The sequence below is a fragment of the Nocardioides faecalis genome (assembly GCF_018388425.1).
GTDB lineage: Bacteria > Actinomycetota > Actinomycetes > Propionibacteriales > Nocardioidaceae > Nocardioides > Nocardioides faecalis.
The window spans coordinates 400,594-512,381 of sequence record NZ_CP074406.1 but is presented as its reverse complement, the minus strand read 5'-3'; the positions used below and the strand labels follow the sequence as shown (position 1 = coordinate 512,381).

Here is a 111,788-nt window from a genome sequence, read left to right as displayed (position 1 = left end):
TCAGGCGGTCGCCGTCGCGGGTCGGCAGGGTCGAGCCCAGGAGGCCGATGATCTCGTCCTCGCGAGCACCGTCGAAGACCGGCGTCGCGACCTTCGTGTTCGGCTCGGCCGTCTCGACGCCGATCGAGATGAGCCGCTGCTTCCAGTCGGAGTTCTCGGGGTCGCCGGACAGGTTGATGTCCCAGCCCTGCTTGCCGAGCCAGCCGAGGTGCAGCTCGAGGATCTGCCCGATGTTCATGCGTCGCGGCACACCGAGCGGGTTGAGGACCACGTCCACCGGGGTGCCGTCCTCCATGAACGGCATGTCCTCGACGGGCAGGATCTTCGCGATGACGCCCTTGTTGCCGTGACGGCCGGCGAGCTTGTCACCCACGGAGATCTTCCGCTTCTGCGCGACGTAGACGCGCACCAGCTGGTTGACCCCCGGCGGGAGCTCGTCGCCCTCGTCGCGGTCGAAGACCCGGACGCCGATGACCGTGCCGGTCTCGCCGTGCGGGACCTTCATCGAGGTGTCGCGGACCTCGCGCGCCTTCTCACCGAAGATCGCGCGGAGCAGCCGCTCCTCAGGCGTCAGCTCGGTCTCGCCCTTGGGCGTGACCTTGCCGACGAGCAGGTCGCCGTCGCGGACCTCGGCGCCGATGCGGATGATGCCGCGCTCGTCGAGGTCGGCCAGCATCTCCTCGGAGATGTTCGGGATGTCCCGGGTGATCTCCTCGGGGCCCAGCTTGGTGTCGCGCGCGTCGACCTCGTGCTCCTCGATGTGGATCGAGGTGAGGACGTCCTCCTGCACCAGGCGCTGCGAGAGGATGATGGCGTCCTCGTAGTTGTGGCCCTCCCACGGCATGAACGCCACGAGCAGGTTGGTGCCGAGCGCCATCTCCGCGTTGTCGGTGCAGGGACCGTCGGCGATCGGCGAGCCGACCTCGAGCCGGTCGCCCACCTCGACCAGCGGCCGCTGGTTGATGCAGGTGCCCTGGTTGGAGCGCTTGAACTTCGCGAGCCGGTACGACGAGTAGCTGCCGTCGTCGTTCATGGTCTCGATCAGGTCGGCCGAGACCGACTTGACCACACCGGCGGCGGTCGCGACGACCACGTCCCCGGCGTCGACCGCGGCGCGGTACTCGATGCCGGTGCCGACGATCGGCGAGTCGCTGCGGATCAGCGGCACGGCCTGACGCTGCATGTTGGCGCCCATGAGCGCACGGTTGGCATCGTCGTGCTCGAGGAACGGGATCAGGGCCGTGGCCACCGACACCATCTGACGCGGCGACACGTCCATGTAGTCGACATCGTCGGCCAGGACCTCGGAGACCTCGCCCCGGCGCTGGCGCACCAGCACCCGCTCCTCGACGAAGCGGCCGGCGGCGTCGAGCCCGGCGTTGGCCTGCGCGATGACGTAACGGTCCTCGTCGTCGGCGGTGAGGTAGTCGATCTTGTCGGTGACGACACCGTTCTCGACCTTGCGGTACGGCGTCTCGACGAAGCCGAACGGGTTGATCCGGCCGTAGGAGGCCAGCGAGCCGATCAGACCGATGTTCGGGCCCTCAGGGGTCTCGATCGGGCACATGCGGCCGTAGTGCGACGGGTGGACGTCACGGACCTCCATGCCGGCGCGGTCACGGGACAGACCGCCCGGGCCGAGCGCGGAGAGGCGACGCTTGTGCGTCAGCCCCGCGATCGGGTTGGTCTGGTCCATGAACTGCGAGAGCTGGGAGGTTCCGAAGAACTCCTTCAGCGCAGCGACCACGGGGCGGATGTTGATCAGCGACTGCGGCGTGATCGCCTCGACGTCCTGAGTCGTCATCCGCTCGCGGACCACCCGCTCCATCCGGGCCAGGCCGGTGCGGAGCTGGTTCTGGATGAGCTCGCCGACCGTACGCATCCGGCGGTTGCCGAAGTGGTCGATGTCGTCGGAGGAGATCTCCAGCGGAGTCTCGGCGCCGACCTCGAGGTGGGTGCGGCCGTCGTGCAGCGCGACGATGTAGCGGATGGTCGCGACCATGTCCGCGATCGTCATCGTCTGCTTGTCGAACGGCTGGTCCTGGCCGAGCTTCTTGTTGATCTTGTACCGGCCGACCTTGGCGAGGTCGTAGCGCTTCGGGTTGAAGTAGTAGTTCTTCAACAGCGTCAGCGCGGCCTCGCGCGTCGGCGGCTCGCCCGGGCGCAGCTTGCGGTAGATGTCGAGCAGCGCGTCGTCGGGCCCCGAGGTGTTGTCCTTCTCCTCGGTCAGCTGGATCGACTCGAAGGTGCGCAGGTCGGCCATGACGGCCTCGTAGTCGTACTCCTCGCCGGTGTCCTCGGCGACGGCCTGGAGGGCCTTGAGCAGCACGGTGACGTTCTGCTTGCGCTTGCGGTCGAGGCGGACGCCGACCAGGTCGCGCTTGTCGATCTCGAACTCGAGCCACGCGCCGCGGCTCGGGATCAGCTTGGCCGTGTAGATGTCCTTGTCGGACGTCTTGTCGGCGGAGCGCTCGAAGTAGACACCGGGCGAGCGGACCAGCTGCGAGACGACGACACGCTCGGTGCCGTTGATCACGAACGTGCCCTTGGGGGTCATGAGCGGGAAGTCGCCCATGAAGACCGTCTGGCCCTTGATCTCACCGGTCTCGTTGTTGGTGAACTCAGCCGAGACGTAGAGCGGCGCGGAGTAGGTGAGGTCCTTCTCCTTGCACTCGTCGACCGTGTACTTGGGGTCGTAGAACACAGGGTTCTCGAACGACAGCGACATGGTCTCCGAGAAGTCCTCGATCGGAGAGATCTCCTCGAAGATCTCCTCCAGTCCGGACTTGAAGGTTGCGTCCTCACCCGCGTCGATGCGGGCCTGGATGCGGGCCTGGTGGGCCTCGTTGCCGATCAGCCAGTCGAAGCTGTCGGTCTGGAGCGAGAGGAGCTGCGGCAGTGCCAGCGGCTCAGAGATCTTCGCGAAAGAAATGCGGGACTTACCGGGGGTGGTGCGCGCGGCCAAGAGTTGTCCTTCGACGGTTCGACTCTTCGAGTGCGTCGCCCCCCACGTCATCGGCCACCGGGCAGGCCGAAGCGCATCTGAGGGCAGGCGCAAAGAGCCACGATACACCACGGAAGCGGGCACGGCAAAGAAAGCCGGTCATCCGCTTCGATGGACCCGATCCTCCCACGACGCCGTGCTCAGATCGATGGTCGATCATGCAAGCGACGCCCCGTCGAGGTCAAGCAGCCTCGCCGGGCGCGGTGGAGAACCTACGCGGCCGAAGGCGCTTCGCGCGCGTCGTACCCGGGCCTGTCGGCCAGGTGGACGGCTCAGCCGCAGGAGTCGTCGGTGCAGAGGTCGTCGAGCAGCCAGCGGCCGTCGTCGCTCTCGCGCACCAGCGACATGGTCGCCCACATCCGCAGCACGAAGGGCTGGCTGTCGGCCTTCTCGACGTACTGGTCGATGAAGGCCACCACGGTCGCCCGGCGCCCGGCGGGGTCGACCCGGGTGAGCGCGGTGCCGGCGGCCTTCGCCTCGACGACCACCTTCTGGGCCTGCGCCTCCTTGGTCAGCTCCGACCAGGCGGCCTTCTGCTTGTCGGCCATCCGGTCCGTGAGGTGGCCCGTGAGCCGCTCCAGGTCGGCCGGCATCGTCTGGTGGTTGTACGACAGCACCGGGGCGACCATCTTCTCCGCGGCGCCCTCGGCCGAGATCGCCGCGCGCTCCTGGCGGGTGCTGCGCTCGGCGACGTCCTTCGGGGGCTCGTCGGCGCGCGCCCCGGGCAGGGTCAGCACCCACACCGCGAGCACGGCCGAGAGCAGCGCCGCGATCCCGACGGCCACCAGGACGGGGGTCGTGGGACCGGTCGGGTCGGGAACGGCGGCGTCGTCGGTGCCGTCGGTGTCGGTCTCGGTGTCGGTCTCGGTGTCGGTGTCGTCCGGGGACGCGTCGGCGGTCGTGGCGTCCTCGGCCGCGGTGTCCTCGGCGACCGGCTCCTCGGGCTCGGCGGACGGCTCCGCCTCCTCGGCGGCCGCAGCCGCGGCGCTCTCCTCCGCCTCCCGGGCGGCGGCCAGCTCGGCGTCGTACGCCGCGCGCTTGTCGGCGTCGAGCAGCACCCCGGCGGCGTCGCTGTAGGCCCGGAAGCGGCGCTCGGTCGGGTCGAGGTCGGCGATCGCGGACTTCCACGCCGCCCGGATCTCCTCGGTCGACGCGGTCTCCTCGACGTCGAGGAGGTCGTAGAGGTTCGCGCTCACGGGGTCTCCTCCTGAGCCGGTCCGGCCGGGGTCGAGGTCTCGCTCGACGGCTGGCCCGACGGCTGCTCGGACGGCTGCTCGGAGGCCTGGTCCGAGGGGGCCTGGTCCGGCTCGCCCTGGGAGTCGGCGAAGGAGCCGAGCTCGTCGTCGAGGTCGTCGAGGTCGTCGACCTTCCAGGTGCCGTCGATCTTCACGAGCGAGACCTGGTAGCGGAAGCGCACAGGCTCGAAGCCGACCCTGTCGCCGTCGGCCCCGGCTGCGTCGTCCTCGGGTGCCTTGCCGTCCTCGGCGATGGATGCGGGGTAGGAGAAGGTGACGATGCCGGCGACCAGGAGCTCGGCGGAGTCCTCGTCGATCGCGGCCACCCCGACGGCGTGCACCTGGCCGGCGCGCTCGATCCCGGTCTCCGCGACGGTCTGCTCGGCGTAGCCGACGTTCGTGCCGAACACCTTCGCGAACTTCGCCGACATCAGCTCACCGACCGCGGCGTAGTCCGGCATCGTGCCGTCGTCCGCGAGCAGGCCGGGGCCGTAGGTGTTGAACCGCTCGACGAAGGTGCGCGCGGCGGCGAGCGCCTTCTCGCGCTCCTGTGAAGGGTCCGGGGCGGGGTCGATCAGCGAGTCGAGGCGGCTCACCGGGTTGCCGCCGGCCCCCCGGTCGAGCACCAGGTACGCCGAGGCGCCCAGCGCGGCCACGAGGACCCCGACCAGCAGGCCGAGCACGGCCCAGCGCCTGCGCGCTCCCCCTAGCGGTCGAGCATCGGTTGGACGTACAGCCACTTCCACGAGTCCTTCCCCAGCGACGGAGGCGTCACGCTACCGCGGGCAGTGGGGGCCGCCCCCGAGGCACCCCAGGTCAGCTCGCCGGTGGTCGCGTCGTAGCTCGCCACGACGTCGTCGGTGCCGATGGCGGCCGGCGCGATGCGGGGCAGGTTCTGCGGCCCACGCGGGTTCGACTTGGTGATCGGCTCGGTGCATCGCGCGTCGCTGGGCATCGGGGCGTTGCCCCGGTCGGACTCGGGGTGGCGGCGCTCCTTGACGTAGCCCTCCCGGCACAGCGCGGGCCCGGGCAGGCCCGGGATCTCCTGGCTCAGCACCAGACCGAAGTGGGCGTCGTAGAAGCCCGAGCCGCCCTCCGAGGGAGACTTCTTGCCGACCACCGTCAGCCCACCGAGCACCGCCCACGGGTAGACGACGAGCATCTGCTTGAGGCCGGGAAGGTGCTGGACGACGACCTCGTTGGTGGCGACCAGGTTGGCGAGCAGCTCACTGAGCTCGACGCCGTTCTGCTCCAGCAGGGTGCGCAGCTGGGTGGCGGTCACCGAGCCGTTGTCGATCACCGTGCGCAGGTCGTCGTCGGCGCCGGCGAGCGCACCGGAGAACTTCGAGAGCTGGTCGGCGAAGGTGCGCAGCGACGACTCGGTCGCGATCTGGCCGTTGAGGACCGTGTTGGCGTCGCGGATCAGCGCCGTGGTCAGGTCGAAGTTCTCGTCGGCGGTCTCGATGAACGAGTTGCCGGTGTCGATGATCTTCTGCAGGTCCTCGCCGGCGCCGCCGAACGCCCGGCCGAGCTCGGCCACGGTCGTCTGCAGGGCCTCGCGGTCCACGCTGGCCACGGTGGCGGAGATGTCGGCGAGCAGCTTCTCGGTGGCGATCGGGGTGGCGACGTCGTCGATCTCCGAGCCGTCCGCGAGGAACGGACCGCCGTCGACCTGCGGCTGCAGCTCGACGTACTGCTCGCCGACGGCCGAGCGGTTGCCGACGAGCGCGATCGTGTCGGCGGGGATCCGGTCCCACTCCTTGTCGATCTCGAGCACCACGTCGACGCCGTCCTCGGTCAGCACGAGCTCGCCGACCTTGCCGATCTGCACCCCGCGGTAGGTCACCTCGGCACCGGAGAAGATGCCGCCGGAGGTCGGGTAGTGCGCCACCACGGTGTAGGAGCGGTCGACCACCAGCCGGTCGAGCTGGGCGTAGCGGGCGCCGACGAACGACACCCCGACGAGCGTGATCAGGGCGAAGACGACGAGCTGCACCTTGGTGCGGCGGGTGATCACCGTGCTGCCTCCTTCGGGCTCGCCGACGCCAGCAGCGGTCCGGCATAGAGCGAGACCATGTCCACGTCGTACGCCGTGTCGAACTCACGCCACATCTCGTCGACCTGGGTCTCACCACCGGGCGCGGGCCGGTTCAGGCCGCCGCCACCGAACACGCTGCCCAGCAGGTTGCCGAGCGGGTTCCCGGTCGCCGGCCCCTGCTTCGAGCCGCCGGAGCCGCCCGACTTGGCGTTGCCGCTCGCACCGCCCTTCGCACCGCCCTTGCCGCCGGCGTTGTTCTTGGCGTTGCCGCCGAGCGCGCCGGAGAGCCCCTCGAGCACCGAGCACAGCGCCGGGATGCCGTCGCAGAGGTTGTCGAACAGGTACTCCGGCAGCTTCGCGCAGTCCGCCGGCACGAACGGCGCCTTCACGCAGGACTGCAGCGTCTCGCGGACCCCGTTGCACAGGTTCTTGATGTTCAGCAGCTCGTTGATCGGCAGGTCCGGCAGGTCGTTGAGCAGGAAGCAGAAGTCCGGGATGTCGAGGTTGCCCAGGTCCAGGGCGAGGTCGACCGAGAGGTTGACGTAGTCGCCCATGTGCAGGTTGCGGGCCACCGCCGGGTCCCGGCCCACCGCCTCGTCGATGAACGGGTAGGTGAGGAAGGTGCTGAACCCGTCGACGAAGTCGTCGCCGGCCTTCACGACCTGGGTGAGGATCGGGTCCAGCTGCTTGAGCGCCTCGACCGTGTTGGCCCGGGTGGTCTTGATGACCCGGACGCCGACGTCGCTGAGCTCGGTCAACCCCTCCAGCATCGCCACCAGGTCCTCACGCTGACGCTCCAGGGAGTCCAGCGCGCTGGGCAGCTCGTCCAGGGCCAGGTCGATGCTGTCCTGGTGGGTGCGGGCGGTGACCGCCAGCCGGTTGACCGACTCGATGGCGGCGACGATGTCGCCCTTGCGCTCGTCGAGCTGTCCCATGAGCGAGGAGACCTGGGTGAGCACCGAGCGTGCGGAGTCCTCACGGCCCGCGAGCGCCAGGTTGAGCTCCTGGGAGATCGTCTTCAGCTGGGCCACCCCACCGCCGTTGAGGATCAGGCTGAGCGCGCCCAGCACCTCCTCGACCTCGGGGTTGCGGCCGCCGTCCTCGATGACGTCGCCGTGGGAGAGCTCCCCCTTCGCACCCGACGCGGGGACCGCCAGGGACACGAACTTCTCCCCCAGCAGGCTGGTCTGGCGGATGGAGGCGACCGCGTTGTCGGGCAGGTCGACGTCGTTGCGCAGCTCCAGCTCGACGACGGCGCGGTAGCCGTCGAGGCGGACGTCGGTGACCTGGCCGACGGAGACGTCATTGACCTTGACCGAGGACTTGGGCACCAGGTCCAGCACGTCGTCGAACTTCACGGTGACCGCGATCGGGTCCTTGCCCGTGTCGGTGCCGCCGGGCATCGGCAGCTGGTAGACGTCGAAGTCGCAGCCGGTCAGCAGCACCAGGCCGAGACCGAGGGCGAGCGCCGCACGGGCGCGGGCACGCAGCGTGGCGAGCGGGCGCTTCACGGCGTCACCTCCACGAGACCGTTGAGGGTCGGGTCGTAGGGCTGGTTGGCCCAGGAACCGGTGCCGAACGGCGCGCTGCGCGGCAGCAGGGTGTTGACGAGCTTGCACACCTCGCCCTTCGTGTCCACCGACGCGGTCAGCGCGCACAGCACGCTGGCCGGGTCGGAGGTGAGCTCGTTGACCAGGTTGCCGATGTTGGCGTTGACGTCGAGCGTGCCGTTGCCGGGGTTGTAGGTGTGGTACAGGTTCGTCAGGGCCAGCGGCCCGGCCTGGAGGATCTCGTCGAGCGCGGCCCGCTGGCGCACCAGCAGCTTGGCGACCCGGTTGACGTCCTTGATGTTGCGACCCAGGACCTCGCGGTTGGTCTTCACGAACGTGCCGACCTCCTTGAGCGCCACACCCAGGTTGGACAGCGCGCTGGTCAGCTCCCGGCGCTCCTCGGCGAGCAGCTTGGACACGCTGCCCAACGACCGGTTGAAGTCGCGCACCGTGTCGTCGCCCTCGGCCAGCGTCTTGATGAAGCCCTCGAGCTTCTCGGCCGACTCGAACAGGTCGTCCTTGTTGTTGTCGAGGGTCTCGCTGAACTTGCCGAAGTCCTTGATCGTCTGGTTGAACGCCTCGCCCTGGCCGCCGAAGTTGGCGGCGGTCTGCTCCAGCAGGTCGGACAGCGCGCCGTCGCGGTTCGCCCCGTCGGGGCCCAACGCGACGGTCAGGTCGTCGATGCTGGAGTAGATCTCGTCGAGCTCCAGCGGCACCGCGCCCTCGGCCTTGATGACGGTGTTGTCCGCGAGGACCGCACCCTCGGTGTAGGCGGGCGTCAGCTGCACGTAGCGGTCCCCGACCACCGACGGGGAGACGATCGCGGCCTTCGCACCGGCCGGGACCTCGACCTCCTCGTCGTAGGTCATGACGACCTTGACCTGCGTGCCCTCGGGGACGATCTCGTTCACCCTGCCCACCGGGATGCCGAGCACCCGCACGTCGGAGCCCTCGTAGAGGGAGACGGTGCGCGGGAAGTAGGCGGTGACGGTCTTGGTCCCCGACGAGCCGCCGAACATCCACACCACCCCGGTGACGACCAGGAGCAGGATGATGCCCAGCGGGAGCCAGCGGCGTGCGGCGCTCATCCGACACCCACCCCCACTCCGGGGCCGGGGACCGGCGGGAGGTTGAAGATGTAGGTGTCGAACCACGGTCCGTTGCCCAGGGTGCTGGCGAAGACCCGGTAGAACGGCGCCATCACCCGCAGCGACTCCTCCACGTTGTCCTCGTTCTTCTTGATCACCTGGAGCACCGAGTCGAGGTGGTCCAGCGCGGGCTTGAGGTCGTCATCGGTCTCGCGCACCAGCGAGGTCAGCTTGGTGCTCAAGGTGCTCGTGGACTCCAGCAGCCGGTGGATCTGCGCCTTGCGCAGCACCAGCGCCTTGAACAGGCTGTCGGCGTCCGCCATGAGCGCGACGATCTCCTCGTCGCGGGAGTCGAGCACGGTGGAGACCCGGTTGAGGTTCTTGAGCAGGGAGTTGATCTCCTCGTCGCGCGAGGCGACGACCTTGGACAGCGCGGAGACGCCGTCGAGGGCGGCCCGGAACTCCTCCGGGGTGTTGCGGGTGAGGTCCGCGAGTGTCGTCAACGACGCGGCGAGCTGGTCGGTGTTGATGTCCTCCGACGTCTGGGCCAGGCCCTCGAACGCGTCGACGACGTCGAACGGGGAGCTGGTCCGTTCCAGCGAGATCGTGGCGCCGGCGGCGAGCTCGCCGTCGCCGGCCGGGGTCAGCGCGAGGTACATCGACCCCAGGATCGTCTTCACCTTGATGTCGGCCCGGGTGCCCTCGCCGAGCTTGGCGGCGGTGCGGATCTTGAAGGCCACCTTCACCGAGTCTCCGTCGAGCCCCATCTCGGTCACCTTGCCGACGCGGACCCCGGCGATACGGACCTCGTCGTTGACCTTCAGGCCGCCGGCCTCGCTGAACGTGGCGTAGTAGGTGTCCCCTCCCCCGATCAGGGGCAGGTCCTGGGCACGCAGCGCAGCCACGAAGACCAGGACCAGCGTGGCCAGGCTGATCGCCCCGATCGTCACCGGGTTGCGTTCACGGAACGGCTTCATCGCTCGCTCACTCCCCTCATTTGAGCGTGCACCGATCGGCGCCGATGTTGTAGCGCGCGCGCAGCGGCGACGGCAGACCGGGGACCTTGATGGTCGCCTTGAAGTGACAGAGGTAGAAGTTGAACCAGGAGCCGTACGTCGCCGTGCGCCCGAGCTTGGTCATCTTGATCGGCAGCACCTGCAGGCCACGGTCGATCTCCTTGCGGTTGACGTCGAGGGTGCGCAGGACCTTGCGCAGCTGCTTGATGTCGCGGACCAGGGGGTCCTCGGCCTCGGAGACCAGGGCGGCGGTCTGCACGGAGAGCTCGGAGATCGAGTCGAGCGAGGACAAGATGGCCTCGCGGTCGTCGTTCAGGCCACCGACCAGGGTGCGGAAGCTGTCGATCAGCCGGGTCAGCTGCGCGTCGCGGTCCGCGACGTGGTCGAGCACGTAGTCCAGGTTCTCCAGCAGGTCGCCGATCACCTTGTCCCGGTCGGCCAGGGTCCGGGTCACCGAGGCGGTGCTGGACAGCAGGCCCTCCAGCGTGCCGCCCTCTCCCTGGAAGACCTGGACGATCTCGTAGGACAGCTTGTTGATGTCGTCCGGCGAGAGCGCCTGGAACAGCGGCTTGAACCCGTTGAACAGCACCGTCAGGTCGAGGGCGGGCTTCGTCCGCTCCACCGGCAGTACGTCGTCCTCCGCCAGGCGCTTGCCGCCCTCACCCTCCTGCTTCAGCGAGATGTAGCGCTGCCCGATCAGGTTGCGGTAGCGGATGGCGGCGTGGGTGGAGGAGTCGATGACCGTGTCGGCGTCCACGTCGAAGGAGACCTTCGCGCGGTTGCCGTCGACCACCTCGATGCCCTTCACCGTGCCGACCTTGACGCCCGCGATGCGGATGTCGTCACCGGCGTTCACGCCGGTGACGTCGACGAACTCGGCGGCGTACGACCGCGTGCTGCCGAAGGAGATGTTGCCGATCGTGACGATCAGGACGCTGGTGGCCAGCGCGGTCGTCACCATGAAGACGACCAGGCGGACGAGGTCGCCGCTGGTGCGCTTGTCGAGTCCGCGGATCATCGGTCCTCACCTGCTCGTGCCTCGGTACCGGCGGCGACCGACTCCGCGACCACCGGGCCGGCGAGCAGCACGTTGAGGTCGGTGCCGCTTCCCAGCCGCTCGGCCAGCACGGTCCGCAGCGCCGCGACGTCGTCGGGCGTGCCGAAGTAGCCGGCGCCGGAGCCACCGGGCGCCACCCGGCCGTTGCCCTTCTCGGTGTTGCGGGACAGGCCGTCGTTGATGCGCGGGACGCCCGGGGCGGGGTTCCACTGGCTGTACGGCGTGTTGGGCAGCCCTTGGCAGTCGGGACCCGTGTCGGTGCCGAAGAACGGGGCGTCGTCGGGGGTGTAGGCCCGCGGCTGGTCCTTCAGCGTCTCCAGCACGATGTGCAGCTCGTGGCCGCGGAACGCCTCAGCGAGCATGCCCTGGTTCTTGACGATGCCGGCCGCCAGGCAGGGGATCACCGGCGAGTAGCGGGCCAGTGCCTTGAGCACCGGCACGCTGGTCCGGCCGAGCCGGTCCAGCCGCTCCGCGTTGGCGTCGAGGAAGGAGCGTGCCGTGGCGGAGAAGCTGCGGATGTCGCGCAGCGTGGCGGTCAGCGCCGCCTCGCGCTCCTCCAGGGTGCCCGTCGTCTTCACCGTGTCTTCCAGGATCTGTGCCACCTCGGGCAGGATGTCGGCGTAGATGTCGGAGACCTCCGAGGTCAGCTCGAGGTCCTCGAGCAGCGCGGGGATCTGCGGGTTGAGCCGCTTCAGGTAGGAGTCGAGCCGCTCGATGTTCTGGCCCAGCTGCTCGCCGCGGCCGTCGAGCGCCGTGGCCAGCGCGGTGAGGGTCATGTTGAGCTCCGCCGGCTGCACCGCCCGCAGCAGCGGGTAGAGGTCGGAGAGCACCTCCTCCACCTCCGTGCCGACCTCCGTGCGGTCGACCACGGCGCCGGCGCGGATGGTGCCGCTGCCGCCGGTCTCGGGGATCTCCAGCGAGACGTACTTCTCGCCGAACAGCGTCTTGGGGACGATCGAGCCGGTCACGTTGGCCGGGATCAGGTCGACCTTGTCGGGATAGAGCCCGAGCGTCAGCTCCGCGCCCTCCGCGTTGCCGGCGCGGGCCTCGAGGACCTCGCCGACGAGCACGCCACGGACCTTGACGTCGGCCCGGATCGGCAGCTGGAGGCCGATCTTCGAGGTCTGCAGCGTGATCCGCTCGTAGTCGGCGAACTTCTTGGTGAACGTCGCGTACGTCAGCCACGCCGAGAGCACCAGCAGCGCGAGGAAGACGACGCCGAGCGTCCTGTAGGCACCGAGGACCTTGTTCATCGCGCGCTCACCCCGCCAGCCTCACCGTCGTCGAGGCACCCCAGATGGCCATCGACAGGAACAGGTCGATCACGTTGATCGCCACGATGCTGGTCCGCACCGCCTTGCCCACCGCGGTGCCCACACCGGCGGGACCGCCGGAGGCCGTGTACCCGTGGTAGCAGTGGATCAGGATGACCACGACAGCGAACACGAGCACCTTGCCGAAGGACCACAGCACGTCGCCGGGTGGCAGGAACTGGTTGAAGTAGTGGTCGTAGGTCCCGGTGGACTGCCCGTAGATCTGCGTGACCACCAACCGGCTCGCGACGTACGACGACAACAGCCCGACGACGTAGAGCGGGACGATCGCGATCAGTCCACCGACCACGCGGGTGGTGACCAGGAACGGCATCGACGGGATCGCCATCACCTCGACGGCGTCGATCTCCTCGGAGATCCGCATCGCGCCGAGCTGGGCGGTGAACCCGCAGCCCACCGTCGCGGCGAGCGCGATGCCTGCGACCAGCGGTGCGATCTCGCGGGTGTTGAAGTAGGCGGACACGAACCCGGCGAAGGCTGCGGTGCCGAGCTGGTTCAGCGCGGCGTAGCCGGAGAGCCCGACCTGGGCGCCGGTGAAGAACGTCATCCCGACGATGACGCCCACGGTGCCGCCGATGACGGCGAGGGCACCCGAGCCGAGGGTGACCTCGGCCAGGATCCGCATGATCTCGCGCGGGTAGCGCCGCACGGAGCGCGGCAGGGCGATGAGCACCTTCAGGTAGAAGGACAGCTCGTGGCCGAGGTTGTCGAGGCTCTTGAGGGGACGGTCGTAGACCGCCTTGAGGTTTGCCATGTCCGCCTCAGCCCGTCTTCGGAGGAACGATCTCGAGGTAGATCGTGCTCAGGGTGAAGTTGACGACGAACAGCAGCAGGAACGTGATCACGACGGACTCGTTGACAGCGTCTCCGACGCCCTTGGGGCCACCGGCGGCGTTCATGCCCTTGTAGGCGGCGACGACGGCGGCGATGAGGCCGAACACGAGGGCCTTGAGCATGCCGATCCACACGTCGGGCAGGTGGGCCAGGGCGGTGAAGCTGGCGAGGTAGGCACCGGGCGTGCCGTCCTGCAGGATCACGTTGAACACGTAGCCGCCGGCGACGCCGACGACGCTGACCATGCCGTTGAGGAAGACCGCGACGAGCATGCAGGCCAGGACCCGGGGCACCACGAGGCGCTGGATCGGGTCGATGCCCAGCACCATCATCGCGTCGAGCTCTTCACGGATCTTGCGGGCGCCGAGGTCGGCGGCGATGGCCGATCCGCCGGCCCCGGCGATCAGCAGTGCCGTGGCGATGGGCCCGGCCTGCTGGATGACGGCGAGCACCGACGCGGCGCCGGTGAACGACTGCGCGCCGAACTGCTTGATGAGGCCGCCGACCTGCAGCGCGATGACCGCGCCGAAGGGGATGGCGACGAGGGCGGTGGGGATGATCGTGACCGACGCGATGAACCAGGCCTGCTGGATGAACTCCCGCATCTGGAAGGGGCGGCGGAAGAGCGCGCGCCCCACGTCCAGGGCGAATGCGAAGAGGTTGCCAGCAGTGCCGATCGGCCTGAGCACCCGAGCAGCGGTGGAGGACAAGGAGTGACCTCAGACGCTCGTCTGGTGCTCGGCCTCGCGGGTGAAAGACCCGGGAGGCGGTGTCACCCCGTTCTCGCGGCACCACGCGCCCGGCTCCCGCTGGCTGCGGCGCGGGATCCCGTTCGAGGGCTCCAGCTGCAGCGGGATGGGCGGCAGCGGCGGCAGGTCGATGTCCTTCTCCGCAGCCAGCTGGTCGGCGTCCTTCTCCTCGGACATGCCGATCGGGCCGACCGTCTGGGCGTTGAGGAACTGCCGCACCACGGGCTCGTCCGAGGACAGCAGCATCTCGCGCGGGCCGTACATGGCGAGGTGCTTGTGGTAGAGCAGGCCGATGTTGTCCGGCACGACCCGGACGCTGTGCACGTCGTGGGTCACGATCAGGAAGGTGGCCTCGATCTGCGCGTTGAGGTCGATGAAGAGCTGGTTGATGAACGAGGTGCGCACCGGGTCCAGGCCCGAGTCGGGCTCGTCGATCAGCAGGATCTCCGGGTCCAGCACGAGCGCCCGGGCGAGACCGGCGCGCTTGCGCATGCCGCCGGAGATCTCGCCGGGGAGCTTCATCTCGGCGCCGAGCAGACCGACGAGGTCCATCTTCTCCATGACGATGTCGCGGATCTGCGACTCGGTCTTCTTGGTGTGCTCGCGCAGCGGGAAGGCGACGTTGTCGTAGAGGTTCATCGAGCCGAACATGGCGCCGTCCTGGAACAGCACGCCGAAGAGCTTGCGGATCTCGTAGAGCTCCTTCTCGGAGCAGGAGGCGATGTCGGTGCCCTCGATGATGATCGAGCCCTCGTCGGGCTTCACCAGGCCGATGAGCGCCTTGAGGAAGACGGACTTGCCGGTACCGGACGGACCCAGCATCACGGAGACCTCGCCGGCCGGCAGCGTCAGCGACACGTCACGCCAGATGAGCTGCTTGCCGAAGCTCTTCGTCAGGTTCTGCACCGCGACGTCGACGCCCATGTTGTCTCTCCCTCACGACTCATTGCCCACCGCGCCAGCTCCCCCGGACGGCTGCGTGGGATCAACGTGCGAGTGTGCCGCACGTTACGCAGGCCTGGTGGCCCGGATCACTCCGGGGCCGGATCCCGGGCAGACCGTACCCGGTGGTAGCAACTTTGAGAAGGGCGGTCGAAAAAGGCACGAGGCCGGTGGAGCCATTGGCTCCACCGGCCTCGCCGGGGATCGCTTGGTTCAGCGAACCGTCACTTGAGGGTGACGGTGGCGCCGGCGCCCTCGAGGGACTCCTTGGCCTTGTCCGCGGCCTCCTTGGTGACCTTCTCGAGGATCGCCTTCGGGGCGGACTCCACGAGGTCCTTGGCCTCCTTGAGGCCGAGGGAGGTCAGCGCGCGGACCTCCTTGATGACGTTGATCTTCTTGTCGCCGGCCGACTCGAGGATCACGTCGAACTCGTCCTGGACGGCAGCGGCGTCGTCGCCCGCGGCACCGCCGGCGGCGGGAGCAGCGGCAACGGCAACGGGAGCGGCGGCGGTGACGCCGAAGGTCTCCTCGAACTGCTTCACGAACTCGGAGAGCTCGATGAGGGTCATCTCCTTGAACGCGTCGAGGAGCTCGTCGGTGGTGAGCTTCGCCATGGTGGCGTGTCCTTTCTCAGTTGGTCTGACCGCGTACGCGAGCAGACCGGGTTTCAGGTGGTGTACGTCGGCCTGGATCAGGCGTCGGTGGACTCGGCGGCCTCGTCGGCAGCAGCCTCGGCGGCCGCGGGGGCCTCCTCGGCGGCAGCGTCCTCAGCGGCCGGGGTCTCCTCGGCAGCGGCCGGCGTACCGGCACCACCTGCGAGGATCGAGGGGTCCTCCTGCGCCTTCGCCTCCAGGGCGCCGGCGAGCCGGGCAGCCTGGGCGAGCGGGGCGTTGAGGAGGTAGACGGCCTGGCTGAGCGAAGCGAGCATCGCGCCCGCCAGCTTGCCCAGGAGCACCTCACGCGACTCGAGATCGGCCAGCTTGGCGATCTCGGAGGCGTCGAGGAGGTTGCCGTCCAGAACGCCGCCCTTGATGACAAGGGCGGGGTTCGCCTTGGCAAAGTCACGCAGACCCTTGGCCGCCTCGACCACGTCGCCCTGGATGAAGGCGATAGCGGTCGGACCAGTCAGCAGGTCGTCGAAGCCATCGATGCCCGCCTCCTTGGCGGCGATCTTGGCCAGCGTGTTCTTGACCACGGCGTAGCTTGCGTTCGCACCGAGGGAGCGGCGAAGGTCCTGCAGCTCCTTGACGGTGAGACCGCGGTACTCGGTCAGCACAGCGCCAGCGGCACCACTGAAAGACTCAGTGATCTCCGCGACGGCGGCCTGCTTGTCTGCCCGCGCCATGGGTCTCCTTCCGGATGGGGACCGTCGCGACGACTCCGAGACGACAAGAGCCCTGAGCGCAGGCGCTCAGGGCTCGGACCTCGCGCGTCGCAAGACGCGCTGGCTTTGCTCTGATCCCCTACGCAGGACGCCCGCTTCGCGGAACCTTCGGTCCGGACTGGCAGTCCGGACGACCGGCGGTCTTAAGGTTTCAGTGACTCACCCTACGGCGGTGCCGGACCTGCGGCCAAATCGTCGATGCGGCACGATGGGCCTGTGACCAGCACTCCCGCCCCGTTGTCCACCCTGTCCGCCGAGGACCTGGCCGCGCGCCTGAGCGCGGCGCGTGCCGACTACGAGTCGCTGAAGGAGGCCGGGCTCAAGCTCGACCTGACGCGGGGCAAGCCCGGCGCCGACCAGCTCGACCTGTCCAACGGGCTGCTGGGCCTGCCCACGACGTACCGCTCGGCCGACGGCACCGACCTGCGCAACTACGGCGGGCTGGACGGGCTGCCGGAGCTGCGCGCGATCTTCGCCGACCTCCTCGCCGTGGACGTCGCCAGCATCGTGGCCGGCGGCAACTCCAGCCTGACGCTGATGCACCAGGCGCTCACCGCGATGCTGCTCAAGGGCGGGCCGGACTCGCCGCGGCCGTGGAAGGACGAGCCGGTCGTGCGGTTCGTGTGCCCGGTGCCCGGCTACGACCGTCACTTCACCATGCTCGCCGAGCTGGGCATCGAGATGGTCAGCGTGCCGATGAACGCCGACGGCCCGGACGTCGAGGCGGTCCGTGCCCTCGTCACCGACGACCCGTCCGTCAAGGGGATGTGGATCGTGCCGACGTACGCCAACCCGACGGGGGCGACCTGCTCCCCCGAAGTGGCCGAGGCGCTGATGTCGATGCCCACCGCCGCCCCGGACTTCCGGGTGCTGTGGGACAACGCCTACGCGGTGCACCACCTCACCGACGAGGAGACCGTCAGCGCCGACGCGCTCGGTCTGGCCGCGGCCGCGGGCAACCCCAACCGGCCGATCCTGTTCGCCTCGACCTCCAAGATCACCTTCGCCGGCGCCGGCGTGGCCGTGCTCGCGACGTCGCCGGAGAACCGGGCCTGGTACCTGCAGCGCCTCGGCTTCGCCTCGATCGGCCCGGACAAGCTCAACCAGCTGCGGCACGTGGAGTTCTTCACCGACGCCGACGGCGTGCGCGCGCACATGCGCAAGCACCGCGACCTGATCGCCCCGAAGTTCGGCGCCGTCGAGGACGCCCTCGCCTCCCGCCTCGACGGGCTGGGGATCGCCCGGTGGAGCGCGCCGACCGGCGGCTACTTCGTGAACCTCGACGTGCTCGACGGCACCGCCACCCGGGTCGTCGCCCTGGCCAAGGAGGCGGGCATCGCGCTCACCCCCGCCGGCTCGGCCTTCCCGTACGGCAACGACCCCGACGACCGCAACATCCGGCTGGCGCCCACCTTCCCGGTGCTGTCCGAGGTGCAGGCCGCCATGGCCGGCGTCGCGGTCTGCGTCGAGCTGGCGGCGCTGGAGAAGCTGAGCGCCTGAGCGTCGCTGCTCGCCGCCGGCTGTCTCAGCCGGCGGCGGTGAACGGGCGCAGCCGCAGCGTGCTCAACATGCCGACGTCTCCTCGGGCGGCACCGGACCGAGGAGACGTCGCACCCGCGTCAGCCTAGGCGCGCGGTCCGCGGGTCCGCGCCGGGATGCACGAACGCCCGCCGCTCCACAGGGGAGCGACGGGCGTCGTGGCGAGGATGGGGAGAGGCTCAGGCCTCGTCCTGCTCCGTGACGTTCTTGATGCGGTTGGGGTCGACCTGGACCCCGGGGCCCATCGTGGTGGAGACGGTGACCTTCTTCAGGTACCGGCCCTTGGAGCTGGCGGGCTTGAGCCGCAGCACCTCGTCGAGCGCCGCCTCGTAGTTCTCCGCGAGCTGGGTCTCGGAGAAGGACGCCTTGCCGATGATGAAGTGCAGGTTGGCGTGGCGGTCGACGCGGAACTCGATCTTGCCGCCCTTGATGTCGGTCACGGCCTTGGCCGGGTCCGGGGTGACGGTGCCGACCTTGGGGTTCGGCATGAGGCCACGGGGACCGAGCACGCGGCCGAGGCGGCCGACCTTGCCCATCAGGTCCGGGGTGGCGACCACGGCATCGAAGTCGGTCCAGCCGCCGGCGACCTTCTCGATCAGGTCGTCGCTGCCGACGAAGTCCGCGCCGGCCTCACGGGCGGCCTCGGCCTTGTCCCCGTTCGCGAAGACGAGGACGCGGGCGGTCTTGCCGGTGCCGTGGGGCAGGTTGACGGTGCCGCGCACCATCTGGTCGGCCTTGCGGGGGTCGACACCGAGACGGAACACGACGTCCACGGTCTCGTCGAACTTCTTCTTGCTGGTCGACTTGGCGATCTTGATCGCGGCCAGCGGCGTGTAGAGCTCGTTCTTGTCGAACGTCTCCGCAGCCGCGCGGTAGGTCTTGCTGCGCTGCATGGTGGTTCCTTTGGATAGAAGAGGAGGTGTGGTCAGCGGGCCAGCGCGGCCCTTCCACGATGTGTCAGTCGACGGTGACGCCCATGGAGCGGGCGGTGCCCTCCACGATCTTCATGGCGGCGTCGATGTCGTTGGCGTTGAGGTCGGGGAGCTTGGTCGTGGCGATCTCGCGCACCTGGTCCTTGGTCAGCTTGCCGACCTTCTCCTTGTGCGGGACGCCCGAGCCCTTCTTGAGGCCGGCGGCCTTCTTGATCAGCTCCGCGGCCGGCGGGGTCTTCGTGATGAAGGTGAAGGACCGGTCCTCGTAGATGGTGATCTCGACCGGGATCACGTTGCCGCGCATGGACTCCGTCTGGGCGTTGTACGCCTTGCAGAACTCCATGATGTTGACGCCGTGCGGACCGAGCGCGGTACCGACCGGCGGGGCCGGCGTGGCCGCCCCGGCCTGCAGCTGCACCTTGACCAGTGCGGCGATCTTCTTCTTCGGAGGCATTCCTATCTCTTTCTCTCGTGGTCATGACGAGGGCGCGGACGCCCTCTGCCACCTGCATCACCCGGCCTCGACCGGGCAACCTGGACATTGTTCCCCCAACTCCCGCCCCAGCGCGAATCGACGCCGGCGGGCATGGGGCCGGCGCGCGGCGGCGCCGGAAACGCGAGAGCCGGCCGCGAGCAGTGCTCGCGCCCGGCTCGGCGCTGTCATCGGCCGGGGCCGACGAGGGAGCTCAGACCCGCTGGACCTGGCTGAAGCTCAGCTCGACCGGGGTCTCGCGGCCGAAGATCTCGACCAGCGCCTTGACCCGCTGGGCCTCCGCGTTGATCTCGGTGATCGTGGCGTGCAGCGTGGCGAACGCACCGTCCACGATGAGCACGGAGTCGTTGACGTCGAAGTCGGCGACCTCGATCGGCTTCTTGGCGGTCGGCTTGGCGGTGGCACCACCCGAGGCCGCGGCGGCCTCGGCCTCGGCGGCAGCGGCGGTGACGACGGCCGGGGCGAGCATCTTCTCGACCTCGTCCATGCTCAGCGGCACCGGCTGGTGGCTGTGGCCGACGAACCCGGTCACCGACGGCGTGTGCCGCACGGCGGCCCAGGACTCGTCCGTGAGGTCCATCCGGACCAGGACGTAGCCGGGCAGCACGGTGCGCTTGACCATCTTGCGCTGACCGTTCTTGATCTCCGCGACCTCTTCGGTGGGGACCACGATCTCGTGGATGTAGTCCTCCATGTTGAGGGAGTGGATCCGGTTCTCCAGGTTCTGCTTCACCCGGTTCTCCATGCCGGAGTAGGTGTGCACCACGAACCAGTCACCAGGCTTGGCCCACAGCTCGCGGCGGAACGCCTCGAGCGGGTCCTCGTCGGCGGCCTCGGCCGCGACCTCGTCCTCGACGTCGTCGGCGGAGTCGTCAGCCTCGGCGTCGGTGTCGGGGTCGGCAGCGTGCGACGTCTCGTCGCCGGCCTCGGGGGCCTCGTCGGTGACGTCGGCGGTCTCGACGTCCTCGCCGCCGGTCGCGAACGTCTCGTCGCTCTCCGGGGCCGGGTCGTACTGCTCAGTCACGTGCTGCTCCATCAGTTGTTCGAGTGGTGTGAACGGGTCGGGCCCGCTCAGATGTCGTCGGCGCCCGTGAAGACCTCGAAGGCCAGCTTGCCGAAGCCAAGGTCGAGCACCGAGACGATGGCGATCATGACGAGCACGAACGCCAGGACGACGAAGAAGTAGGTGACCAGCTGCTCGCGGGTGGGGTAGACCACCTTGCGAAGCTCGGCGACCACCTGGCGGTAGAAGGTGACCGGACCGGTGCGCTTCTCGGGCTGCTTGCCGCCCGGAGCGTCCTTGCGGCCGCCGACCGCGGGAGCGTCCGACACGTTGCTCACCCTCTCCGTCCACCTCGTGGCGCGGCCGCCGGGGACGACGTCCGCTTCTTCATCTGTCCATCTTGCAGGGCACGAGGGACTTGAACCCCCAACCTTCGGTTTTGGAGACCGATGCTCTGCCAGTTGAGCTAGTGCCCTCCGTGGCTTCCTCCCCGGCTCTGGGACCCTCTTCAGGGCACGCTTCGAGCTCGGGGACGAACCACCAGGGGTGGAGTCTACGCACGGGCTCGCGGCAGCTCCAATCGCAGGGGCCGTCGGCGCGCCCGACCCCGGCGCCGGCCAGGCCCGGCGGTGACGCAGTGAGCGGCCGCTGACCGCCCCTTTACGATGACGGCGTGCGGGACCTCCATGCGTTGCCCAAGGCTCATCTCCACCTGCACTTCACGGGATCGATGCGCCACTCGACGCTGCTGGAGCTCGCCGAGCGCGACGGCATCCGGTTGCCCGACGCCCTGGTCTCCCAGTGGCCGCCGCAGCTGCGCGCGGACGACGAGAAGGGCTGGTTCCGCTTCCAGCGGCTCTACGACATCGCCCGGTCGGTGCTGCGCACCGAGGACGACGTACGACGCCTCGTGCTGGAGGCCGCCGAGGACGACGTCGCGGACGGTGGCCGCTGGCTGGAGATCCAGGTGGACCCCAGCGGCTACGGGGCACGGTTCGGCGGCATCACGCCGTTCGTGGACCTGGTGCTGGACGCGGTGCGCGAGGCCTCCGCGCGCACCGGCCTGGGCATCGCGCTGGTGATCGCGGCGAACCGGACCCGGCACCCGCTCGACGCACGCACCCTGGCCCGGCTCGCGGCGCAGTACGCCGGGCGGGGCGTGGTCGGCTTCGGGCTCTCCAACGACGAGCGGCGCGGGGAGACCGGGGACTTCGCTCCGGCCTTCGCGATCGCCGAGCGCGCCGGCCTGCTGCTGGTGCCGCACGGTGGCGAGCTGCGCGGACCCGAGCACGTGCGCACCTGCCTGGACGCGCTGCACGCCGGCCGGCTGGGCCACGGCGTGCGTGCCGCGGAGGACCCGGCGCTGCTCGAGCGGATCGTCGAGGCCGGTGTGGCGCTCGAGGTGTGCCCGGTCTCCAACGTCGCGCTCGGGGTCTACACCGACCTGACCTCGGTGCCGCTGCCGGTGCTGCTGGAGGCCGGCGCGACCGTGGCCCTGGGCGCCGACGACCCGCTGCTCTTCGGCTCCCGGCTGGCGGCGCAGTACGCCACGATGCGCGCCGCGCACGACCTCGACGACGAGCGGCTCGCCGAGCTGGCCCGGATGTCGCTGCGGGCCAGCCGGGCACCCTCCGACGTCCTGGCCGCCGGGCTGGCCGACATCGACGCCTGGCTCGCCGCGCCGCCGGCCTGAGCGAGGGCGGGCACTGGTTTCGCCCACCGGGTCCTTGGGAGACTGGTCCCCATGAGCGACCAGGAGCCGGCGAGCCAGCAGCGCCCTGAGGGGCAGACGCCCCCGCCGGTGCCGCCCGGCCCGGTGTTCTCGCCGTACGAGGCACCGGCGTACGGCGACGTCGCGCCCGAGCCGCCGGCGGCACCGCTCACGTCCCACCCGGCGTCCCACCCGGCGTCGTACCCGGCGCCGCAGTACCTGGCACACCCCGGAGCCCCGGCGCACCCGCTGGCCGTGACCGCGCTGGTGCTGGGGATCCTCGGCCTCGCCGGCCTGGTGCTGGCACCGCTGTTGGGCCTGACCTTCGTGCTCGTGGTGTGCTCTCCGGTCGCGATCGTGCTGGGCGCGCGGGCCAAGCGTCAGATCCGGCAGCAGCCCGGCTACGGCGGCGAGACGATGGCCGCCACCGGCTTCTGGCTCGGCATCGCCGGCACGGTGCTGGGCGCCATCGGCGTGCTGCTGCTGCTGGCGTTCATCGCGTTCATCGCGTCCCTGTTCGCCGCGGCCTGAGGCCCGGAGAACCGCCGCTCAGAGCGCGCAGCCCACCGTGACGGGCTCGTTGACCAGCTCGATGCCGAACGCCGCCCTGACGCCCTCACGCACCTCTCTGGCCAGGTCCAGCAGGTCGGCGGTGCTCGCGCCGCCGCGGTTGGTCAGCGCCAGGGTGTGCTTGGTGGACAGCGAGACCCGCGCGCCCGGGCGGTCCAGGCCGTGGCCCTTGGCGAAGCCGGCGTGCTCGATGAGCCAGGCCGCGCTGGTCTTCACCCGCCCGTCGGGCTGGGGGTACGACGGAGCGCCGGCCGGCACCCGGTCGGGCTCCACGAAGGGGTTGGTGAAGAACGACCCGGCGCTCCACGTGTCGTGGTCGGCGGCGTCCAGGACCATGCCCTTGCCGCGGCGCAGGCCGAGAACCGCGGCGCGGACCTCGCCCAGCGGGGCCCGCTGACCGACCTCGACGCCGAGCGTGCGGGCCAGCTCGGCGTAGGCCACGGGCGCCGAGGCGGCGTGCTCGCCGGGACCGCCGACGGGCGGGGCGAAGCGGAAGGTGACCTCCAGGACGACGTGGCGCGAGCCCCAGGCGTCGTACCGGTCGGCCTTGAAGCGGGAGTGCCGGTAGCCGAAGCGGCACTCGGCGCCGGTGAAGGTGCGCTCGCCGCGCAGGGTGCGGTCCCACACCCGGACGCGGGCGATCGTCTGGGCGACCTCCTGGCCGTAGGCGCCGACGTTCTGCACGGGGGTGGCGCCGACCGTGCCGGGGATGCCGGACAGCGCCTCGACGCCGGCCCAGCCCTCGGCGACGGCGCGGGCGACGAAGCCGTCCCAGTCCTCGCCGGCGGCGACCGTCACCTCGACAGAGCCGTCGACAGAGCCCCCGACGGAGCCTTCCGCGGCGAGCTCGACCCGCACGCCGCCGCCGGTGGCGTGCACGACGGTGCCCGGGAAGCCCTCGTCGGCGACGACGAGGTTGCTGCCGCCACCGACCACCAGGACCGCCTCGCCGGCGGCGTCGGCGGCCGCGACCGCCTGCGCGAGCTCCTCGGGCGTGGTGGCGGCGACGTAGCGGCCGGCGGGGCCGCCCAGGCGCAGCGTGGTGAGGTCGGCCAGACGGGGGCCGGGCGTCGAGGGCTGCTCAGGCACGGACGGTGGCCCTCGGCGCACCCAGCACCTTGGCGTCGGCGGAGGTGACCTGCAGGGTGAGCGGGACGAGGCCCTCGTCGGTTCGCTCCCCCACCGTGCCGGAGACCTCGATCCGGGCGGCGCCCTTCGCAGGCACCACCACGGGGGCGACGAACTTGGCGCCGAGGTCGACGACCTCCGCACCGCCGGTCCACTCGGCGATGGCGCGGCCCAGCAGGCCCAGGGTGTACATGCCGTGGGCGATCACGCCGGGCAGGCCGACGGCCAGGGCGACCTCCTCGTCGACGTGGATCGGGTTGTGGTCCCCGCTGGCCTCCGCGTAGGCGACCAGGTCGGCGCGGGTGATGTCGAACACGAGGGGCTCCAGCACGGTGCCGGCCTCCAGCGCGACGGCGCTCATGCGGCCACCTCCCCGCGGTGCACGAGGGTCGCGGCGGCGGTCACCACGAGCTCGCCGGCGGCGTCGGTGACGTCGCTGGTGGTGGTGATGATGTCGTTGCCGCCGATCGAGCGGACCTTGGCCACCCGCATCGTCGCCGTCAGCTCGTCGCCGACCGCGACCGGGCGGACGTAGCTGAACCGCTGGTCGCCGTGCACGATCCGGGACAGGTCGACCTGCTCGGCCGCCAGGAAGTCCTGGAGCGCGGCGAATGTCACGACGATCGGGTAGGTCGGCGGCACCGGCGAGGAGCCGTCGAAGGGCACCCCGAGCGAGGCGGCGAAGGCACCGACGGAGTCGGCGGTGACCCGGTGGGGTGCGGTCGGGGGGAACTCTCGCCCGGCGAGGGAGGCGTCGATCGGCATGGGCTCAGCCTAGGAGGCCCGAGAACGGCGGCAGCCCGCGGTCCCGGTGAGGGGACCGCGGGCTGCGGAGCGCTCGTGCGCCGGCGTTCGTCGGACGCGCTGGGTCAGCGGGTCTCGCGGTGCGCGGTGTGCTTGCGGCAGCGCGGGCAGAACTTCGACAGCTCGATGCGGTCGGGGTCGTTGCGCCGGTTCTTCTTCGTGATGTAGTTGCGCTCCTTGCAGTCCACGCAGGCGAGCGTGATCTTGGGGCGAACGTCAGAGCTCTTGCTGGCCACGGGAAGTCCTTCTACTGCTGTGTGTGGGGTACTGCCGGGAAGTTCGTACCTGGCGAAGTTCCTACCACTCGGTGCAACTTCGTCTTCGTGATCTGGCGTAGCGGGGGCGGGACTCGAACCCGCGACACCACGATTATGAGCCGTGTGCTCTAACCACCTGAGCTACCCCGCCAGGGGTCAGGGCGCCCGATCCGCCGTCGCGGATCGGGCCCTCGTTCCCAGAGCCCCTTTACGGAATCGAACCGTAGACCTTCTCCTTACCATGGAGACGCTCTGCCGACTGAGCTAAAGGGGCAACGCCGCAGAACCATACACAAGCCCTGTGGCCATACGAAATCGAGGGCGATCAGCCCTGGATCCGGGCGAATCCGCAGGCCTCCTCGAGCTCGTAGGCGAGCTCGATCAGGAGGGCCTCGGCCCCCGACTGGGCACCGAACATGACCCCCTGCGGGAGGCCCGTCGAGGTCCTCGCCAGGGGCAGCGAGATGGCCGGTGCGCCGGTCACGTTCTGCCACGGCGTGAACGCCACCCAGTCGAGCAGCCGCTGCAGGACGACCTCGTAGTCGAGGGTCGGGTCGAGGTGGCCCACCAGCGGCGTGGCGGTGGCGACGGTGGGGGTCAGCGCGACGTCGTACTTGGCGTAGTAGAGCTCCGCGGCGGCCTCCGTGCGCCTCAACCGGGCGATCGCCCCGGGCAGGCGGTGCAGGTTGCGTCGCGCGTGCCGGGCCAGGCCGAGGGTCAGGTTGTCGTGCCGGGAGCGGTCCCAGCTCGAGCCGTGCACCAGCCGGCCCGAGCTGAGCAGGGCGAGCGACAGCGACGCCCAGTAGAGCAGGAAGTCGTCGGGGAAGCTGGCCGGCACGGGCGCGTCGGTCTCGGTCACGGCGTGGCCCAGGTCCTCCAGCTGCGCGGCGACCTGGTGCACCAGCGCGGTGGTCTCGGCGTCCGCGCCGCGGTCCACGCCGGTGGTGTTCAACGCGATCCGCAGCCGCCGGCGCAGCGGCCGGGTGAGGTCCCCGATCGGCGGCAGGGCCAACGGCCGGTAGCGCCGCTCGGCCTCCCGGTAGAACGCCGCGGTGTCGCGCACCGTGCGGGTCAGCACGCCGTCGGAGACGATGCGGATCGGCTGGTCGCGGTGCACCCGGTCCTGCGCCAGCCGGCCGCGGGTGGGCTTGAGCCCGACCAGCCCGTTGACCGACGCCGGGATCCGGATGGAGCCGCCGCCGTCGTTGGCGTGGGCGATGGGCACCGCGCCCCCGGCGACGAGCACGGCCGCACCGGAGCTGGACGCGCCGGCGGTCCGCTCGGGGTCCCACGGGCTGCGCACGGGCCCGAGCCGGGGGTGCTCCGCAGCGGCGCTGAAGCCGTACTCCGAGAGCTGGCTCTTGCCGAGCGCGACCAGTCCGGTGCCCAGGTACATGTCGGCAAAATCACCGTTGCGCTTCGCCGGGCGCGGGGCCCAGGCGTCGGTCCCGGCCCCGGTGGGCATCCCGGCCACGTCCACGTTGTCCTTGACCACGGTCGGCACGCCCGCGAAGAACCCGTCCGTGCCCGTGGCCGCCTGTCCGCGGGCCCGGTCGTAGGCGCGGTAGGCCATCGGGTTCAGCTCGGCCAGCCGCTCGGTGCGGGCGATGGCAGCCTCGACCACCTCCACGGCGCCGATCCGGCGGCTGGCGAGCTGCTCGGCGAGGCCGACCGCATCGAGGTCGGCCAGGACGTCGTCGGTGAAGGCGTGCACGCGCATCCGGTCAACCTAGCCGCTGCCGCTCAGCGGTCCGGGGCTCAGAACAGCAGCAGCGCGAGCAGCGGGACGAGCACGCTGATGGCCAGCGCGGTCAGCCCCATGCCGAGGCCGGCGAAGGCGCCCTCGGTCTCGTCCTCCCGCAGCATCCGGGAGGCGCCCACGCCGTGCGAGACGGCCCCGACGGCAAGCCCGCGGGCACGCCGGTCGCGCACCCGCGCCAGGTCCAGCAGCGCGGGCCCGGCGATGGCCCCGACGATGCCGATGATGATCGCGAACACCGCGGCGAGTGGCCCGATGCCGCCGAGCGACTCCGACACCGCGATCGCCACCGGCGTGGTCGCGGCCTTGGTGCCCAGCGTGCGCTCCAGCGAGTCGCCGGCGCCCAGGGCACGGGCGAGCAGCACCGCGGAGACGATCGAGACCACCGCGCCCACGATGATCGCGACCAGCATCGGCACCACGAAGCCGCGCAGCCGGGCGGCCTGGCGGTGCAGCGGGATCGCCAGCGCGACGGTCGCCGGGCCCAGCCAGAACGCGATCAGCTCGGTGGCCCGCCGGTAGTCCGGGTACTCCACGCCGAGTACCCCGATCGCGACGGCCACCACGACGACGCAGACCAGCACCGGCTGCGCCAGCGCATGCCCACCGGTACGGCGCTGCAGCCAGCGCCCCAGCTGGTAGCCGCCCAGCGTCAGCGCCAGCAGCCCCAGCGGCGAGCGCAGCACCTCCAGCACGGCCTCGCCCGCCTCGGCGAGCCCGCTCATCGCGCTCCCCCGGACGACTCCAGCGGCGGCTCCAGGGGCGGCTCCCCGAGGTCGTCGCGCCGCTTGCCGAGCAGCCGCTCCAGGGCCACCGCGGTCCAGGCGACCACCAGCAGCCCGAGCACCCAGGAGCCGAGCATCGCCACCGTGATCGGCACCGCCTCGCGCCCCAGCAGGGCGAGGTAGGCGACCACGCCCACCCCGGCCGGGACGAAGAACAGCTGCAGGTGCCGCAGCAGCGCGGTGCCGGCCCGGACGATGGGGCCCTCGTCGTACGAGCGCAGGCGGAGGAGGCAGAACAGCAGCAGCATCCCCACGACCGGTCCGGGGACAGGGACGTCGAGCACCCGCACCACCACCTCGCCGACGAGCTGGAAGACGACCAGCCAGGTGAGACCGAGGATCATCGAGCGCTCACCGGCGCTCCTTCAGCCGGGCGTTGGGCAGCGGCGGCGCCGGGATCGGTCGCCGCGGCTGCCCCGGTACGATGCCGAAGAGCCCCGGCGCGACCAGCCGGCCGTCCGTGACCACCTCGCCGGTGGCCGGGTCGGTGACCTGCGTCTGCCACGCCTCGCGGTAGGCGACGACCTCCTCGTGGCTGCGCCCCACGAAGTTCCACCACATCACGATCGACTCGGCGAACGGTGGGCCGCCGATCAGCAGCAGCCGGGCGCCGTCCGGGCCGGCGACGAGCTCGAGGTCGCTGCGTCCCGGCGGCACGTAGGCCAGGTCGGCCACGGAGGCGTCGAGGCCTGCGACCCGGACCGCTCCCCGGTCCACGAGCACGCCGTGCTCGAAGGTGGCGTCCACCGCCGGCTCGAGCCGGGCGCCGGGCTCCAGGAGGATCTCGACGCCGAGCAGCGGGGTGAAGGTGTGCACCGGCGAGGTCTCGCCCAGCAGCGAGCCGAGGAACACCCGGGCCGTCCAGCCCTCACCGGAGACCGGCTCCGGTGCGTGGTGCTCGAAGCCGGGGTCGGTGTCGCGGTGCGCGTCGGGCAGCGCCACCCACAGCTGGGCACCGTGCAGCACCGTGGTGCTCGGCAGGGAGATCTCGGAGTGGCTGATGCCGCGGCCCGCGGTCATCAGGTTGACCTCGCCGGGGCGCACGACGGCGACGTTGCCGGCGCTGTCGCGGTGCTCGATCTCGCCGGTGAACAACCAGCTCACGGTCTGCAGGCCGGTGTGCGGGTGCGGGGCGACGACCATCCCGCCGGTCTCGGCGACCTCGTCGGGGCCGTAGTGGTCGAGGAAGCACCACGCGCCGATCAGCGAGCGTTGCCGCTGCGGCAGCGTGCGTCGTACCAGCATCGCGCGGGGACCGCCCAGCGGCACGGCACGCGGCACCATCAGCTCGACGTCGGCGGCCGGCCGCCCGGCGCACTCGACCTCCTGGGGCCGTGCCTCCGGATTGCTCATCGTCCTCGCCTCTCCCCCGGCTCGCGCGCCGCTCTCCGCGCGCCCTCCCGCCATCTTCGCTGGCGGACGGTCGGCGGGCACGGCCGGCCCGCGGGAGGACTGCGGACAGGACCACAGACAGGACCATGGAGAGGGGTGGTTGAAACCGGCCAGGACGGGGAATCAGGGCCGCGGCGCCTGCTCGGGAGGCACCCCGGGGACGGCGGGAACCACCGTCGCCAAGCCCCGAGATTGGCACTACATTGCCGCCACGTCCCGGTGCGGCCCACGCACCACGGAGCCAAGGAGACACCCATGTCCTACAACCAGCCCCCTCCTCCGGGCGGACCAGGAGCACCTCTTCCGCCTCCCCCGCCCGGCGGCGGCTGGGGCGCACCCCCGCCCGGTGGCGGCTACGGCGGGCCTCCGCCCGGTAGCGGGTACGGCGGCCCTCCCCAGGGTGGCGGCTACGGCGCAGCGCCGCGGGGCTGGGACCTCGGGGCGGCGGTCGGCTATGCCTGGGCCAAGTTCCAGGCGAACATGGCGCAGCTCGTCCTGGCCGCGCTCGGCCTGTTCGCGGCGTTGCTCGTCGTCGGCATCGTCGGGTTCGCCGTGGTGGGCGCGCTGACCAGCTGGAGCACGCCCGGCATCGTCGTCCTGATGCTCAACGCGGCCGTCTCCGGCGCGCTGATCCTGGTGATGACGGTGATCAACGCCGGCCTGATCCGCGGCGCCCTGGGCATCACCGAGGGCCGTCCGTTCCAGGCCGCGGAGGCCTTCAAGTTCGACGACGTGGGCCGGGTCCTGGGCACCGCCGTCCTGGTCGGTGCGGGCACGATGGTGGGCTTCATCCTCTGCTACCTGCCGGGCATCCTGTTCGCCTTCGTGTCCACATACGCGCTGTACTTCGCCATCGACAAGCGCCTCTCGCCGGTCGACTCGATCAAGGCGAGCTTCGAGCTGGTGAAGAACAACCTCGGCAACGCCCTGGTCTGGTACCTCGTCGGGGGCCTCATCGGCGGCGCCGGGACGATCCTGTGCGGCATCGGCATCATCTTCACGCTGCCGATCATGCTGATCGGCACGGCGTACACCTACAAGGTGCTCACCGGGCAGCCGGTCGCTCCCTGACGGCTCACGCCGCGACCGCGAAGCCCACGACGGGGCGTCCTCCCACGAGGAGGGCGCCCCGTCGACGTTGTCCGGACGGGCCCGCGGGAACGACGGGTTTCCCCTAGGGTGCGCGGCATGGGCCTGCTCACCCCGATCGCGATCAAGCTCGGTTCCTACTCGTGGATGCCCGGGCTGCTGCCCCAGATCACGTGGACCGACAAGCACCTGCAGCGGCTGACCCGCGGCCGGGTCAGCATGGTCGGCATCGCCGGCCTGCCGAGCCTGCTGCTGACGGTCAAGGGCCGCAAGAGCGGCATCCCGCGCACGACACCGCTGCTGTGCGTGCCCTGGCAGGGCGGGTGGCTGATCGCAGGCTCCTCGTTCGGCGCGCCGAAGCCGCCGATCTGGTCGGCGAACCTGCGCGCCGCCGAGACCGTCGAGATCGTCTACAACCGGCGTCCCTACACCTGCCGGTGGCGCGAGCTCACCGGTGAGGAGAAGGACCGGGCCTGGGCGCACATGACCACGGTGTGGCCCAACTACGACAAGTACACCGAGTGGACCGACCGGGTGATCCCGGTCTTCCTCCTCACCCCCGCCTGAGCCCGACCCCGCGCCCCTGGAGCGCGCCGGGCCGCCGGTAAACCGGGAGGATTGAGGCGCGGGGGGCGGGGAAGGAAGGGCGCCGTGGCCCGCTACTTCCTCTTCGTGATCGGAATCCTGCTCATCTGGCTGACCGGGCTCTCGGGCGCCCCCGTCGAGGACGCCGAGGACTTCGACCGGCTGCGCGCCGACGGGGTGCGCAGCAAGGGCGTGGTCACCGAGATCCGCGAGCGCGAGGTCACCGAGCGGAGCCGGCGCAGCTCCACCACCCGCACGGTGTACTGCCCCGACGTGCGCTACACGCTCGACGGGGTCGAGCAGTCCCTGGTCGAGCTGGAGGACTGCGACGGCTGGGAGGTGGGTGACGAGGTCACGGTGCTGAGTGACCCGAAGGGCGAGCTGCTCACGCACCTGGACACCGACGACGTGCGCTCGTCCCTGGCCGAGGACCGGCGCAGCTTCAACCTCGGCCAGTGGGTCGGCTGGATCTCGCTGGTGTCCAGCTCGATCGTCATCGTGCTGGGCTGGCGCTCCCGGCTGCTGGCCCGGCGCTCCCGGCAGCGCGAGCAGGTGTCGCGGACCTGAGACACCGTCTGCGCCGCGGAGCAGGCGTTGCTCAGGACGCAGTGGCCTCCTCGTGGCCGCAACGCGGGCAGACCCACCGGGCGGGGTCGGGGTCGGGGTCGGGGTCCGGTCCGGACAGCGGCGCGGGGTCCATCGCCGAGCCGCACTCTGCACAGGTCGTCGGGTTCACAGGTGCCTCCATGCCCTGACGGTAGGCAGCCGGCGGCAGGGCATACCGGTAGGTCCCGGGCCGACTGCCGGCCGGCACGTCAGCGCTTCGCTGCCTCGATCACCCGGGTCAGCCGACGGTGCAGGTCCATGAGCTCGTCGATCGGCACGCCGAGCCGCTCCACGATGCCGGCCGGGATGTCCTCGGCCTTCGCGCGCAGGGCACGTCCCTGCTCGGTGAGCGAGACCGCCAGCGCCCGCTCGTCATCGGGGTCGCGCTCGCGCCGCACGAAGCCGGCGGCCTCCAACCGCTTCAGCAGCGGGGAGAGCGTGCCGGGGTCGAGCTCGAGCAGCCGGGAGAGCTCAGAGACCCGTCGCGGCTCCTGCTCCCACAGGCAGAGCATCACCAGGTACTGCGGGTGGGTCAGTCCCAGCGGCTCCAGGAAGGGTCGGTAGAGCGCGACGACGCTGCGGGAAGCGATGGCCAGCGCGAAGCAGACCTGCTGGTCGAGGGCGAGCGGGTTCTCGATCCGGGGGGAATCAGCAGGCGAGGGCACGGTGTTAGCCTAGCAATAGTTGGTGTGCAAACTATTGGCACACCAAGATAGGAGAGCACGATGAGCACCGCCCCGCACACCGCCCCGCAGCCCCAGGCCCGCCGTCGCCGCCACCTGATGGACCCGGCACACCCGGTCCGCCCGGTCGACGACCGGTCCCTGACGCAGGTGCAGCGCTGGGTGATGTCGACGCTGGTGGTGTTCACGGCCGCGCACATGGCAGGTGCCATGGTCTTCGCCGCGATCGAGACGCCCGCCTCGGCGACGGCCGCGCGGATCGGCCTCAACATCATCGCCGGCGCGTTCATGGTGATCGCCGTCGCCGGCGGTCGCGCCATCCACAAGCACAGCCCGCTCACCGCCTGGCTGCTGGTCGCCCCCGCGACCACCGCCCTCGGCCTCTGGCTGACCTTCACCCTCGGCTGAGGACGAGCAGGCCACGAACCGGCCACGGACCGCCCGCGCACCGCAGGCCGCCGGGAATGCGACAGGCCCCCACCGTGAGGCGGGGGCCTGTCTTGTTGCCGTGGCAGATGCAGGATTCGAACCTACGTAGGCAATGCCGGCTGATTTACAGTCAGCTCCCTTTGGCCGCTCGGGCAATCTGCCGGGCTGTCTCCGACCTCAGGAATTGCCACCCTGAGTTGGTTGGCCGGTGACGACGCGAAACAATAGCGCAGTCCTCCCGTCCGACCGAAACCAGCGCAGGTGACAGCCATGGCCGACTCGTCCTTCGACATCGTCAGCAAGATCGACCGTCAGGAGGTCGACAACGCCCTCGGCCAGACCGCCCGCGAGATCGCCACGCGCTTCGACTTCAAGGGCACGGGAGCGAGCATCGAGTGGAAGGGCGAGCAGGCCATCGAGATCGCCGCGTCCGCCGACGACCGCGCGAACGCGGTGCTCAGCGTCTTCCAGGACAAGCTGATCAAGCGCAACCAGTCGCTGAAGATCCTCGACGCCTCCGAGCCGCGCCAGTCCGGGCAGGTCTCGAAGATCTCGATCGCCCTCAAGGAGGGCATCTCCTCCGAGGACGCCAAGAAGATCTCCAAGCTCATCCGCGACGAGGGCCCCAAGGGCGTCAAGGCGCAGATCCAGGGCGACGAGCTGCGGGTGTCGTCGAAGAAGCGCGACGACCTGCAGGCCGTGATCGCGCTGGTGAAGGCCCAGGACCTCGACTTCGCCGTCCAGTTCACGAACTATCGCTGAGCGCGTGGGCACCGAGCGCCTGCGGGGCGCTTCGATCGCGCTCGGCGCGCTCGCCCTCGTCGCCGTAGGCACCGGCATCGCGATGGCGGCCAGCTCCGAACCCGCGCGCCCGGCGTCCCTGAACGGGGGCGTCGTGGTCGTGCAGGCCGAGCCGTCCGCCGTCCCGGCCCCCGCCGCCGGGGCGGGCTCGGGAGCGACGAACCCCTACCAGCCGGCGCCCGAGTGGCTGGACGCCACCGCGCGGTCCACCGGCATCCCGGCCCGAGCGCTGTCCGCCTATGCGGGCGCCCAACTGCGCCTGGCCGAGGAGCAGCCGGGGTGCCGGGTCGGCTGGAACACCCTGGCCGGGATCGGCTGGGTGGAGTCCGGCCACAGCGCCGCCGACGAGACGGTCCTCGGCGCCGACGGACGCAGCGTGCCGGCCGTCCGTGGCCCGGCGCTGGACGGTACGACGTTCGCGGCGATCCGCGACACCGACGGTGGCGCGCTGGACGGCGACACCACCTGGGACCGCGCGGTCGGTCCGCTGCAGTTCATCCCCTCCACGTGGGAGCGTTGGGGGGCCGACGGCGACGGTGACGGGACCGCAGACCCCGACCAGATCGACGACGCGGCGCTCGCCGCGGCGCGCTATCTGTGCCACAGCGGCAACTTGTCGGTCGCCGACACGTGGCGGCGCGCGGTGTTCAGCTACAACCACTCCGACGACTACGTCGCGGCGGTGGCCACGCACGCCAACACCTACGCCTCCCGCGCCCGCTGACCCGCTGACCCGCTGACCCGCTGACCCGCTGACCCGCTGACCCGCTGACCCGCTGACGCAGCGGGCGCCCACCAGTCCCTCAGACCGCGGCGACCTCGACGATCTCGCCCGCGGAGATCGCGGTGGCCCCGACGGCCGGGCTCAGCCACACCCGGGTGCCGACGTCGAGTGCCAGCGCACGGGCGTTGGTGCGCGAGAGCACCACCAGGACGTCCTCGTCCTGACCCTCGACCTGCACGGTGATCCGGACCTCGAAGCCCACCCGTAGGGCGCGCACGATGGTCCCGGCGTACGTCCCGGGCACCGGCGTCACGGTCAGCTCGATGTCGTGCGGGCGCAGCCGCTGGGCCCCCAGGCGGGTCACCTCGCCGAGGAAGCCCATCACGAACTCGTTGGCGGGCTCGTCGTAGAGCTGGTCGGGGGTGCCGATCTGCTCGATGCGGCCCTCGTTGATCACCACGATCTCGTCGGCGACCTCGAGGGCCTCCTCCTGGTCGTGGGTGACGAAGACGGTGGTGACGTGGACGTCCTCGTGCAGGCGGCGCAGCCAGTCGCGAAGCTCCTTGCGGACCTTGGCGTCCAGCGCCCCGAACGGCTCGTCGAGGAGCAGCACGCTGGGCTCGACGGCCAGCGCCCGCGCGAGGGCGAGCCGCTGTCGCTGGCCGCCGGAGAGCTGCGAGGGCAACCGGTGCGCGAACTGGGACAGGTGCACCAGGTCCAGCAGCTCGGCCACCTTCGCCTTGACCTCCGCCTTGGGCCGCTTGCGGATCTCCAGGCCGAAGGCGACGTTCTTGGCGACCGTGAGGTGCTTGAAGACCGCGTAGTGCTGGAACACGAAGCCGACGTTGCGCTTCTGCGGAGGCAGCCGGGTGGCGTCGGTGCCCGCGATCTCCACGGTGCCCGAGTCCGCGGTCTCGAGCCCGGCGATGATGCGCAGCAGCGTGGACTTGCCGCCGCCGCTCGGGCCGAGCAGCGCGGTCAGCTGACCGGTGGGCAGGGAGACGTTGATGTCCTCCAGCGCGACGAAGTCGCCGTACCGCTTGTTGACGCCGTTGATCTGGATGTTCATGCGTGCTCTTCCTTGCGGATGAGGGACACCACCACGAGTGCCAGCACGGAGGCGAGCACGAGGACGAAGGCGGCCGCGTAGGCGGTCGGCTCCTCGTAGTTGGTGTACCGGTTCTGGATGAGGATGGTGGCGGTCTCCCCGCGGTACTCGGCGCCGGGGCTGACGATCTTGACCGCGCCGAACTCGCCGAGGGAGCGGGCCATGCTCAGCACGACCCCGTAGACCACGGCCCACTTGATGCTGGGCAGCGTGATCCGGCGGAACGTCTGCCAGCCGTTGGCCCCCAGGCTGCTGGCGGCCAGCTCGGCGTCGGTGCCGATCTCCTGCAGCACGGGCACGATCTCGCGGATCACCAACGGGAGGCTGACGAAGGCGGTCGCCATGATCAGGCCGGGGGTGGAGCCGATGATGAAGATGCCCGCCGAGGCCAGCGTCTCCCCGAACCAGCCCTGGCCGGTGCTGTAGGCGAGCACGAGGGCCAGGCCGACCACGACCGGGGAGACCGACATCGGCAGGTCGACGAGCACCGAGAGGATCCGTCGGCCGGGGAAGGAGTAGCGGACCAGCAGCAGCGAGATCCCCACGCCGAAGACGGTGTTGATCAGCACCGCCCAGAACGCGCAGGTGGCGGTGAGGGAGAAGGCGTAGCTGACGGTCGGGTCCTGCAGCCGCTCCCAGAAGGCGGCCAGACCGCCCTCGGCACCGCGCTCGATGGGGGCGAAGGTGCGCACGCCGACCTCGTAGAGGGGCCACACCACCAGCACGCCGAGGTAGGCGATGACGCCGATCCGCAGCGCGTAGGTGACCGGACCCTTGCGGTGCCGGGTGGTTCGAGTGTCAGCCACGGCGTGCCACCCTCCGTGAGATCAGGTCGAGCGCGACGATGGTGAGCACGGCGACCGCCAGGAGCAGCACCGCGACCGCGGCCGCACCGGCCTGGTTGTCGCCCTCGATGAACTTGAGGATCTTCAGCGAGGCCACCTCCGTCTGGTACGGCGTGTTGCCCGAGATCAGCACCAGCGAGCCGAACTCGCTGATCGCCCGGGCGAAGCCGAGCGAGGAGCCCGCGGCGATCGCCGGCACCAGGCTGGGCAGGATGATCCGGCGGAACGTCGTGAACCGCGAGGCGCCGAGCGAGGCGGCGGCCTCCTCCACGTCCGCGTCCAGCTCGATGAGCACCGGCTGCACCGTGCGTACGACGAACGGCAGGGTCACGAAGAGCAGGGCGAGGAAGATGCCCTGGCGGGTGTTGACGATGTTGACGCCGACCGGGCTGTCCGGGCCGTAGAGGCTGAGCAGCACGAGGCCCGCCACGATCGTCGGCAGCGCGAACGGGATGTCGATGATGACGTCGAGCACCCGCTTGCCGAAGAACTGGTCGCGCACCAGTACCCAGGCGACCACCGTGCCGAGCACGGCGTTGGCGACAGTGACCAGGGCCGCCTCGATGACGGTCAGGCGGAGCGCGGCGAAGGTCTGGGCGTCGGTGAGCGTGCCCCAGAAGGCGCCCCACCCGCCGGCGGCCGCCGCACCGACGACCGCGGCCAGCGGGAGCATCACCAGGACGCTGAACCACACCAGCGCGAGGCCGAGCCCGACCCGGCTGACCGGCGTGAGACGGAAGAGCCCGCTGGACCGGCTCGAGGTACGAGCCGGTCCAGCCGGGGCGACGAGGGTGTCGGTCACGCCTGCGTCACTTCTGGGTCGCTTCGGCGTACAGCTTGTCGAAGCGCAGCTTGGCGCCGTCCTTGCCGAACCACTCCTCGACGATCGCCGGCCAGCCGCCGAGGTCGGCGGTCGTGTAGAGCTTCTTCGACGGCGCCGGGAACGGGTCGGCCGGGTCGTTGGCGCCGTCCACCTCGATGCCGGAGATGTCGAGGTCGCCGATCGGGCGGAAGCCCTTCTCCACGAACTCGGTCTGGCCCTTCTCGCTGAGCACGAACTCCAGCCAGTCGGTGGCCACCGGGTCGGCGTCCTTGAGCACCGCGCCGGGGTTCTCGATCAGGAAGCTGGTCTCCGGGACGATGTAGTCGAGCTCCTCGCCCTTCTGCTTGGCCAGGATGGCCTCGTTCTCATAGGTGATGAGCACGTTCCCGACGCCCTTCTTGAACGCCTCGGTGGCCTCGCGGCCGCTGGCGGCCCAGCTCGACACGTTCGCGAAGACCTTCTTGAGGTAGGCGTCCGCCTCCTTCTCGCTCTTGCCCTGCGAGAGAGCGTGCGTGTAGAGGGCGAGGATGTTCCAGCGAGCGGCCCCGGAGCTGGCCGGGTCGGCGGTGACGACCTTGACGTCCTTGCGAACCAGGTCGTCCCAGCCCTCGATGCCGAGCGGGTTGCCCTTCTCGACCGCGATCACGGCGATCGAGGCGGAGACGATGCCCTTGTTCGGGCCCGCGTTCCAGTCCTCCGCCACGAGACCGGCGTCGACCAGGCGGGTGACGTCGCTCTCCAGAGAGAAGTGGACGTAGTCGACGTCCTTGCCCTTGGTGTCGGCGACCTTGCGGCTCTGCTCGCCCGACGCGCCGTAGGACCCGGAGAACGTCACGCCCTCGCCGGCGTCGGTCTTGACGAACTCGTCCGCGATGGCGTCGTTGGCCGCCTGCGGGACAGCGAAGCCGTAGATGCCGATGGTGTCGCCGTCCGCACTGCTTCCGCCGGCGCTGGAGCAGGCGGTGAGTGCCAACGCACTCGTCATCACGGCCGTGGCCGCCTTGAGAAGTCGGTTCATTGATCTGTCCTTGGCTTGGAGCCCGCCGAGCGCTCGGTCGCTCGGTTCGGGTTTAACTCGATCAGACTAATGCACATTATCGAGTTGATGCGGTTTTGTCTCACGCGCGGTGATCGATGTCACGTTTGGGTCGCGACCACCAGTCGGATTCGCCGAGCCCTTTCGCCGAACCCCGATATCGTGGTACCGCCGCTGCGATGCCCGGTCGAGATGTAGGTGGACAGGTGTCCACCTCCGGTGTGGAACCCGTTCTAGCCCCGTTCTAGGATTGATCCTCCGCCGCCAGCACTCGCGGTCACCAGCCGAGTTGAGAGAAGTGGACGAGACGTGAGTCAGACCAAGCAGGTCAAGCAGCTGGATCGGGTGATCATCCGGTTCGCCGGGGACTCCGGCGACGGGATGCAGCTGACCGGTGACCGGTTCACCCAGGAGTCGGCCGTCTTCGGCAACGACCTGGTGACCCTGCCGAACTTCCCCGCCGAGATCCGGGCACCCCAGGGCACGATCCCCGGCGTCTCCTCGTTCCAGGTCCACTTCGCCGACCACGACATCCTCACCGCCGGTGACCGGCCCGACGTGCTGGTCGCGATGAACCCGGCGGCGCTGAAGGCCAACCTGGGCGACCTGCCGCGCGGGGCGACGATCATCGTGGACACCCACGACTTCACCAAGCGCAACCTGGACAAGGCCGGCTACGCCTCCAACCCGCTGGACAAGCTGGGCGAGGTCGACGACATCCTGGCCGGGTTCCAGGTGCAGCCGGTCGACCTGACCGGGATCACGGTCGAGGCCGTCAAGGAGTTCGGCCTCTCCCGCAAGGACGCCGCGCGCGCGAAGAACATGTTCGCGCTCGGCCTGCTGTCGTGGATGTACGGCCGTCCCACCGAGCCCACGGTGGAGTTCCTGACCAAGAAGTTCGGCAAGAAGCCGGACATCCTGGGCGCGAACCTCGCCGCCTTCAAGGCCGGCTGGAACTACGGCGAGACGACCGAGACGTTCGTCGTGCAGTACGAGATCAAGCCCGCCAAGATGGCGGCCGGCACCTACCGCAACATCACCGGCAACCTGGCACTGTCCTACGGTCTCGTCGCCGCCGGCGTCCGGGCGGACCTGCCGGTCTTCCTGGGCTCGTACCCGATCACCCCGGCCTCCGACATCCTGCACGAGCTGAGCCGGCACAAGGCGTTCGGCGTGACCACGCTGCAGGCCGAGGACGAGATCGCCGGCATCGGCGCCGCGATCGGCGCCTCGTTCGCCGGTCAGCTGGCCGTCACCACCACCTCGGGTCCCGGTATCGCGCTCAAGGGCGAGGCCATCGGCCTGGCCGTGATGACCGAGCTGCCGCTGCTCATCGTCAACGTGCAGCGGGGTGGCCCCTCGACGGGGCTGCCGACCAAGACCGAGCAGTCCGACCTGCTCCAGGCCATGTACGGCCGCAACGGTGAGGCCCCCGTCCCGATCGTGGCGCCGCAGTCGCCGGGCGACTGCTTCGCCGCCGCGGTCGAGGCCGCCCGGATCGCGATCACCTACCGCACCCCGGTGATGCTGCTCTCCGACGGCTACCTGGCCAACGGCTCCGAGCCCTGGGCGATCCCGGACGTGGAGGACCTGCCGGTCATCGACGCGAACTTCGCCACCGGCCCCAACCACGTCAGCGCCAAGGCCGCCAAGGACGGCGCGAGCGAGCCCGACGAGTTCTGGCCCTACCTGCGCGACGAGGCCACCCTGGCCCGGCCGTGGGCCGTGCCCGGCACCGCCGGCCTCGAGCACCGCATCGGCGGCCTGGAGAAGGGCGAGGGCCACGGCAACATCTCCTACGACCCCGCCAACCACGACCGCATGGTCCGCATCCGCGCCGAGAAGATCGCCCGGATCGCCGACTCGCTGCCCCCACTCGAGGTCGACGACCCCTCCGGCGAGGCGAAGGTGCTCGTGATCGGCTGGGGCTCCACCTACGGCCCCATCGGTGCCGCGTGCCGCCGGGTGCGCCGCGCCGGATACAACGTGGCCCAGGTCCACCTGCGCCACCTCAACCCCTTCCCCAAGGACCTCGGCGACATCCTCAAGTCCTACGACAAGGTCCTCGTGCCCGAGATGAACCTCGGCCAGCTCTCCCGGCTGCTGCGCGCGGAGTACCTCGTCGACGCCATCGGCTACAACCACGTCTACGGCCTGCCCCTGAAGGCGGCCGAGCTCGCCGAGGCGATCGGTGATCTCGTAGGCACGGCCGAGGGCACCGACGTCCACCTCGGCGAGCACGGGCTCGACACCCCCGCCGCCGACCACGAAGCCAACCCTGCGGAGGCACGCAAGTGACCACGATCGACATTCCCGCCCCCGGCCTGCGCTCCGGCACCGAGCTGGTGCCCGGTGTCGCCGAGGGCGTCACCCAGACCGGGAAGGACTTCTCCTCCGACCAGGAGGTCCGCTGGTGCCCCGGCTGCGGTGACTACGCCGTGCTCAAGGCCGTGCAGTCGTTCCTGCCCGACCTCGGCCTGCGCCGCGAGAACATCGTGTTCGTCTCTGGCATCGGGTGCTCCAGCCGGTTCCCGTACTACCTCGACACCTACGGCATGCACTCCATCCACGGCCGTGCGCCGTCGATCGCCACGGGTCTGGCCACCGCGCGCGAGGACCTCTCGGTGTGGGTCGTCACGGGTGACGGTGACGCGCTGTCCATCGGCGGCAACCACCTGATCCACGCGCTGCGCCGCAACGTGAACATAACGATCCTGTTGTTCAACAACCGGATCTACGGGCTCACCAAGGGTCAGTACTCACCCACCTCCGAGGTCGGCAAGGTCACCAAGTCCACCCCTGCGGGCTCCGTGGACCACCCCTTCAACCCGGTCTCGCTGGCGCTGGGCGCCGAGGCGTCGTTCGTCGCGCGCACCATCGACTCCGACCGCAAGCACCTCACCGGGGTGCTCGCCGCCGCCGCCGCGCACCGCGGCACCTCGCTGGTCGAGATCTACCAGAACTGCCCGATCTTCAACGACGGCGCGTTCGACGCGATCAAGGACCGCGAGACCGCCCAGCACGCGGTGATCCCGCTCGTCCACGGCTCGCCGATCACCTTCGGCGCCCGCGACGAGGCCACCGGGCTCGGCGACAAGGCACTCGTCCGCGCCGCATCCGGCGGCGTCGAGGTGGTCGACACCGCCTCCGTGGACGCCGAGGACATCCTGGTCCACGACGCCCACGAGCCTGACCCCTCGACCGCGTTCGCGATCAGCCGCCTCACCGACGCCGGCTACCTCAACCGCAGCCCCATCGGCATCTTCCGCCAGGTCCAGCGGCCCACCTACGACGACCAGGCCCGCGCCCAGGTCGCCGAGGCCAGGACCGGCGTCACCGGCACCCCCGCCGAGCGCCTCACCGCGCTCATCAGCTCCGGCGACACCTGGACCGTCGACTGACCCACCCCGACCGTCGCTCGCGGCGGCCGGACGACAAGAAGGGCCCCGCCTCGTGGCGGGGCCCTTCTTGGTGCTCGGTGCGGCGCGGTGCGCCGGAGCTCAGCGGATCAGTAGCAGACGATCCGGCCGATCTTGGTGCGGTTGGTGGCGTAGCCACCCGACTTCTTGACGATGACGCGGAAGTAGGTGCCGCACTTGCCGCGGAAGGTCATCCTGAAGTAGCCCGAGGCCTTCGACGAGCGGGTCTTCTTGACCGTGCGCCAGTTCTGGCCCTTGCGCTTGCTCTGCAGGTAGACGACCTTGCCCTTGGCGGTGCGAGCCTTGCCCTTGACGTAGAACTTGCCGGAATTCCGGATCTCGGCAGCCGTGAGCGGATCCACCACGTGGCGGGTGGCCCGCTCGCCGGTGGGCGCAGCGGCGTTGGCGGGGGCAAGCGTGAGACCCAGCATGGTGGCGGTGAAGGCCGCCAGAAGAACGGTGATGATGCGAGCAACTCGCATGTGACTCCCCCTCGAGATCGGGACGGGCGTTGGACATCGAGCAGATGCCCAGGTACCTGCCCGATGAAACCTCACTACTGGGGCAAACGCCACATTTTCACGCGGATCCCGCTGGCCCCGCCAGTCACTTCCGTGCCGTCGGCACACCGCCCTGGAGGCGGGTCAGGCAGAACGGACCGCGACCACGTCCGCGAACGCCTCCAGCGCGGAACGCACGGGCCCGGCGGGCAGCACGGTGAGCCGCTTCTTGGCCTCCTGGGCCCGTGCCACGACGTAGCTGCGGGCCTCCTCCATCGCGGGGTGCGCTCGCAGCAGGCGGAGCGCCTCGGCGTGCGCCTCGGCATCGGCGGCCAGGTCGGTGCGCTCCGGGTCGAGCAGCTCCAGCAGCCGGGCGTCCGCGGGGTCGGTCGAGGCCCGCGCCATGAGCACCGGCAGGGTCGGCACGCCCTCCTTGAGGTCGGTACCGGGGGTCTTGCCGGACTCCTCGGTCTCCGAGGCCACGTCGAGGATGTCGTCGGAGAGCTGGAAGGCGGTGCCGACGAGCTCGCCGTACTCGGTGAGCGCGGTGACCACCTCCTCCGAGGCGCCGGAGAACAGCGCGCCGTAGCGGGCCGACGTCGCGATCAGCGACCCCGTCTTCCCGGCCACCACGTCGAGGTAGTGCGCGAGCGGGTCCTCGCCCTCGCCGGGCTTCACCGTCTCCAGGATCTGGCCCTCGACGAGCCGGGTGAAGGTCTCGGCCTGGATCCGGACCGCCTCGGGGCCCAGGGTCGAGGTCAGCTCCGAGGACTTCGCGAACAGGAAGTCGCCGGTGAGGATCGCGACCAGGTTGTCGAAGCGGGAGTTCGCCGAGTCGGCGCCGCGGCGCAGGTCGGCCTCGTCCATCACGTCGTCGTGGTACAGCGAGCCCACGTGGGTGATCTCCACGACGCAGGCCGCGGTCAGCACCTCCGAGACGTCCGGGCGCGGCCCGGCCTCGGCGGCGAGCAGGACCAGCAGCGGACGGAACCGCTTGCCGCCGGCGGCCAGCAGGTGCCGCGCCGCCTCGGTGACGTAGGGCGCGCGGCTGCTCGCGTGGCTGAACAGCGCCTCCTCGACCGTCGCCATCCGGGTACGGAGGCGATCGGCGAGGGCTTCGTCGACGATCGGCAGGGCCAGCTCGGCAGGACTTGGAACTGCGGTCACCTGATGAAGTCTCCCGCACCGGCCACCAGATCGAGAACCGGCCCCGGCACGACACCCAGCAGCAGCGTCGCGGCGAGGCACACGACGACGGTCGAGGAGGTCAGGAACGAGGAGCGGGTGACCTCCCCGACCCCGTCGGGGTGCGCCTCGGTGAAGAACATCAGACGGATCTGGCGGACGTAGAAACCGATGGCCACGATGCTGGCCGCGATCGCGACGAGCACCACCGGCCAGGCCCCGGCGTCGAGGGCGGTGGTGAACACCGCCCACTTGCCGATGAAGCCGGCGGTCAACGGGATGCCCGCCATCGAGAGCAGGAAGAACGCGAACGCCCCGGCGAGCAGCGGCGAGCGCCGCCCGAGCCCGGCCCAGCGCCCGAACCCGGTCGCCTCACCACCGGCGTCGCGGACCATGGTGACGATGGCGAACGCGCCGATCATGGAGAACCCGTAGGTGGTCAGGTAGAACAGCACGCTGCCCAGCGACGAGAGCTGCCCCACCGCGAGGTCGCCGGCGGCCTGGACCCCCAGCACGCCGACGAGCAGGAACCCGGTGTGTGCGATGGAGGAATAGGCGAGCATCCGCTTCACGTCGTCCTGGACCGCGGCGAGGACCGCCCCCAGGAGCATCGAGGCGATCGCGACGACCCACAGCATCGGCTCCCAGCTCCACCGCTCGCCGCCGAAGGCGACGTAGAGCAGGCGCAGCAGGGCACCGAACGCGGCGACCTTGGTGCCGGCCGCCATGAACGCGGTGACCGCGGTGGGCGCCCCCTGGTAGACGTCGGGGGTCCACGCCTGGAACGGCACGGCGCCGACCTTGAACAGCAGGCCGACCGAGAGCAGCGCGATGCCGGCCAGCAGGAGCCAGCGGTCCCCACCGCCGGCGCGGACTGCCTCGTTGATGCCGGCGAAGGTCATCGACCCGGCGTAGCCGTAGACCAGCGCGGCGCCGTACAGGAAGAAGCCGGAGGAGAAGGCGCCCAGCAGGAAGTACTTCATCGCCGCCTCCTGGCTGAGCAGCCGGCGCCGCCGCGCCAGGCCGCACAGCACGTAGAGCGGCAGCGAGAGCACCTCGAGGGCGACGAACATGGTCAGCAGGTCCCCCGCGGCCGGGAAGAGCAGCATGCCGGCCACGGCGAAGAGCAGCAGCGGGTAGACCTCGGTGTGCTCCAGCCCGCGGGTGGAGGCGTCGCGCTCGGTGTCGGTGCCCGGGAGTGCGGCGGCCTGCCCGGTGAAGCCCGAGACCCCGCCCTCGAGGCGTCGCTCGGCGAACAGGGCGACCCCTGCCAGGGCGAAGACGAGCACCAGGCCCCACAGGTAGACGGTCGGGCCGTCCACCACGATGCTGCCCTCCGCGCCGACCAGGCCACGGGCCTCCTGGCCGCCGGCCTCGTGGATGTCCAGGCCGGTGCCGACCAGCACGGTGGCCACCAGGGCGCCCACGACCACCAGCAGGCTCAGCACGACCTGCGGCACCCGCCGGCTCCCGCGCGGCAGCACTGCCTCGAGCAGCACGCCGACGCAGGCGCCACCGAGCACGATCAGCAGTGGGAGCAGCTCGACGTACTCGAGCTCCGGCTTCACGAACGACATCAGTGCGCCCCTTCCTCGGCGTCGCCGTGGCCGGCGAGGTCACCGGGCCCCACGCTGGGCGCCTCGTCGCTGACCCCGACCTGGTCCAGCAGGTCGCTCACCGTCGGGTTGGCAACGTCCAGCATCGGCGCGGGGTAGAACCCGAAGAACACCAGTGCCGCCACCAGCGGGGCCACCGCGGCCACCTCCCGCACCCCCAGGTCGCGGGTGGTCGTGGTGGTGGCGACGCTCTGCTCGGCTGCCGGGGCGGTGCGGACGGCCGTCCCGGTCGCGCCGGACCCGGCGGGCTCGTGCCCGGTCGGCTCGTGCCCGGTCGGCTCGTGCCCGGTCGGCTCGCGCCCGGTCGGCTCGTGCGGCTCCTCGCCGCCCTCGGCGAGCACCGCCGGGTCGGGCCCCGTCATGATCCGCTGGTAGGCCCACAGCACGTAGATCGCCGACAGCACGACGGCGGTGATCGCGATCGCGCCGACGTACCAGGCGTAGCCGAAGGCGGCCAGCAGCACCAGGAACTCGCTGACGAACGGGGACAGGCCGGGCAGCCCGAGGGTGGCCAGGCCGGCGACGAGGAACAGCCCGGCCAGCACCGGCGCCGTCTTCTCCGCGCCGCCGAGCTCGCGGATGGAGGCGGTGCCGCGGCGGTCGAAGAGGTAGCCGGCGACCAGGAACAGCGCTGCCGTGCCCAGGCCGTGGTTGACCATGTAGAGGATCGCGCCGGCGCCGCCCTGGCTTGACAGGGTGAAGATGCCGAGGGTGATCAGGCCGAAGTGGCTCAGCGAGGTCAGGCCGATCAGCCGGAACAGGTCGTCGGAGCCGATGGCCAGCAGAGCGCCGTACACGACCGAGATCAGCGCCAGGGTGATCACCAGCGGCGTGGCCCACTGCGAGGCCTCGGGGAAGATCCCGAGGCAGAACCGCAGCATCCCGAAGGTGCCGATCTTGTCCAGGATGCACACCAGCAGCACCCCGGTGCCCGGGGTCGCCTTCTCGGTGGTGTCGGCGAGCCAGGTGTGCAGCGGGAACAGCGGCGCCTTGATCGCGAAGGCGATGAAGAAGCCGAGGAACAGCCAGCGGCCGGCCTCGGTGCCGATCGAGAGCTCCTCCAGGTCCGAGAGCAGGTACGACGGCTGGCCGGCGTCGGCGGAGACGACGTAGAGCCCGATCACCGCGGCCAGCAGCACCAGGCCGCCGGCGAGCTGGAACATCAGGAACTTCAGCGCCGCCGCGCCCCGGCCGTCGCGGCCGAAGCCGCCGACCAGGAAGTAGGCGGGGATCAGGGTGGCCTCGAAGACGACGTAGAACAAGAACACGTCGGTGGCGCAGAAGACCGCCAGCGACAGCCCCTCCAGCGCCAGCGCCCAGGCGACGAAGGTCTTGGCGCCGGCACCGCCGGGGTCGTCGGCCTTGACCCACTCCGCGGCGAGCACCACCGGCACCAGCAGCACGGTGAGCAGCACCAGGAGCAGGCCGAGACCGTCGAGGCCCAGCGCGTAGTGCACGCCGAACGCCTCGATCCAGGTGTGCACCTCCTCGAGCTGGCGCCCGCCACCGGTGTCGTAGGAGAGCGCCGCCACGGCGGCGACGACGAGCGTGGCGCCGGCGACGCCGAGGCCGGTGGCCTTCGCGACGCGCGCCGGCAGCAACGCCACCGCGACGGCCCCGGCGACGGGCAGCCAGACCAGCAGGCTCAGGATCGGGAAGCTGTCCATCAGAGGTTCACCGCCACGAGGGTCAGGACGAGGAGCACGGCACCCGCCAGGATCGACAGCGCGTAGGAGCGGACGTAGCCCGTCTGCGCCCGGCGCAACAGCTCGCCGGTGCCGGTGAGCACCGTGGCGCTCCCGGTGAACAGTCCGTCGACCAGGGTGCGGTCGGCCGACACCGACGCCCGGACCAGAGCGGCGCCCGGACGGACCACCACGGCGTCGTTGATGGCGTCGCCGTACAGGTCCGCGCGGGCGGCGCGGGTGACGAAGGAGACGTCGCTCGGGGCGGTGCGCGGGACCTCCCGGCGCCCGACCAGGAACCAGGCGAGCGCGACGCCGGCGGCGACCACCGCCACCGTGATCGCGGTGATCACGATGACCGGCAGCGGCGGCTCCTCGTGCTCGGCGTGGCCCACGACCGGGGTGAGCCAGTCGACGATCCAGCTGCCGGCCAGCAGCAGGCCGCCGAGCACGGACAACGCGGCGAGCACCACCAGCGGGATCGTCATCGTCGCGGGGCTCTCGTGCGGGTGGGCCTCGGGAGCCCACCTCTTGCGGGTGAACCAGGTCATCAGCATCAGCCGGGTCATGTAGAAGCCGGTGACGCCGGCGCCCAGCAGGGCGCAGACACCGACGACCGGGTTCTCCACGAGCGCGACCTCGATGATCTTGTCCTTGGACCAGAACCCGGAGAAGCCAGGGAAGCCGATGATCGCCAGGTAGCCCATCGCAAAGGTCAGGAAGGTGACCGGCAGCGCCTTGCTGAGCGCGCCGTAGTGCCGCATGTCGACGTCGTCGTCCATCGCGTGCATGACCGAGCCGGCGCCGAGGAACATGTTGGCCTTGAAGAAGCCGTGCGTGATCAGGTGGAAGATCGCGAAGGCATAGCCGGCGACGCCGAGGCCGGCGCCGAGCATCATGTAGCCGATCTGGCTCATCGTGGAGCCGGCGAGCGCCTTCTTGATGTCGTCCTTGGCGCAACCGATGACCGCACCCCACAGCAGCGTCACCGTGGCCACGACCACCACCGCGGTCTGTGCGGTGGGGGCGGCCTCGAAGATGAAGCTCGAGCGGGTGACGAGGTAGACGCCGGCCGTGACCATCGTGGCGGCGTGGATCAGCGCCGAGACCGGGGTGGGGCCCTCCATCGCGTCCAGCAGCCAGGCCTGCAGCGGCACCTGGGCGGACTTGCCGCAGGCACCGAGGAGCAGCAGCACGCCGATCCAGTTCAGCGTGGTGCTGCTGGCCGCGGGGGCCAGCTCGCTGACGCCGCTGAAGCTGGTGGTGCCGAAGGTGACGAACATCAGGAAGATCGCCAGGCCCAGGCCCATGTCGCCGACCCGGTTGATCACGAACGCCTTCTTCGCCGCGGCCGCCGCGGACGGCTTGTGCTGCCAGAAGCCGATCAGCAGGTAGGAGGCCAGGCCGACGCCCTCCCAGCCGAGGAAGAGGCCCACGTAGTTCTCCGCGAGCACCAGCATCAGCATCGCCGCGATGAACAGGTTGAGGTAGGCGAAGAACCGCGACCGGCGGGGGTCGTGGGCCATGTAGCCCACCGAGTACAGGTGGATCAGCGCACCCACGCCGGTGATCAGCAGCAGGAACAGCGCCGAGAGCGGGTCGTAGAGCAGGTCCAGGCCCACGTCGAGGCTGCCGGCCTCGATCCAGGTCCACAGGTGCTCGGCGACCTGCCGGTCGCCCTCGTCGCGGCCCAGCAACGCGACGAACATCGCGACGCTCAGCGCGAACGATCCGGTGATGGTCGCCAGGCCGACCCAGTGGCCGAAGGCCGCGGTGCGGCGGTTGCCCAGGAGCAGCAGGAACGCTGCACCCGCGAGCGGCAGGGCGATGACCAGCCAGGCGAGGCTGAGCACGCCGTCGGCGTCGGTGGGCGCCACCACGGGCACGTCCGAGGCGCTCACGGACAGCGCGAGCAAGGTGGTTGCGTTCATCGGGCCCTCAGAACTTGAGCAGGCTGGCGTCGTCGACGGAGGCCGAGCGACGGGTCCGGAAGATGGTCATGATGATGGCCAGCCCGATGACGACCTCGGCGGCCGCGACGACCATCACGAAGAAGGCGGCGACCTGGCCGTCGAGGTTGCCGTGCTGACGGGCGAACGCGACGAAGGCCAGGTTGCAGGCGTTGAGCATCAGCTCCACGCACATGAAGACCACGATCGCGTTGCGTCGTACCAGCACGCCGACGGCCCCGATGCTGAACAGGATCGCGGACAGGGCGATGTACTCGCTCATCGTCCCTCCCCTCCGCCCTGGCCGGCGGACCCGGTGGTCGCGTCGGCTCCGTCGCTCGCCCCGACCGTGCCGTCGGAGCCGGGATGCGCGGGCTGCTCCGCCTCGGTGGTGCCGGTGGCCGCGGACTTCCCGGCGCTCGCCGGCCGGGCGGCCGGGTCGACGCCGAGGGACGCCGCGATCGGCTCGATGTCGCGCAGGCCGGTGGCGCGCATGGTGCCGCGAGCAGCGAGCACCCGCGAGACCGACGCCGCCGCGGGCGAGCCGTCGGGCAGCAGCGCCGGGGTGTCCACGGCGTTGTGCCGGGCGTAGACGCCGGGGGCCGGCAGCGGGCCGAGCGGGGTCCCGGTCTCGGCCCAGGAGCGCACCCGGGCCGCGGCGAGGTCCGCCTGCTTCGGTCGCGGCGTCAGCCGCTCGCGGTGGGCGAGCACCATCGCGCCGACAGCGGCGGTGATGAGCAGGGCGCTCGTGGCCTCGAAGATGAAGACGTAGCGGGAGAACAGCAGGTTGGCCAGGGCCTGGATGTTGCCGCCCTCGTTGGCGCCGCCGGGTCCGTCGAGGCCGACGGCGGCGGTGAAGGTGACCTGGCCGAGGCCGACGAGCAGCACCACGACGAAGCCGGCACCGACCAGCCAGGCCAGCACGCGCTGGCCCTTGATCGTCTCCACCACGGAGTCCGAGGCGTCGACGCCCACCAGCATCAGCACGAACAGGAAGAGCATCAGGATCGCGCCGGTGTAGACGATGATCTGCACCGCGAACAGGAACGGCGCCTCGAGCACGGCGTAGAGCACCGCGAGGCTGATCATCACCACCGCGAGGAGCAGGGCGGCGTGCACGGCCTTGCGGACGAACAGGATGCCCAGCGCGGCGAGCACCATCACCGGGGCCAGCACCCAGAACGCGGTCATGCGCCACCTCCGGCCGGCTGCGACGCGCTCGCGCCGGTGGGAGCGGGGGCGGCGAACTCGCCGCGGTAGTAGGCCTGGTCGTCCTCGCCCAGCAGCATCGCGTGCGGCGGCTGTTCCATGCCGGGCAGCAGCGGCGCGAGCAGGTCGGACTTCTCGTAGATGAGGTTCGCGCGGTTGTCGTCGGCGAGCTCGTACTCGTTGGTCATCGTCAGCGCCCGGGTCGGGCAGGCCTCGATGCACAGCCCGCACAGGATGCAGCGCAGGTAGTTGATCTGGTAGACGCGGCCGTAGCGCTCGCCGGCAGAGAACCGCGCCGACGTGCCGTCGCCGGCGTCGTCGATGTTCTCCGCGCCCTCGACGTAGATCGCGTCCGCGGGGCACGCCCAGGCGCACAGCTCGCAGCCGATGCACTTCTCCAGCCCGTCGGGCCAGCGGTTCAGCTGGTGGCGTCCGTGGAAGCGGGGCGCGGTGGGCAGCTTCTCCTTCGGGTACTGCTCGGTGACGACCTTGCGGAACATCGTCCGGAAGGTGACCCCGAAGCCGGCCACCGGGTCCCAGAGCTGCTCCTTGAGGGTCGGACCCTGGGCACTCTTGTCGGCCTGCTCAGCCATTGCTCACCTCTGACTCGGCGCCACTCGTGGCGCGGGCGGTGGGTACGTCGGAGCGGAAGGTCAGCGGCGCGGCGGCGCCGCGCACGGCACCGCCCGCCGGCATCGGCGGCACCGGGAAGCCACCGCTGCGCGGCACGACGACGGTCATCGGCTCGGGCTCCCGTGTGCCGTCGGGCACCAGGAACGTCACCAGCAGCACCACCAGCGCGATGCCGACCGCGGTCATCCAGAACTGCGGGTTGTCGCGGATGCCGCCGTCGAAGACGCCCTCGTTGCGGGCCACGCGGACGGTGGCGACGGCCACGATCCAGACCAGCGCGATCGGGATCAGCCGCTTCCAGCCGAACGCCATGAACTGGTCGTAGCGCAGCCGCGGCAACGAGCCGCGCAGCCAGATGAAGATGAAGATGAAGAACAGCACCTTGCCGAAGAACCACAGCACCGGCCAGTAGCCGGAGTTCGCCCCGGCCCAGACCTCGTCGATCCAGAACGGTGCGTGCCAGCCGCCCAGGAACAGCGTGGTGGCCAGGGCGGAGACCGTGGCCATGTTGACGTACTCGCCGAGGAAGAAGAGCGCGAACTTCAGGCTGGAGTACTCGGTGTGGAAGCCGCCGACCAGCTCGCCCTCGGCCTCGGGCAGGTCGAACGGCGCCCGGTTCGTCTCCCCCACCATGGCGATCAGGTAGATCACGAAGGAGGGCAGCAGGATCAGGCCGAACCAGACGTCGTCCTGCGCGGCGACGATCTCGCTGGTCGACATCGAGCCCGCGTACATGAAGACCGCGACCAGGGCCAGGCCCATCGCGACCTCGTAGGAGATCATCTGCGCGCTCGAGCGCAGCCCGCCCAGCAGCGAGTACGTCGACCCGCTGGACCAGCCGCCCAGCACGATGCCGTAGATGCCGATCGAGGCGATCGCCATCACGAACAGCACCGCCACCGGCATGTCGGTGAGCTGCAGCGGGGTGCGCTCACCCAGGAAGCCGACCTCCGGGCCGAACGGGATGACGCTGAAGGTGACGAAGGCCGGCACCACGACGAGCACCGGTGCCAGGACGAAGACCACCTTGTCCGCGGCCTTCGGGATCAGGTCCTCCTTGAACGCCAGCTTCACCCCGTCCGCCAACGACTGCAGCAGTCCGAACGGGCCGTTGACGTTGGGCCCGATGCGGTGCTGCATCCGGGCCACCACGCGCCGCTCCCACCAGATGTTGAACAGGGTGAGCAGCACCAGGACCACGAAGACCAGCACGGCCTTCACCACCACGATCCACCACGGGTCGCCGCCGAACGCGTCGAGTCCGGTGCTCATCGCCCACCTCCTTCGAACGCGCCGGCGGCCACGGTGACCCGGCTGCCCGGGGAGGCCAGGTCGGCGAGCACGCCGGCGCCGACCGAGCTGGCCGGCACCCACACCGTGCCCTCGGCGAGGTCGTCGCAGATCTCGGCGGGCAGGACGACGGCGCCGCGGTCACCGCTCAGCGTCACGGTCGCGCCGTGCGCGTCGTACACGGACCGAGGGACGAGGGCGACCGGTGTGCGGGCGGTGGACTTGAGGTACTTGTCGCCGTCCTGCAGCGATCCGTTGTCCAGGTGCAGCTTCCACGTCGCCAACACGTACGACGCCGGGTCGGCCGACCGGCTCGCCTCGGCCGGCTCGACGGCCGGCTCGACGGTCGGTGGCTGCGGACGCGCACCGTCCCAGGGGCCGAGCTGCTCCATCTCGGCGCGGACCTCCTCGACGGTGCGGAAGCCGAGCGGCGTGCCGAGCTCGGCGGCGATGCCGGACAGGGCGCGCAGGTCGGGCAGCGAGGCCGGGTTGTGCAGCGCCGCCGCCCAGGACCGGACCCGGCCCTCCCAGTTCACGAAGCTGCCGGCCTTGTCGGTGACCGGAGCGACGGGGAAGACGACGTCCGCCTGCTCGGTCACGTCGGTGGCCCGCAGGTCGAGCGCCACGACGAAGCCGGCGGCGGTGATCGCCTGCCGGGTCGCGGCGGGGTCGGGGGTGTCGTCGGGGTCGACGCCGGCGACGACCAGGCCGCCGAGCTCGCCGGCGTTGAGGGCGGCGACGATCGCGGCGGCGTCCCGGCCGGGCTGCTCGGGCACCGGGGCGCTGCCCCAGGCCGTGGCGACGTCGACGCGGGCGGCGGCGTCGGCGACCGGCCGGCCGCCGGGCAGCAGGTTCGGCAGGCAGCCGGCCTCGACCGCGCCGCGGTCACCGGCCCTGCGGGGCACCCAGCCCAGCCGGGCGCCGGTGGCGGCGGCGACCTCGACCGCGGCGCTGAGCGCACCCGGCACGGCCGCCATTCGCTCGCCGACGAGCAGCACGCTGGCCGCGTCGAGCTCGCCGACCAGCGACCGCAGGCCGGCCGGCTCGGTGCCGGGCACGGTGGGCAGCACCCGAGCGTCCAGCTTGCGCAGTCCCCGGCTGCGGAACGGGGCGAGGGCGAGGACCGTCGCACCGGGCAGCCCGCGCCGGCGGGCGGAGACGGACTTGCGCAGCCGCAGGAAGATCGCACCGGCCTCGTCCTCGGGCTCCAGCCCGACGAGCACCACGGTCCGCTCGCCCTCGAGGTCGGCGTAGGTGACCGCACCGGCACCGGGGGCGCCGAGCACCACCGCGGAGGCCAGGAACGCGGCCTCCTCCTCCGAGTGCGGCCGGGCCCGGAAGTCGATGTCGTTCGTGCCGAGCGCGATCCGGGCGAACTTGGCGTAGGCGTAGGCGTCCTCGACGCTGAGCCGGCCGCCGGTCAGCACGCCCACGCCACCGGCGCCGCGGGCTGCGGCGAGCCCGCGGGCGGCGACGGTGAACGCCTCCGGCCACGACGCCGGGCGCAGCGTGCCGTCGGTGTCGCGGACCCGCGGGTAGCGCAACCGGTCCTCGGCGGTGGCGTAGGCGAACGCGAAGCGGTCCTTGTCGGTGATCCACTCCTCGTTGACGTCGGGGTCGTTGCCGGCTTGGCGGCGCAGCACCTTGCCGCGCCGGTGGTCGATGCGGATCGCGGAGCCGCACGCGTCGTGCTCGGCGATGCCGGGGGTCGAGACGAGGTCGAAGGGCCGGGAGCGGAACCGGTACTGCTCGGAGGTGAGCGCGCCGACGGGGCAGATCTGGATGGTGTTGCCGGAGAAGTAGGACAGGAAGGGGGCGTCCTCGGCGATGCCGATCTGCTGGGACGCGCCGCGCTCGAGGAGCTCGATGAACGGGTCGCCGGCGATCTCGTCGGCGAACCGGGTGCAGCGCTGGCACACGATGCAGCGCTCCCGGTCGAGCAGCACCATCGGCGAGAGGTTGATCGGCTTCGGGAAGGTCCGCTTCACCCCGCGGTTGCGCGCGTCGGAGAAGCGGGACTCGCCTCGACCGTTGGACATCGCCTGGTTCTGCAGCGGGCACTCGCCGCCCTTGTCGCACACCGGGCAGTCCAGCGGGTGGTTGATGAGCAGCAGCTCCATCACGCCCTGCTGCGCCTTGTCGGCGACCGGGCTGGTCACCTGGGTGTTGACGACCATGCCGTCGGCGACCGGCAGCGTGCAGGAGGCCTGCGGCTTCGGGAAGCCGCGGCCGTTGCCGGCGTCGGTCACCTCCACCAGGCACTGTCGGCAGGCGCCGGCCGGTGCGAGCAGCGGGTGGTCGCAGAACCGCGGCACCTGCACGCCGATCCGCTCGGCGGCGCGGATGACCAGCGTGTCCTTGGGCACCGACACCTCGACGCCGTCGATGGTGACCTTGACCAGGTCGCTCTTCTCGACCGCGCCGGCGGTCTTCTCCGGGGTGCTGGTCACAGTGCCGCCTCCGTGGTCGCTCCCGCGCCCGCCCAGGCGGTGGAGCGGGCCGGGTCGAACGGGCACCCACCGTGGGTCAGGTGGGCCAGGTACTCCTCGCGGAAGTACTTGATCGAGCTGGAGATCGGGCTGGTGGCGCCGTCCCCGAGCGCGCAGAAGGAGCGGCCGAGGATGTTGTCGCACTGGTCGAGCAGCTGGTCGATCAGCACCGCGCCGTCGGCCTCGTCCACCTCGCCGTGCTCGAGGCGGCGCAGCGCCTGGACCAGCCACCACGTGCCCTCGCGGCACGGGGTGCACTTGCCGCAGGACTCGTGCTTGTAGAACTCCGTCCAGCGCAGCACCGCGCGCACCACGCACACGGTGTCGTCGAAGACCTGCAGCGCTCGGGTGCCCAGCATCGAGCCGGCGGAGCCCACGCCCTCGAAGTCGAGCGGTACGTCGAGGTGCTCGGCGGTGAGCAACGGGGTGCTGGAGCCGCCGGGGGTCCAGAACTTCAGCTCGTGCCCGGGCCGGATGCCGCCGGCCAGGTCGAGCAGCTCGCGCAGCGTGATGCCGAGCGGCGCCTCGTACTGCCCGGGCCGCACGACGTGGCCGGAGAGCGAGAAGATGCCGTGCCCGGCGGACTTCTCCGTGCCCATCGCGGAGAACCAGGCGGCGCCGTTGCGCACGATGGCGGGCACGGAGGCGATCGACTCCACGTTGTTGATCACCGTCGGGCTGGCGTAGAGCCCGGCGACGGCCGGGAACGGCGGGCGCAGCCGCGGCTGTCCGCGTCGGCCCTCCAGGCCCTCCAGCAGCGCGGTCTCCTCGCCGCAGATGTAGGCGCCCGCGCCGGCGTGCACCACGACGTCGAGGTCGTAGCCCGAGCCGTGGATGTCCTTGCCGAGGTGGCCCGCGGCGTAGGCCTCGGCCACCGCCGCCTGCACGCGCCGGATCACGTGCAGCACCTCGCCGCGGATGTAGATGAAGGCCTGGTTGGCGCGGATCGCGTAGGCGGACAGGATCACGCCCTCGACGAGCACGTGCGGGTTGCCCATCATCAGCGGGATGTCCTTGCAGGTGCCCGGCTCGGACTCGTCGGCGTTGACCACCAGGTACTTCGGCCGCGGGTTGTCCTGCGGGATGAAGGACCACTTCATGCCGGTCGGGAAGCCGGCGCCGCCCCGGCCGCGCAGCCCGGAGTCCTTGACCCGGGCGATCACGTCGTCGGGGCTCATCGCGAACGCGGTGTCCAGGGCGTCGTACCCGCCGCGGGCGGCGTAGGTCTGCAGCTTCCAGCCCTTCTTGGCGTCCCACAGGTCGGTCAGGACCGGGGTGAGGGTGTCGCTCATCGCTCCTCCCCCTCCTCGGCCGGGCCGGCCGCAGCGATCGCTTCCGGGTCCGGGGCCCGCCAGCCGCGCTCGCGGGCCAGCGCCAGACCGGCCAGGCTCGCCTCGCCGGCGGTGGGCCCCTCGTCGGCGCGACCGTCGGGGAAGCCGGCCAGCACCCGCTCGGCCTGCCGCCAGGTGCACAGCCGCGGACCGCGGGTGGAGGAGACGGCGTGCCCGGCGCGCAGGGACTCGACGACCTGGACGGCGGACTCCGGCGTCTGGTTGTCCATGAACTCCCAGTTGACCATCATCACCGGCGCGTAGTCGCAGGCCGCGTTGCACTCGATGTGCTCCAGGCTCACGGAGTAGGTGTCGCCCTGGCGCTTCTCGGCGACCTCGTCGTTGCCCACCTCCAGGTGGGCCGAGAGCCGGGCGAGGATCTCGTCGCCGCCCATCACCGCGCACAGCGTGTTGGTGCAGACCCCGACGTGGAAGTCGCCGACGCCGTGCCGCTTGTACATCGTGTAGAAGGTCGCGACGCCGCTGACCTCGGCGGCGCTGAGATCCAGCACCGCCGCGCACGCCTCGATCCCCTCCGGCGTGATCCGCCCCTGCACCGACTGCACCAGGTGCAGCATCGGCAGCAGCCCGGAGCGGGGCTCGGGGTAGCGGGCCGCGATCTCGCGCATCTCCGCCAGCGTCTTGTCGTCGATCGCAGAGGTCATCGGTCGACACCTCCCATCACGGGGTCGAGGCTGGCGATGGCGACGATGACGTCCGCGATCTGGCCGCCCTCGCTCATCACCGCCATCGCCTGCAGGTTGTGGAACGACGGGTCGCGGAAGTGCGCCCGGAACGGCCGAGTGCCGCCGTCGGAGACGACGTGGGCGCCGAGCTCGCCGCGGGGCGACTCCACCGGCACGTAGGCCTGCCCGGCCGGCACCCGGAAGCCCTCCGTCACCAGCTTGAAGTGGTGGATCAGCGCCTCCATCGACTCGCCCATGATGTGGCGGATGTGGTCGAGGCTGTTGCCCATGCCGTCGCTTCCGATCGAGAGCTGGCTGGGCCAGGCGATCTTCTTGTCCGCCACCATCACCGGCGCGCCCTCGAGCCGGGCGAGCCGGGCCGCGGCCTGCTCGATGATGCGCAGCGACTCCCACATCTCGTTCAGCCGCAGCCGGAACCGGCCGTAGGCATCGGCGGTGTCCCAGGTCTGCACGTCGAAGTCGTAGGTCTCGTAGCCGCAGTAGGGCTGGGCCTTGCGCAGGTCGTAGCCGTAGCCGGTGCTGCGCAGCACCGGGCCGGTCAGCCCGAGCGCCATGCAGCCCTCGAGGTCGAGGTGGCCGACGCCCTCCAGGCGGGCCTTGAAGATCGGGTTGGCGTTGCACAGCGCGGCGTACTCGGGCAGGCGCTTGCGCATCAGCGCGACGAACGACGTGATCTCGTCCAGCGCCCCCGACGGCAGGTCCTGGGCGACGCCGCCGGGACGGATGAACGCGTGGTTCATCCGCAGGCCGGTGATCAGCTCGAACAGGTCGAGGACCAGCTCGCGCTCCCGGAAGCCGACCGTCATCACCGTCAGCGCGCCGATCTCCATGCCGCCGGTGGCGATGCAGACCAGGTGGGAGGAGATCCGGTTGAGCTCCATCAGCAGGACCCGCATGACCTGCGCCTTCTCCGGCACCTCGTCGGCGATGTCCAGCAGCCGCTCCACCCCGAGCGTGTAGGTCATCTCGTTGAAGAACGGGGACAGGTAGTCCATCCGGGTGCAGAAGGTGACCCCTTGGGTCCAGGAGCGGTACTCCATGTTCTTCTCGATGCCGGTGTGCAGGTAGCCGATCCCGCAGCGGGCCTCGGTGACGGTCTCGCCCTCGATCTCCAGGATCAGCCGCAGCACCCCGTGCGTGGAGGGGTGCTGGGGGCCCATGTTGACGACCACCCGCTCCGCGGCGTCGCCGTCACCGAGCCCGGCGGCGATCTCGCTCCAGTCCTGACCGGAGACGGTGAACACCTTGCCGCCGGCGGTGTCGGCGGAGCCCGCGTAGAAGTCGGTGCCCTCCGTCGCGGCGGCGCCCGTGTCCGGGTCCGTGGTCGAGCCTGTCGAGACCATCAGCTGTAGCTCCTGCGCTGGTCGGGCGGCGGCACGGAGGCGCCCTTGTACTCCACCGGGATGCCGCCGAGGGGGTAGTCCTTGCGCTGCGGGTGGCCGGGCCAGTCATCGGGCATCAGGATCCTGGTCAGCGCCGGGTGGCCGTCGAAGACGAGCCCGAACATGTCCCAGACCTCGCGCTCGTGCCAGTCCGCGGCGGGATAGATCCCCATCACCGACGGCACGTGCGGGTCGGCGTCCGCGACGGCGACCTCGAGGCGGATCCGCCGGTTGTAGGTGAACGAGCCCAGGTGGTAGACCGCGTGCAGCTCGCGGCCCGCGTCGCCCGGGTAGTGCACGCCGCTGACACCGGAGAGCAGCTCGAAGCGCAGCGCGGGGTCGTCGCGCAGGCGGCGGACCACCTCGAGCAGGTGGTCGCGGCGGATGTGGAAGGTGATCTCGCCGCGGTGGATCACCACCTGCTCGACCAGTCCCTCGAGACCGTCCGCGACGGCGTCGTACCAGCCGCCGTAGGGGCGCTGTGCGGCCCCGGGCAGCACGACGGGGGCGACCAGGCCACCGAAACCGCTGGTGTCACCGGTGCCCGCGGCGCCGAACATGCCGCGCCGCTCCCCCACCGCGCGGACCTCGTAGCCCGGCTCGCCGAGCGCCTCGGGTGCGTTGTCCGGGGCCTGGGCCGGGGAACCGCCCGAGGCGGGGATCTTCGGGCCCTCGCTCATCGCAGCAGCCCCGCCCGGTCGGAGGTCGGCAGCGCGACGAGACCCTGAGCCTCCAGCTCGAGGACCCGCTTCTCGCGGTTCTTGCCGAAGGGTGTGTCGTGCTGGACCTTGTCGTGCAGCTTGAGGATCGCGTCGATCAGCATCTCCGGGCGCGGCGGGCAGCCGGGCAGGTACATGTCGACCGGTACGACGTGGTCGACGCCCTGGACGATCGCGTAGTTGTTGAACATGCCGCCCGAGCTGGCGCAGACCCCCATCGCCAGCACCCACTTGGGCTCGGCCATCTGGTCGTAGATCTGGCGCAAGACCGGGGCCATCTTCTGGCTGACCCGGCCGGCCACGATCATCAGGTCGGCCTGGCGCGGGCTGGCCCGGAACACCTCCATGCCGAACCGGGCGAGGTCGTACTTCGGCCCGCCGGAGGTCATCATCTCGATGGCGCAGCAGGCGAGCCCGAACGTCGCCGGCCAGAAGCTGGCCTTGCGCATGTAGCCGGCCAGTCCCTCCACCGTGCTCAGCAGGACTCCGCTGGGGAGCTTCTCCTCGATTCCCATGGCGACCTCAGTCCCAGTCGAGCCCGCCGCGACGCCAGACATAGACGTAGGCGACGAAGACGGTGGCGATGAACAGGACCATCTCGACCAGTCCGAACCAGGCCATGTTGTCCAGCTGCATGGCCCACGGGTAGAGGAAGATGATCTCGATGTCGAAGATGATGAAGAGCATCGCGGTGATGTAGTACTTCACCGGGAAACGCCCGCTCAGGGCCTGCGGCGTCGGCTCGATCCCGCACTCGTAGGAGTCGGACTTCGCACGGTTGTAGCGCTTGGGGCCGACGAAGGCGCTCATCGCCACCGAGCCCACGGCGAACAGCGTGGCCAGGCCCGCCAGCACCAGCACCGGCGTGTAGAGCTCCATGAGCCCCCCTCTCGTGACCTTGTGAACAGAATCACTAGTGGCGTGCGACACATCCTGCCACTGCTGGCACGCGCGTGCGCAAGGGGGGTGATCTAGAACACACTCACGGGGTCGTCGTACCGGTGGCCCCGCGCCTGACCTGGCAATTTCTGCACAGAAGGTTTGCCAAAATGTCCGGCGCCGTCAGGCGGTCGTCAAGGCGGCGGGACCTGCCCGGGTGGCGCTCGGAAAGCCCGGGCTCGCGGCACGGAAGGTCCCTGTTCAGGGGACGGGAACTCACGACTCGGGGGACGGAAGGTCCCGAGTCGGGGATGACGGGGGTGGGTCAGGCGGTGGCGCGGTGCAGGGCGACGATGCCGCCCGAGAGGTTGCGCCACTGCGGGGAGGTCCAGCCCGCCTGCGCGATCAGGTCGGCCAGGCCGCGCTGGTCGGGCCAGGCGCGGATCGACTCGGCGAGGTAGACGTAGGCGTCGGGTGCCGAGGAGACGGCGCGGGCGATCGGCGGCAGCGCCTTCATCAGGTACTCGAGGTAGACCGTGCGCCACGGTGCCAGGGTCGGGTGGCTGAACTCGCAGACCACCAGCGTGCCACCCGGCTTGGTGACCCGGCGCAGCTCGGCGAGCCCGGCCAGCGGGTCGACGATGTTGCGCAGGCCGAAGGAGATCGTGACCTTGTCGAAGGTCCCGTCGCGGAACGGCAGCCGGGTGCCGTCGCCGGCGGTGAACGGAAGGTGCGGGCGCTGCTTCTTGCCGACCTGCAGCATGCCGATGGAGAAGTCGCAGGGCACGACGCTCGCCCCAGCGTCGGCGAACGGCTGGCTGGAGGTGCCGGTGCCCGCCGCGAGGTCGAGGATGAGATCGCCGTAGCTCGGGTCGAGGGCGGCCAGCACGTCCTTGCGCCAGCGACGGTCCTGCCCGAAGGAGAGGATGTCGTTGGTCAGGTCATAGCGCCGCGCGACGGTGTCGAACATCCGTCGGACATCGGCGGGCTGTTTGTCGAGCTCTGCGCGGGCCACCGCGGCAGCCTATCGGCAGCCGGCGGCGTCCGCCCCGGCGGCGTCGACTGCGCCACCGCGACCGGACGAAGCCAGCGGTTCGGGATCAGGCGGTGCGGATCAGGCGGTGCGGCGCAGCACCAGGTCGAGGTAGTGCGCGGTCTCCTCCGGGTCCAGGCCCGAGCTGTAGATGTCGTAGGTCAGCCCGCCGCGCTCGGCGCGGCACTCGACCTGGTAGCTGTCGCCGGACGGCTCCAGGCCGGTCGGCAGACCGGTCATCGGGTCCACCGGGTCCGACCACAGCTTGGAGCACAGGTAGCCGTCGATCTCGGTCAGCTCGTAGTGCGCGCCCGTCTGGGCCCCATCGATCTCGAAGGGGCCGCTGGGGATGACCAGGCCGGCGTCACCGGGCACCACGGTCACCGAGAACTGCGCGGGGCGGGCCTGCGGGTTCCCGGCCACCGTGGCGGGGAGGTCGAGGTAGGAGCGGACCTCCGCCTCGCCGTACAGCTCGCCGAGACGCTTGCGGGCCTTCTTCTCGCTGGCCTGGGCGCTCGCCGCGAACGCCTTTATCTGCTCGGCCCCGGCGGACGAGGTCGCGCCACCGTCCTCGGGGGTGACCGCCGAGAGCGCCACGAACCGGGAGTCGAGACGGTCGGGCAGCTTGGGCAGGTCCTTGCCGCCGGTCGCCTCGGGCAGGCCGACGGCGAAACCCACGACGACGGCGAGGAGGACGATGCCGGTGATGATCCCGGCTGCGGTGGAACGGGCGATACGCATCCGGCCATCATGCCGCGTCCACCTGAGAGCGCCGAAGCGGGGATTCGCCCGCTCACTCGCCCCTCGCTCGTCGTCGCGCTCGTCCTCCTCGTCGCCGCTGGGCTCAGAGGTCGGAGCCGGAGGCGAGCCGGACGTAGTCCAGGTCGCGGGCGCCGAGCAGGCGGCCGAACAGGCCGTCAGCGAAGCCGAGCCCCTCGGGCGAGTAGACCGCGTCGTGGATCGCCACGTTGCGCGCCGCCCCCACCGACCGGGCGAAGTCGATGCCCTCGCTGGCCCGCATCCAGGGCGCGGAGACCGGGGCAAGGAGCACGTCGACCGGCACACCGGGACCGGTCAGCGCGTCACCGGGGTGGAAGACGGTGGTGTCGCCGAGGGTGAACAGGTAGCCGCTGTTGTTGAACCGCGGCATCTCGGGGTGGATCACCGCGTGCAGCTCACCGATCGCCTTCACCCCGATGCTGCCCAGCTGCCAGGTCTCCTCCGGGGAGACGACCGTGACCCGCTCCGCGATGTCCGGGGCGCTCTCCCGGATCTGCGCGGCGACGGCGCCGATCGTGTAGATCGGGGCGTCCGTGGCCCGCAGGTGGTCGGGGTGGTAGTGGTCGGCGTGCTCGTGGGTGATGAGCACCGCGTCGGCACCCTCCACCGCCTCCCGCTCGCTCCAGGCGCCGGGGTCCAGCACCACCGTGGTGTCCTCGTGAGTGATCCGGACGGCCGCGTGGCCGAACTTCGTCAGTCGCATGTGCCCACCGTAGTGGGGCGATCCACCACGGGGCAGGGGTGGCGGTTCAGGATCGCGTCCGCTGGGCCGCGGCCTCCAGCGCGGCGATGAGGCTGCGGGCGTCGTACGGACCCTGGTGGCGCTCGGTGCCGACGAAGAAGGTCGGCGTGCCCCGCACGCCGCCGCCGGCCGCGCTGGTCTCGTCCCGCTCGACCCGGGCCAGCAGCGCGGGGTCGTCGAGGTCGGCGGCGAAGCGGTCCACGTCCAGGCCCAGCGTGGCGGCGTGCTCGAGGAGGTCGGCCCGGCTCAGCCGGTCCTGGTTCGAGAACAGCAGGTCGTGCATCTCCCAGAACCTGCCCTGGCGTCCGGCCGCCTCGGCGGCGACCCCGGCGAGCACGGCGTGCGGGTGCACGGCCAGCGGCAGGTGCCGGGCCACGTAGCGCAGCCGGTCGCCGAAGTGGCGGCGCACCTCACGCGCGGCGCCGGTGGCGCGGGCGCAGAACGGGCACTCGTAGTCGAAGTACTCCACCAGCGTGAGCGGGGCGTCCGGCGGGCCGGCGACATGGTCGGTGGCCGGGTCGACCGGTTCGGCGAGGGTGGTGGGCAGTGCCGCGTCGCGTTGGTCGAAGAACCGCGCGGCCACGGCGAAGACCAGCCAGCCCAGCGCGGCCGCCAGGACCGCGGCGAGCAGCACCCCGACCTTCGCCTCGTCCTGCATCCGCTGGTCGTCGAAGGCCAGGCCGATGATCAGCAGGGAGACCGTGAAGCCGATGCCCGAGAGCGCGGCGCCCGCGAGCGTGTGCCCGGCGCCCACCCCCTCCGGCAGCTCACCGGCGCCCAGCCGGACCGCGCCCAGCGCGCCCAGCCCGATGCCGAGGAGCTTGCCCAGCACCAGGCCGAGGACGACCCCCCAGGTGATCGGGGAGCCGAGGGCGTCGCGCAGCACCCCGTCGCGCAGGTCGATGCCGGCGTTGGCCAGCGCGAAGACCGGCACCACCACGAAGCTGGTCCACCCGTGCAGCACCTCCTGCAGCCGCTCGTTCACCGAGACCGCGCGGTTCAGCTCCCGGCGCGCCTGCCGCTGCACCTGCGGCAGCGGCGACTGCTGGAAGCGCCGCACCCGGGCGGCGGCACGTTGCACCAGCCGGCGGTCCGGGTCGGCGGCGGGCACCAGCAGACCGGAGACCATGCCGGCGATGGCGGCGTGCACCCCGGACTCCAGCGTGGCGATCCAGAGCACCAGCACGGTCACGACGTACGGCGACGCGCGCCACTCCCCCACCCGGTCCAGCACCACCAGCAGCACCAGGCAGGCGGCGGCGACCGCGAGCGCGGCGGGCTCGAGGCCGTCGGAGTAGACGACGCCGATCACGCTGACCGCGACGATGTCGTCGATCACGGTCAGGGTGAGCAGGAAGATCCGCAGCTGGGTGGACACGCGCGGCCCGACCAGGGCGAGCGCGCCGAGCAGGAAAGCGGTGTCGGTGCCGATCACCACGCCCCAGCCGGCCGCGGCCTCGCCGGTCGGGTTGAGCAGCAGGTAGAGCGCCGCCGGCACCAGCATGCCGCCCAGGCCGGCGACCAGCGGCACCCGCAGCCGGCGCCGGTCGGTCAGCTCGCCGACCGCGAACTCGCGGCGCACCTCCAGGCCGATGACGAAGAAGAAGACCACCATCAGGCCGTCGTTGACCCAGTGGTGCAGGTCGAGGTCGATCCCACCGCCGGCGAGCTGCACCGCGAGCCGCAGGTGCCACAGGTCCTCGTAGGCGCCCGAGGCCGGCGAGTTCGCCCACACCAACGCGACCAGGGCCGCGGCGACCAGCAGCGCGGCACCGGTCGTCTCGGTGCTGATGAAGTGGCGCAGCGGCGAGGCCGTGCGGGTCTCGGCGGGAGCGGCGAAGGAGCAGGCGTCCGCGGCGTCGGGGTCCACCCCCGTCTCGTCCGGGTCGCCTGCCAGGCTCACCGGACTGTCGGTCCTGCTGCCGGTCGGGCTGCCGGTCGGGCTGCCGGTCGGGCTGGGGCCAGGTCGAGTGCCAGCGCGCGCAGCCGCTCGTCGAGGTGCCGGCGCCCGGCCCGGTCGACGACGGCCTCGACCACCTCGATGCCTCCGTTGGGGCTGCTCAGCGCCTGCTCCAGCTCGGGCCGCGAGGAGACCCGCAGGTGCGGGACCCGGGCCGCGGCGCACAGCCCGGCGAGGTCCGTGCCGTGCGGGGTGCCGAAGAGGCGCTCGAACGACGCGGCGTGCGCGGCGCCGCCCTGCTCCAGCATCGAGAAGATCGCGCCGCCGTCGTCGTTGGGCACCACGATCGTCAGGTCGGGACGCGGCTCGTCCGGGCCGATCACCAGCCCGGTCTGGTCGTGCAGGAACGTCAGGTCGCCCATCAGCGCGAGGTTGCGGGTGGAGTGCGGACGGCCCAGCGCGGCACCGATCGCGGTGCTGATGGTGCCGTCGATGCCGGCCAGGCCGCGGTTGGCCAGCAGCTTGCGGCGCGTGCCCACCGGTGCCGGGCGCGCCATCAGGTCCAGGTCGCGGATCGGGCTGGAGGCGCCCACCACCAGCAGCCCGCCGGCCGGTAGCGCGGCGAAGGTGGCCGCCGCGACGTCGTACGGCGTGAGGGCGGGCTCGGCGGCGAGCAGGCGGTCGATGCTCCGGCCGAGGTCGCGGTCGGCCTCGCGCCAGGCGGCGAGCCAGGCCGGGTCGTCGACCCCCTGCTCGTCCCAGCGTGGCGCCGTGATGGTGCGGGCTCCTGCGGGGCGGGGCGGCCAGTGGCCGGCGGCCGGCACCACCAGCACCTCGACGTCGTCACGCGCCAGCAGGTTGGTGACCGGGCGGGACAGGGTGGGCCGGCCCAGCACGACCACCCGCTCGATGCGGCGGCCCAGGTCGGTGCCCAGCAGCAGCCGGTAGGCACGCAGCGCGTTCTCACCGGTGCGGGCGCCGCTGGTCGGCTCGGCCAGCAGCGGCCAGCCGGCGGACTCCGCGAGCACCCGGGCGGCGGGGCCGGCGCCGTCGCCGGCGACCACCACCGTGCGCGGGCCGCGCTCCAGCACGTAGGGCGCCGACGGCTCACGGTCGTCGGCAGCAGGATCGGCGGGAGCGGGCCGGTCGGCGGGTCCGAGCGCCACGGGCTGCGGCGGCGCGGGCGGGACGAGCGGCACGTCCAGCTGCACGTTGAGGTGCACCACCTGCTCGGGCGGCGCCGGCACCGCGCGCAGCTCGGTCACCGTCGCCACGTCGTGGGAGGTCACGAGCGGGGAGAAGATGCCGACCTGGTCGGTGGTCTGGTTGGCGCCGGTGCCGCGCAACCGTGCCGGGCGGTCCGCGGAGACCACGACGAGGCCGACGCCGGCGTGCACCGCCTCGAGGACGGCCGGGTGCAGGTTGGCCACCGCGGTGCCCGAGGTCGTCAGGACCGCGGCGCGGCGTCGCTCGGAGACCTTGGTCAGGCCGAGGGCGAGGAAGGCCGCGGTCCGCTCGTCGATGCGCACGTGCAACCGGGGCCCACCGGCGGGGGCCGCGGCCCACAGCGCCAGGACCAGCGGGGCGTTGCGGGAGCCCGGCGCCAGCACCACGTCGGTCACGCCGGCGCGCACCAGCCAGCGGACCAGGGCGTCGGCGAGCTCGCCGGCCGTCTCCCCTGCCGAGAGGGACGGAGCGGGCGCGGGGTCGGGGGTGGGCGCAGGCATCAGCGCCGAGTCTCCCGCACCGCGCGGACGGCCTCCAGCCTGGCCTGCCAGGCGCGCACCCGCTCCGGCGCGGCCGCGAGCAGGTCCAGCTGCTGCGGGTCGACCTTCGGCCGGCGCACCGGCAGCGCGCCGTCCACCGGGAGCAGCGGCTCGCTGGCCACGTCCGCGGTGAGCAGCTGCACGGTCGCCAGGCCGCAGGCGTGCGGCAGCTCGGGCAGCGCCGCGGCCAGCGCCACCCCGGCCGCGATGCCCACGGAGGTCTCCAACGCCGAGGAGACCACGACCGGCAGCTCGATGCGCTCGGCGATCTCCAGGCAGGCGCGCACCCCGCCGAGCGGCTGCACCTTGAGCACCGCCACGTCCGCGGCCTCCAGCTCGCGCACCCGGTAGGGGTCCTCGGCGCGGCGGATCGACTCGTCCGCGGCGATGGGCACCGCCACGCGCCGGCGCACGCGAGCCAGGTCCTCCACGGAGGCGGTCGGCTGCTCGACGTACTCCAGGCCGCCGGCGGCGCGCTCCAGGACCGCGATCGCCGCGACGGCCTCCTCCACGCTCCAGCCGCCGTTGACGTCGATGCGGATCAACCCCGTGGGGCCGAGCGCGTCGCGCACCGCCTCCAGGCGGGCCTGGTCCTCGGCCAGCGGCCGGCCGGCGTCGGCGACCTTCACCTTGGCGGTGCGGCAGCCGCTGTCGGTGACGATGCGGTGCGCACGCTCGGGGTCCACCGCGGGCACGGTGACGTTGACGGGCACGCTGTCGCGCACGGGCGCGGGCCAGTCCCCCGCGGCGGCCTCCTCGGCGCAGCGCAGCCACGGCTCGGCGACCTCGGGCGAGTACTCCAGGAAGGGGCTCCACTCCCCCCAGCCGGCGGGGCCGCGCAGCAGCGCCATCTCGCGCACCGTGATGCCGCGGAACCGGGTCGTCATCGGCACGGCGACGACCCTCATGGCCGCACCTGCTGGCCGGCCAGCGCCAGCAGCGCCTGCCGGTCCGGCTTGCCGTTGCCCAGCAGCGGGATGTCGTCGAGCACCACGAGGCTGCGCGGCGCCCAGGCGCGGGGCTCCGTGGCACCGACCCAGTCGCGCAGCTCCTCCAACCCGGGTGCGGGTCCCGGCGGCGCGGGCACCACGAACGCGACGACGCGCCGGCCCCACTCCGGGTCGGGCACGCCGAGCACCTCCGCGGCCGCGAGGCCGGGGTGGGTGCGCAGCCGCTCGGCCACGGCGGGCCCGGGCACGTTGAGGCCGCCGCTGACGATCACGTCGTCGACCCGGCCGATCACCTCGAGCCGGCCGTCGGCGTCGATCCGGCCGGCGTCCGAGGTCTGGAACCAGCCGTCGCGCAGCACCTCGGCGGTGGCCGTCGGGTCACCGTCGTAGCCGGTGAACAGGGTGGGCCCGGCGATCCGGATCCGGCCGCCCTCACCGAGCGCGACCGCGACGCCGTCGAGCGGCACCCCGTCGTAGACGCAGCCTCCGGCGGTCTCCGCGGAGCCGTACGTCGCCACCACGTGCACCCCGGCGCGCTCCGCGCTCTCACGCAGCGACGCGCCGATCGGCCCGCCGCCGAGCAGGACGGTGTGCGCGCGGCGCAGGGCCGCCACGTCGACGGGGTCGGTCAGCATCCGGCGCAGCTGGGTCGGCACCAACGAGACGAACCAGCCCTCGCCCTCGGGCCAGCCGTCGCGCTCCAACAGGGTCGGCCGGTGCCCGGCGACCAGCGAGCGGACGACGACCTGGAGCCCGGCGACGAAGGTGGCGGGCAGCGCCAGCACCCACGGTCCGGTGGCGCCCAGGCGCTCGGCGGAGGCCCGCACCGAGGCCAGCACCGCGGCGCGCGGCAGCACGACCCGCTTCGGGGCGCCGGTCGAGCCGGAGGTCTCGACCACCGCGGGTGGGGCCGGGTCGGCCGACAACCAGTCCGCGACCGAGGCCACGACCTCGTCCGCCCCGCCACGCACCCAGAACAGCTCCACGCCTCAGACGCTATCCGTCGCGCCCCTTCTCCGGGGAGGAGGGCGAGGCCCACCCGGCGGCACGAGGCACCGCCGCTCCTGCTTGAATCGCCGGTCATGGCCACTCCCGCACACTGGATCGCCGGCGCCCGGCTGCGCACCCTCCCCGCCGCGGTCGCACCCGTGCTGGTCGGCACCGCCGTCGCGGCGTACGACGACCAGGCCGTGTGGTGGAAGGCGCTGCTCGCGCTCGTGGTCAGCCTGGCGCTGCAGGTCGGCGTCAACTACGCCAACGACTACTCCGACGGCATCCGCGGCACCGACGACGAGCGGGTCGGTCCGCTGCGGCTGGTCGGCTCCGGCCTGGCCACGCCGGCCGCGGTCAAGCGCGCGGCGTTCGGCTGCTTCGGTCTCGCCGGCGTCGCCGGGCTGGTGCTGGCCGCGACGACGTCGCTGTGGCTGGTGCTCGTCGGCGTGCTCTGCATCCTCGCGGCCTGGTTCTACACCGGCGGCTCGAAGCCCTACGGCTACCTGGGCCTGGGCGAGGTCATGGTCTTCGTCTTCTTCGGCCTGGTCGCGGTGGTGGGCACGACGTACGTGCAGACCGGCGAGTGGGGCGAGGCCGGCTGGCCGGCACTCGCCGGTGGCGTCGGCATCGGCGCGCTGGCCTGCGTGATCCTCGTGGCCAACAACCTGCGCGACATCCCCACCGACGTGGTGGCGGGCAAGCTGACGCTCGCCGTGCGGCTGGGAGATGCCCGCACCCGGGTCTTCTTCACGCTGCTGGTCGCGCTCGCGGCGGCGGCGCTGGTCGTGCTGGCCGCCCTCACCACGTGGTGGGCCCTGCTCGGCCTGGGGTTCCTGGTGCCGGCGGGCGCTGCGGTGCGGACCGTGCTCGGCGGCGCCCGGGGTCCGGCGCTGATCCCGGTGCTGCAGCGGATCGGGATGGCCGAGCTGGCCTGGGCCGTGCTCGCCGGTGCGGGTCTGCTGGCCGGCTGATCCGGCTGATCCGGCTGATCGGGTCGAGCAGCGCGGCAGGGAGGCTCAGGCCTCGCCGTCCTCCTTGGAGCGCATCTCCTCGTACTTCTCGCTGATCCGGCCGGCGCGGCCCTCGACCCGCTGGGCGAACGCGTTGCGCTGCCGCTCGAGCAGCACGTACGACGCGACGCCGCTGATCAGGAACGCGATCACCATCACCAGGAGCACGTTGACCGAGTCGGCCACCAGGAACCACAGGCCGAAGACGATGCAGAACGTGCCGATGAACATCGCGATCCGCAGACCGGTGTAGATCCAGAACTCCTTCACGGTCCCAGCCTAGGACGGGCGGGCCCAGGCGCGGAAACGGCGGCGGCCCGGTCGGGCCCAAGGGTCTCGGGTCGCTCGTCCCCGCTCACCAGGAGCGAACTAGGCTGGGCGCGTGAAGCTCCTGCTGGTGGTCGTCGTCTTCGCGATCGTGATGTACCTCGCGATCCGCTGGTTGCAGGACCGCGGCACGGGGGGAACGCCGGCGACCCGCCGCCCCTCGGGCCCGCCGAGCCGACCGGTCGCCCCCGACGACGACGAGGCGTTCCTGCGCGACCTGGAGCGCCGCCGACGCCGCGAGCAGTCGAAGCCACCCGAGACTCCGGACGCCTGAGGAGCCCTCAGGCGTCCTGAACCCTCAGGCGTCCGGAACCCTCAGGCGTCCTGAACCCTCAGGCTTCCTGGATCCTCGCCCGGCGCGGGCTGGACGGTGCGCTCCACGGTGTGCTCCAGGGCGTAGGAGTGCTGGCTGGTGGTGGAGAAGTAGTTGATCCCGATGAAGTTGAACCACAAGGTGGCCAGTCCGACCAGCGCCAGCAGCGCGGCCTTGCGGCCCTTCCAGCCCGCGGTGGCGCGGGCGTGCAGGTAGCCGGCGTAGACGACCCAGGTGATGAACGCCCACACCTCCTTGGGGTCCCAGTTCCAGTAGCGCGACCAGGCCTCGTGCGCCCAGATCGGGCCGGTGATGAGCACGGCGAAGGTCCACACCGGGAAGGCGAAGGCGTGCACCCGGTAGGCCAGCCGGTCGAGCCCGTCGAGCTCGGGGACGCGGGCGATCCACCCGGTGAGCTCGCGCTCCGCGGCACGGGCGCGCCGCTCGGCGCGCATCCGGACCAGGTACATGATCGAGACGAGGCCACCCAGGCTGAAGGCACCGGTCGCGATGACGGCGGAGACGACGTGGATCACCAGCCAGGGCGAGTTGAGCGCCTCGGTGAGCGGGGCGACCTCGTCGTAGAGCCAGATCGCGGCGACCATCAGCACCGTCACCACGAAGCCGACGACCAGCGGGCCCATCCAGGCCAGGTCGAAGCGGCGGTAGAGCACGACGTAGAGCAGCGCGACCACGAACGAGCCGGACAGGGTGAACTCGTACATGTTGCCCCACGGCACCCGGTTGGGGTCCGCGGCCATGCCGCGCCCGACGAGGGCGACCAGGTGCACGCCCACCGCGATGAAGGTGAGCAGGATGCCGAGCCGGCCCAGGAAGGCCACCCGGCGACCGGGCTCGCTCGCACCGGTGGGCGCCGCGGTCGCCGGGGCCTCGCCCGGTCCGCCGACGCCGGCGGCGACCAGCTCACGGTCGGCCGCGGTGTGCCGCACCGCCGCCCACTCGGCGAGGTACACGATCAGGGCCAGGAAGTAGACCATCCCGGCCATCGCGGTGGCCTGGTTGCTCAGGTTCTCCCACGCGGTGTTGCTCACTTCGGTGCCTCCTGCAGCTGCTTCAGCAAGCCGGAGAGGACCTCGTCCATCTCACCGTTGCCCGAGCGATCGAGTACGGCGACCTCGACCCGAGTGCCGCCGTTGCCGTCCATTGTGTCTTCCGCGCCGTCCGCGGCACCGTCGGGGCCGCCGGCCGGGCCACCTGCGGGGCCACCTGCGGGGTCCGGGACCGCACGCACCCACACCCGGCGCGGACGCCAGAAGAGGGAGACGCACAGCCCGACCAGCGCGATCACCACGCCGATGAGGGCGACCTCCTTGCCGGGCGTCTGGCTGATCTGCACCCGGATCCAGGGCTCCACCCGCTCGAAGGTGACCGAGCCGAGCCCGTCGGGCAGCTCGACGGTGTCGCCGGGCTGCAGGTCGACGCGGAACGGCTTGCCGTCCTCGCCCTCCACCGCGGTGGCGTTCGACTTGTCGAGCACGTAGACCGACTGCGAGCGGCCGTCGTCGAGCCCGAGGTCGCCGGTGAAGGCGAGCATCGACAGCGTCGGCAGCAGGTCGTCGCCGAACACGGTCACGGGGTTGCCGTCGACCATCTCGAAGGTCGGGTAGAACAGCCCCTCCAGGCCGATCGGCCCGGGCTTGGCCCACGGGGCCTTGACCACGCCGAAGGACAGGAAGCTGGCGTCCTGCGGCAGGAAGACGGTGGGTCCGGTGGTGACCACGTCGCCGTTGCCGTCGCGCACCGTGATCACCGGGGCGTAGCCGTGGCCGATCAGGAAGACCTGGGTGCCGTCGATGTCGAGCGGGTGGTTGACCCGCAGCGTGTAGTCCTTCTCCTCCGCGTCGCCGGCCCGGTAGGCGAGGTCGGCCTCGAACTTGCGGGCCTGCCCGGCACGGGGCCCCTCGTCGAGCCACTCGACACGGAAGTCGTCGACGCGGAAGCGGAAGTTGTCGAGCTGGTCGCCGGTGAACAGGGTGCCGGGCTTGAAGTCGTCGTACTGCGTGAGGTTGTTGCTGAACGTGGAGCCCTGCACCAGGATCACGCCGCCCTGGTAGCCCCACAGCCCGCCCATCGCGAACCCGGCGAGCACGACCAGCAGGGAGAGGTGGAAGACCAGGTTGCCAGCCTCGCGCAGGTAGCCGCGCTCGGCCGCGACGAAGTCGTCGCCCGCGGCCCGGACCCGGATCCGGTGCCGGCGTCCGAGCACGGTGCGCGCCCGGTCCAGCACCTCCTCGGTGGACAGCTCGGTGCGGTAGGTGGCGTGCACCGGGAGCCGGGTCAGGTTGCGCGGGGCGGCGGGCGGCTGCGCGCGCATCGCACGCGCGTAGGCGAACAGCCGCGGCACGATGCAGCCCACCAGGGAGATCGTGAGCAGCAGGTAGATCGCGGAGAACCACGGCGAGCCGTAGACCGAGAACATGTCGAGCCGCTCGTAGAGCGGGGTGAGCTTCGGGTGCTCGTCCTTCCACCTGCTCACGGCCAGGGAGTCGACGCCCTCCTGCGGGATCACCGATCCGGGGATCGCGGCGAGGGCGAGGAGCAGGAGCAGGATCAGCGCGGTGCGCATCGAGGTGACCTGGCGCCAGGTCCAGCGCAGCAGCTCGCGGGCGGTGAGCTCGCCGGCGCGCCGCTCGGTGGCCGGCGGCTGCTCGGCGTGCTCGCGGTCCTTCGTCTGGCTCACAGCGCGGTCTCCCCGAACTCGACGGTGCGCAGCTGGGCCCACTGCACGACGTGGTCCCACCAGCCGGTGACCATGAGCAGGCCGATCAGCACGAGGAACGCGCCACCGACCCGCATGAAGAGGACCTGGTGCCGGCGCACCCAGCCCAGGGTGCGTGAGAGGCGGTTGTAGCCCACCGCGACGGCCACGAAGGGCAGCCCGAGGCCGAGGGCGTAGCAGAGCGCGAGCAGGCCGCCGCGGGCCGCGGTGGCGCCGTCGGCGAAGGTCAGGTTGAGGATGACGCCGAAGGTAGGGCCGACGCAGGGGGTCCAGCCGATCGCGAACAGCGCGCCGATCAGCGGCGCGGCGCCGAGCCCGACCGCGGGCACCTTGTGGATGCGCAGGTCGCGCTGGAACCACGAGAGCACCCCGGCGAACACCAGGCCGAGCACGATCAGCACGAGCCCGAGCAGCAGCTGCAGCTCGTCGTCCCAGCGGCGCAGCCACGTGCCCGCCGAGCCGAACGCGGTGCCGTAGATGACGAAGACGACCGCGAAGCCGAGCACGAACAGGCCCGAGCCGAGCAGCATCCGGCCGCGGCGTCGCCCGGCCTCCCCGGCCGCCAGGTCGGCGCCGGACAGGCCGGTGGCGTACGACAGGTAGCCGGGCAGCAGCGGCAGCACGCACGGAGAGAAGAACGAGACGAGCCCGGCCACCAGCGCGACCGGGACCGCCAGCCCGAGCGAGCCGACGGCGGCCTGCTCGGTGAACCAGTCCTGCATCAGGAAGCCTCGGCGAGGGTGTCGGACACCAGGCCCTTGAGCGTCGCCTTGGACGGCACGGGACCGTTGATCAGCGCCGCGACGCGACCCTCGGCGTCGAGCACCAGCGTGGCCGGCATCGACGGGGGCGCGTAGTCGCCGAGCTCCAGCAGCGTCTCGCTGCCGGGGTCGTAGAGCGAGGGGTAGTCGACGTTGCGGTCGCGCTCGAACGAGGCGGCGTTCTCCGGGGCGTTGTCACGGATGTTGATCCCGACGAACGCGGTCTGGTCCGGCACCTCCTCGGCGAGCTCCGCCTCGGCCTCGACGAGCATCGGCATCTCCTTGATGCACGGCCCGCACAGCGACCACCACACGTTGACCACCACGACGCGGCCGCGGTAGTCGGCCAGGTCGAGCGGATCGCCCTGGATCGTCGTACCGCTGATGGCGACGGGGTCCTGGCGGTTGTCGGGGGCGACCTGCACGACGCGGCCGTCGCCGGAGACGTACTCGAGGTCGCCGGTGCCCTCCACGTCGGAGCACCCGGCCGCGGACACCAGGAGCAGAGCCAGGGCGACGAGCAGGGCCCTGGCGTGCGGGAGGCGGCTCATACCGGCGGGGTCCCCTCCGGCTTGTTCTCCTCGGGCGCGTCGCCCGCCGAGAACGGCGCGGCGATGTCGCCGGTCGGGATGAGGTCGATGGCGGGCTCGGAGTAGCTGATCTGCACCAGCTCGTCGCCGGCGAACCCGAAGGAGGTGATCGAGCACAGCGTGCACTGGCGCTTGCGCGGGTCGTGCAGGAAGGAGCGCTTCTCCGCTGCCAGCCGGGTGGTCCAGATCGGCAGCTGGTGGGAGACCAGCACCGCCTCGTGGCCGGCGGCGTCGCGTCGGGCGTCGTGGATCGCGGCCATCATCCGGGTCACGATGTCCCGGTAGGGCTCGCCCCACGAGGGCTTGAACGGGTTGTAGAGGTGGCGCCACAGCAACGGGTTGCGCAGCGCGTTGTTGCCCTTGCCGAAGGTCAGGCCCTCGAACCGGTTGGTGGACTCCAGCACCCGCTCCTCGGTGCCGACCTCCATGCCGAGGGCGGCGGCGAGCGGTGCAGCGGTCTCCCGGGCCCGCTCCAGCGGGGAGGAGCGCAGCACGGTGATGTCGTTGCCGCCGAGCGCGCCTGCGACCCGGTCGGCCATCGCCCGGCCGCGTTCGGAGAGGTGGAACCCGTCGCGGCGGCCGTAGAGGACGCCCTGCGGGTTGTGCACCTCGCCGTGGCGGACCAGGTGGACGATCGTGTCGGGGGTGCTCATGCGCCGGCCTTTCGGGTGGTCGATCCTGTCGCGGCCCGGGCTGCTGCACGCGCGGCTGCGGGCAGGGCGTCGAGGACCTGCTCGACCGCCCGGTCGTCGTGGCTGGCCGAGACGAACCACGCCTCGAACGCCGACGGCGGCAGGTGCACGCCCGCGTCGAGCATGGCGTGGAAGAAGGCGCCGTACGCCGCGGTGTCGGTGCGCTGGGCGCCGGCGAAGTCGTGCACCGGGTCCTCGGTGAGGAAGACCGAGAACATCGAGCCGGTGGACTGGATGACGTGCGGCACGCCGGCGGCGGTGAACGCCTCGGCGGCACCGGCGCGCAGGGCGTCGGCGACGACGTCGAGGCGGGCGTAGACCTCGTCGGTGGCGGCGGTGAGCGTGGCCAGGCCGGCGGCGGTGGCCACCGGGTTCCCCGACAGCGTGCCGGCCTGGTAGACCGGGCCCTCCGGTGCCAGGTGGGCCATCACGTCGGCGCGGCCGCCGAACGCCGCGGCGGGGAAGCCGCCGCCCATCACCTTGCCGAAGGTGACCAGGTCGGGCACCCAGCCCTCGTGGGCGCCGTCGGTGCCCCACTGGCCTGACGCGGAGACCCGGAAGCCGGTCATCACCTCGTCGCTGACGAACAGCGCACCGTGTGCGCGGCAGGTCTCGGCGAGGAAGGCGTTGAAGCTGCGTCCGTCGACCTGAGCCGGGGGCACCACGCCCATGTTGCCGGGGGCGGCCTCGGTGATCAGGCAGGCGATCCGGTCGCCGTGCTCGGCGAACGCCGCCCGCACCGCGTCGGGGTCGTTGTACGGCAGCACCAGCGTCAGCTCGGTCGAGCTGGCCGGCACGCCGGGGGTGCCGGGCAGGGAGAAGGTGGTCAGCCCGGAGCCGGCGGAGGCGAGCAGCGAGTCGACGTGGCCGTGGTAGCAGCCAGCGAACTTCACGACCACGTCGCGGCCGGTGAAGCCGCGCGCGAGCCGGATGGCCGACATGGTGGCCTCGGTGCCGGAGGAGACCAGCCGCAGCTGCTCGACGGGGGTGCGGGCGACGATCGCCTCGACCAGCGCCACCTCGTTCTCGGTGGGCGTGCCGTACGACGTCCCGCGGGCCACGGCCTCGTTGACCGCGGCGACGACCGCGGGGTGGGCGTGCCCGAGCAGCATGGGCCCCCACGAGCAGATCAGGTCGACGTAGGTGTTGCCATCGACGTCGGTGAGCCAGGGGCCCTGCGCCGAGGCGATGAAGCGTGGGGTGCCGCCGACGGCGTTGAACGCACGCACCGGGGAGTTGACGCCGCCCGGCGTCACCGCCCGGGCCCGCGCGAACAGAGCGTCGGAGCCGGTCGTCACGAGGTCAGGCACCTGGCCATTGTCGCTGATCGGGGCCGATCCGCGGGCATCGCCGTCGCGGGCACCCCCGCCATCCGGACTCCTCGGTCTAGCACGGGCGGGACCAGCGACCCGTCCCGGGACCCGTCCTTGTGACCTGGGCCATGTGACACCCGTAACTGCCTGTGCCAATATTCGTTGACCACGTGTCGCACCCCTCGGCGTCGCATCTCGCCTCGCCGCCCGGTGCGGTGCAGGGGTGGCCCGACGAGGGAGCGGACCACGTGATCAGGCCTTCGGGCCCGGGGAGAGAGACCACAATGTCGAGGAAGCGTCTGGGGCGGCTGCAGCGCGTCGCCACCATCATTCCACTGGCCCTGCTGTCAGCGGCCTGGACCGTATCGGTGGCCGGCATCGGCAGCGTGGCGGCCCCCAGCGCGGCACAGGAGGGTCCCGGTCGGGTGACCGACGGCACCAGCGTGCCGGAGGAGTCCATCGAGGACCCGGCCAGCATCTCGGAGCCGAGCCAGATCGAGGGCCTCAACGGCGGCAACGAGGCGGGCATCGTCTCGGCGTCGTCCACGAACGCGATCCCCGCGGCAGCGCTGGCGGCCTACCAGCGCGCCGAGACCGTCATCAACTCCGCCGACGAGTCGTGCAACCTCACCTGGCAGCTGATCGCCGCGCTCGGCCGGGTCGAGTCCAACCACGGACGCTTCGGCGGCAACGTGCTGAACAACGACGGCGTCGCGACCCCGGGCATCTACGGCATCCCGCTGAACGGCCAGAACAAGACCAAGGCCATCCCGGACACCGACGCCGGCGTCTACGACAAGGACACCGAGTGGGACCGCGCGGTCGGCCCGATGCAGTTCATCCCCTCGACCTGGCAGGTCGTGGGCGTGGACGCCGACGACGACGCGGCCCGCAACCCCCAGGACATCGACGACGCCTCGCTCGCCGCGGCGGTCTACCTGTGCTCCGGTGACGGCGACCTCTCCACCGTCGCCGGCCAGCGCGCGGCGGTCTACCGCTACAACCACTCCCAGGCGTACGTCGACCTCGTGCTGAAGATCATGGACGCCTACCTCGAGGGCGACTTCACCTCGGTGCCGAACAACTCCACCGCGGCCGGCTACGTCGTCCCGGAGCCGCCGAAGTTCAACACCGGCGCCAAGACCAACAAGAACAACATCGCCGGCCCGCGGACCAACAAGGGCAACACCATCCCGGGCTCCACGGGCGGTGGCAGCGGAACCGGCACCGGGACCCCGGGCACCGCCCCGGGCACCGGCGGCGGCAGCGGCGGTGGCGACAAGGGCAGCGCCGGCGACGACAAGCCGGGCGTGCCCGGCATCCCGAAGGACAACCCGATCTCCAAGGGCGTCGAGAAGGGCGCCGAGGCCGTCGAGGAGGTCGTCAAGGGCGTCGACGAGGGCGTCGGCGGGGTCACCTCGAACCTGATCAGCGGTGTCCTCGGCCTGCTCGGCAAGCAGGAGGCGCGCACCGCGTGCCAGGCGGCGTACCCGAAGCTGTCGCAGTCGCTGCAGCTGCTCAACTGCCTGGTGAGCTACGGCCTGCAGAAGAAGTAGCCCGCAGACACGACGAGAGCCCCGGACCACCTCGGTCCGGGGCTCTCGTGCTTCGTGGCGGGCTCAGCGCAGCAGCCGGGCAGCCTCGACGGCCCAGTAGGTCAGGATGATGTCGGCGCCGGCGCGGCGGATCGAGGTCAGCGTCTCCAGGATCGCGGGCTCCCGGTCGATCCAGCCGTTGGCGGCCGCGGCCTCGAGCATCGAGTACTCCCCCGAGATGTTGTACGCCGCCGTGGGCACCCCCAGCTCGCCGGCGGTGTCCGCGACCCGGCGCAGCACGTCGAGGTAGGCCAGCGCCGGCTTCACCATCACGACGTCGGCGCCCTCCTCGATGTCGAGCAGCACCTCGCGGATCGACTCCCGCGCGTTGCGGCCGTCCTGCTGGTAGGTGCGCCGGTCGCCGCTCAGCGAGCTGTCCACGGCCTCGCGGAACGGACCGTAGAAGGCGGAGGCGTACTTCGCGGAGTAGGCGAGGATCCCGGTGTCGGTGTGGCCCGCCTCGTCGAGGGCCGCACGGATGACGGCCACCTGGCCGTCCATCATCCCGCTGGGGCCGACCATCGCGGCGCCGGCGGCCGCCTGCGCCCGCGCCATCTCTGCGTATCGAGCCAAGGTGGCGTCGTTGTCGACCCGGCCGTCGGCGTCGAGCACGCCGCAGTGGCCGTGGTCGGTGAACTCGTCGAGGCACAGGTCGCCCATCACCACGAGCGCGTCGCCGACCTCGGCGGCGACGTCGGCGATCGCGACGTTGAGGATCCCGTCGGGGTCGGTGGCACCGAAGCCCTCGGGGTCCTTGCTCTCGGGCACGCCGAAGAGCATCACGCCGCGGAGCCCGGCCTCGGTGGCCTCGACGGCGGCACGGCGCAGCGAGTCCCTGCTGTGCTGCACCACCCCGGGCATGGAGCCGATCGGCACCGGCTCATCAGCGCCCTCGCGCACGAACATCGGCAGCACCAGCTGGGCCGGGCGCAGCGTGGTCTCCGCGACCAGCTCCCGCATCGCCGCGCTGCTGCGCAGCCGGCGGGGACGGACGACGGGGCGCTGGAGCTCGCTCATGCGCTCGAGTCTAGGTCGGCACGCCGCGCATCGGCCGGGGTGCGGGACCCACCGGTCACACCCGGCGCGCTGCCGGACACTACGTGGCATGAGCACCCCGACCGAGCAGTTCACGCACGTGTGGCACGCCGAGGCACCACGTGTGCTGGCGTTCGCCACCCGCCACGTCGGCGCGGAGGCGGCGCACGACGTCGTCGCCGAGACGTTCCTGGTGGCATGGCGGCGGTGGGGTGAGGTACCCGAGCCACCGATCGGCTGGCTGCTGGTCACGGCGCGCAAGGTGATCCAGAACCGGGCCCGCTCGGCCCGCCGGCACCGGGCGCTCGCGGACCGGGTCGCGCTGCTCGACGGCGTGACGTCGTACGCCGCGGACTCGGCGGACAGCGCGCTGAGCCGGCGGGAGGCGCTGGAGCGGCTGGCCCGGCTCGACGAGCAGCACCGCGAGGCACTGCTCCTCATCGCCTGGGACGGGCTGACCGGAGAGGAGGCCGCGGCCGTCCTCGGCATCAAGCCCGCCACCTTCCGCCGTCGACTGAGCCGCGCACGGGCCGCCCTCGCCGACCCGTCCCGCGCAGCCCCGGCAACCCGAGTCACCAGCCCCACCACCACCGCCCAGGAGGTCCGATGACCACGACCGAGCACACGCCGTCCCGCCTGGAGCAGGAGGTCGCGCGGTTGCGCCCCGAGCCGACACCGGTGGCCCCGGCATGGTCGGCGCAGACGCTGGAGCGGATCCTCGCCGCTCCGCAGGATCGCCCGACCCGACGGCGCGTGGGCCGCGCCGGGATCCTCGGCGGCGTCCTCGCCGGGGCGCTCGGTGTGGGCGGCATCGCCTACGCCTCGGGCCTGGTGCCCGCGATCATCGCCGAGGACCTCGACCACATCTCACCCACCCCGGTGAGCGACGTGCACGAGGTCGCCTCGTTCTCCGTGGCCTCCCCCGGCGGCGAGCAGGACTTCGTGATCTGGCGCGGCACCGACGCCGAGGGCCGCAGCTGCACGGCCGTGCTGGAGGCCGAGGGCCGCTTCGGTCCCGAGCTCGGCGGCTACTGCGCCGACGCCCCGACGGACGCCTGGTTCGACCGGACCTCCGAGTCCTACGCGGGCACCATCGAGGACACCCCTCCGGCGAGCACCTACTTCGTGTACGGCGAGCCGGACCTGCCGGGCGTCCGGCGGGTCCGGGTGCGGGGTGCCGGGTTCGCCCACGAGGTCGCGCTCGACCCCGGCACCGGGGGTTTCGCGGTGGCCTTGCCCGAGCTCGGCGACTCCGTCTCCGGCGACTTCGCGCAGGTCGACTTCCTCACCGCGAATGGCACGGTGCTGGGCACACGGACGCTCAGCGAGAAGTAGCCGCACCGTCCACGCGACCCCGGGCACCCGGGGAACCCTCACTACGGAAAACGGCTCCGGCCCCGACGCACCAGGTGCGTCGGGGCCGGTCGCGTCCAGCGTCAGTGCGGGGAGGTCACTCCGCCCGGCGACGGCGAGCCGAGGGCTTGCGGTCGCTGGGCTTGGTGACCGGCTCGCCTGCCTCGACCATCGCGGCGCGGCGCGCGGCACCGAAGCCCGCGAGCGCCTCGACCAGCAGGTCGACGTCCGGCTTGGGCGCCATCACGTCGACACGCAGGCCGTGCTCCTCCGCGGTCTTGGCCGTGGCCGGGCCGATCACGGCGATCACCGTGGACGGGTGCGGCTTGCCGGCGATGCCGACCAGGTTGCGCACGGTCGAGGACGAGGTGAACACGACCGCGTCGAACTTGCCGGTCTTGATCGCGTCCCGGGTCGGCGCCGGCGGCGGCGCGGCCCGCACGGTGCGGTAGGCGGTGACGTCGTCGCACTCCCAGCCGAGGTCGATCAGGCCCGCCACCAGGTTCTCGGTGGCGATGTCGGCACGCGGCAGGAAGACCCGGTTGATCGGGTCGAGCTGCTCGTCGTACTCGGGCCAGTCCTCGAGCAGGCCGGCGGCGGACTGCTCGCCGGAGGGCACCAGGTCGGCCCGCAGGCCCCAGGCGGCGATCGCCTGGGCGGTCTTGTCGCCGACCGCGGCGATCTTGAGGCCGGAGAAGGCACGCGCGTCGAGGCCGTACTCCTCGAACTTCTCACGCACCGCCTTGACCGCGTTGACCGAGGTGAAGGCGATCCACTCGTAGCGGCCCTCGACCAGTCCGCGCACGGCCTTGTCCATCTGCTGGGGGTTGCGCGGCGGCTCGACGGAGATCGTCGGGACCTCCTCCGGCACGCCGCCGAACTCGCGCAGCCGGTTGGACAGCGAGGCGGACTGCTCCTTGGTGCGGGGCACCAGCACACGCCAGCCGAACAGCGGCTTGGTCTCGAACCAGGACAGCTTCTCGCGCAGGTCGACCACCGAGCCGATGACGGTGATCGCCGGCGGGGCGATGCGGGCCGCACGGGCGTCCGCGGCGATCCGCTCGAGCGTCGAGGTGACGGTCTGCTGCTCGGTGGTGGTGCCGACGCGGGTCATCGCGACCGGGGTCTGCGGAGAGCGGCCGAGCTCGATCAGCTGCTTGGCGATGTCGCCGATCTGGCCGACCGCGGAGAGCAGCACCAGGGTCGGGAAGTCGAGGTAGCGCTTCCAGTCGACCTTGTCGCCGCAGGTGACCACGGCCACCTCGCGGTTGTCCTTGGTGGTCAGCGGGATGCCGGCGTAGGCCGGGACCGCGGAGACCGACGACACGCCGGGGACGACCTCGAAGCCGAGGCCGGCCTTCGCCACCGCCTGCGCCTCCTCGGGGCCCGAGGCGTAGAGGAAGGGGTCGCCGCCCAGCAGCCGCACCACCCGAGCGGCTCGCTTGGCCTGCTTGACGACCACCTTGGCGCGGGCCGCGTGGGTCAGCGGCTGGCCGTCCTCACCGAAGCCGCCGTCGATGATCTCGACCTCGGCGGCGTCCTCGGCGATCTCACCGGCGGCGAGAGCGCGGGCGCGGACGACCTCGACGAGCGTCACGTGGGCGGGCTCCTCGGTGATGATCACCTCGGCGTCCTGGATGAGCCGCACGGCACGCACGGTGAGCAGGTCCGGGTCGCCCGGACCCGTGCCCACGAAGGAGACCCCACCGGGCCTGAGCTGGTCGGCGGCGGGAGACGGGGCAGCCTTGGCTGTCGTGGCTCGCGTCATGCGTTGTGCACCTCTGCAGATCGTGCGGATGGGTGGTCGTTGCTGCTGGGGGGTGGGGGCGGGGAGGACGCCCGGTCGTCCAGCTCGGCCGCGCCGTCGTCCAGCATCTCGCGGCCCAGCGCCTGACCCAGAATCGTCGCGGCGTCGGACCAGGAGGCGGGCTCCTCGGCGAGGGGGCTCGAGGCCGAACGTCGTACGGCGAGCGTGCCGTCGGGTGACAACGCGACCGCGCGCAGCCACAGCTCGGGGCCGTCCTCGCCCTCGACGAGGTCGGCCAACGCCCCGATCGGGGCCGAGCAGCCGCCCTCGAGGGTGGCCAGCACGGCCCGCTCGGCGAGCACGGCGGCACGGGTGGCGGGGTCGTCGAGCCTGGCGAGCAGGGCCAGCGTCTCGGCGTCGTCGCTGCGGCACTCCACCGCCAGCGCACCCTGGCCGGGGGCGGGCAGCATCTGCAGCGGGTCGAGGACCTCGGTGACCTCGTCGAGCCGGCCGAGCCGGGACAGCCCGGCGCGGGCGAGCACGACGGCGTCGTACCGGCCCTCACGGACGTGGCCGATGCGGGTGTCGACGTTGCCGCGCAGGCCGGCGACGTCGAGGCCGAGGCCGAGCGCGTGCAGCTGGGCGACGCGGCGCGGCGACCCGGTGCCCACCCGGCTGCCCGGCGGCAGCTCCCCCAGGGTCAGCCCGTCGCGGGCCACCACGACGTCGCGCGGGTCCTCCCGCATCGGCACGGCGGCCAGGGTGATCCCGTCCGCGGGTGTCGTGGGCAGGTCCTTCAGCGAGTGCACCGCCACGTCGACCTCGCCGGCGAGCAGGGCCTCGCGCAGCGCGCTGACGAAGACGCCGGTCGCCGAGGCGGCCTGCGAGATCGGGATGCCGGTGGCCTGGCTGCGGTCGCCGTCGGTGTTGATCTCGACGAGCTCGGTGGCCGTGCCGAAGGCGTTGATCGCGGCAGCGACGTGGCTCGACTGGGTGGTCGCCAGGGCGCTGCGGCGGGTGCCGATCCTCATGATCCTGCCTCCTTCACGACCGGGCGGGTGACGGCGTCGACGGCGTCGGGGTCGAGCGCGAAGAGCTCGGCCAGGGCGGCGGCGTACGACACCGCACCGTCGGTGTCGGCGAGCTGCTTGACCCGCACGGTGGGCTCGTGGAGGAGCTTGTCGGCCACCCGTCGCACGGTCTGACGGATCTCCTCGAGGGTGACGTCGTCCAGGTCGGGCAGCCGGCCTTCGAGGCGCTCCATCTCCGCCTCGACGACGTCGGTGGCCATGGAGCGCAGGGCGACGACGGTCGGGGTGACCTTGGCCTGGCGCCGGGCGGTGAGGAAGGCGGCGACCTCCTCGCCGATGATCCGGCGGACCTCGGCCACCTCGCGGCCGGTCGCTCCGCCCTGGAGCCGGGCCCGCAGCTCGGCGAGACCGACCACGGTGACGCCGGGCAGGGAGGCGACCTCCGGTCCGACGTCGTGCGGCAGCGCCAGGTCGACCAGCCCGAGCGGACGGTCGGTGCCGCGGCGTGCGGCGCGCACCATGTCCGCGTCGATGACCACGCCGGTCGAGCCGGTACAGCTGATGACGATGTCGGCGCGACCGATCTCGGCCTCGAGCTGGGCGAACGGCACCGGGTGGGCGCCGTACTGCTCGGCCAGGCGTGCGGCCCGCTCCATCGTGCGGTTCACGACCGCGACCCGACGGGCCCCGGCACGAACGGCGGTGGCGGTGGCCAGACCGGCCATCGTGCCCGCGCCCACCACGACGACCTCGCCACCGAGGACGGGGCGGGCGCTCTCCGCGACCGCGTCCAGCCCGGCGCTGACCAGCGTCGGGGCGACCTGGTCGATGCCGGTCTCGGCGCGGGTGCGCTTGCCGACGCGCAGCGCCTGCTGGAAGAGCGAGTTCAAGGCCGGCCCGACGGTTCCGGCCTCCTGGCCGCGGCGCAGCGCCTCCCGGGCCTGGCCCAGGATCTGGCCCTCGCCGATGGCCATCGAGTCCAGGCCGGCCGCGACCTGGAACAGGTGCGAGACGGCGCCGTCGTCGTAGTGCACGTACAGGTGCGGCAGCAGCTCCTCGGTGCTGGCTCCGGCACGCTCCACGAGCAGCCGGGAGATCTGCTCGATGCTCCCGTGGAAGCGCTCCACCTCGGTGTAGATCTCGAGCCGGTTGCAGGTGGCGATCACCGCCGCCTCCATGACGTGGTCGCACGAGGCGGCGTCGGCGAGGAGCTTCTGCGCACCCTCGGGGCCCAGCGCGACACGCTCCAGGATCGGCATCGGGGCGGAGTTGTGGGAGATGCCCACGACCAGGACGCTCACTGTGCTCCTCCTTCGACCGCGGTGCCGGACAGCTTCCCGTCGACCGTCACGTCGACCTTTCCGTCGGCCTTCCCATCGACCTTCACGTCGACCTCCCCGTCGACCTCCCCGTCGACCTTGCCGTCGACCTTGCCGTCGACCTTGCCGTCGAGAGCTCCGGCGGCGAGGACGCTGTGGGCCTTGCGCTGCTCGTGGTAGGCGAGGATCTGCAGCTCGATCGACAGGTCGACCTTGCGCACGTCCACGCCGTCGGGCACGGCGACGACGGCGGGAGCGAAGTTGAGGATGCTGGTGATGCCGAACTCGACCATCCGGTCGGCGACGCCCTGCGCGGCGTGGGCCGGCGTGGCGATCACCCCGATCGCCACGTCCTGCTCGCGCACGATGGCCTCGAGCTCGTCGAAGGCACGCACCGCGACCCCGGCGACGGTGCGCCCGATCAGCTTCGGGTCGGCGTCGAGGAGCGCGACGACCCGGAAGCCGCGGCTGCGGAAGCCGGAGTAGTTGGCCAGGGCGTGGCCGAGGTTCCCGATGCCGACGATGACGACCGGCCAGTCCTGGGTCACCCCGATCTCACGGGCGATCTGGTAGCGCAGGTAGTCGACGTCGTACCCCACGCCGCGGGTGCCGTAGCTGCCCAGGTACGACAGGTCCTTGCGCAGCTTGGCGCTGTTGACCCCGGCAGCGGAGGCGAGGTCCTCGCTCGAGCAGGTGCGGATGCCGCTGTCGGCCAGGGCGGTCAGTGCCCGCAGGTAGACCGGCAGGCGGGCCACCGTGGCCTCCGGGATGACCCGGTGCGCGTCCGTCGAACTCCGTGTGCTCACAGCTCCACTTTCCAGCCTCGTCCGGACCGATCCGTGCAGGACGCGACCCGGTCACTGTAGGAGCTTGTGAATGTGAGAACCAAATCGTCTCCGGGCAGGGCCGAGCGGCCCGTTCCCGCCCGGCACAGGCGTGCGGGCGGGGGGACGACGAGCCCGGCGCTCACCGCGTGACGTCGGTCTCCTCGCGGTGCTGCACGGGCCACACGACGAACCGGTAGGCCACGAAGTTCAGGACGAGACTGCACGCGATGGAGGCCAGCTTGGCCAGCCAGATCCGCAGCTCGCCGGCGTCCGCCCAGCCGCCCAGCGTGACGTCCGGACCGCGCTCGAGCAGCCACAGCCAGCCGTGGATGAGCAGCGGCTGCGCCAGCCACATCACGGCCCCGGTGGTGGCCAGGAACAGCGCGGCCTGGCGCAGCGTGAGCCGCCGGGCACCGAAGGTGAACAGCCCGTTGACCACGAAGCTGAACAGCATCCCGGCGCTGCTGGAGACGAGGTTGGCCAGCGCGATGCCGAGGCGGTCGTGCAGCAGCACGAAGAGCACCGCGTCGATGGCGGTGTTGCAGACCCCGACGGCCGCGAAGCGTACGAGGGTCGAGCGCTGGCTCAGGAGACCGCTCCCGCGCCGCGTGACGCCTGCGGCGCCTCGCCGGCGGGCACACCGCGCCCGGACGCCGGGTCGCGGGCCACCATCGCCAGCGTGTAGAGCGGGCGGTCCTGGGCCTCGACGTAGACCCGGCCGAGGTAGCTGCCGATGACGCCCATCATCACCAGCTGGATGCCGCTGAGCATGAACATGCCGACGCCGAGGAACGCCCAACCGGGCACCGTCTCCTCCGGCATGAACAGCCGCACCCCGAGCACGTAGCAGGCGAGCAGCAGGCTGAACGCCGAGATCGCGAAGCCGAGCCGGGAGATCATCTTCAGCGGGGCGGTGGAGAAGCCCAGGATGCCGCTGGCCGCGAACCCGATCATCTTGCGCAGCGGGTAGCCGCTCTCCCCGGCGTAGCGCTCGTCGCGGTCGAACAGCAGCGCCTCCTGGCGGAACCCGACGTGGGCGACGATGCCGCGCAGGAACCGGTCGTGCTCGCGGTAGCGGGCGACCTCGGCCACGACGCGGGCGTCCATCAGCCGGAAGTCGCCGACGTTGCGCGGGATCTCGATCGAGGCGAGCCGGTCCAGCACCCAGTAGAAGCCCCAGGCGGTGGCGCGCTTGAAGGCGGTGTCCTTGCGGGTGCGGCGCTGGGCGTAGACGACCTCGGCGCCAGCCTCCCAGCGCTCGATCATCTCCAGGCTGACCCGCGGCGGGTCCTGGAGGTCGGTGTCCATCACCACCACGGCGTCGGCCGCGCCGGTCCCGGCGACGAGGTCCAGGCCGGCGGTGACCGCCACCTGGTGGCCGTAGTTGCGGGAGAACTGCACGATCGTCACCCGCGGGTCGCGCTCGCGCAGCTCGACGAGCCGCTCCAGGGACGCATCCCGGCTGCCGTCGTCGACGTAGACGAACTCGAAGTCCAGGTCGGCCCGAGCGCTCGTGGCACCCACCAGCGCCTCGTGGAAGACGGCGATGTTGTCCTGCTCGTTGTAGACGGGCAGGACGTACGCCACGCGACGCCGTACGGGGGTCTCGCCCGCAGTCTCAACGGTGCCGTCCATGATCCGGAACTCTAGTCACCGCGGGCGCCGTCGGGTGCGCCCCGGGTGCACTGCACCACTCGCAGGGTCACCAGAAGACGAGGACGGAGACGGCGAGCGCGAGGGCCACCAGCGCGGTGGCCACGGCCAGCGACACCTGGATCCGGTTGAGCCACCGCACCGCGACCAGGTCGGCCGCCGGTGTCGGGGCGGTGGCCGCCGGGGCACGCCGCAGCTGACGCCCACGCAGGTACATCGCGGCGGCCAGGCCGAAGAAGGGCGCGGCCGTGGTCCAGTACCGCCCGCCGGCGACGTGCACGAACGGTTGCACCAGCAGCCCGCCCAGGCACAGCTTCACCAGCACGTCGAGCATGCGCGCCTCCAGGCTGCGCCGGGCGACGGAGAGCAGGGAGGCCGCGCTCAGCAGCAGGACCGGGTAGTACAGCAGCCAGGTGCCCAGCTGCGCCGCCCAGCCACCGACCTCGCCCACCGGGCCGCGACCGCCCTCGGGCACCACGTGGTTGACGAAGACGGCCGGGATCAGGCTGTAGGCGGCGAGGTTGTGCGCCACCTGGTCCAGGTAGTGCCCGGGCGTGAGGTCGCGCAGCGCGTGGTCGGACATCTGTCCCAGCACCTCGACCTCGCTGGTGCCGGTGGCGCGCGCGACCTCCCGGGCGTAGCGCACCGGCCGGAACCACAGCGTGCTGTCGGGGTCACACTCGCCGAAGCAGACCTGGTCCCGCTCGCCGAACGTGTTGGCCTTGACGGTGGGCACCGTGGTCGTGGTGAGCACCCGGGCGCCCAGCACGTGCGAGGCGTACGCCGACCACGGCGCCAGCAGGACGCCGAACACCGCGGCCGCGACGAGCGCGGCGCCGATCGCGCGCAGCCGGACCCGGCCGCGCAGCAGGACGACGGCGGCGACGAGCGTCACCACGCCGAGGCCGGCGAGCAGCACCGCCGTGCTGGAGCGCAGGTAGAGGATGACGATCGAGAGCAGCCCGATCACCAGCCCCTCGCGCACCCCTGGCCCGCGGCCGGCCCGCATGCCGCGGAACATCTCCACGAGCCGCAGCAGCAGGAGGAGCAGGAGCGCGCCGGCATTCAGGTCGCCCCAGGCGCCGAAGGTGAACATCACCCACATCGGCACCAGGCCCGGGAAGATCGCGAGCACGACGGCCCAGCGCGGCCCCAGGGTGCGCACCACCTGGCGCAGCACGACCAGCCACAGGGCGAGGTTGACGAGGCCGAGGTAGGCGCGCACCAACGCGATGTCGGCGTCGGGGAACACCACGTAGAGCGGCGCGGCGACGATCGCCATCCCGGGCATGAACCAGCCGGAGGCGACCACGTTGCGGTCCAGCTCGGCGACGTCGGGCCCGTTGAGGGCGAACAGGTCGCGCACCCCGTTGGACAGGGCCATCGCCGCGTTGAGGTAGGCCGACTCGTCGCCGTGCGGCGGGGAGTCGACGACGAGGAGGTAGACCAGCGCCTTGAGCACGACGTGCGCCACGACCAGCCAGCCGAGCAGCACCATCGGCGGTGGCAGCCGGCGCCCGCGCACGAACCAGGCCCCCGTCGTACCAGCGTCCGGGGTGGCGGCGGAGTCGCCGGCGGCGTCTTTGGCCGGGGCGCCGGACGCGGTGGTCGACTCGTCGAGCGGAGAACGGCTCACCGCGGCAGCCTCCTGTCTCCCCAGCGCTTGGTCGACTTCGGGTCCGCGCAGACGGGGTCGTCCGAGGCGGCCGCCACCACCGGCAGGTCGAGCACGAACGATCCGCGCACCAGCGTCTCCGCATCGGTGTCAGGCAGCGCCGCCAGCCGTAGCCCGACCCGCTGGGTGCCGTCACCGAGCTCGACGCTCACCGTCTCGCCGTCGTCGGTGCGCGAGCGCTCGGTGAAGCCCACGGCGGCGAAGGCGGCGACGATCTCGGCGAGCGCCTCGTCGCGGTCGAGGAGGTCGTACTGCCCGCGCAGCTCGCGGCGCACGCCGGTGGCGGTCTCGACGTCTCCGTCCCAGCGGACCTGATGGGGAAGGTCGAGCCGGGCGTCGCCCGGGAGCGGGAAGCAGCCGGTGGACAGCGCGGCGGGCGGCAGCGGCGGCCGGTAGTTGCCGGTCGGGACCGCGCGGCCGAAGGAGTGGCTGAGCCCGAGCACGGCCAGGACCCCGAGCACCGCGACCCCGGCCAGGACGCGACGCAGCAGGCGCGCCCGCGAGCGCGCCGGGAGAAGGTCGGAAGCCATGGTGCGCACGAGGATAGTGGCCGCGCGGCGGCGTACGACGGCTCCCCTCGGGACCGCCTCGGAACCGTGCGGCCCACCTTCACCCGGCGCTCGCCGGCTGTGGACGCGGAGGCCTCAGCCGGTGAGGGCTCGGCGCAGGCGCACCGGGTCGACGCGCCAGAAGTCGTGCTGGCGGCCGTCGACGAAGGTCACCGGGATCTCGTTGGCGAAGCGGTCGGCGAGCTGCGGGTCGTCGTCGATCGAGACCTCGGTCCAGCTCTCCCCCAGCTCGGCGCAGACCGCCTCGATGACGGCGCGTGCGTCGTCGCACAGGTGACAGCCCGGCCGGCCGTACAGGGTGACCCGGGGGGCGCCCTGCTGGCCGGGGTCCACGACGTCTGCCATGGGATCGATCGTAGTGCGCGGCACCTGTCCGCCGTTCCCTGGTCGCGGCGCGCCCCGGCTCCCTAGAGTTGGCGCATGACGCCCCCGGACCGTTCGCACCGGCCCAACCTGCAACGACGCTCCCGGCTCGCCGGCGAGGCCGCGGCCGCGGCGGCCGAGGTGGAGAACGCGCTCGCGCTGCCCGCGGACGCCACTTCGGCGGCGTTCTTCGACGTCGACAACACGGTGATGCAGGGCGCGAGCATCTTCCACCTGGCGCGCGGGCTCTACCGGCGCAAGTTCTTCACCACCCGCGACATCATGGGTGCGGCCTGGAAGCAGGCCTACTTCCGCGTCGCCGGGGTGGAGGACCCCGAGCACGTCGCGGAGGCGCGCAACTCCGCGCTGGCCTTCATCGCCGGGCACACGGTCACCGAGCTGGAGGAGCTGGGCGAGGAGATCTTCGACGAGGCGATGGCGCACCGGATCTGGCCGGGCTCACGGGCGCTGGCGCAGATGCACCTGGACCAGGGCCAGCGGGTGTGGCTGGTGACCGCCGCCCCGATCGAGATCGCCAGCCTGATCGCGCGCCGCCTCGGCCTGACCGGTGCCCTGGGCACCGTCGCCGAGCACGTCGAGGGCGTCTACACCGGCAGGCTCGTCGGCGAGATGCTGCACGGGCCCGCGAAGGCGGTGGCCGTGCATGCACTGGCCCAGCGGGAGGGCCTGGATCTCGCCGCCTGCTCGGCCTACAGCGACTCCGCCAACGACCTGCCGATGCTCAGCCTCGTCGGCGACCCCTGTGCGATCAACCCCGACGCCAGGCTGCGTGCCCATGCCCGCGAGCACGGTTGGCGGGTGCACGACTACCGCACCGGCCGCAAGGCCGCCCGGGTGGGGCTCATCGCCGGTTCGGCGACCGTGGGCGCGGCGGTCGCCGGCAGCGTCGTACGGCACCAGGTGCGCCGGCACCTGCCCTGAGCCGACCTCAACCCCGGCACGCCCCCGCACGCCTCGTCGCTTCCCCGCCAGGACTGCTCTCGGCAACTTTCGGGTAACAAACGAAAGAGTTTCACCGTAGGATGACCGGCCGGGAGAGGGAGGGACGGTCCATGTCCGGGGAGACGAGCACTGCGCGCGGCCTGGAGGCCCTGCGTGCCGCCGTGCTCTCCGTGCTGACCCCTCCCACCTGCGCACCCAGCCTCGCCCTGGCCGGCGCCGCCGCCGGCCCAGCGCGTCCGGCACGGCGCGACGGCTTCGGCTGGCTGCTCAGCGAGGCGACCAGCGAGCTCGGCGGCGAGGACTTCGACCGCGGCCGGGAGCAGGGCGGGTACGGCGACGCCACGCTGGCCGCCTCCTCGGAGGACTCCCCCGAGGCACGCGAGCGGCTCATCGGGCTCGTCGAGCTCGCCCGCGGCGGCGACGCCGAGGCGTTCGGGCAGCTCTACGACCACTACCAGCCCTCGGTCTACCGCTTCCTCTACTACCGCACCCGCTCGGTCGTGGTGGCCGAGGACCTGTGCTCGGAGACCTTCTTCCGCGCGCTGCGCAACATGTCCTCGTTCCGCTGGCAGGGCAAGGACTTCGGCGCCTGGCTGATGACGATCGCGCGCAACCTGGCCACGGACCACTTCAAGGCCGGCCGCACGCGCCTGGAGCTGACCACCGATGACATGGGTCAGCACGATGACACCACGGAGGGCCCGGAGAACGCGGTCCTGGCCGGGCTCACCAACGAGGTCCTGCTGCAGTCTCTGACCAAGCTGCCCAACGAGCAGCGCGACTGCCTGGTCATGCGCTTCCTGCAGGGGATGAGCATCGCCGAGACCGCAGCCGCCCTCGGCCGCAGCGACGGCGCCATCAAGCAGCTGCAGCTGCGCGGCGTACGGAACCTCGCGAAGCTGATGCCGGAGGGCCTGAGATGAGCAATCCGGGCTATGTGGCCCTGGCTCATCGGTCCGTAACCACCGGGACCGACCCCTCGTTGACCCGTTCACACGACATGCGGGGCAACGACGCCCTGCTCGGGCGAGGACGGACATGGTGATGCGCGGGAACCCGGGGTCGCGGAGCGCGGAGGAGTTCGACGTCCTCCTCGCCGGAGGGGGCACCCCCGACGAGCGGCAGCAGGAGCTGCTGGAGCTGGTCGCCGCGATGCGCGCGGTCCCCGCCCCCGCCGCCCGGCCGGAGTTCGTTACCTCGCTGCGCGCGCAGCTGGTCGCCGCCGCCGAGCGCGAGCCCGCGCGCGCCGAGGAGGCCCTTGCCGCCCGGCTGACGCCGCGCCAGCGTCGCGGCAGCCGTGAGCGTCGCCTGGCCGCGCTGGTCGGCGGGTTCGCCGTCGTCTCGGCGTCCGGCTCGATGGCGATGGCCTCGCAGGGCTCGCTGCCCGGCGACGTGCTCTACCCGGTCAAGCGGGCGATCGAGAACGCCCAGACCAACCTGCGCGGGGACCAGGGCGCCAAGGCGGAGAGCCTCATCGACCACGCCGAGGCGCGACTGGACGAGGCGAAGCGGCTTGTCGCCCGCGAGGCCGGCCCCGACGCCGTCTCCAAGGCGCTGCAGGACTTCACCGACCAGACGAACCAGGCCGCCGACTTCGCCCTCGAGGACTACGTCACCCACCGGGACCCGCAGCGCATCGCGGACCTGCGGGCCTTCACCACGAGCAGCATGGACGTGCTCAGCGCGCTCACCCCGCTCGTGCCCGAGGGCAGCCGACCGATCCTGGTCACCGCCACCCAGACCGTGCGGCAGATCGACGTCGCCGCCTGGGAGACCTGCCCCGCCTGTGCCGACGAGGACATCGCCGAGCTCCCCGAGATCGCCACCCGCCAGCTCAGCGCCGTGCTCAGCGGCGACGTGCCGAAGGTCGCCTCGGTCACCGTGCCCGGCCGCAAGCCGGCGACCCCCGAGCAGCAGAAGCAGCCCCGCGGCGGTGAGGCGACCGACGCGCCCACCTCTCAGACCTCGCCCACGCAGCAGCCGAGCCCCGCTCCCAGCGACCCGGCACAGCCCGGCGAACGCCCGCCCTCGATCGGCGGCGCGGTCGGCGAGAAGCTCAACAACGTCACCAAGGGCGTGACGGGCGAGAAGTCCGGCGGCTCCGGCAGCAAGGGGAGCTCCGGAAGCACCGGCGGCACGGGCGGGACCGGTGGGTCCGGCACCACCGACAACGAAGGCGGCCTCGTCGGCACCCTCGTCGACGGTGTCGGCGGACTGCTCGGCGGCCTCGGCCTCACCCCACGCTGACCGCGCTGACCCAGTTGACCGCGCATCCTGTGCGCGGCGTCGTGCGCGCGTGAGCGGAGCGCGACCTACTTGAAGACCGACTGCCGCTGCATGAGCAGCCGGTAGAGGGTCTGCTGGATGGACTCGCGGACCTGGTCGGTGACGTTGAAGACCAGCATCGGGTCCTCGGCCGCCCCCTCCTCGTACTCGTCGGTGCGCACGGGCTCGCCGAACTCCAGCAGCCACTTCGAGGGCAGCGGCACGAGGCCGAGCGGCCCGAGCAGCGGGAAGAACGGAGTGATCGGGATGTAGGGCACCCCGAGCAGGCGGGCCAGCGCGGGGACGTTCCCGACGAGCGGGTAGATCTCCTCCGCACCGACCACCGAGAGCGGCACGATCGGTACGCCGGTACGAAGTGCGGCGGAGACGAAGCCGCCGCGGCCGAAGCGCTGCAGCTTGTAGCGCTCGGAGAACGGCTTGCCGATGCCCTTGAAGCCCTCCGGCCACACCGCGACGAGCTCGCCGTCGCGCAGCATCCGCTCCGCGTCCTCGTTGCAGGCCAAGGTGGCGCCGCCCTTGCGGGCCATGGCGCCGACGACGGGGATCCGGAAGACCAGGTCGGCGCCGAGCGGGCGCAGGTGGCGGCCGGTGTGGTCGTAGACCGCGGCCAGCGTCATCAGCCCGTCGACCGGGATGGTGCCGGAGTGGTTGGACACGACCAGCGCGCCGCCCTCGCTGGGGATGTTCTCCGCTCCGCGGACCTCGATGCGGAACCACTTGTCCGCGATCGGGCGCAGCGCGGCGATGAAGAACCGGGTGGTGATCTCGGCGTCGAACCCGTACTCGTCGACGACGTAGTCACCGGTGACCCGGCGCCGCAGGAACGCCAGGAAGCGGGCGAGCTGCGGCTCCCAGGCGTCGCCGAAGAGCTCGCGGGCGGCGTGCTGGAAGGCAGCGAGCCAGTCCGCGGTGGGGATCCCGACCAGCGGGGAGGCCGACCGGTCGCGGGTGGTCGCGGCGGGGCGGGCCGGCTCCTCGGGGACGGCACCGAACGGCGCGCCGGGCACCGTCTGCTCGCCAGTGGGCTCAGCCGTCCGGGGCGCGGCCGGTTCGACGGCGGCCTCGTCGGGCGTGGGCACGGCGTCGGCCTCCGCTCCGGGCTGCTCGGCGGGCTGCTCGTCGGGCTGCTCGTCGGGCTGCTCGTCGGGCTGCGTGGCCCGTTTGCCGGGCTGCTTGCCGGCCAGGTCCCGCGCGGCGGCGGAGGGACGCTTGCCCGTGCCGCGTCCGGGCTTGCCGCGGGTCCCGATCGGGATGATGTCAGCGTCAGCCACTGTCGCCTCCAGCCACGCTCAGCCGCGGCGAGCGGCGTTCGGATGCGGGAACCTCTCCGTCGGCGTCCACCGCAGGGAGCCGATCGGCCAGCGCCGCCAGGACCCGCTCGGAGCGCCTGGGCGCCGGCGGCAGGGTCTCGACGAATTCGTGGAGCGCCTCGGCGGTGCTCATGCGCGGCTCGAAACCGAGCACGGTGCGCATCCGGGTCGTGTCGACGCCTCGCCCGTAGGTCAGGAACGCGACGAGCTCCGGGGACAGGTCGGCCAGGCGCGCCGACTTGAGCGCCGCGCCGAGGCCGCCGAAGGCGATGCCCGGCACCGGGACGCTGGGGCGGCCCATCCGGCGCAGCGTCTGGCTCAGCATGAGCGGCCCGTCGCCGGCGACGTTGAAGGTGCCCGCGACGTCGCTGAGCACCGCGTGCTGCAACACGCGGTACAGGTCCGACTCGTGCAGGAACTGCATGCGCGGGTCGAAGCCGAGCACGGTGGGGATCACCGGCAGGCGCAGGTACGACGTCAGCGGGCTGACGATGCGCGGGCCGATCACGTTCGCGCAGCGCAGCAGGGCCACCTGCACGTCGGGTCGCCGACGACCGAAGCCGCGGACGTAGCCCTCGACCTCGATGACGTCCTTGGCGTAGCCGGTGCGCGCAGGACGCCGCGGCTGCATCTCCTCGGTGAACATCGCCGGGTCGCGGCTGCTGGCGCCGTACGCGATCGTCGAGGACTTCACGACCAGACGACGCACCTGCTCGGACTTCTGGCACGCCGCGAGGAGCTGCATCGTCCCGATGACGTTGAGCTCCTTCATGGTGCCGCGACCGCCGGCGGAGCCGGGAGTCGCGATGACACTCATGTGGACGACCGTGTCGACGTCCTCCTTGGCGATCACCTTGGCGATCACCGGGGTGCGGATGTCGGCGCGGACGAACGTGACATCACCGAGGTCGCCGCGGGGAGGGATGACGTCGACGCCGATCACCCGGTCGACGCCGGGGTCGGCTGCGAGCGAGCGCGCGAACGTACGACCCAGGTCCCGGGAGACCCCGGTGACAAGGACTGTGCGACCGGCACCCATCCGACCCACTCCCTCGGTTCAGGCCGGCGCGCTCACGCGCGCCGGGTGATCACCTCGGCGGCTGTGTCACTTTCCGAGCTTGCGACGCTGGACGCGCGTCTTCTTCAGCAGCTTGCGGTGCTTCTTCTTCGCCATGCGCTTGCGACGCTTCTTGATGACAGAACCCACGTGGAACCTCTCCAGAGCACCGGGCGGCTTCGCCCGACGGAACACTCGAACCTCCGGGCATGCCCCGGAGCACGCGTCAGCCTATCGGGGTGGGCCTGAGACGGGGAATCAGCGTCCGTCGACGGGCCCGAAGGCGGTGTTGAAGGCAGTGCCCACCCCGCGGTGCGCCGAGACCTCCTCGCCTACCCAGCCGAGTAGAACGACTTGCGGAGGTACTCGTCGACGTCCTCCTCGGTGACCCGGAAGGACCGTCCCACCCGCACCGCCGGCAGGTCGCCGTTGTGGACCAGGCGGTAGACGGTCATCTTCGACACCCGCATCACGGCCGCGACCTCGGCGATCGTGAGGAACTTGGGGTCGGGCAGGGACTCGGTGCGCTCTCGCGACGATGGAGCCATGACAACCACGCTTTCTGCGCGTCCGTCGCCGCTCTTCCCCAGCGGCGGAGGCACGGACGCCTATGTGCGTGACAATAGGGCCAGATGTGACTGATGGGGAAGAGTTTTCATCTGTGAACTTCCGCGATTCCGGCGTGTCGGCTTGACCCTTGGGCCCCAGGCGCCGGTACGGCGGCGCCCTCCGGGCCGTCGGAGCCCCCTGGCAGACTCCTCGCCCATGACGTTCCGGGCGCTCCTCCTCGACCTGGACGACACCCTGGTCGACCACCGGGGCGCCGCCGAGCGAGGGCTGCGCGGCTGGCTGGCGGGGCTCGGGCTGGGCGGCGACACCGCCGAGACAGAGGCGCTCGTGGAGCGCTGGTTCACCCTCGAGGCGCGGCACTACCCCCGCGCCCAGCGCCGCGAGCTGAGCTACACCGAGCACCGCCGGGCGCGGGTCCGGGCGTTCCTGCCCGGCTGGGACCTCGCCGACGACGCCCTCGCCGACGAGGTGTACGGCGGCTTCCTCGACTGCTACCGCTCCGCGTGGCGCGCCTTCGCCGACGCCGCCGCGAGCATCGAGGCAGCGCTGGGCGCCGGGCTGCGGGTCGGCGTGCTCACCAACGGCGAGCACGCCGTGCAGAGCGAGAAGCTGCGCCGCACCGGTCTGCTGTACCCGGACGTAGCGGTGTTCGCCTCCTCCGCACTGCCCGCCGCCAAGCCCGACCGGCGTGCCTACGAGGCCGCCTGCCGCGGGCTGGGCGTGAGCCCCGAGACGACCCTGATGGTCGGCGACTCGCTGCGCCACGACGTCCTCGGCGCGCAGGCCGCCGGACTGCACGCCCGGCTGCTGCGCCGCCCCGGGCAGTACGACGCCACGCCGGTGCCGCACGGGGTGCGGGTGCTGCGCGGCCTGGACGAGCTGCGCTGGTCCGTCAGGCGCTCGGCCTGACCGACCACCGAACCGCGGGCTCGGTCTAGCCGCCGAGCTCGACCGAACGGTCGCGGCAGGCCTCCATGGCGGCCAGGAACGCGGCGCGCACGCCGTGGTCCTCCAGCTTGCGCACGGCGGCGGCGGTGGTGCCGGCGGGCGAGGTGACCTGCTCGCGCAGGACGGCCGGGTGCTCGCCGGTCTCGCTCAGCATCTCGGCCGCGCCGACCAGGGTCTGCACCGCCAGCTCGCGCGCGGTGGGGCGGGGCAGGCCGAGATGCACGCCGGCCTCGATCATCGCCTCGGCGACGAGGAAGACGTAGGCAGGACCGGAGCCGGAGACGGCGGTGACCGCGTCCTGCTGGCTCTCCGGGACACGGACGACCGCGCCGACCGCGGCGAGCAGGGCCTCGGCCTCGGCGAGGTGGGACTCCTCGCAGGCGCTGCCGGCGGAGAGGGCGGCGACCCCTTTGCCCACCAGGGCGGGCGTGTTCGGCATCACCCGGACCACGGCGACCCCGGCGGGGAGCAGGGACTCCAGCCGCGCGGTGGTGAGGCCGGCGGCCAGCGACACGACCAGCTGGCCGGGGCGCAGCGCCGGGCCGAGCTCGCCCAGCACCGCCGGCACGTCCTGCGGCTTGACCACCAGCAGCAGGGTGTCGGCGGCCGCGGCCGCGGCCAGGTCGTCGAAGACCGTGACGCCGTACCGCTCGGCGAGCTCGACGGCCCGCTCGGGCCGCTTCTCGACCACGACCAGGTCGTCGGCCGCTCGTCCGGAACGGATCAGGCCGGACAGCAGGGTCTCCCCCATCACGCCGGCACCGATCACTGCAGTCCGCCGGGTCTCGTTCATCGTCTGCGCGCTCACTTCCTGGAGGTCAAGGACACCAAGAACAGTCTCAGGTTCCCCGGTCGCTCCGCCAGTCGCCACCCCCGCGCGACTCAGTCGACCGTTCGGGCAGGCGGCCGGGGCAGGCGGGTCAGGCGGACGGGTCCGACCGTGCCGCGCCCGCGGGGTCGTGCACCGAGCGGGCGAGGTGCTCGCGGGCGAACGCCAGGGACTCGGCCAGGTCCGCCTCGCGCTCCTCGCGGGTGGAGCAGCGGCGGGTGTTGATCTCCAGCACCACCTCGCCGCCGAACCCGGTCGCGGCCAGGTGCTCCAGGAACTCCCTCGCGCCGGTGGTGCCGCGCCCGGGCACGAGGTGCTCGTCCCGGCCGGAGCCGGTGCCGTCGGTGAGGTGCACGTGGCGCAGCCGGGGACCCAGCCGCTGCGCCATGGCGACCGGGTCGTCGTGCGCGATCGCGGCGTGGGAGAGGTCGATGGTGGTGTTGGCGTAGGACTCCCCCGAGGGGTCCCAGCCGGGCAGGTACATCGCCAACCGGCGCCGCGAGGCGCGCCAGGGATACATGTTCTCCACCGCGAAGGCGATGCCGGTCGACTCCTCCAGCGCGGCGATGCCGTTGACGAAGTCTCGGGCGTACTCGCGCTGCCAGCGGAACGGCGGGTGCACGACGACCACCGCGGCCCCGACCTCCTGCGCCATGGCCGCGGACCGCTCGAGCTTGCCCCAGGGCTCGACGCCCCACACCGCCTGGGTGAACAGCAGGCAGGGCGCGTGCACCGCACTGACCGGCAGCCCGTGGTAGTCCGCGAGCTGACGCACCGCACCTGACTGCTGGGACAGCGAGTCGATGCCGACCATCACCTCGACCGCCTCGTAGCCGAGCGCGGCGGCGTAGCCGAAGGCGTGCGCCGTGGACTCGGGGTAGACCGAGCTGGTGGACAGCCCGATCCGGGGGCGGGCTCCGTCGTCGGGGCCGGTCGCGGGCCGGGACACGGCCCTCACGCCCCTTCGGTGACGCTGAGCTTGTCGATCCGCTCCAGGATCACGCCCTCGCGCAGCGCCCACGGGCAGATCTCGAGCTCGGCGAGGTCGAAGATGTCCATGCACGCCTCGGCGACGAGCGCACCGGGCAGGATCTGGTGGCTGCGGCTCGGCGAGACCCCGGGCAGCCCGGCGACCTCCTCGGGCGTCATCTCGACGAGCTTGGGGATCCAGCCGCGCAGCTCCGTCAGCGGGAGCATCCGGGCCACCAACGGCCCCTCGTCCGAGGAGGCGGCACCGCAGATCCGAGCCAGGGAGCGGAACGTCTTGGACGTGGCCGCGGCGCGATGGGTGGTGCCGACACGCAGCAGGTGGCCGGCGTCGCGCGCGATCTCCGTGCGGATCCGGCGACGTACGGCGCGCAGGTGCTCCTCGTCGGGGCGTGCGACGAACTCGCTGCGCGCCAGCCGGGCCGCGCCGAGCGGCAACGACCAGGCGACGTCGGGCCGCTCGTCGGTGCCGGCGGCGATCTCCAGCGAGCCGCCGCCGATGTCGAAGACGGCGAGCCGACCCGCGGACCAGCCGAACCAGCGTCGTACCGCCAGGAACGTGAGCCGGGCCTCGTCCTCGCCGGGCAGCACCGCGATCCGCACGCCGGTGCGCTCGGCGACGTGGTCCAGCACCTGCTCGGAGTTCCCGGCGTCGCGCACCGCGGAGGTGGCGAAACCCAGCAGCTCCTCGCAGCCCTTCTCCTCGGCGACCGCGAGGGCGTGCCCGGTGAAGGTGGTCAGCGCGTCGATGCCGGTGGCGGAGACGTCGCCCGCCTCGTCCAGGTGCTCGGCCAGCCGCAGCGGCTCCTTGTAGGAGTAGGCCGGCATCGGGGCGGAGCCGCCGTGAGCGTCGACGACCAGCAGGTGGCCGGTGTTGGAGCCGATGTCGAGCACGCCCAAGCGCATGCGTCCACGGTACTAGCCGGTCCAGGCGACCCCGGGGTTCCTGGCCTACATTGAGGCGGTGCCCGAGGTCCCGCTCGACTTCCCCCGCGCCTGGGTGGAGTTCACCAATCCCGCCGACGAGACCGAGGTGTTGCGCTGCGACCTGACGTGGCTGACGTCGTCGTACACCTGCATCTTCGGCGGCGGCTGTGCCGGCATCTACGCCGACGCCCCCGACGTCGGCTGCTGCACGCTGGGGGCGCACTTCGCCGACCGTGACGACGAGGAGCGGGTGGCCACGTTCGTCGACCAGCTCACCCCCGAACTCTGGCAGTTCCACCCCGGTCGCCCGGTGCGCCGCAAGGACTGGGTGGGCAAGGACGACGACGGCGAGCGCAAGACGCGCACGCACATCGTCGCCGGCCAGCAGGCGTGCGTGTTCGCCAACCGTGAGGACTTCGCCCCCGCGGGCGGCTCGGACGGTGGCACGGACGGTGGCACGGACGGTGGCACGGACGGTGGCGCGGGCGGCGCGGGGTGCGCGCTGCACTCGCTGGCGCTGGCGCTGGGTCGCAACCCACTGGAGACCAAGCCCGACGTGTGCTGGCAGCTGCCGATCCGGCGCACCTTCCGCGACGTGGAGCGGATGGACGGCACCAGCTACACCGAGGTCACCATCACCGAGTACGACCGCCGCGGCTGGGGGCCCGGCGGGCACGACCTGGACTGGTACTGCTCGGGGAACACCGAGGCGCACGTCGCGATGGAGCCGCTCTACGTCACCAACGAGCCGGAGCTGGTCGCGCTGATCGGCCGCGCGGCGTACGACGCCCTGGCGGTGCACTGCGAGGCGCACCTGCGCTCCCGCTCGGCGCTCGCGCTGCACCCCGCCGACCCGCACTGACCCCGCCGCTCCAACTCTCGACGTCAAGAGACCACGACCCCGCCGGACCCCGTTTCTCAGCGCATGCTCAGAATGTCTGACATGCGCCTCGACCACCTCTCCTACGCAGCCGGTCCCGACGGACTCGAGGGCACCGCAGCGCGCCTCGGCGCCGCCCTGGGCCAGGAGTTCACCGACGGCGGAGTGCACCCGCGCTTCGGCACCCGCAACATGATCCTGCCGCTCGCCGACGGGACCTACCTCGAGATCGTCGAGGTCCTCGACCACCCCGCCTCCGACAAGGCGCCGTTCGGGCAGGCCGTCCGGGCCCGCTCCGCCCTCGGCGGCGGCTGGCTCGGCTGGGCCGTGGCCGTGCCCGACATCTCCGTGGTCGAGGAGCGGCTGGGCCGCAAGGCCGCCCCCGGTTCGCGGCACCGCCCCGACGGCACCGCGCTGCGCTGGAAGCAGATCGGCATCAACGGCCTGATCGCCGACCCGCAGCTGCCGTTCTTCCTCGAGTGGGAGACCTCGGCGGACCTGCACCCCTCCTCCGGCGCCGACGGCTCGGTCTCCCTGGCCGGCATCGAGATCGCCGGCGACCCGCAGCGGGTCAGCGAGTGGCTCGGCGAGAGCGTCGAAGCGCCTCTGGAGGACGTGAAGGTCGACTGGGTGGCCCCGCACGGCACCCCGGGCATCCTCGCCGCACAGGTCCTCACGCCGAACGGCACCGTCCGGATCTGAGCACGCACGTGAGCGCCCGGCCGCTGCCGGGTGCGGTGGAGAGCCCCAACATCTGGCGGCACACCGCGACGTACGAGATCGAGAACAACGCCGCCGACCCCGACGGCCGCCTGTGGGCGGCGATGGAGCGGCGGGCGGACTGGACGGGGCGCACCGTCCTCGACCTCGGCTGCGGCACCGGCTTCCACCTGCCCCGCTTCGCCGCTACCGCGGCCCGGGTGATCGGCGTCGAGCCGCACCCCGGCCTGGTCGGGCTGGCCCGACGCCGGCTGCGCGCCCGCGGGGTGTCCGGCGCCGAGGTGCTGGCCGGCACCGCCCAGGACGTGCCGCTGCCCGATGCCAGCGTGGACGTCGTCCACGCCCGCTGGGCCTACTTCTTCGGCCGCGGCTGCGAGCCCGGCCTCGCCGAGATCGACCGGGTGCTGCGCCCCGGCGGCACGGCCCTGATCATCGACAACGACCCCTCCCGGTCCACCTTCGGCGCCTGGTTCCGGCGCGGCTTCGCCCACCTCGACCCGCCCGCACAGACCGAGCGCTTCTGGTCCTCCCGCGGCTGGACGCTGGACCGCGTCGACATGGGCTGGCGCTTCGAGCGCCGCGCCGACCTCGAGGCAGTCGTCCGGATCGAGCTGCCTCCCGCGGTCGCCGAGGAGGCGCTGTCCCACCACACCGGGCTGGAGGTCGACTACGCGGTCTGCCTGTGGAGCCGCACCCGGCCAGACGGCGTACGGCGTTCCGCCTCCCAAGCGGATTTGTCGGATCTCGGCGGATTCTCGACAAATCCGCTTGGGGCGCGGAGCCCCGCCGGCGGCTCCGGGCTCATCCTGGGCTGAGCAGCCCCGTCGGTCCCGGGCCCGGCACCCTCCGGCCCGCCACCCTCAGGTACGACGCACCGCGAGCGTCGGCGTCAGCAGCACCCCGCTCGGCTCGACGGTCGTGGAGCCCAGCAGCGCCGTGAGCGCCTCGACGAGCGCGACGGCGACCTGCTCCAGCGGCTGGCGCACCGAGGTCAGCCCCAGCACCTGTGCGACCTGGGAGTCGTCGAACCCGACGACCCCCATCCCGTCGGCGGCGCTCCCGCCGACGGCCAGCCCGCGGGCGTCGAGCTCGGCCAGCACCCCGACCGCCAGCGTGTCCGAGGCGCAGACGAAGGCGGTGGGGGCGCCCTCCCCGCTCCCGCCACCGCTCCCGCCACCGCTCCCGCCACCGGTGTCGTCGAGCAGGGCCGCCGCTGCACTGCGGCCGGCGTCCACGGTGTCCTCGACGGCCGCCTCCAGCCCGGCGGTGGACAACCCGTGCTCGGACATCGCGCGGTGCCAGCCGGCGCGGCGGTCATCCCCGATCGGCGAGCCGGGCGGCCACCCGATCCACGCGATCCGCCGGTGTCCGCGCCGGTGCACGTGCTCGGTGGCGGCCCGCACCCCGGCCGCGCCGTCGACATCGACCCAGGGGTGGGCGGCGTGCGGGTCGTCCCAGGGGCGGCCGAAGGCGACGAAGGGTGCGCCGCGGCGGGTCAGCCCGATCGTCTGCGGGTTGCCGAGGTAGGTGTCGGTGACCACGAACGCGTCCACCGCGGTGGAGCGGACGAGGTCGTCGTACCCGGCGAGCGGGTCGGGCCGCTCGCCCTCGGCGACCGGGCCGCCGGAGAAGAGCAGCACCTGGTGGCCGACCTGGCCGGCGGCCTCGACGAGGCTGCGCACGAAGCGGTCCATAGCCATGTTCGCGGTGAACTCCTGCGCCGGGCCCAGTCGCAGCCCGATCAGCCGCGAGGAGCGGGTGCGCAGCTGGCGGGCGGCCTGGTTGGGGGTGTAGCCGAGCTCGGCGATCACCGCCCGCACCCGGCTCAGCGTGTCCGGCCGGAGCAGGTCGGGGTTGTTGATCGCGTTCGACACGGTCTGCCGCGACACCCCCGCGCGCTCGGCGACGTCGGCGAGGGTGGCCGGCGTCCGAGGAGTCTCCACGCCGCGATCCTCCCACGCACCCGCCCTCGTCCCGGGTGTCGGCGCAGGTTCCGTCGGCCCCGTGCCCTAACGTCTGCGCCATGGCCGGTTCGAAAACACGTTCGACTTACCGCTGCGCTGAGTGCGGCTGGGAGACGGCGAAATGGGTGGGGCGCTGCGGTGAGTGCCAGGCATGGGGCTCGGTGGCGGAGGCCACGAGCGCCGCGGCCGGGCCCACCTCCCGCACCTCCGCCGCCCCGGTGACCTCGCCCGCCGTCCCGATCGGGCAGGTCAGCGCGGACGCCGCCGTGCACCACCGCTCCGGGGTGCCCGAGCTCGACCGGGTGCTCGGCGGCGGGCTGGTGCCCGGCGCCGCCGTGCTGCTGGCCGGTGAGCCCGGCGTCGGCAAGTCCACCCTGCTGCTGGAGGTCGCCGCCCGCACGGCGCAGCGCCGCCAGCGCACCCTCTACGTCACCGGCGAGGAGTCCGCCGCCCAGGTCCGGCTGCGCGCCGACCGCACCTCGGCGGTGCACGACGAGCTCTACCTCGCCGCCGAGACGGACCTCGGTGCGGTGCTGTCCCACATCGAGCAGGTGCGGCCCACGATGGTCGTCCTGGACTCCGTGCAGACCATCAGCGCCTCCGGCGTGGACGGGGTCCCGGGCGGGGTCACCCAGGTCAAGGAGGTCGCCCAGGCGCTGGTCCGGGTGGCCAAGAGCCGTGACATCACCGTCGTGCTGGTCGGCCACGTCACCAAGGACGGCGGCATCGCCGGCCCTCGCGTCCTGGAGCACCTCGTCGACGTGGTGCTGCACTTCGAGGGCGACCGCGACTCCCGGTTCCGGATGCTGCGTGCGGTGAAGAACCGGTTCGGCCCGGTCGACGAGGTCGGCTGCTTCGACCTGGGTCCCACCGGGATCACCGCGGTGGAGGACCCCACCGGGATCTTCACCGAGCGCCACCACGGCCGGGTGCCGGGCACGTGCGTGGCGGTGACCATGGAGGGCCGCCGGCCGCTGCTGGCCGAGGTGCAGTCCCTGGTCACCCTCTCCCCCAACGAGCGCCCCCGCCGTACGACGTCCGGGATCGACGGCAACCGGCTGGCGATGATCCTCGCCGTGCTGCAGCAGCACTGCGGGGTGCGACTGCACGCCCACGACGTGTTCGCCTCCACCGTCGGCGGCGCCCGGCTCACCGACCCGGGCAGCGACCTGGCGGTGGCGGTCGCGCTCGCCTCGGCCACCTTCGTCAGCGCGCCGCCGGCCGGCGTGGTGGCGATGGGCGAGATCGGGCTGTCCGGCGAGCTGCGCCGGGTGCGCGACCTGCCGCAGCGTCTCGCCGAGGCGGCGCGGCTGGGCTTTGCGATGGCCGTGGTGCCCGCCGACCCGGGCACCGCCCAGGGGGTGCGCCGGACCCACACCGACCGGATGGTCGAGGGCATGCGGGTGGTGGAGTCCCCCGACGTCGCCACCGCGCTGCGCCTGCTGCACCTGGACCGGCGCACCAAGCACGCGCTCGAGGTGGTCGACGGCGTGGACCGGCCCTGACCGGGCCGCACGGGCCGCCTCCCGAACGACGCCGAACAGCCTCCGGGCGGATATCGGACGCAGGCGCCGGGGCGGCGCGGATAAGGTACGAGCATCCGCGCCACGCGCCGGACCCCACAGCGCCCTGCACGCCGGATCCCGGGAGGAAGACCGCATGATCACGTCTGCCGACCCGCGGCTGCGCGAGGTGCTCGCCCGGATCGCTCCCGGCACCCCGCTGCGCGACGGCCTGGAGCGGATCCTGCGCGGACGCACCGGCGCCCTGATCGTGCTCGGGCAGGACAAGCTGGTCGAGACCCTGTGCACCGGCGGGTTCGAGCTGGACGTGCCCTTCACCGCCACCGGCCTGCGCGAGCTGGCGAAGATGGACGGCGCGATCATCGTGGACAACGGCGTCACCCGGATCATCCGGGCCGCGGTGCACCTGATGCCCGACCACTCGATCCCCTCCGAGGAGACCGGCACCCGGCACCGCACCGCCGAGCGGGTCGCCAAGCAGACCGGATTCCCGGTGATCTCGGTGTCGCAGTCGATGCAGATCATCGCCGCCTACGTCGGCCACACCCGCCACGTGCTCGAGGACTCCGGGCAGATCCTGTCCCGCGCCAACCAGGCCCTGGCCACCCTGGAGCGCTACAAGCTGCGCCTCGACGAGGTCTCCAGCACCCTCTCGGCGCTGGAGATCGAGGACCTGGTCACCGTCCGCGACGTGGCCGTGGTCGCGCAGCGACTGGAGATGGTCACCCGCATCGCCCGCGAGATCGAGGACTACGTGCTCGAGCTCGGCACCGACGGCCGGCTGCTCGCGCTCCAGCTCGAGGAGCTCATCACCGGCGTGGACACCGAGCGCGAGCTGGTGATCCGCGACTACGTGCCCTCGCGCCGCCGCAGCCGGGAGCCCGACGAGCTGCTCGCGAAGCTCGAAGGGCTCTCCGCCACCGACCTGGTGGACCCCTCGGCCGTGGCCAAGGTCCTCGGAATCGGCGCGGGTGAGCACCTCGACGGCGCCGTCGCGCCCCGCGGCTACCGGTTGCTCACCAAGGTCCCGCGCCTGCCCAGCAACGTCGTGGAGGGCCTGGTGGACCACTTCGGCACCCTGCAGAAGCTGCTGTCGGCCGGCATCGACGACCTGCAGGCCGTCGAGGGCGTCGGCGAGCTGCGCGCCCGCAGCGTGCGCGAGGGCCTGAGCCGGCTCGCCGAGTCCACCATCCTCGAGCGCTACGTCTGAGCGCCCCGGCGCCCTGGGCGCCCTGGGCGCCCTGGGCGTCAGTTGACCGGCTTCTTGGGCTTCTTCGTCTTCTCGGTGTTGCGGGGCTTCTCGGTCACCGTGACCGTGCGCGGCGCCGGCTTGGCCAGGGCGAACTCGGTCTCGGTGGGCTCGCCGCCCAGCGCCGCGGCCGCGATCGTGTAGTCGCCGGGCAGCAACCAGTCCGTGCGCTTGCTGCACCGGGCGTCGGACTTGCGCGCGTTCCAGGTCAGCGCGACCTCAGTGGCCACGGCGTTGCGCAGCACCACCGACTGCCGCGGCACCACCCGGCCGCACTGCAGGGTGGTCCACAGCGCCTTGCCGCCGGGGCGGGCGACCCGCACCACGACGGTCTTCGAGGTGACCTTCCAGGTGCAGGCCTCGCTCCGCTGCGTCTGCAGGGACAGCGTGAGGGCGACGTCGTGACCGGCCTCGGCGCCCTTGGCGACCGCGGGGGTGACCACGATGTCGGCGGGGTCGCACTCGCCCTGCGGCGCGGCCAGGGTCGGCGTGACCGGGGCGGTGGGCGACGCGGAGGCGTCCGCGCCGGTCGCTCCGGGACTCCCCTCACCGGCCGCGGCCTCTGTCTGACCCGCGGTCACGGTGCCGGTGGCGGAGACGCGGGCACCGGCCTGCTCCACGGCCACCGAGCGGCCGTCGTCCGAGCCGTCCGAGCCGGCGGTCAGCCAGCGGGCGATCACGAAGACGAGGGAGAAGGCCACGCCGAGCACGAAGGCGCGGCGACGCCAGTAGACGCCGGGCGGCAGCGGGCCGCGGGTCGTCCGCAGCCGGCCCCGGTCACCGCTCGAGCCCTGGGTTCGGCCTGCGCCGGGTCGGCGCTGGGACTTCGACGACATGGGGCCGACGCTAGCCACGCCGGATCGCCGATCCCGGCTGCCCCGCCGAGGGCGGTCGAAGTCACAATGGGCGGGCGATGACGACGAGCACCCGAGCGCCCCTGCCCACGCCCGAGCAGGACGTCCAGCGGGACCTGGTGGCCCCGATCCTCGACTGGTACGACGAGCACGCCCGCGACCTGCCCTGGCGCCGGCCCGAGGCCACGCCGTGGTCGGTGCTGGTCAGCGAGCTGATGCTGCAGCAGACCCCGGTCTCGCGGGTGCTGGCGGTGCACGAGGCGTGGCTGCAGCGCTGGCCCACCCCGGCGGCGCTGGCCGCCGAGCCCTCCGGGGAGGCGGTGCGCGCGTGGGGCCGGCTCGGCTACCCGCGCCGCGCGCTGCGGCTGCACGCGGCGGCCGTGGCGATCACCACCGAGCACGGCGGTGAGGTGCCGGCCGACCACGCCGCGCTGCTCGCCCTGCCCGGGGTCGGCGAGTACACCGCCGCCGCCGTCGCGGCCTTCGCGTTCGGCCAGCGCCAGGTCGTGCTGGACACCAACGTGCGCCGGGTGCTGGCCCGCACCGTCACTGGCACCGAGCTGCCCCCGCGCAGCCTGACCCGCGCCGAGCGGGACCTCGGCGCCGCCCTGCTGCCGGCGGACCCGCCGACGGCCGCGACCTGGTCGGTGGCCGTGATGGAGCTCGGCGCCCTGGTCTGCGTCGCGGAACGACCCCGCTGCGAGCAGTGCCCCGTGCGCGACGCCTGCGCCTGGCAGCTGGCCGGCGCGCCGTCGTACGACGGCCCGCCGCGGCGGGTGCAGACCTACGCCGGCACCGACCGGCAGTGCCGGGGCCGGTTGCTGGCCGTGCTGCGCGAGACCGAGGGCTCGGTCGACAAGGCCCGCCTCGACGTCGTGTGGGACGACGACGTGCAGCGCGAGCGGGCGCTGGCCTCGCTGCTGGCCGACGGCCTGGCGGTGCTCACCGACGAGGGCCGCTACGCCCTGCCCTGAGCCACCCGAGCGGCACCGGGGCGGACCTGGGCGAAAACGCCGGGACCCGGCCCGCCGAGGCGGACCGGGTCCCGGTCAGTGCAGGACGACGTCAGTCGCCGGCGGGGCGCTCACCCTCGCCGTCGCCGCCCTCGCCGACGGTCTCCAGCGGCGGCATGTCCGGCAGCGCGCCGACCTTCTGCCCGGCGAACGTGAAGGTCGCGGCCGGGCCGGCACCCTCGACGTCGACGAGCACGATCTGGCCGGGGCCGACCTCGCCGTACAGCATCTTCTCGGCGAGCACGTCCTCGATCTCGCGCTGGATCGTGCGGCGCAGCGGCCGGGCACCGAGGACCGGGTCGAACCCGCGCTCGGCGAGCAGCTTCTTCGCCGCCGAGGTGAGCTCCAGCTGCATGTCGCGGTCCTTGAGCCGCAGCTCGACGCCGGCGATCATGTTGTCCACCATCGCCACGATCTGCTGTTGCGACAGCGGCGGGAAGACGATGATCTCGTCGACGCGGTTGAGGAACTCGGGGCGGAAGTGCTGCTTGAGCTCGTCGGCCACCTTGCTCTTCATCCGGTCGTACGAGCCGGCGTCACCGGCCTGCTGGAAGCCCAGGTTCACGGACTTGTTGATGTCGCGGGTACCGAGGTTCGTGGTCATGATGATCACGGTGTTCTTGAAGTCCACGACCCGGCCCTGGGAGTCGGTCAGGCGACCTTCCTCCAGGATCTGCAGCAGCGAGTTGAAGATGTCCGGGTGGGCCTTCTCGACCTCGTCGAACAGCACCACCGAGAACGGCTTGCGGCGCACCTTCTCGGTCAGCTGGCCGCCCTCCTCGTAGCCGACGTAGCCCGGAGGCGAGCCGAAGAGGCGGGAGACGGTGTGCTTCTCGGAGAACTCGCTCATGTCGAGCTGGATCAGCGCGTCCTCGTCGCCGAACAGGAACTCCGCCAGCGTCTTGGACAGCCACGTCTTACCGACGCCCGAGGGGCCGGCGAAGATGAACGAGCCACCGGGACGCTTCGGGTCCTTCAGGCCGGCGCGGGTACGACGGATCGCCCGGGACAGCGCCCTGACGGCCTCGTCCTGGCCGATGACGCGCTTGTGCAGCTCGTCCTCCATCTTGAGCAGTCGGGTCGACTCCTCCTCGGAGAGCTTCACGATCGGGATGCCGGTCGCGACCGCCAGCACCTCGGCGATCAGCTCCTCGTCGACCTCCGCGACCTCGTCCATGTCACCGGAGCGCCACTGCTTCTCGCGGTCCGACTTGGCCAGGATGAGCTGCTTCTCCTCGTCGCGCAGGCGCGCCGCGGCCTCGAAGTCCTGGCCGTCGATCGCGGCCTCCTTGCGCTTGCGGACCTCGGCGATCTTGTCGTCGTACTCGCGCAGGTCGGCCGGGGCCGTCATCCGGCGGATGCGCAGCCGCGAGCCGGCCTCGTCGATGAGGTCGATCGCCTTGTCGGGCAGGAAGCGGTCGGAGATGTAGCGGTCGGCCAGGGTGGCCGCGGAGACCAGCGCCTCGTCGGTGATGGTCACCCGGTGGTGCGCCTCGTAACGGTCCCGGATGCCCTTGAGCATCTCGATCGTGTCGGCGATCGACGGCTCGGGCACCTGGATCGGCTGGAAGCGGCGCTCCAGCGCGGCGTCCTTCTCGAGGTATTTGCGGTACTCGTCGAGGGTGGTCGCACCGATGGTCTGCAGCTCGCCGCGGGCCAGCATCGGCTTGAGGATGCTGGCGGCGTCGATCGCGCCCTCGGCCGCGCCGGCCCCGACGAGGGTGTGGATCTCGTCGATGAACAGAACGATGTCGCCGCGGGTGCGGATCTCCTTGAGGACCTTCTTCAGGCGCTCCTCGAAGTCACCGCGGTAGCGCGAGCCGGCGACCAGGGCACCCAGGTCCAGGGTGTAGATCTGCTTGTCCTTCAGCGTCTCGGGCACATCGCCCTTGACGATGTCCTGGGCCAGGCCCTCGACGATGGACGTCTTGCCGACGCCCGGCTCGCCGATCAGGACCGGGTTGTTCTTGGTGCGGCGCGAGAGCACCTGCATGACCCGCTCGATCTGGGCGCTTCGGCCGATGATCGGGTCGAGCTTGCCCTCGCGGGCGTCCTGGGTGAGGTTGCGGCCGAACTGGTCGAGGACCAGCGACGACGACGGCGCGTCCGAGCCGGACGTGCTGCCCGAGGCCGACGCGGTCGAGCCGCTCTCCTTGCCCTGGAAGCCCGAGAGCAGCTGGATGACCTGCTGGCGGACCCGGTTCAGGTCGGCACCGAGCTTCTGCAGCACCTGGGCGGCGACGCCCTCGCCCTCACGGATCAGGCCGAGCAGGATGTGCTCGGTGCCGATGTAGGAGTGGCCCAGCTGCAGCGCCTCGCGCAGGGACAGCTCGAGGACCTTCTTGGCCCGCGGCGTGAAGGGGATGTGGCCGGACGGGGCCTGCTGGCCCTGACCGATGATCTCCTCGACCTGAGCGCGCACGGCCTCGAGCGAGATGTCGAGCGACTCCAGCGCCTTGGCGGCGACTCCCTCGCCCTCGTGGATGAGACCGAGCAGGATGTGCTCGGTCCCGATGTAGTTGTGGGAGAGCATGCGGGCCTCTTCCTGGGCCAGCACGACCACCCTGCGGGCTCGGTCAGTGAACCGCTCGAACATCAGCACGCTCCTCACACGTCACAAGGTTGTTCATGGGATACAACCCCGCCGACAGCCTACGCGTTCCATCACAGCCACTCGTTTCCGTCCGCTGTCAGCGAACGGGCGGCTCAGGTGGTGCCGGGCCACCACCCCCGACGGAACGAGCCGTGCCCTCCCCCGAGCGGGAGAGGGCACGGCTCGTCAGCGGGTCCGGACCTGGTCCGGGTCTGCTCAGTTGGCCTTGTCGTAGGCCTCGCGCACGTCGGCGGGGATGCGGCCGCGGTCGGGCACCTCGAAGCCGTTGGCGCGCGCCCACTCGCGCACGTCCTTGGCGGACGGGCCGCCGGCGTCGCCGCCGGACTTCGCGCGCTTCGCGCCGCCGCCGCTGCGGCCGACCTTGCGGGCGTGCCCGACGTACGTCGCGAGCGCCTCACGCAGCTTCTCCGCGTTGTCGTCGTTCAGGTCGATCTCGTAATTGGCGCCGTCGACGCCGAAGGAGACCGTCTGCGTCGCCTCGCTGCCGTCGATGTCGTCGACGAGGATGATGTTGACCTTCTGCGCCATTGCTCTTGGCCTTCCTTAAGGAGTCTGCGACCGCGACGGTGAATACCGCGGCCCCGATATCAGGGCACGCCCCGAGCCAGCACCTGATATCGGGCGGATAACGAATATTGCACCTCATCGGACAGCTTTTCCGCAAATGCGAGCGCGATTATCGACGCGATTCGCCCGATTCAGGTTGGTGAACGGTCCCTTTTCAGCGCTGATTGCGCGTGAAGACCATCTCCAGCCCGCGCAGTGTCAGCGCGGGATCGTGCAGGGTGAAGCAGCGGCACTCGTCGTACACGAGGCGGGCGAGATATCCGGTGGCGATCACCTCGACGTCGGCGACGTCGCAGCCCAACGACTCCACGATCCGCGCCACCATGCCCTCGACCTGGCTGGCGACGCCGAAGACCATGCCCGACTGCAGCGCCTCGACGGTGTTCTTGCCGATCACTCCGCGGGGGCGCACCAGCTCCACCATGCGCAGCTGGGCACCGCCGCGGCTCAGCGCCTCCAGGGAATTCTCCAGTCCCGGGGTGATCGCCCCGCCGACATAGCGGCCCTGGGCGTCGATGACGTCGTAGGTGGTCGCGGTGCCACCGAAGTCGACCACGACCGCCGGCCCCGAGCACGCCGCCGCTGCGGCCACCGCATTCACGATCCGGTCCGAGCCGACCTCGCGCGGATTGTCGACCAGGATCGGCACCCCGGTGCGGATTCCGGGCTCGACAATCACCCGCGGCAGGTCGGCGAAATGCACGGCGCACATCTCGCGCCACGCATTCAGCACCGACGGCACGGTGGCGCACACCGCCAGCCCGTCGACGTCGCTGGCCCGCTCCTCGAGCAGGCCCCGGATGACCACGGCCCACTCGTCCGGGGTGCGCCGCTCGTCGGTGGAGACCCGCCAGCTCGCCAGGACCTCGCCCTCGAAGAGCAGTCCGAGGACGGTGTGGGCGTTGCCGATGTCGGCGGCGAGCAGGGCCACGGCTACTCCGTCCTGAAGTCCAGCCCGAGGTCGAACACCGTCACCGAGTGCGTCAGCGCACCGACGGAGATGAAGTCGACGCCGGTCTCGGCGACCTCTCGGGCCCGTGCCAGGGTGAGCCCGCCGGAGGCCTCCAGCACCGCGTGGCCCCCGGCCGCGGCGTTGATCCGCACCGCCTCGGCCATGTCTGCGGTGGACATGTTGTCGAGCAGCACCTCGGTGCAGCCGGCGGCGAGCACGGCCCGCAGCTCGTCGAGGTCCTGGACCTCGACCTCGACCCGCAGGCCCGGGTTCGCCGCGACGACGGCGCGGTAGGCCTCCACCACTCCCCCGGCGGCGACGGCGTGGTTGTCCTTGACCATCGCCCGGTCGACGAGGCTGAACCGGTGGTTGACGCCGCCGCCGCAGCGCACCGCGTACTTCTGCAGCGCCCGCCAGCCGGGCAGCGTCTTGCGGGTGTCGAGCACCTTCGCGCGGGTGCCGGCCAGCGCGTCCACCCACCGCGAGGTGGCGGTGGCGACCCCGGACAGGTGGGAGGCGAAGTTGAGCGCGGTCCGCTCGGCGGTGAGCACGCCCTGCACCGGCCCGGCCACGGTGAGCACGACGTCGCCCGGGTCGACCCGCGTGCCGTCGGGCACCCGGCCGGTGATCTCGACGGTGTCGCCGAGGGCGTAGACGAACGCGAGCTCCGCGATCGCCAGGCCCGCCACCACGCCGGTCTCCCGGGCAGCGAAGTCGGCCACCGCGCGGCCCATGTCGCCCACCGCCGCGCTGGTGACGTCGTCGACGCCACCGGGCAGGTCCTCCTCGAAGGCCAGCGCCACGTGGGTGTGGACCGCGCGCGGGTCCAGCCCCGCGTCGGCGATCTCGGCGACCAGCGCGGCCGGCAGGTCGTCGTACGGCGTCCGGGCGATCATGGGTGCTCTCCCTGCTGGGGCTGGTCCTGCTCGTCGGCGAGCCCGAGGTCGGTGGGCGGTTCCGGGGCGAAGGAGACGGTGGTGACGCCGTCGTGCATCCGCACGTCGAAGTGGCCGGCCCACTGCTCGTCGTCGCGCTCGCCGAAGTCCTCGCGCCAGTGCGAGCCGCGGGTCTCCTCGCGCAGCGCGGCGGCGTCGGCCAGCGCCGCGCTGATGGTGAGCAGGTTGGTGGCCTCCCAGGCGCGCAGGTCGACGGTCTCGGCGTCGTGGCCGCTGAGCTTGTCGAGCAGGACGGTCGCCTCGGCCAGCCCCGGCGCGGTGCGCAGCACCCCGACCTTGGCGCTCATCGTCTCCTGCACCTCGCGGCGCGCGTCGCCGGCGACCAGGCCGGGCGTACGACGGTCCTCGCCGGGAGTGCGCCAGGCGGGCAGCTCGGCGGGCAGGACGTCGGCGATGCGCCGGGAGAAGACCAGGCCCTCCAGCAGCGAGTTGGAGGCGAGCCGGTTGGCGCCGTGCACGCCGGAGCAGGCGACCTCGCCGGTGGCGTAGAGGCCCGGCACGTCGGTGCGGCCGAACAGGTCGGTGCGCACCCCGCCGGAGGCGTAGTGGCAGGCCGGGGCGACCGGGATGAGCTGGGTGACCGGGTCGACGCCGTGGGAGCGGGCGGTGGCCAGGATCGTGGGGAACCGGCGCTCCCAGAAGGCCTGCCCGAGGTGCCGGGCGTCCAGCCACATGTGCGGTCGGCCGGTCTGCAGCATCCGCTTCATGATCGCCTTGGCGACGACGTCGCGCGGCGCCAGGTCGGCCAGCGGGTGCACGCCCGGCATGAGCCGGCTGCCGCCCTCCTCGGGCAGTCCGTCCACCAGGAACGCGCCCTCCCCGCGCACCGCCTCGGAGATGAGCGGCTGCTGGCCGCGGGAGCCGGGGCCCAGGTACATCACCGTGGGGTGGAACTGCACGAACTCCAGGTCCCGCAGCGTCGCCCCGGCCCGCAGCGCGAGCGCCATGCCGTCGCCGGTGGCGACGGCGGGGTTGGTGGTCTGCGAGAACACCTGGCCCAGGCCGCCGCTGGCCAGCACGACGGCCCGGCAGTGCACGGCGCCGACGCCGTCGCGCTCGCCCTCGCCGATCACGTGCAGGGTCAGCCCGGCCACGCCGGTGACGCCCGCCTCGTCCTCGCCGAGCAGCAGGTCGACGGCCAGCGCGTGCTGGATCACCTCGATGTCGGGGGCGGCCTCGACGGCCGCGATCAGCGCCCGCTGGATCTCCGCGCCGG

General features: G+C 71.9%; 112 protein-coding genes and 4 tRNA genes (2 of these 116 only partly in view). 26 read left to right on the top strand and 90 right to left on the bottom strand.

Features of this window, described 5'->3' with window-relative positions; translation table 11 throughout:
* From rpoB to rplJ, 14 genes are all read right to left on the bottom strand, one after another.
* Positions 1-2,965: the 5' portion of a DNA-directed RNA polymerase subunit beta gene (gene rpoB / locus KG111_RS02345; RefSeq protein WP_240195946.1), read on the bottom strand. 527 nt of this gene lie to the left of the window's left edge; 2,965 of the gene's 3,492 nt are visible here — the first part of the coding sequence; it begins with the start codon at positions 2,963-2,965; the stop codon falls past the left edge of the window.
* Between the two features lie 311 nt (positions 2,966-3,276).
* Positions 3,277-4,200, bottom strand: a complete 924-nt coding sequence (locus KG111_RS02340; RefSeq protein ID WP_205292251.1) for a J domain-containing protein — start codon at positions 4,198-4,200, stop codon at positions 3,277-3,279.
* Positions 4,197-4,922 carry a PT domain-containing protein gene (locus KG111_RS02335; RefSeq protein WP_205292252.1) on the bottom strand — a complete coding sequence of 242 codons (726 nt, stop codon included), beginning with the start codon at positions 4,920-4,922 and terminating at the stop codon, positions 4,197-4,199. The genes KG111_RS02340 and KG111_RS02335 overlap by 4 nt, the downstream gene beginning before the upstream one ends.
* Before the next feature lie 23 nt (positions 4,923-4,945).
* On the bottom strand, positions 4,946-6,256 hold the full coding sequence (locus tag KG111_RS02330) for an MlaD family protein (protein WP_205292253.1): 1,311 nt from the start codon (positions 6,254-6,256) through the stop codon (positions 4,946-4,948).
* Positions 6,253-7,788: an MCE family protein gene (locus KG111_RS02325; protein WP_205292254.1), complete on the bottom strand. Its 1,536-nt coding sequence runs from the start codon at positions 7,786-7,788 to the stop codon at positions 6,253-6,255. The genes KG111_RS02330 and KG111_RS02325 overlap by 4 nt, the downstream gene beginning before the upstream one ends.
* Entirely contained in the window at positions 7,785-8,915 is a 1,131-nt protein-coding gene (locus KG111_RS02320) for an MCE family protein (protein ID WP_205292255.1), read from the bottom strand. The genes KG111_RS02325 and KG111_RS02320 overlap by 4 nt, the downstream gene beginning before the upstream one ends.
* Positions 8,912-9,892 carry an MCE family protein gene (locus KG111_RS02315; protein WP_205292256.1) on the bottom strand — a complete coding sequence of 327 codons (981 nt, stop codon included), beginning with the start codon at positions 9,890-9,892 and terminating at the stop codon, positions 8,912-8,914. The genes KG111_RS02320 and KG111_RS02315 overlap by 4 nt, the downstream gene beginning before the upstream one ends.
* Before the next feature lie 16 nt (positions 9,893-9,908).
* On the bottom strand, positions 9,909-10,949 hold the full coding sequence (locus KG111_RS02310; protein WP_240195947.1) for an MCE family protein: 1,041 nt from the start codon (positions 10,947-10,949) through the stop codon (positions 9,909-9,911).
* Positions 10,946-12,241: an MCE family protein gene (locus tag KG111_RS02305; RefSeq protein WP_205292257.1), complete on the bottom strand. Its 1,296-nt coding sequence runs from the start codon at positions 12,239-12,241 to the stop codon at positions 10,946-10,948. The genes KG111_RS02310 and KG111_RS02305 overlap by 4 nt, the downstream gene beginning before the upstream one ends.
* Before the next feature lie 7 nt (positions 12,242-12,248).
* The gene (locus KG111_RS02300) at positions 12,249-13,076 is read right to left on the bottom strand and encodes an MlaE family ABC transporter permease (RefSeq protein WP_205292258.1); all 828 of its coding nucleotides are present in this window, start codon (positions 13,074-13,076) and stop codon (positions 12,249-12,251) included.
* A 7-nt stretch (positions 13,077-13,083) separates the two neighbouring features.
* The gene (locus tag KG111_RS02295; RefSeq protein WP_205292259.1) at positions 13,084-13,866 is read right to left on the bottom strand and encodes an MlaE family ABC transporter permease; all 783 of its coding nucleotides are present in this window, start codon (positions 13,864-13,866) and stop codon (positions 13,084-13,086) included.
* Between the two features lie 9 nt (positions 13,867-13,875).
* Complete coding sequence (locus KG111_RS02290; protein ID WP_205292260.1) at positions 13,876-14,829, bottom strand: ABC transporter ATP-binding protein; 954 nt, start codon at positions 14,827-14,829, stop codon at positions 13,876-13,878.
* Positions 14,830-15,071: 242 nt separating this feature from the next.
* Positions 15,072-15,461, bottom strand: coding sequence for a 50S ribosomal protein L7/L12 (rplL, locus tag KG111_RS02285; RefSeq protein ID WP_205292261.1), 390 nt, complete (start codon positions 15,459-15,461; stop codon positions 15,072-15,074).
* Between the two features lie 77 nt (positions 15,462-15,538).
* Positions 15,539-16,192 carry a 50S ribosomal protein L10 gene (gene rplJ / locus KG111_RS02280; protein ID WP_205292262.1) on the bottom strand — a complete coding sequence of 218 codons (654 nt, stop codon included), beginning with the start codon at positions 16,190-16,192 and terminating at the stop codon, positions 15,539-15,541.
* 255 nt (positions 16,193-16,447) lie between these two features.
* Here rplJ and KG111_RS02275 point away from each other — a divergent pair, with 255 nt between their 5' ends.
* Entirely contained in the window at positions 16,448-17,731 is a 1,284-nt protein-coding gene (locus KG111_RS02275; RefSeq protein ID WP_249666268.1) for an aspartate aminotransferase type Ic, read from the top strand.
* 218 nt (positions 17,732-17,949) lie between these two features.
* On the opposite strand, the gene rplA is transcribed toward KG111_RS02275, so the two are convergent.
* The 5 genes from rplA to KG111_RS02250 form a co-directional block, all read right to left on the bottom strand.
* Positions 17,950-18,663, bottom strand: a complete 714-nt coding sequence (gene rplA / locus KG111_RS02270) for a 50S ribosomal protein L1 (protein WP_205292264.1) — start codon at positions 18,661-18,663, stop codon at positions 17,950-17,952.
* 64 nt (positions 18,664-18,727) lie between these two features.
* Positions 18,728-19,156, bottom strand: coding sequence for a 50S ribosomal protein L11 (rplK, locus tag KG111_RS02265; RefSeq protein WP_205292265.1), 429 nt, complete (start codon positions 19,154-19,156; stop codon positions 18,728-18,730).
* Positions 19,157-19,388: 232 nt separating this feature from the next.
* Positions 19,389-20,219 carry a transcription termination/antitermination protein NusG gene (nusG, locus tag KG111_RS02260; RefSeq protein WP_249666267.1) on the bottom strand — a complete coding sequence of 277 codons (831 nt, stop codon included), beginning with the start codon at positions 20,217-20,219 and terminating at the stop codon, positions 19,389-19,391.
* Between the two features lie 47 nt (positions 20,220-20,266).
* Positions 20,267-20,536, bottom strand: a complete 270-nt coding sequence (gene secE, locus KG111_RS02255; RefSeq protein ID WP_205292267.1) for a preprotein translocase subunit SecE — start codon at positions 20,534-20,536, stop codon at positions 20,267-20,269.
* Positions 20,537-20,601: 65 nt separating this feature from the next.
* Positions 20,602-20,674: transfer RNA gene (locus KG111_RS02250), tRNA-Trp, on the bottom strand.
* 197 nt (positions 20,675-20,871) lie between these two features.
* On the opposite strand from KG111_RS02250, the gene KG111_RS02245 reads away from it, so the two are divergent.
* Positions 20,872-21,891: an adenosine deaminase gene (locus tag KG111_RS02245; RefSeq protein ID WP_205292268.1), complete on the top strand. Its 1,020-nt coding sequence runs from the start codon at positions 20,872-20,874 to the stop codon at positions 21,889-21,891.
* 51 nt (positions 21,892-21,942) lie between these two features.
* Positions 21,943-22,440, top strand: a complete 498-nt coding sequence (locus KG111_RS02240) for a DUF4190 domain-containing protein (protein WP_205292269.1) — start codon at positions 21,943-21,945, stop codon at positions 22,438-22,440.
* A gap of 18 nt (positions 22,441-22,458) precedes the next feature.
* On the opposite strand, the gene KG111_RS02235 is transcribed toward KG111_RS02240, so the two are convergent.
* The 10 genes from KG111_RS02235 to KG111_RS02190 all read right to left on the bottom strand — a co-directional run bounded on the left by KG111_RS02235 (position 22,459) and on the right by KG111_RS02190 (position 28,565).
* The gene (locus tag KG111_RS02235; RefSeq protein WP_249666266.1) at positions 22,459-23,568 is read right to left on the bottom strand and encodes a UDP-N-acetylmuramate dehydrogenase; all 1,110 of its coding nucleotides are present in this window, start codon (positions 23,566-23,568) and stop codon (positions 22,459-22,461) included.
* Entirely contained in the window at positions 23,561-23,968 is a 408-nt protein-coding gene (locus KG111_RS02230) for a MaoC/PaaZ C-terminal domain-containing protein (RefSeq protein ID WP_205292271.1), read from the bottom strand. The genes KG111_RS02235 and KG111_RS02230 overlap by 8 nt, the downstream gene beginning before the upstream one ends.
* Positions 23,965-24,372, bottom strand: coding sequence for an FAS1-like dehydratase domain-containing protein (locus KG111_RS02225; protein ID WP_205292272.1), 408 nt, complete (start codon positions 24,370-24,372; stop codon positions 23,965-23,967). Before KG111_RS02225 ends, KG111_RS02230 begins: the two co-directional genes overlap by 4 nt.
* Before the next feature lie 104 nt (positions 24,373-24,476).
* A complete protein-coding gene (rpmG, locus tag KG111_RS02220) occupies positions 24,477-24,647 on the bottom strand; it encodes a 50S ribosomal protein L33 (RefSeq protein WP_028654832.1) in 171 nt (56 codons plus the stop codon).
* A gap of 98 nt (positions 24,648-24,745) precedes the next feature.
* Positions 24,746-24,819, bottom strand: a tRNA-Met gene (locus KG111_RS02215).
* Between the two features lie 50 nt (positions 24,820-24,869).
* Positions 24,870-24,942, bottom strand: a tRNA-Thr gene (locus KG111_RS02210).
* Positions 24,943-24,993: 51 nt separating this feature from the next.
* A complete protein-coding gene (locus KG111_RS02205; RefSeq protein ID WP_205292273.1) occupies positions 24,994-26,388 on the bottom strand; it encodes an amidase in 1,395 nt (464 codons plus the stop codon).
* A 38-nt stretch (positions 26,389-26,426) separates the two neighbouring features.
* Positions 26,427-27,152, bottom strand: coding sequence for an LrgB family protein (locus tag KG111_RS02200; protein ID WP_205292274.1), 726 nt, complete (start codon positions 27,150-27,152; stop codon positions 26,427-26,429).
* Complete coding sequence (locus tag KG111_RS02195) at positions 27,149-27,556, bottom strand: CidA/LrgA family protein (protein ID WP_205292275.1); 408 nt, start codon at positions 27,554-27,556, stop codon at positions 27,149-27,151. The genes KG111_RS02200 and KG111_RS02195 overlap by 4 nt, the downstream gene beginning before the upstream one ends.
* Positions 27,557-27,563: 7 nt before the next feature.
* Positions 27,564-28,565, bottom strand: coding sequence for a pirin family protein (locus KG111_RS02190; protein WP_213450024.1), 1,002 nt, complete (start codon positions 28,563-28,565; stop codon positions 27,564-27,566).
* Between the two features lie 519 nt (positions 28,566-29,084).
* On the opposite strand from KG111_RS02190, the gene KG111_RS02185 reads away from it, so the two are divergent.
* The 3 genes from KG111_RS02185 (at position 29,085) to KG111_RS02175 (ending at position 30,845) form a co-directional block, all read left to right on the top strand.
* Entirely contained in the window at positions 29,085-29,675 is a 591-nt protein-coding gene (locus KG111_RS02185; RefSeq protein WP_213450023.1) for a hypothetical protein, read from the top strand.
* Positions 29,676-29,792: 117 nt separating this feature from the next.
* Complete coding sequence (locus KG111_RS02180; RefSeq protein ID WP_205292278.1) at positions 29,793-30,260, top strand: nitroreductase family deazaflavin-dependent oxidoreductase; 468 nt, start codon at positions 29,793-29,795, stop codon at positions 30,258-30,260.
* Between the two features lie 84 nt (positions 30,261-30,344).
* Positions 30,345-30,845, top strand: coding sequence for a hypothetical protein (locus tag KG111_RS02175; RefSeq protein WP_205292279.1), 501 nt, complete (start codon positions 30,345-30,347; stop codon positions 30,843-30,845).
* A gap of 31 nt (positions 30,846-30,876) precedes the next feature.
* Here the strand turns inward: KG111_RS02175 and KG111_RS02170 are convergent, their stop codons facing one another.
* A complete protein-coding gene (locus tag KG111_RS02170; protein ID WP_205292280.1) occupies positions 30,877-31,026 on the bottom strand; it encodes a hypothetical protein in 150 nt (49 codons plus the stop codon).
* 67 nt (positions 31,027-31,093) lie between these two features.
* Positions 31,094-31,549, bottom strand: a complete 456-nt coding sequence (locus KG111_RS02165; protein WP_249666265.1) for a MarR family winged helix-turn-helix transcriptional regulator — start codon at positions 31,547-31,549, stop codon at positions 31,094-31,096.
* A 60-nt stretch (positions 31,550-31,609) separates the two neighbouring features.
* On the opposite strand from KG111_RS02165, the gene KG111_RS02160 reads away from it, so the two are divergent.
* Positions 31,610-31,975, top strand: coding sequence for a hypothetical protein (locus KG111_RS02160; protein WP_205292281.1), 366 nt, complete (start codon positions 31,610-31,612; stop codon positions 31,973-31,975).
* Between the two features lie 101 nt (positions 31,976-32,076).
* Here the strand turns inward: KG111_RS02160 and KG111_RS02155 are convergent.
* A tRNA-Tyr gene (locus KG111_RS02155) sits at positions 32,077-32,158 on the bottom strand.
* 108 nt (positions 32,159-32,266) lie between these two features.
* On the opposite strand from KG111_RS02155, the gene KG111_RS02150 reads away from it, so the two are divergent.
* Both KG111_RS02150 and KG111_RS02145 read left to right on the top strand, forming a co-directional pair.
* Positions 32,267-32,758 (top strand): YajQ family cyclic di-GMP-binding protein, encoded by a 492-nt coding sequence (locus tag KG111_RS02150; protein ID WP_205292282.1) that lies wholly within the window; start codon positions 32,267-32,269, stop codon positions 32,756-32,758.
* Positions 32,759-32,762: 4 nt separating this feature from the next.
* Positions 32,763-33,521, top strand: a complete 759-nt coding sequence (locus KG111_RS02145; RefSeq protein ID WP_249666264.1) for a lytic transglycosylase domain-containing protein — start codon at positions 32,763-32,765, stop codon at positions 33,519-33,521.
* Positions 33,522-33,600: 79 nt separating this feature from the next.
* On the opposite strand, the gene KG111_RS02140 is transcribed toward KG111_RS02145, so the two are convergent.
* Genes KG111_RS02140 through KG111_RS02125 form a run of 4 tightly spaced genes read right to left on the bottom strand, consistent with a single transcriptional unit; the run spans position 33,601 to position 37,315 of the window.
* Positions 33,601-34,590: a sulfate/molybdate ABC transporter ATP-binding protein gene (locus KG111_RS02140; RefSeq protein ID WP_205292283.1), complete on the bottom strand. Its 990-nt coding sequence runs from the start codon at positions 34,588-34,590 to the stop codon at positions 33,601-33,603.
* Positions 34,587-35,435 carry a sulfate ABC transporter permease gene (locus KG111_RS02135; protein WP_205292284.1) on the bottom strand — a complete coding sequence of 283 codons (849 nt, stop codon included), beginning with the start codon at positions 35,433-35,435 and terminating at the stop codon, positions 34,587-34,589. Before KG111_RS02135 ends, KG111_RS02140 begins: the two co-directional genes overlap by 4 nt.
* Positions 35,428-36,276, bottom strand: coding sequence for a sulfate ABC transporter permease subunit CysT (cysT, locus tag KG111_RS02130; RefSeq protein ID WP_205292285.1), 849 nt, complete (start codon positions 36,274-36,276; stop codon positions 35,428-35,430). Before cysT ends, KG111_RS02135 begins: the two co-directional genes overlap by 8 nt.
* Before the next feature lie 7 nt (positions 36,277-36,283).
* Positions 36,284-37,315, bottom strand: coding sequence for an extracellular solute-binding protein (locus KG111_RS02125; RefSeq protein WP_205292286.1), 1,032 nt, complete (start codon positions 37,313-37,315; stop codon positions 36,284-36,286).
* A gap of 327 nt (positions 37,316-37,642) precedes the next feature.
* On the opposite strand from KG111_RS02125, the gene KG111_RS02120 reads away from it, so the two are divergent.
* Positions 37,643-39,631 carry a 2-oxoacid:acceptor oxidoreductase subunit alpha gene (locus KG111_RS02120; RefSeq protein ID WP_249666263.1) on the top strand — a complete coding sequence of 663 codons (1,989 nt, stop codon included), beginning with the start codon at positions 37,643-37,645 and terminating at the stop codon, positions 39,629-39,631.
* Complete coding sequence (locus KG111_RS02115; protein WP_372440172.1) at positions 39,628-40,734, top strand: 2-oxoacid:ferredoxin oxidoreductase subunit beta; 1,107 nt, start codon at positions 39,628-39,630, stop codon at positions 40,732-40,734. The genes KG111_RS02120 and KG111_RS02115 overlap by 4 nt, the downstream gene beginning before the upstream one ends.
* A gap of 107 nt (positions 40,735-40,841) precedes the next feature.
* On the opposite strand, the gene KG111_RS02110 is transcribed toward KG111_RS02115, so the two are convergent.
* From KG111_RS02110 to KG111_RS02000, 23 genes are all read right to left on the bottom strand, one after another.
* Positions 40,842-41,234 (bottom strand): hypothetical protein, encoded by a 393-nt coding sequence (locus KG111_RS02110; protein WP_205292287.1) that lies wholly within the window; start codon positions 41,232-41,234, stop codon positions 40,842-40,844.
* A gap of 162 nt (positions 41,235-41,396) precedes the next feature.
* Positions 41,397-42,419: a polyprenyl synthetase family protein gene (locus tag KG111_RS02105; protein ID WP_372440173.1), complete on the bottom strand. Its 1,023-nt coding sequence runs from the start codon at positions 42,417-42,419 to the stop codon at positions 41,397-41,399.
* Positions 42,416-44,014, bottom strand: coding sequence for an NADH-quinone oxidoreductase subunit NuoN (gene nuoN / locus KG111_RS02100; protein WP_205292288.1), 1,599 nt, complete (start codon positions 44,012-44,014; stop codon positions 42,416-42,418). Before nuoN ends, KG111_RS02105 begins: the two co-directional genes overlap by 4 nt.
* The gene (locus tag KG111_RS02095; protein WP_205292289.1) at positions 44,014-45,720 is read right to left on the bottom strand and encodes an NADH-quinone oxidoreductase subunit M; all 1,707 of its coding nucleotides are present in this window, start codon (positions 45,718-45,720) and stop codon (positions 44,014-44,016) included. Before KG111_RS02095 ends, nuoN begins: the two co-directional genes overlap by 1 nt.
* Positions 45,720-47,669, bottom strand: a complete 1,950-nt coding sequence (gene nuoL / locus KG111_RS02090) for an NADH-quinone oxidoreductase subunit L (RefSeq protein ID WP_205292290.1) — start codon at positions 47,667-47,669, stop codon at positions 45,720-45,722. Before nuoL ends, KG111_RS02095 begins: the two co-directional genes overlap by 1 nt.
* 7 nt (positions 47,670-47,676) lie before the next feature.
* Entirely contained in the window at positions 47,677-47,970 is a 294-nt protein-coding gene (gene nuoK, locus KG111_RS02085; protein ID WP_205292291.1) for an NADH-quinone oxidoreductase subunit NuoK, read from the bottom strand.
* Positions 47,967-48,878 carry an NADH-quinone oxidoreductase subunit J gene (locus KG111_RS02080; RefSeq protein ID WP_205292292.1) on the bottom strand — a complete coding sequence of 304 codons (912 nt, stop codon included), beginning with the start codon at positions 48,876-48,878 and terminating at the stop codon, positions 47,967-47,969. The genes nuoK and KG111_RS02080 overlap by 4 nt, the downstream gene beginning before the upstream one ends.
* A complete protein-coding gene (gene nuoI, locus KG111_RS02075; protein ID WP_205292293.1) occupies positions 48,875-49,489 on the bottom strand; it encodes an NADH-quinone oxidoreductase subunit NuoI in 615 nt (204 codons plus the stop codon). The genes KG111_RS02080 and nuoI overlap by 4 nt, the downstream gene beginning before the upstream one ends.
* Positions 49,482-50,801, bottom strand: coding sequence for an NADH-quinone oxidoreductase subunit NuoH (gene nuoH, locus KG111_RS02070; protein WP_205292294.1), 1,320 nt, complete (start codon positions 50,799-50,801; stop codon positions 49,482-49,484). Before nuoH ends, nuoI begins: the two co-directional genes overlap by 8 nt.
* Complete coding sequence (locus KG111_RS02065; RefSeq protein ID WP_213450022.1) at positions 50,798-53,269, bottom strand: NADH-quinone oxidoreductase subunit G; 2,472 nt, start codon at positions 53,267-53,269, stop codon at positions 50,798-50,800. The genes nuoH and KG111_RS02065 overlap by 4 nt, the downstream gene beginning before the upstream one ends.
* On the bottom strand, positions 53,266-54,600 hold the full coding sequence (gene nuoF, locus KG111_RS02060) for an NADH-quinone oxidoreductase subunit NuoF (protein WP_205292418.1): 1,335 nt from the start codon (positions 54,598-54,600) through the stop codon (positions 53,266-53,268). The genes KG111_RS02065 and nuoF overlap by 4 nt, the downstream gene beginning before the upstream one ends.
* The gene (gene nuoE / locus KG111_RS02055; RefSeq protein ID WP_205292417.1) at positions 54,597-55,304 is read right to left on the bottom strand and encodes an NADH-quinone oxidoreductase subunit NuoE; all 708 of its coding nucleotides are present in this window, start codon (positions 55,302-55,304) and stop codon (positions 54,597-54,599) included. Before nuoE ends, nuoF begins: the two co-directional genes overlap by 4 nt.
* Positions 55,301-56,689, bottom strand: coding sequence for an NADH-quinone oxidoreductase subunit D (locus tag KG111_RS02050; RefSeq protein WP_205292416.1), 1,389 nt, complete (start codon positions 56,687-56,689; stop codon positions 55,301-55,303). Before KG111_RS02050 ends, nuoE begins: the two co-directional genes overlap by 4 nt.
* Positions 56,689-57,408 carry an NADH-quinone oxidoreductase subunit C gene (locus KG111_RS02045; RefSeq protein ID WP_205292415.1) on the bottom strand — a complete coding sequence of 240 codons (720 nt, stop codon included), beginning with the start codon at positions 57,406-57,408 and terminating at the stop codon, positions 56,689-56,691. Before KG111_RS02045 ends, KG111_RS02050 begins: the two co-directional genes overlap by 1 nt.
* Positions 57,405-57,962, bottom strand: a complete 558-nt coding sequence (locus tag KG111_RS02040; protein ID WP_205292414.1) for a NuoB/complex I 20 kDa subunit family protein — start codon at positions 57,960-57,962, stop codon at positions 57,405-57,407. The genes KG111_RS02045 and KG111_RS02040 overlap by 4 nt, the downstream gene beginning before the upstream one ends.
* 7 nt (positions 57,963-57,969) lie before the next feature.
* Positions 57,970-58,326, bottom strand: a complete 357-nt coding sequence (locus KG111_RS02035; RefSeq protein ID WP_205292413.1) for an NADH-quinone oxidoreductase subunit A — start codon at positions 58,324-58,326, stop codon at positions 57,970-57,972.
* A 325-nt stretch (positions 58,327-58,651) separates the two neighbouring features.
* On the bottom strand, positions 58,652-59,341 hold the full coding sequence (locus KG111_RS02030) for a demethylmenaquinone methyltransferase (RefSeq protein WP_205292412.1): 690 nt from the start codon (positions 59,339-59,341) through the stop codon (positions 58,652-58,654).
* A 99-nt stretch (positions 59,342-59,440) separates the two neighbouring features.
* On the bottom strand, positions 59,441-60,100 hold the full coding sequence (locus tag KG111_RS02025; protein ID WP_205292411.1) for a hypothetical protein: 660 nt from the start codon (positions 60,098-60,100) through the stop codon (positions 59,441-59,443).
* Between the two features lie 103 nt (positions 60,101-60,203).
* A complete protein-coding gene (locus KG111_RS02020; protein ID WP_205292410.1) occupies positions 60,204-60,842 on the bottom strand; it encodes an MBL fold metallo-hydrolase in 639 nt (212 codons plus the stop codon).
* 46 nt (positions 60,843-60,888) lie between these two features.
* Positions 60,889-62,784 (bottom strand): Na+/H+ antiporter NhaA, encoded by a 1,896-nt coding sequence (gene nhaA, locus KG111_RS02015; RefSeq protein WP_249666262.1) that lies wholly within the window; start codon positions 62,782-62,784, stop codon positions 60,889-60,891.
* Positions 62,781-64,508: a 2-succinyl-5-enolpyruvyl-6-hydroxy-3-cyclohexene-1-carboxylic-acid synthase gene (menD, locus tag KG111_RS02010; RefSeq protein ID WP_205292409.1), complete on the bottom strand. Its 1,728-nt coding sequence runs from the start codon at positions 64,506-64,508 to the stop codon at positions 62,781-62,783. The genes nhaA and menD overlap by 4 nt, the downstream gene beginning before the upstream one ends.
* Complete coding sequence (locus tag KG111_RS02005) at positions 64,508-65,455, bottom strand: o-succinylbenzoate synthase (protein ID WP_205292408.1); 948 nt, start codon at positions 65,453-65,455, stop codon at positions 64,508-64,510. Before KG111_RS02005 ends, menD begins: the two co-directional genes overlap by 1 nt.
* Positions 65,452-66,483, bottom strand: a complete 1,032-nt coding sequence (locus KG111_RS02000) for an AMP-binding protein (RefSeq protein WP_205292407.1) — start codon at positions 66,481-66,483, stop codon at positions 65,452-65,454. The genes KG111_RS02005 and KG111_RS02000 overlap by 4 nt, the downstream gene beginning before the upstream one ends.
* Positions 66,484-66,579: 96 nt before the next feature.
* On the opposite strand from KG111_RS02000, the gene KG111_RS01995 reads away from it, so the two are divergent.
* On the top strand, positions 66,580-67,461 hold the full coding sequence (locus KG111_RS01995; protein WP_205292406.1) for a 1,4-dihydroxy-2-naphthoate polyprenyltransferase: 882 nt from the start codon (positions 66,580-66,582) through the stop codon (positions 67,459-67,461).
* A 45-nt stretch (positions 67,462-67,506) separates the two neighbouring features.
* On the opposite strand, the gene KG111_RS01990 is transcribed toward KG111_RS01995, so the two are convergent.
* Positions 67,507-67,770: a DUF4229 domain-containing protein gene (locus KG111_RS01990; RefSeq protein WP_205292405.1), complete on the bottom strand. Its 264-nt coding sequence runs from the start codon at positions 67,768-67,770 to the stop codon at positions 67,507-67,509.
* Positions 67,771-67,882: 112 nt separating this feature from the next.
* Here KG111_RS01990 and KG111_RS01985 point away from each other — a divergent pair, with 112 nt between their 5' ends.
* Positions 67,883-68,101: a hypothetical protein gene (locus tag KG111_RS01985; RefSeq protein WP_205292404.1), complete on the top strand. Its 219-nt coding sequence runs from the start codon at positions 67,883-67,885 to the stop codon at positions 68,099-68,101.
* A 41-nt stretch (positions 68,102-68,142) separates the two neighbouring features.
* Here the strand turns inward: KG111_RS01985 and ccsB are convergent, their stop codons facing one another.
* From ccsB to hemL, 6 genes are read right to left on the bottom strand one after another with little or no spacing between them, the layout of a single operon-like run.
* Positions 68,143-69,192 (bottom strand): c-type cytochrome biogenesis protein CcsB, encoded by a 1,050-nt coding sequence (ccsB, locus tag KG111_RS01980; protein ID WP_205292403.1) that lies wholly within the window; start codon positions 69,190-69,192, stop codon positions 68,143-68,145.
* A complete protein-coding gene (resB, locus tag KG111_RS01975; protein WP_249666261.1) occupies positions 69,189-70,841 on the bottom strand; it encodes a cytochrome c biogenesis protein ResB in 1,653 nt (550 codons plus the stop codon). Before resB ends, ccsB begins: the two co-directional genes overlap by 4 nt.
* The gene (locus KG111_RS01970) at positions 70,838-71,602 is read right to left on the bottom strand and encodes a cytochrome c biogenesis CcdA family protein (protein WP_205292402.1); all 765 of its coding nucleotides are present in this window, start codon (positions 71,600-71,602) and stop codon (positions 70,838-70,840) included. Before KG111_RS01970 ends, resB begins: the two co-directional genes overlap by 4 nt.
* Positions 71,602-72,192, bottom strand: a complete 591-nt coding sequence (locus KG111_RS01965; RefSeq protein ID WP_205292401.1) for a TlpA disulfide reductase family protein — start codon at positions 72,190-72,192, stop codon at positions 71,602-71,604. Before KG111_RS01965 ends, KG111_RS01970 begins: the two co-directional genes overlap by 1 nt.
* Positions 72,189-72,884 carry a histidine phosphatase family protein gene (locus KG111_RS01960; RefSeq protein WP_205292400.1) on the bottom strand — a complete coding sequence of 232 codons (696 nt, stop codon included), beginning with the start codon at positions 72,882-72,884 and terminating at the stop codon, positions 72,189-72,191. Before KG111_RS01960 ends, KG111_RS01965 begins: the two co-directional genes overlap by 4 nt.
* A complete protein-coding gene (hemL, locus tag KG111_RS01955; protein WP_205292399.1) occupies positions 72,881-74,233 on the bottom strand; it encodes a glutamate-1-semialdehyde 2,1-aminomutase in 1,353 nt (450 codons plus the stop codon). Before hemL ends, KG111_RS01960 begins: the two co-directional genes overlap by 4 nt.
* A gap of 287 nt (positions 74,234-74,520) precedes the next feature.
* On the opposite strand from hemL, the gene KG111_RS01950 reads away from it, so the two are divergent.
* The gene (locus KG111_RS01950) at positions 74,521-75,792 is read left to right on the top strand and encodes a lytic transglycosylase domain-containing protein (protein WP_205292398.1); all 1,272 of its coding nucleotides are present in this window, start codon (positions 74,521-74,523) and stop codon (positions 75,790-75,792) included.
* A gap of 63 nt (positions 75,793-75,855) precedes the next feature.
* Here KG111_RS01950 and hemB read toward each other — a convergent pair whose 3' ends face one another.
* A complete protein-coding gene (hemB, locus tag KG111_RS01945; RefSeq protein WP_205292397.1) occupies positions 75,856-76,848 on the bottom strand; it encodes a porphobilinogen synthase in 993 nt (330 codons plus the stop codon).
* A gap of 88 nt (positions 76,849-76,936) precedes the next feature.
* On the opposite strand from hemB, the gene KG111_RS01940 reads away from it, so the two are divergent.
* Together KG111_RS01940 and KG111_RS01935 are read left to right on the top strand one after the other, a co-directional pair.
* Complete coding sequence (locus KG111_RS01940) at positions 76,937-77,476, top strand: RNA polymerase sigma factor (protein WP_205292396.1); 540 nt, start codon at positions 76,937-76,939, stop codon at positions 77,474-77,476.
* Positions 77,473-78,201 (top strand): hypothetical protein, encoded by a 729-nt coding sequence (locus tag KG111_RS01935; RefSeq protein ID WP_205292395.1) that lies wholly within the window; start codon positions 77,473-77,475, stop codon positions 78,199-78,201. The genes KG111_RS01940 and KG111_RS01935 overlap by 4 nt, the downstream gene beginning before the upstream one ends.
* A gap of 115 nt (positions 78,202-78,316) precedes the next feature.
* Here KG111_RS01935 and KG111_RS01930 read toward each other — a convergent pair whose 3' ends face one another.
* From KG111_RS01930 to KG111_RS01890, 9 genes are all read right to left on the bottom strand, one after another.
* Positions 78,317-79,987, bottom strand: coding sequence for a bifunctional uroporphyrinogen-III C-methyltransferase/uroporphyrinogen-III synthase (locus KG111_RS01930; RefSeq protein ID WP_205292394.1), 1,671 nt, complete (start codon positions 79,985-79,987; stop codon positions 78,317-78,319).
* Positions 79,984-80,997 carry a hydroxymethylbilane synthase gene (gene hemC / locus KG111_RS01925; protein ID WP_205292393.1) on the bottom strand — a complete coding sequence of 338 codons (1,014 nt, stop codon included), beginning with the start codon at positions 80,995-80,997 and terminating at the stop codon, positions 79,984-79,986. Before hemC ends, KG111_RS01930 begins: the two co-directional genes overlap by 4 nt.
* The gene (locus KG111_RS01920; RefSeq protein WP_205292392.1) at positions 80,994-82,298 is read right to left on the bottom strand and encodes a glutamyl-tRNA reductase; all 1,305 of its coding nucleotides are present in this window, start codon (positions 82,296-82,298) and stop codon (positions 80,994-80,996) included. Before KG111_RS01920 ends, hemC begins: the two co-directional genes overlap by 4 nt.
* Positions 82,295-83,122, bottom strand: a complete 828-nt coding sequence (locus KG111_RS01915) for a redox-sensing transcriptional repressor Rex (RefSeq protein WP_307820566.1) — start codon at positions 83,120-83,122, stop codon at positions 82,295-82,297. Before KG111_RS01915 ends, KG111_RS01920 begins: the two co-directional genes overlap by 4 nt.
* 160 nt (positions 83,123-83,282) lie before the next feature.
* Positions 83,283-83,732, bottom strand: a complete 450-nt coding sequence (locus tag KG111_RS01910) for a GtrA family protein (RefSeq protein WP_275890207.1) — start codon at positions 83,730-83,732, stop codon at positions 83,283-83,285.
* Positions 83,729-84,778: a glycosyltransferase family 2 protein gene (locus tag KG111_RS01905; protein WP_205292391.1), complete on the bottom strand. Its 1,050-nt coding sequence runs from the start codon at positions 84,776-84,778 to the stop codon at positions 83,729-83,731. Before KG111_RS01905 ends, KG111_RS01910 begins: the two co-directional genes overlap by 4 nt.
* A gap of 67 nt (positions 84,779-84,845) precedes the next feature.
* The gene (locus KG111_RS01900) at positions 84,846-86,432 is read right to left on the bottom strand and encodes a hypothetical protein (protein WP_205292390.1); all 1,587 of its coding nucleotides are present in this window, start codon (positions 86,430-86,432) and stop codon (positions 84,846-84,848) included.
* The gene (locus KG111_RS01895; RefSeq protein ID WP_205292389.1) at positions 86,429-87,001 is read right to left on the bottom strand and encodes a hypothetical protein; all 573 of its coding nucleotides are present in this window, start codon (positions 86,999-87,001) and stop codon (positions 86,429-86,431) included. The genes KG111_RS01900 and KG111_RS01895 overlap by 4 nt, the downstream gene beginning before the upstream one ends.
* Before the next feature lie 114 nt (positions 87,002-87,115).
* The gene (locus tag KG111_RS01890; protein WP_205292388.1) at positions 87,116-87,385 is read right to left on the bottom strand and encodes a glutaredoxin family protein; all 270 of its coding nucleotides are present in this window, start codon (positions 87,383-87,385) and stop codon (positions 87,116-87,118) included.
* Between the two features lie 75 nt (positions 87,386-87,460).
* On the opposite strand from KG111_RS01890, the gene KG111_RS01885 reads away from it, so the two are divergent.
* The 3 genes from KG111_RS01885 to KG111_RS18425 all read left to right on the top strand — a co-directional run bounded on the left by KG111_RS01885 (position 87,461) and on the right by KG111_RS18425 (position 90,613).
* On the top strand, positions 87,461-88,345 hold the full coding sequence (locus tag KG111_RS01885) for an HAD family hydrolase (RefSeq protein ID WP_205292387.1): 885 nt from the start codon (positions 87,461-87,463) through the stop codon (positions 88,343-88,345).
* A 131-nt stretch (positions 88,346-88,476) separates the two neighbouring features.
* On the top strand, positions 88,477-89,289 hold the full coding sequence (locus tag KG111_RS01880) for a sigma-70 family RNA polymerase sigma factor (protein WP_205292386.1): 813 nt from the start codon (positions 88,477-88,479) through the stop codon (positions 89,287-89,289).
* A gap of 115 nt (positions 89,290-89,404) precedes the next feature.
* On the top strand, positions 89,405-90,613 hold the full coding sequence (locus KG111_RS18425; protein WP_205292385.1) for a DUF5667 domain-containing protein: 1,209 nt from the start codon (positions 89,405-89,407) through the stop codon (positions 90,611-90,613).
* A gap of 65 nt (positions 90,614-90,678) precedes the next feature.
* Here KG111_RS18425 and KG111_RS01870 read toward each other — a convergent pair whose 3' ends face one another.
* From KG111_RS01870 to KG111_RS01855, 4 genes are all read right to left on the bottom strand, one after another.
* Positions 90,679-91,923, bottom strand: a complete 1,245-nt coding sequence (locus KG111_RS01870) for a lysophospholipid acyltransferase family protein (protein ID WP_205292384.1) — start codon at positions 91,921-91,923, stop codon at positions 90,679-90,681.
* Positions 91,916-93,001: an NAD-dependent epimerase/dehydratase family protein gene (locus KG111_RS01865; protein ID WP_205292383.1), complete on the bottom strand. Its 1,086-nt coding sequence runs from the start codon at positions 92,999-93,001 to the stop codon at positions 91,916-91,918. Before KG111_RS01865 ends, KG111_RS01870 begins: the two co-directional genes overlap by 8 nt.
* 66 nt (positions 93,002-93,067) lie before the next feature.
* Complete coding sequence (locus tag KG111_RS01860) at positions 93,068-93,169, bottom strand: 30S ribosomal protein bS22 (RefSeq protein WP_008356322.1); 102 nt, start codon at positions 93,167-93,169, stop codon at positions 93,068-93,070.
* Between the two features lie 182 nt (positions 93,170-93,351).
* Positions 93,352-93,567, bottom strand: a complete 216-nt coding sequence (locus KG111_RS01855; RefSeq protein WP_205292382.1) for a helix-turn-helix domain-containing protein — start codon at positions 93,565-93,567, stop codon at positions 93,352-93,354.
* A 217-nt stretch (positions 93,568-93,784) separates the two neighbouring features.
* On the opposite strand from KG111_RS01855, the gene KG111_RS01850 reads away from it, so the two are divergent.
* Entirely contained in the window at positions 93,785-94,498 is a 714-nt protein-coding gene (locus tag KG111_RS01850; RefSeq protein ID WP_205292381.1) for an HAD family hydrolase, read from the top strand.
* A gap of 25 nt (positions 94,499-94,523) precedes the next feature.
* Here the strand turns inward: KG111_RS01850 and proC are convergent, their stop codons facing one another.
* The 3 genes from proC to KG111_RS01835 form a co-directional block, all read right to left on the bottom strand.
* Complete coding sequence (proC, locus tag KG111_RS01845; protein WP_205292434.1) at positions 94,524-95,330, bottom strand: pyrroline-5-carboxylate reductase; 807 nt, start codon at positions 95,328-95,330, stop codon at positions 94,524-94,526.
* 127 nt (positions 95,331-95,457) lie between these two features.
* Positions 95,458-96,324 carry a sugar phosphate isomerase/epimerase family protein gene (locus tag KG111_RS01840; protein WP_249666260.1) on the bottom strand — a complete coding sequence of 289 codons (867 nt, stop codon included), beginning with the start codon at positions 96,322-96,324 and terminating at the stop codon, positions 95,458-95,460.
* Positions 96,321-97,259 (bottom strand): Ppx/GppA family phosphatase, encoded by a 939-nt coding sequence (locus KG111_RS01835; protein WP_205292380.1) that lies wholly within the window; start codon positions 97,257-97,259, stop codon positions 96,321-96,323. The genes KG111_RS01840 and KG111_RS01835 overlap by 4 nt, the downstream gene beginning before the upstream one ends.
* Positions 97,260-97,317: 58 nt before the next feature.
* Between KG111_RS01835 and KG111_RS01830 the strand changes: the two genes are divergently transcribed.
* From KG111_RS01830 to KG111_RS01820, 3 genes are all read left to right on the top strand, one after another.
* A complete protein-coding gene (locus tag KG111_RS01830; RefSeq protein ID WP_205292379.1) occupies positions 97,318-98,142 on the top strand; it encodes a DUF3109 family protein in 825 nt (274 codons plus the stop codon).
* Between the two features lie 81 nt (positions 98,143-98,223).
* A complete protein-coding gene (locus KG111_RS01825; protein WP_205292378.1) occupies positions 98,224-98,862 on the top strand; it encodes a VOC family protein in 639 nt (212 codons plus the stop codon).
* An 8-nt stretch (positions 98,863-98,870) separates the two neighbouring features.
* A complete protein-coding gene (locus tag KG111_RS01820; protein ID WP_249666259.1) occupies positions 98,871-99,695 on the top strand; it encodes a class I SAM-dependent methyltransferase in 825 nt (274 codons plus the stop codon).
* Positions 99,696-99,740: 45 nt separating this feature from the next.
* Here the strand turns inward: KG111_RS01820 and KG111_RS01815 are convergent, their stop codons facing one another.
* Positions 99,741-100,823, bottom strand: a complete 1,083-nt coding sequence (locus tag KG111_RS01815; protein WP_205292377.1) for a LacI family DNA-binding transcriptional regulator — start codon at positions 100,821-100,823, stop codon at positions 99,741-99,743.
* Positions 100,824-100,903: 80 nt separating this feature from the next.
* Between KG111_RS01815 and radA the strand changes: the two genes are divergently transcribed.
* Together radA and disA are read left to right on the top strand one after the other, a co-directional pair.
* Positions 100,904-102,349 (top strand): DNA repair protein RadA, encoded by a 1,446-nt coding sequence (gene radA / locus KG111_RS01810; RefSeq protein WP_205292376.1) that lies wholly within the window; start codon positions 100,904-100,906, stop codon positions 102,347-102,349.
* Between the two features lie 154 nt (positions 102,350-102,503).
* Positions 102,504-103,577 carry a DNA integrity scanning diadenylate cyclase DisA gene (gene disA / locus KG111_RS01805; RefSeq protein ID WP_205292375.1) on the top strand — a complete coding sequence of 358 codons (1,074 nt, stop codon included), beginning with the start codon at positions 102,504-102,506 and terminating at the stop codon, positions 103,575-103,577.
* A 38-nt stretch (positions 103,578-103,615) separates the two neighbouring features.
* Here disA and KG111_RS01800 read toward each other — a convergent pair whose 3' ends face one another.
* A complete protein-coding gene (locus tag KG111_RS01800; protein WP_205292374.1) occupies positions 103,616-104,452 on the bottom strand; it encodes a hypothetical protein in 837 nt (278 codons plus the stop codon).
* Between the two features lie 77 nt (positions 104,453-104,529).
* On the opposite strand from KG111_RS01800, the gene KG111_RS01795 reads away from it, so the two are divergent.
* Positions 104,530-105,444 (top strand): HhH-GPD family protein, encoded by a 915-nt coding sequence (locus KG111_RS01795; protein WP_205292373.1) that lies wholly within the window; start codon positions 104,530-104,532, stop codon positions 105,442-105,444.
* A 91-nt stretch (positions 105,445-105,535) separates the two neighbouring features.
* On the opposite strand, the gene KG111_RS01790 is transcribed toward KG111_RS01795, so the two are convergent.
* The 5 genes from KG111_RS01790 to KG111_RS01770 all read right to left on the bottom strand — a co-directional run.
* Positions 105,536-108,079 carry an ATP-dependent Clp protease ATP-binding subunit gene (locus KG111_RS01790; protein ID WP_205292372.1) on the bottom strand — a complete coding sequence of 848 codons (2,544 nt, stop codon included), beginning with the start codon at positions 108,077-108,079 and terminating at the stop codon, positions 105,536-105,538.
* Positions 108,080-108,292: 213 nt separating this feature from the next.
* Positions 108,293-108,625, bottom strand: coding sequence for a histone-like nucleoid-structuring protein Lsr2 (locus KG111_RS01785; RefSeq protein WP_205292371.1), 333 nt, complete (start codon positions 108,623-108,625; stop codon positions 108,293-108,295).
* A 193-nt stretch (positions 108,626-108,818) separates the two neighbouring features.
* Positions 108,819-109,595, bottom strand: a complete 777-nt coding sequence (locus KG111_RS01780) for a type III pantothenate kinase (RefSeq protein WP_205292370.1) — start codon at positions 109,593-109,595, stop codon at positions 108,819-108,821.
* Between the two features lie 2 nt (positions 109,596-109,597).
* On the bottom strand, positions 109,598-110,512 hold the full coding sequence (nadC, locus tag KG111_RS01775) for a carboxylating nicotinate-nucleotide diphosphorylase (protein WP_205292369.1): 915 nt from the start codon (positions 110,510-110,512) through the stop codon (positions 109,598-109,600).
* Positions 110,509-111,788, bottom strand: the 3' portion of a protein-coding gene (locus KG111_RS01770) for an L-aspartate oxidase (RefSeq protein ID WP_205292368.1). The gene runs 463 nt beyond the window's last position; 1,280 of the gene's 1,743 nt are visible here — the last part of the coding sequence; its start codon lies beyond the right edge, outside the window; the stop codon is at positions 110,509-110,511. Before KG111_RS01770 ends, nadC begins: the two co-directional genes overlap by 4 nt.

What these genes read in the sequence shown, in the direction of transcription:
- KG111_RS02320 (WP_205292255.1), bottom strand. Translation starts at nt 8,915, where the DNA reads ATGAGCGCCGCACGCCGCTGGCTCCCGCTGGGCATCATCCTGCTCCTG.
- KG111_RS02315 (WP_205292256.1), bottom strand. Translation starts at nt 9,892, where the DNA reads ATGAAGCCGTTCCGTGAACGCAACCCGGTGACGATCGGGGCGATCAGC.
- KG111_RS02310 (WP_240195947.1), bottom strand. Translation starts at nt 10,949, where the DNA reads ATGATCCGCGGACTCGACAAGCGCACCAGCGGCGACCTCGTCCGCCTG.
- KG111_RS02305 (WP_205292257.1), bottom strand. Translation starts at nt 12,241, where the DNA reads ATGAACAAGGTCCTCGGTGCCTACAGGACGCTCGGCGTCGTCTTCCTC.
- KG111_RS02300 (WP_205292258.1), bottom strand. Translation starts at nt 13,076, where the DNA reads ATGGCAAACCTCAAGGCGGTCTACGACCGTCCCCTCAAGAGCCTCGAC.
- KG111_RS02290 (WP_205292260.1), bottom strand. Translation starts at nt 14,829, where the DNA reads ATGGGCGTCGACGTCGCGGTGCAGAACCTGACGAAGAGCTTCGGCAAG.
- rplL (WP_205292261.1), bottom strand. Translation starts at nt 15,461, where the DNA reads ATGGCGAAGCTCACCACCGACGAGCTCCTCGACGCGTTCAAGGAGATG.
- rplJ (WP_205292262.1), bottom strand. Translation starts at nt 16,192, where the DNA reads ATGGCGCGGGCAGACAAGCAGGCCGCCGTCGCGGAGATCACTGAGTCT.
- rplA (WP_205292264.1), bottom strand. Translation starts at nt 18,663, where the DNA reads ATGCAGCGCAGCAAGACCTACCGCGCGGCTGCGGAGACGTTCGACAAG.
- rplK (WP_205292265.1), bottom strand. Translation starts at nt 19,156, where the DNA reads ATGCCTCCGAAGAAGAAGATCGCCGCACTGGTCAAGGTGCAGCTGCAG.
- KG111_RS02240 (WP_205292269.1), top strand. Translation starts at nt 21,943, where the DNA reads ATGAGCGACCAGGAGCCGGCGAGCCAGCAGCGCCCTGAGGGGCAGACG.
- KG111_RS02230 (WP_205292271.1), bottom strand. Translation starts at nt 23,968, where the DNA reads ATGAGCGCCGTCGCGCTGGAGGCCGGCACCGTGCTGGAGCCCCTCGTG.
- KG111_RS02225 (WP_205292272.1), bottom strand. Translation starts at nt 24,372, where the DNA reads ATGCCGATCGACGCCTCCCTCGCCGGGCGAGAGTTCCCCCCGACCGCA.
- KG111_RS02205 (WP_205292273.1), bottom strand. Translation starts at nt 26,388, where the DNA reads ATGCGCGTGCACGCCTTCACCGACGACGTCCTGGCCGACCTCGATGCG.
- KG111_RS02200 (WP_205292274.1), bottom strand. Translation starts at nt 27,152, where the DNA reads ATGAGCGGGCTCGCCGAGGCGGGCGAGGCCGTGCTGGAGGTGCTGCGC.
- KG111_RS02195 (WP_205292275.1), bottom strand. Translation starts at nt 27,556, where the DNA reads ATGATCCTCGGTCTCACCTGGCTGGTCGTCTTCCAGCTCGTCGGCGAG.
- KG111_RS02190 (WP_213450024.1), bottom strand. Translation starts at nt 28,565, where the DNA reads ATGAGCAATCCGGAGGCACGGCCCCAGGAGGTCGAGTGCGCCGGGCGG.
- KG111_RS02185 (WP_213450023.1), top strand. Translation starts at nt 29,085, where the DNA reads ATGGCGCAGCTCGTCCTGGCCGCGCTCGGCCTGTTCGCGGCGTTGCTC.
- KG111_RS02180 (WP_205292278.1), top strand. Translation starts at nt 29,793, where the DNA reads ATGGGCCTGCTCACCCCGATCGCGATCAAGCTCGGTTCCTACTCGTGG.
- KG111_RS02170 (WP_205292280.1), bottom strand. Translation starts at nt 31,026, where the DNA reads ATGGAGGCACCTGTGAACCCGACGACCTGTGCAGAGTGCGGCTCGGCG.
- KG111_RS02160 (WP_205292281.1), top strand. Translation starts at nt 31,610, where the DNA reads ATGAGCACCGCCCCGCACACCGCCCCGCAGCCCCAGGCCCGCCGTCGC.
- KG111_RS02150 (WP_205292282.1), top strand. Translation starts at nt 32,267, where the DNA reads ATGGCCGACTCGTCCTTCGACATCGTCAGCAAGATCGACCGTCAGGAG.
- KG111_RS02140 (WP_205292283.1), bottom strand. Translation starts at nt 34,590, where the DNA reads ATGAACATCCAGATCAACGGCGTCAACAAGCGGTACGGCGACTTCGTC.
- KG111_RS02125 (WP_205292286.1), bottom strand. Translation starts at nt 37,315, where the DNA reads ATGAACCGACTTCTCAAGGCGGCCACGGCCGTGATGACGAGTGCGTTG.
- KG111_RS02110 (WP_205292287.1), bottom strand. Translation starts at nt 41,234, where the DNA reads ATGCGAGTTGCTCGCATCATCACCGTTCTTCTGGCGGCCTTCACCGCC.
- nuoN (WP_205292288.1), bottom strand. Translation starts at nt 44,014, where the DNA reads ATGTCGTTCGTGAAGCCGGAGCTCGAGTACGTCGAGCTGCTCCCACTG.
- KG111_RS02095 (WP_205292289.1), bottom strand. Translation starts at nt 45,720, where the DNA reads ATGGACAGCTTCCCGATCCTGAGCCTGCTGGTCTGGCTGCCCGTCGCC.
- nuoL (WP_205292290.1), bottom strand. Translation starts at nt 47,669, where the DNA reads ATGAACGCAACCACCTTGCTCGCGCTGTCCGTGAGCGCCTCGGACGTG.
- nuoK (WP_205292291.1), bottom strand. Translation starts at nt 47,970, where the DNA reads ATGAGCGAGTACATCGCCCTGTCCGCGATCCTGTTCAGCATCGGGGCC.
- KG111_RS02080 (WP_205292292.1), bottom strand. Translation starts at nt 48,878, where the DNA reads ATGACCGCGTTCTGGGTGCTGGCCCCGGTGATGGTGCTCGCCGCGCTG.
- nuoI (WP_205292293.1), bottom strand. Translation starts at nt 49,489, where the DNA reads ATGGCTGAGCAGGCCGACAAGAGTGCCCAGGGTCCGACCCTCAAGGAG.
- nuoH (WP_205292294.1), bottom strand. Translation starts at nt 50,801, where the DNA reads ATGAGCACCGGACTCGACGCGTTCGGCGGCGACCCGTGGTGGATCGTG.
- nuoF (WP_205292418.1), bottom strand. Translation starts at nt 54,600, where the DNA reads ATGAGCGACACCCTCACCCCGGTCCTGACCGACCTGTGGGACGCCAAG.
- nuoE (WP_205292417.1), bottom strand. Translation starts at nt 55,304, where the DNA reads ATGACCTCTGCGATCGACGACAAGACGCTGGCGGAGATGCGCGAGATC.
- KG111_RS02050 (WP_205292416.1), bottom strand. Translation starts at nt 56,689, where the DNA reads ATGGTCTCGACAGGCTCGACCACGGACCCGGACACGGGCGCCGCCGCG.
- KG111_RS02045 (WP_205292415.1), bottom strand. Translation starts at nt 57,408, where the DNA reads ATGAGCGAGGGCCCGAAGATCCCCGCCTCGGGCGGTTCCCCGGCCCAG.
- KG111_RS02040 (WP_205292414.1), bottom strand. Translation starts at nt 57,962, where the DNA reads ATGGGAATCGAGGAGAAGCTCCCCAGCGGAGTCCTGCTGAGCACGGTG.
- KG111_RS02035 (WP_205292413.1), bottom strand. Translation starts at nt 58,326, where the DNA reads ATGGAGCTCTACACGCCGGTGCTGGTGCTGGCGGGCCTGGCCACGCTG.
- KG111_RS02025 (WP_205292411.1), bottom strand. Translation starts at nt 60,100, where the DNA reads ATGCGTATCGCCCGTTCCACCGCAGCCGGGATCATCACCGGCATCGTC.
- KG111_RS02020 (WP_205292410.1), bottom strand. Translation starts at nt 60,842, where the DNA reads ATGCGACTGACGAAGTTCGGCCACGCGGCCGTCCGGATCACTCACGAG.
- menD (WP_205292409.1), bottom strand. Translation starts at nt 64,508, where the DNA reads ATGCCTGCGCCCACCCCCGACCCCGCGCCCGCTCCGTCCCTCTCGGCA.
- KG111_RS02005 (WP_205292408.1), bottom strand. Translation starts at nt 65,455, where the DNA reads ATGAGGGTCGTCGCCGTGCCGATGACGACCCGGTTCCGCGGCATCACG.
- KG111_RS01995 (WP_205292406.1), top strand. Translation starts at nt 66,580, where the DNA reads ATGGCCACTCCCGCACACTGGATCGCCGGCGCCCGGCTGCGCACCCTC.
- KG111_RS01970 (WP_205292402.1), bottom strand. Translation starts at nt 71,602, where the DNA reads ATGCAGGACTGGTTCACCGAGCAGGCCGCCGTCGGCTCGCTCGGGCTG.
- KG111_RS01965 (WP_205292401.1), bottom strand. Translation starts at nt 72,192, where the DNA reads ATGAGCCGCCTCCCGCACGCCAGGGCCCTGCTCGTCGCCCTGGCTCTG.
- KG111_RS01960 (WP_205292400.1), bottom strand. Translation starts at nt 72,884, where the DNA reads ATGAGCACCCCCGACACGATCGTCCACCTGGTCCGCCACGGCGAGGTG.
- KG111_RS01950 (WP_205292398.1), top strand. Translation starts at nt 74,521, where the DNA reads ATGTCGAGGAAGCGTCTGGGGCGGCTGCAGCGCGTCGCCACCATCATT.
- hemB (WP_205292397.1), bottom strand. Translation starts at nt 76,848, where the DNA reads ATGAGCGAGCTCCAGCGCCCCGTCGTCCGTCCCCGCCGGCTGCGCAGC.
- KG111_RS01940 (WP_205292396.1), top strand. Translation starts at nt 76,937, where the DNA reads ATGAGCACCCCGACCGAGCAGTTCACGCACGTGTGGCACGCCGAGGCA.
- KG111_RS01935 (WP_205292395.1), top strand. Translation starts at nt 77,473, where the DNA reads ATGACCACGACCGAGCACACGCCGTCCCGCCTGGAGCAGGAGGTCGCG.
- KG111_RS01930 (WP_205292394.1), bottom strand. Translation starts at nt 79,987, where the DNA reads ATGACGCGAGCCACGACAGCCAAGGCTGCCCCGTCTCCCGCCGCCGAC.
- hemC (WP_205292393.1), bottom strand. Translation starts at nt 80,997, where the DNA reads ATGAGGATCGGCACCCGCCGCAGCGCCCTGGCGACCACCCAGTCGAGC.
- KG111_RS01905 (WP_205292391.1), bottom strand. Translation starts at nt 84,778, where the DNA reads ATGGACGGCACCGTTGAGACTGCGGGCGAGACCCCCGTACGGCGTCGC.
- KG111_RS01895 (WP_205292389.1), bottom strand. Translation starts at nt 87,001, where the DNA reads ATGGCTTCCGACCTTCTCCCGGCGCGCTCGCGGGCGCGCCTGCTGCGT.
- KG111_RS01890 (WP_205292388.1), bottom strand. Translation starts at nt 87,385, where the DNA reads ATGGCAGACGTCGTGGACCCCGGCCAGCAGGGCGCCCCCCGGGTCACC.
- KG111_RS01885 (WP_205292387.1), top strand. Translation starts at nt 87,461, where the DNA reads ATGACGCCCCCGGACCGTTCGCACCGGCCCAACCTGCAACGACGCTCC.
- KG111_RS01880 (WP_205292386.1), top strand. Translation starts at nt 88,477, where the DNA reads ATGTCCGGGGAGACGAGCACTGCGCGCGGCCTGGAGGCCCTGCGTGCC.
- KG111_RS18425 (WP_205292385.1), top strand. Translation starts at nt 89,405, where the DNA reads ATGGTGATGCGCGGGAACCCGGGGTCGCGGAGCGCGGAGGAGTTCGAC.
- KG111_RS01865 (WP_205292383.1), bottom strand. Translation starts at nt 93,001, where the DNA reads ATGGGTGCCGGTCGCACAGTCCTTGTCACCGGGGTCTCCCGGGACCTG.
- KG111_RS01855 (WP_205292382.1), bottom strand. Translation starts at nt 93,567, where the DNA reads ATGGCTCCATCGTCGCGAGAGCGCACCGAGTCCCTGCCCGACCCCAAG.
- KG111_RS01850 (WP_205292381.1), top strand. Translation starts at nt 93,785, where the DNA reads ATGACGTTCCGGGCGCTCCTCCTCGACCTGGACGACACCCTGGTCGAC.
- proC (WP_205292434.1), bottom strand. Translation starts at nt 95,330, where the DNA reads ATGAACGAGACCCGGCGGACTGCAGTGATCGGTGCCGGCGTGATGGGG.
- KG111_RS01835 (WP_205292380.1), bottom strand. Translation starts at nt 97,259, where the DNA reads ATGCGCTTGGGCGTGCTCGACATCGGCTCCAACACCGGCCACCTGCTG.
- KG111_RS01825 (WP_205292378.1), top strand. Translation starts at nt 98,224, where the DNA reads ATGCGCCTCGACCACCTCTCCTACGCAGCCGGTCCCGACGGACTCGAG.
- radA (WP_205292376.1), top strand. Translation starts at nt 100,904, where the DNA reads ATGGCCGGTTCGAAAACACGTTCGACTTACCGCTGCGCTGAGTGCGGC.
- disA (WP_205292375.1), top strand. Translation starts at nt 102,504, where the DNA reads ATGATCACGTCTGCCGACCCGCGGCTGCGCGAGGTGCTCGCCCGGATC.
- KG111_RS01800 (WP_205292374.1), bottom strand. Translation starts at nt 104,452, where the DNA reads ATGTCGTCGAAGTCCCAGCGCCGACCCGGCGCAGGCCGAACCCAGGGC.
- KG111_RS01795 (WP_205292373.1), top strand. Translation starts at nt 104,530, where the DNA reads ATGACGACGAGCACCCGAGCGCCCCTGCCCACGCCCGAGCAGGACGTC.
- KG111_RS01790 (WP_205292372.1), bottom strand. Translation starts at nt 108,079, where the DNA reads ATGTTCGAGCGGTTCACTGACCGAGCCCGCAGGGTGGTCGTGCTGGCC.
- KG111_RS01785 (WP_205292371.1), bottom strand. Translation starts at nt 108,625, where the DNA reads ATGGCGCAGAAGGTCAACATCATCCTCGTCGACGACATCGACGGCAGC.
- nadC (WP_205292369.1), bottom strand. Translation starts at nt 110,512, where the DNA reads ATGATCGCCCGGACGCCGTACGACGACCTGCCGGCCGCGCTGGTCGCC.